Genomic DNA, 115,343 nt, shown 5'->3' with positions numbered 1-115,343 from the left:
ATCAGTTCAGAAATCAAACTTCGGTCGCCTTGCGTCTTCAAACATTGGATCAGCCCGAAGAGCCGGAAAATCCAGATAACCGCCCGGTATGCGCAAAAGGCCCTTTTCACTACGAGCCAACTGCAATAGTTATTACGAACAATGGCGAATTCGTGTGCCCGTTCGACGCCTCGGGAGTTGACCCAATAGAATGGGTTATTGCTACCACGCAGAACGCATCCGGGCCGTTGCGAACTGGCCAATCACCCGCTTTGGGAGGTCCTTTCTTCAAAGCGACATTTCCGGCCCTGCCAGGTGGTGAATACTGGATTGGTATCCGCGGTGTGCTTTGTAAAAGCAACTGGGCATGGCGTAAGCTGGTTCTGCCTGTTGATACCACTCTTCAATTTGCGGAAGGCTACCCAAAGCACGTTAGTCAAGGATCCGACAGCAAGTTCTTGACAAAAATGACTCTGTCCGGATCATTTCTAACAGAGGTGCTGAATCTGAACACCAACGTAAAGGTGTACTCTCAAACGCATGACTACGTGGCCGATTCCACGGAGATCCCCATTCTAAAAACTGGCGGATGGCCGGAAGCAAATTATCGCGTATCGGTTGGAACCGCTTCGGCAACTGTCAAGGTTGGAAATCCTCCGTCAGCACCGAGCCACGTCTTTAAATTGGTTGCCGGTTGGGATGGGGATCAGATAGCCGATTTGTCGGCCGCGGCATACGATGGTCCCGTTCCGTCGACTGGTTTTAACGGATATTTTAAGGCAGACGAAACCGGGGCGACCTTCCGATTTTACCGGTTGAAGCTTGAAAAGGAAGTTGCAGGGAATTTTGTTTTGGTTACCGCGGCCGGCGGCGCCGGTGTTGCGGGAGCACCGTCCAATATAGTACCTGTGATGCGGTTATTCTCTTCGCCCGGTGTCGATTCTCGTTCGGTGATGTTCCAGGGGGCTAGTTTGAACACTCGGGGAAAACTGCGCATTACCTTGGCACTCCACAGCGGAGTAACCGAAGACAGCCCGATCGTAAAGACCTACCAACAGACGGTTCAATTCAACGAGCTGAAAGTTCTCGGTGGCTGGGGGAATACAGTTTCACCTGGTGCTCGTATAGTGCCATCAGTTGGCGGGGTAAAATACAACGGCGTCAACGTGGTCAACAACAACGTGTGGGCTGAGCCGTGGGCGTCGTATCCCTCGGGAGTTCCAAAGTTGCAGTTTAGTCTGGATAAAGTTAGCTGGTATCCAACCAGCGCGTTTTTTGACGGTTTTGGTGGGGCGACAGAGAGCTGTGTGCTACTGCTTAATACATCGGCATACAGTGCTGTCGATCTTTTCCCGCCAGGCAGCAAAAAAACGGTTTACCTGCGCGATGGGATGAATCATGACCTGATTTCAGATGGCTACGTGATCAATCAATCCGGGGCTGTGGGTGGCGATGTTACGCCCAAAACCTACGCCAAAGGTTACTGGATGCATGTGAAAATGAAAAAGGAGGTCACGCCGACCGAGGTGCTCTTCACTGACGAAAGCACGGATTCACCTCAATCCGGCTACATCTACTGGTACATTTTCAATACTGAGATTATCAAGACGATGACCCCGCTCAGTAACTACCCCTACCCCAAAGGAAAGCCTTGGGGGATTTTTAAAGCGATGGTCCAGGTAGGCTATAATGGCACATTACAGCCATGGAACGGCGAGCCTGGTTCCAATGAAGCCCTGGCAGCTTCATTCCCTCACGGGGTATCAATTGCATTCGATTGTGGTGTTCAAAATAAGAAGTGAGTTATGGCAGTAGAGATAGAATTTGTTCAGGAAGTTCCTGACGAGTACGATGCGCTTACCCAGATGTGTCAGTGGGCGGATATCCTCCCGGATATTGTACTTCCGCCGGGTAAGATGTGGCACATGAGCAAGGGAGCTTACACGGTCGAGCAGCTATTGCAAAAGGGATACACTCACGTATCAAAGTTTGATTTGCAGGAAGTTTCTCCCAGCAGACAAGCCCAAATATCAGCCCAGGGAAAGGCTTACAACGACCCGATGGGTAACCTGACGATGGCGCAGTTCAATTTGTCGGGAAACCCTGCCCCGGCCAACTGGGTACCTTTGGGCAACAGCTGGCCAAATATCTGGAATGCGAACATTTTTCCCACAGTCCCCGGGCAAACCGAGCCGATGACCTACCAGCAAGGTTATGACAAGGGGTTGTTGTTTACCGATTTTTACAACGCCGTCATTTTTGAGAATGCCGAGCAGGAGCATGCTATTTCTCCGCACTGGGCATTCCGGAGAGCATATTATGATGCACTTATACCGAGAATGATAGCCAAATATGGGCCGAATTTCTTTTTGGCTGATAACTATTATTCGGGCGTTGGCGCCCGGCCAGATTGGTTAACCAGAGCCGAAGCTAAGCAGCGGTTGCGCGACTCTCCCAATACGTGGCCTGGAAATCCTATGCTTCCTGGGGGAACTATGGAAAAGACCACTACCTCATGCTATGGCGGGTACTATAAGGAACCAGACACTTTATATCTGCACGGCTATGCGATCCCATATAGTGGGCTTCTAAACAGGAAATTGGGCAAGTTCATGGTAGGCTTTATTCAATCCTTTCACGAATGGCGCCCCAACAACTTCTACGATATCGTATATCCGGAAGGCGATTTGATGTTCAAAACCAAGATACCGATCAATCCGGTGTTCCTGATTTCGCAGGCCGTGTTGTTTTTCATCTATGGTAACGGAGTTATCGGTTACGGCTACGACAGCAAGCGATTTGATAAAAAGGTGGTCCGTCAGTATGCGGAAGGTGCGCTGTATTTCAAAAATGGCAACCCGAACAACGTAAGCCTGGATGAGTTCCCGTACTGGACGCCGGAGGCAGGAGGGTACTATTATCCGTACAATGGTTCAGCTGATATGACCGCTTTTGGCGTGCATATGTATGCCAATACGTGGGCGCTCACCGAAGGCGGCACAGAGTACTACTGCGATTTCCGGATTGATGGTGGCTCCTGGATTACTGCGAGTAATGCGGAAGCCGATGATATTGTTGACGCTTGTCACGACCGCCGCGGCTGGGTTCTCGTGCGGATTAAGGGAACAACCATGAGCGTGATGTACATGAACCCGTGCGCTGATAACGCCAGCCATACGCTCGAATTTAGGCATCCGCTGACGTCATCGGTGACTTTTACTGGCACCGCGGCCACGCCGATCATTCACGTTTGCAATGTCAACCTTTCTTCACTTCCATAATGAAAACTGAAAATCTAAACTGGTTCGATGGGCTTTACCACGTCCGCGCCGGCCAATTCATCACTCGCGATGGTTGGAACAATCCTGAAAAGAAGGTGTATCTGGATATCGACGGCGATGGTATTCCTGACACTGTCCCGGTGGACTCCGATCGCGCGGTGGCCATGAGTAATAATTACGGCATGAAGCTCGATGCAAACTCGCTCAATTTCTTGCAGTGCATCTACCTGGTTGAGCCTGGGCAAGATCCCCAAAAAGCCTATCACCCCATTCAGGCGGATTTTATCGCCACCGATTGGCGTGTCATTCCCTAATCCAATCTATTAGCCATGAAAAAGTTTTTTGTGTACCTGTTACTGGCCGTGCTCAGCTTCCTGAGCAGCTACGGCCTTTTTGCCTGTCGCAGTTTTAAAAAAAGCAGAGCTTCCGCCGACAGTACAGTCACGCGCAGCGTCGAGCAAAAACAAGCCTGGCAAGGTGAAAGCATCCAAGAGCTCGTCATCGAGACGGATGATCTTTCACTTATACAATCCGGTGCGCCACTGTCTCCCATATTGGACATAGCTCCGCATGCGACGGTCGGCATTTTGGAAAAGCTCGGGTTTATCCAAGTCGACAGTAATCAGGTCAAGACCCGTCCTCCTAATAAGATGAAAGGGTCGGCCCGGGTGACATTTCGTAAAGTGATCCGTGGATCCTCCCAGCAATCCAACCAACTAAGGGAGCAGAAGGACGTAAGTACAGCCCAAAATGAAAAGGAGCGACAGTCGAATGTGACGGGCTTGCTTTTGATCGGTGGGCTGTCGCTTGTCGTGATCATTGCTATTATCATCTTGTTCAAATTCAATCATCCAGACTAATGGCAGTTTCATTGAGCGGCCCGGCATTGGGCCTTGATACCTCCGTCTACCGTGGTGACACAATGGAGCGTTACATCCAGATCAAACGTAACGGGGTTGAAGAGCAGCTTTCCGACCATCAATTTCGAATGCAAATCCGGTCCAACTTGGTGGTGATCGTAGAGCTGACGACCGCCGCCAATGGCGGAATTACCTTCGAGCAGACACCTGGTGGTGTGCTGGTGCTGGCTATCGATGCTGCGAAAATGTCGACGCTAAACCCTGGCGTCTATCAATACGACATGCAGCAGACCTATGCCGTCACAGGGAAGGTCAAAACGCGTTTTCGCGGAAACTTCACAATTACGGACGATGTAACCAAACCACAATCATGAGCGTGACCGTATTTACCAAGGATGATGAAGACGTAATAGAAATTACGATGTCAGTTATCCCCTTCACCGGTACAAGTAAGAAAGTTTATTGGGGCTGGATGAGCACTCCGGACATGCTTGTCGAAGCGCAAATTGTCGTACTGCAAGGCGCTTCCACGGTTTTGTCTGGTGCAAAAGTTATTGCTGATTTTCGGACAGGCAATGCTGCGCCTATGTACCTGTTTATGGCAGAGCGTGAAACTGAACCTATCAAAACGGTCTGGTACGCGACAGCAGACGACAGCGGGGCAATTGGTCCGGATCAGGTATTCTCGGTCATCGGCGTGGTAAATGGTTGGCGAGTGTACCGGTCAAAAACAAAAACTTATTTCACGACAACAACTGAATTCAGACTATCATAATGAAGGAGATTCATCAAGGATTTCGCTTGCTCGGCGACGAGCCCGAATTTGCTTTCGAATGGCAACCCAGTGGTGCTCCATGGCCTTCCGTGGCAGCAGCTCACAATGGTGCGGATATGGCGTTCCTACGGCAGGGACGCCGGCGCTATATTGATCAAGGTGATGGGAAAGGCATCATTGAGTACTGGTATAAAGGTGGGATTCAACTTGCCAACCTGGTGCCCAGATACCCGAATCTCGATAGCGAAACCTCGTATCTAGCCGAGCTCACCGCCCTCAGAGACGAAACGGAGGAAATTGCGAACGATGCTCGCGAGATTGTTACGACCGGTGCGATCTACAAAGGCTTTTGGGATCCGGTCAACAACGTGCCGAACCTGACGACTGTCGGCCCTGCTGGAACCTGGTACGAAATCGGAGCCACGTTTACGCGTAATCTCGGTGGCGGCGCCATTAACTGGGTAAAAGGGAATAAAATCATTTCGAAAGGGACGGTTTGGGAACAAACAGAAATGGGCGCGATTCCCAAAGACGGCGCTGTTTCTAACCTGAAATTGGGCGATGATGTTGCGTGGAAGAATTATCCCTGGCTACCAAATTCGATTAGCCCAGACGGGGCAATTATTCGCGCGGCGATTTCGGATATCCAGCTTTACGGTGCCGATCAGGCAAAGACCTACCTGATCGGTATTATAGCCAAAAAATTCGGTGGCTCGACAGAATTCGTCGTTCGTATACATGAATACGTAACACCAGGTGCGTGGCCGGTTATCTACGATTTCACAAAGTCAAATTATGTGCCTTCCTCATTCCCGGAACGTATCGAGCTAAGAGGAACAGGACAGCGCGTGGCATACGTCACTATTGATTGGAGCTTGATCCCTGACGGTTTCAACCCCGTAGGCCTTGCCGTTGGACATACCGGGATCTCCAAGATGTGCTACAAGTCTGCCACCGACAACAAACGCTTCATGACCAGTCAAATCGCCGATCTGCAAACAGTAAAATCTTCAACCGAGCAAAAGGTACTTGCATCAAAGGAAAGCCTTGTTTTAGAAAATACCGTGACCAAAACGATATCACATGCGCTGATATCGGCGGTTCGGATAGGTTTCGTTCAGACAGAGCTTAATTTCAACACATTCAAATTCCCAGGGCACAACCTGACGCATGCCAGTGCGAAAAATGCATTTTGTGTGATCCGGACTTTGAATGGAGAAAAGGAATCCAGGACCGTCGAATTCGATAAGCGGACAAGTGAATATTCGTTTACGCTTAGCCGAACCTACTCGCTGATGGAAGGTGTCTTTATCACGTGGGGTTACTGTGACGAATTGGGTAAAACCTTTATTCCAGGTGTTCCCGTCCTTTGGGCGGCTGGCAACGTTGATCCAAACCAGTCGACGGCTCAAATCAGTGTATTGACCAATGTTCGTGATATTTTCGAATCACCAGGGGACCTTGCTCAACCTGGCTGGAATTGTACAAATTATCGCCTCCTGATGTCTACCGACGTGGTCGTAGGCCCATTGGTGGCGCCAAGTGATGTATCGAAAGCGATCACTGAAAACAATAAAAATTTTCCGGCGCTCCGAGTAACCGACAGTTCTCGAATCGAATCCAAAGAACTCACGCCGGTGTATAATCAGGCTGTTGTCAGGGATATCGGCAGCACAAATTTTGCAGCGATCATTTTGGTGTTGGCTTCCGTCGCGAACAAATTTGACACGTTCTCATTTCCTGGCCACAACTTTTCTAATGTGCGGGCAAAATATGCTTTTTGTTTGGTCGATGACGGTACGACGAAAGAGCTACAACGGATTAGATTTGATAAGCGGGTCACAAATTATGATTTCGTGTTGCCCAAACTTTACGATCAGAGCAAAGCGAGCATCAAAATTACATTCGGGTATTGTGACGAGAGTAATCAAACATTCTCGCCTTTTCCTGTCACGCTGATGTGGAGCAAGGACGTGGCCGATGCAAACCTGTTGACCCGTATCAGGTATATACCGCAAAACCTGTCGATCGACGTGGCCGGCACGCTTGCAGAATCGGCCGCATTTAAAACAAGCGCATATACGCTTTCGACTTCATCTAAAATCGTCCAGAGGGTAGCAGACATTGCCCCAACAATTCCGAAGTTGGTGTTGCCGTCGAAATTTTACCCGCTCGCCGACTCCAAATACTGGTTCTATCACGACACGATAATCAAGTATTTTGAGGTTTATGATAAGCTGCCTTACGGGCTCTCGATGGTTTCGCGCCTGGTTTCTAATGGGCTGACTACAAACAATGTCTCATGGGGTAAGGACTTCGGGCAGGTTTTGGGAACAGGGGCCGCAACAAACTTGACTGTACAGATTTGTGATTATCTGCACCGCGATGCTACCGGAGCGCCGCTGGTTGTCAATGAACAAGTGATCGGTATCACGCCGAAAGCAAAACCGGCCGGGAAAACGGTGAACGTGCTTTTCATTATGGATAGCCTGGGCAACTCTGATTGGGAAGGAGTCGGGTACATTCAACAGGTAATGACGATGGCGGCGGCAGGCGGAAATACCATCATTTCAAAAGGCACGCGTCCGACCACCTATAAGTACCCTGCGAACACCGGCGCTACTGTATATGCGGAAGCCTTTGGGTCGTGGACAGAGCAAATATTTACGACCAGGTTTGTACCGGACGGTCAAAGGGCGCCTGTCGGTGATGTAGAGAAGCCGACTTTGCATTGCCCGTTCATGTTCTCGCCTGATAATACGCTGGCCAACGCATCATTCAGTTTCAGCCAGTATATGTCAACGTACAACATCGGGCAACTTGACGTTGTCTGCATACTATTGGGGACCAACCCTGTAAGTCCGGCTACAAACACTGGATTGTCTACGCAGATTATGATCGACTCGATCAGGCAATATAGCGCCACATTACCTGTGATCGTCGGTACTGTGCCGCCGGGATCCAGCAGCCGGATGAACATCGACACTGAACTCGATCAAGTCCGCAAGCTGGAACAATCCGAGCTGCTAATTAGCAGGTTTGACAAGCGGGATGCGGAGAAAATATTTGTCGCGCCGCGTCACATGCCGATTCACAGGCTGTACGGGCTTCGCAATGTCATGCGTGACATTACTGCTTTCCCGCTTGAAAACAAGGAGGAAGTTGTACTATACAATGGGGCAACTCCTACAACTTACACAGAGAAGAAGCAGCAGCTATTCCTGACGGATATCCATCATTCTGCACAGGGGATCAAGACTGATGCGCAGTTGATCCTTGATCATATTCTTTACCATGCGCCGTAGGCAGCCTATCAAAGCAGGCTAGTCTGTCCTACGGCTCAGCCGCTCTCAAATCCCAAATTGCACGTCGTAAACCCAGCAGACGATGACAATTTGGGATATTTTTTTTCCACAGGCCCGGGGAATTTGTATGGCAGCTTTTATCGGTACGGTAGTGCTTTTGCTGAACGGCAAGAAAAAGAACCGCACGGCCATCTTCACGATCGTGCTGGCTAACTACCTGACCGCGGTCTACCTGACCGCTTTGGTTGCTGAGTTTTCCAACCTCAAAAGTCTGGAAGGGATTGCCTTCGCGATCGGCGTAGGCGGTTTCAAGTTTATTGAGCGCATAACCAATGAAATCCTTAACCGAATTAACAAACCCCAAGACAATGGAAAATCTGATGATTCACCTGAGTAATGGAATGAACGCACTATTCCTGGTCGGCATTCTGGTGGCCAGCTTGTTCAGGCTGACCGATGGCGCCCGCGAATACTTCGTCGAGCGGATCTCGCTTGTGCTGATCATGATCGGGGCTTTCTTCATGCTGCTGAAAGCGGCGCGTCCGTCCGGGACCAGCTTTGAAGTTCTTTTTCTGAACTCAGGGCTATTCATGTGGATCTGCACGCAGACTTATTCAAGGTATTTAAACCAGTGGAATAGATGGATATCCAAGTAATCAGACGTTGGAAGAGCGAAACTGCAACTATTAGCGAAGTCACCGTCGACGGGAAATTTCAATGTTATTTCCTGGAAGATATTGACCGCGGGATTGACCAATCAATGCCGTTGGAACAGGTGCGTGCTTTGAAAGTAAAGGCAGCAACGGCTATTCCTACGGGGCGCTATCCGGTATCGATCACTTATTCGCCAGCCTTCAAAAGGATGCTGCCGCTAATCTCACAGGTGCCTGGTTTCGACGGCATCCGGATCCATTCAGGAAATACCTCGCTGCATACCGAAGGATGCCCTTTAACAGGTAAAGCCTTTGATTTGATCGGGCGCGACTATCAAATTAGGGGCGGCACTAGTCGGCCGGCTTTCGATGAGCTGTACACAAAGATCCAGGCTGCTTTGAAAACAGGGGCCTCGGTATTCATCACTATCAAGCGGGACTTTGAAGAAGCCGCCTAATCTCGGACCATATGCTCGAAATACGTAATTCCGAAGGGAAGGTTCTTGAACTGCCGGAAGATCAGACAATAACGATCGAAATCAACAGCACCATTTTTGATGCCGACGAAGCTCTTCGCGGCTCGTATTCCTATCCATTTACATTTGGGCTGAGTCCGAATAATTGCCTGTTTATCGGCAACAGTCATTTGCCTGAAAGTCCTATATCAACTGATTTGAAAGTGTCGGTCCGGTCTGAGCCATTTCATTTTAATGCCCTGCTCACTTTTACTACTTCGGGAAACAAGGCCGATGCCGCTTTATTGATTGATCTTGGCGAGCTTGCTGATCAGATCCGGAATGTGCCCGTCCGGGAATTTGTTACCGAGCGGATCTTTATCGGTACCGACGAAACGGCGAATGTAGCCACAATGCGAAAGATGGCGGTAGCGCCTCCGAACCGCTACCCCTGCGTTTTTCCTCCGTTCCATAATTCGGAAATGGTCGAAGCAGAGTTTAAGCCAAACGCCAACTACAAGGCGCCGACAATCGTAAATGTCTGCTATCCTGGTACGCCCGAACCAGTCTATTCAAATACACTTCTGGGCACTGGCGATCGGCTGCTGACGCCTTTCATATATGTCGGTTGGCTGATCACCTATATCTGTACCAAACTAGGGTTTGCTGCATCAGGGACGTTCTTTTCTGACCCTGTTCTTAGCCGGCTTGTCATCTATAATACGCAGACGGTTCCAGGCCTTTCGGTCGACACTGGCGGGTATACGGTCGAAATCGGCAGGCACTTGGGGGATTATAGCATATCGGAATTTTTCAAAGCGTTGCGCACATATGTCGGGCTGAGTATCGATTTTAATCTCACTTCCCGAAAGGCCATTTTCAATACTTACAAGTCCATGGCCTCGTCCAATGCTTATACAGATATCTCGGAAATGATTGTTCCGGAGACTTACGGCATTGACAAGTCGGCGGGGAAGGGCTACAATATCAAGGTGTTTTCGGACGGTTCCGACAAGTACGTCCGCTACCATCCCTTCCCGTTCGACTCGAAGGAAATCCAACCGAAGGAGCTAAAATCCTCATTCTCTTTTACAGTCGGCACAAAGCAGACAGATATGGGACTTTCGATCGGTACCGTACGGATGGACAGTTTCAAAAGCACGAATGATACGTCTGCGGCTGGTCCTGAATGGTTGATACCTGCCGCTCAGCAGCCCGGTAACCTGGCGGATCCTTACTTTGAGAAATCAGCAAACTATTCACCTTATGTCGACGCAAATGATCCGGACGCAATTCCGCCGGCGAAAAACGAATGGGCGCTGCGACTTCTGGTTTATTGGGGCTTGAAGGAAGACACTGCCGGCAATTTTTATCCTTATGCGAGCAGCGTATCCTACGATGCCAAGTACAGGATCTTCGGCGAATTGTCTCTGCAACCTGGTGAGCCGGACGACATATGGAACAGATACCAGAAGTTCTATTTTGAGTTTCTGGCATCCTCAAAAAAAGTAACCACCCTTGCCAGGCTCAGCCTTTCAAAGCTCGGAGAAGTTAGCCCCAGTGTTCCAGTTGGGTTTAAGCTTTCTAACCAGGTTTTGGGCAAGTATATTCTTGAAAAGCTGAGCTACCGGCTATCTGCGTCGGAAGGTTACGTTTTGGCAGAATTCGAAGGTCGGCAGCTGGTGCCCAAACTTTTTAAGCCGTCCGGAGCGTACGACCCGAAATTGATCAATAGTTGGGTTCAACTCGCGATTGAGAACAGGGTTACCGAGGATGCTAACGAAAATGGTAGCATCCGGAACAGCTATGCCGATATCGTCGCCTACGTCTGGAAGGACGGGCTTTTTACTGAGCCCGAAAACACTCAAAGCTTATTGATAGAGTATGTCAAAAAGGTTGATGATTACGACGTCAACGGTATCCCGCATAAAACGACGACAAAATTGTCCAGCTACATCTCAGGTCACCGCACCGTAGTTGAGTCGCGCGTATTGCACCTGGTAGCCGGGAATCCCCGCGGGCTGATTAAGTGGACAACCTGGGCAATGTTAGATGGGGAAGGGTACCGCACGCGATGAACTACAAGGATCTTGATATCAACGCCCGGATAAATCTGAAAGGGACTTATGAACAGTTCCTCCGGATCTCGGTAAGCAAATTCCGCAGGGAGCTTGACAAAAAGGTGTACGGCCGGAGAATGAGCAGGAAAGGCGCCGAGCGTTCCCGTACGCTGTACAAGGAGTGGGATACTAAACTTTCGATGGGCGCCGGCGGTTTGGATACTCTCAAAATTGATTTCCCGATGCATGGGCGATTCATAGATATGGGCGTTGGCCGCGGCGTGAATATGAATGCAGCTCTGCTCAGGAAACGATTCCGGGTCCACAAACCTGATGTGCCCCGCAAACCAATCAAATGGTATTCCAGGCGCAAAACTGCCGAAGAAAAGAAACTGTCAGAAGTTCTGGCCAAACAATACGGAATCGGGCTGGTCAAGCTCTCCGAATCCCTTCTTAATAACACAGTGACCATCAAATTATAGCCATGGGAAAAGTAAATGAAAAAGCGGTCATTGAGCTGATCATTAATGGCGAGCGCGCGAAAACATCCATCAAGGAAGTTCGCACGACGATGATCGGGCTGGAACGTCAGCTGTCTAACATGAAACGGGAAGATGACCCTGCCGGATTCGATAAAATGGTCAAGGACCTGGCCAAAGTTCGGAAAGCTCATAGCTCGATGGTAAACGAGATGCGTGGCGGCGAAGGATCTCTATTCAAATTTAAAGGTACGTGGAAGGAGATCGCAATGGGCTTTGTCGGCGGATCTCTTCTCGATCAGGGCTTATCTCTGGCCAAACAAGGTATTATATCGCTTGTCACGAATGCAGCAAAGCTTTCTGATGAGTTGGCCGATGTTTCCAAGCAAACAGGGATCACTGGAAAGGATTTGATGGAACTTAATTCGGCGCTGGGTGCGCTGGACACGCGGACACCAGTATCTGAGCTGCGTGAGTTGGCGGCAGTGGCCGGTAAGCTGGGGTATGATACCAAGGACGAAGTGCTTGCATTCGTCAAAGCGGCCGATATGTTGAACGTCGCGCTGGGTGAGGACCTGGGCGGCAATGCGGAAGAAGCGCTCAACGATATCGGTAAGCTTGTGTCCATTTTTGGGCTCGAGCAGGAATTCGGCATTGAGAAATCAATGCTTAAAGTTGGCTCAGCCATCAATACCGTCGGCGCCAGCAGCCAGGCTAACGAGGGATACCTGGTCAACTGGGCAAAGCGTTTCGCGGGGATTGCTCCTAATGCCGGCATCAGCATCGCCGACACCATGGGTATGGCCGCTGCGGCCGATATCCTCGGTCAGAGCGCCGAGCTTTCGGCGACCAACATCGGGAAAATGGTCATCGCTATGGGTAAGGACGTGCCGTACTTTGCCAAGGTGGCCGGCATGGAAGTCTCCAAATTTTCGCAGCTGCTCAAAACCGATGGTAACGAAGCGTTCCTGCGTGTACTGGAAGGGGCTAAAAGCAGCACTCAGGGCGTTGAAGGCCTCGCGAAAATGCTGGAAACGCTGGGCATCGAAGGTAGTGAAGGCGCGGCGGTACTTGGTGCTTTTGCCAAAAACACGGAGCTGGTCCGTAAGCAACAAGATATCGCTAACGCTGCCTTCGAAAAAGGCACTTCGGTTATCGACGAGTTCAACGTCAAAAACCAGAATACTGCCGCCATCCTGGATAAGATCCAGAAGAAATTGTCAACCTGGTGGGAAGAAACGTCCGCCGGTATTGCGCCATTCGTCGAACTGTTCGGAAAATGGGCCGGCGTGGTTTCTGAGCTCGACCTTCAATTGAAGGAGCTGGAAGCGCAGCAGGAGAAAGTCGCCGCGGTGGAAGCTAAATTCCCTGCGCTACTTTCACGTTATGACGAGCTGAAATCGAAAACGAACCTATCAACCAAGGAGCAGCAGGAGCTTCAAAAAATAGTTAATGCGATCGCGGACGAAGTTCCGGAAGCGGCCACCTCATTCGATAAGTACGGCAATGCAATGGATATCAGCCGGGACAAGGCCGCACAGTTCATAGCCAACCAGCGTTCATTGCTCGAAACCATGCGGCAAACCAGGCGCGAGATGCTTAAAGAGGAAGTAGCCGATCTGGACCGTCGAGCCAAAGTATTAGAATGGGAGCTCAACCAAAAGAAGAAATTCATCGTCAACAGTGGCGGTCAGCTGGTTGAGCAGAATTTCACCAAAGAGGATTTTGATCAGCGCAGAAAGGAAGCGAAGCGGCTCAACGATGAAATCATACAGCGCCGGCGAGATCTTGCGGGCCTGGAAGGTATTGACGATATCGAAACCAGGCGTAAGCGCCGGGATCCGTCGCGTGGTAAAATGAAACTGGCCGGGGCGATTGGGGCGCCTGAGACACCGGCCACGCCTTACAGTGGTCCGACAAAAGACCAGGCAAAATCCGCTCGCGAGGAAGCCAAAAAATTGAACGACGAGCTTCTGAAAGAGCAGCAGCAGCACACCGTCGCGATGATGGGGGAGCAAGAAAAGGAGCTCCAACAGGCGCAGTTTAAGTATGATGGGCTGCGTAAGCGCGCTGGTAAAAACGCTTCGGAAATCGCCAAAATTAACGAGCTGCATAACCAAGAGGTCGGGATCATCAGCCAGAAGTACAATAAGAAGCACCTGGCCGACTTCGACAAAACCATGCGCCGGCAGCTGGACGTCATTAATACCCAGTCGAAGGAAGAGAACCAGGCCGAACAAAAGCACCAGGATGAAATTGCGAAGCGTCAGGATGAGCAGCTATTCGAAATAAATCATCACTACGAGCAAGAAATTGCCGCCGCCAAAGCGCGCGGTGAATCGATCGTCGAGATTGAAAAGCGTTGGCATAAGGAAATCGACGATCTGAAAGCAGAGCGGGCGAAAAAGGCAACAGACACCCTGCTCGAAGGTGTAGTCGATAATTACCGCAGCGAGCTGGCCATGGCCGAAGAAAACGGCACCAGCAAAGAACAGATCGTGCGGGATCATTTGGAAAGGCTCCGGACGCTTCGTCAGGATTATGGTGATCTGGAAATCGATCAGCAAAAACGCATCAACTCTGAGATCGCTAAGGCCGATCGGGAAATGCTTGCGATAAAGCTCGACCAGATCAATAAAACCGGTGAAGCAATGCAGACCGGCGGCCAGGTGATTTCCGATATACTTACTCTCACTGCTGGAAACCAGAACGAGTATGCCGAATTCCAGAAGGCGCTCGCCTTGTTTCAAATAGCCGTTGATACCGGTACTGCAATAGCTTCTGCTGTTGCGACTGGAACAAAGGGAGATCCTTATACCGTTGCGCTCCGGATCGCCGCGGCTGTTGCCGCAGTTACGGCGGGAATGGTTAAGGCTAAGGCAGTGATCGATTCGTCGAAGCAGCCTGATACCCCAGCATTTCGCGCTACTGGTGGTCCGACCGATTTTGACAACATCCAGATTGACCGTGGCGCCGCTCCGGCGGGGTGGGTAAATAGCCCGACGCTATTCTCACTTGGGAAACGGAGCTACGTCGCAGGCGAGGACGGTAGGGAGTACGTGATCAGCGAACCAATGCTGCGTAACCCTGTTGTGGCCGACTTTGCAAATATGTTGGAAGCGATGCGGCAAAACCGATATTATGCCGCTGGGGGAGATACGGGAATGCAGCCAGGCGGTGGCCCGATGATGCCAGATCCCCAGCTAGCCGAAACGAATCGGCTATTAAGAGAGATAGCGCGAAAGCCGGCGGGTATCAATTACAATATCTTTGAGAAGTACGAAACTCTGTTGAATGACACCAGGGCGCGGGCAAGTGCATAAGAAAAGGGCTGGATATTCCAGCCCTTTTGCTTAGCATGCTTCCTGTAAATTGGCCCAGCTAGGCATTACCTTTAACAGGCGCTCTTCGCGTATCCTGACGTAGTTTTTTAGGTACCTGGTCGACGTGAGGCCCAGGCACTGCGCGACGTCATCGGGCGTCATAAGCATTACATTCAACGCGATATCGGCAAATGTTTTCCTGGCTATTTTGGTTGAAAGCAAGATGGGCAGGCCTGCGAAGGCCGCAATTTGTTTCAGGCTTGCATTCCTTTTTTGGTTGCTCTTTACCGGCAGGTTTTTGTAATCACCTCCGTACTTATTCAGAATGGCGATCGCTGGTTCCAGTAGCTTGATTGCGAACCGTTTTTTTGTTTTCTGACGGTGGCCAGTGAGGAACGTGGCAGCTTTGTATTGCTCAATGTGAAAATCCTTTTTGGTGTAGTCGCAATGATGCATCCCGGTGAAACAGTTGAATACAAATGCATCACGTTCTACTGAAAGGGTTTCCGCCGTCTGCGAGACGATCTGACCAGCGGCTACGAGTTTGAAGAAGTCGAAGCTTATCAATTTGGTGAGCTGTGGGACGGTCAAATGTGTGGTATCAAGGTTCTCTTCGGTATCCGCTTTCCCGGGCAACGGTTCCGCACATGCTTGCAATCTGTGGCACAGCCGTTTTTTCTCTGCCCAGGTAAACACCTGCTTTGCAAATTCCGAAACCTTGCGGGCAAATCGTTCGCCTGACCTGTCAGCCATGAGCATCCAGTCATAGAAATCTTGGAAAAAATTGTCCGGGATCTCGATAGGCCGGGCGACACCACGTACTTTGAAGTACTCGCCGATATGCCTGAGATAATTTTCATGTACCTCGAAAGTGTTGGGCGATATCGAACCTTTTTCGGCCAATTTGCGCCTGTGATCATTCCATGCATCGAAGATTTCTGTAATTGAATATGTGAATTTCTTCTTCGATAGGTAGTAGTCTTTTAACGTTGATGGTGATACGTAGCTGTATTTTGTCGCCAGCATATCAAATAGTTTTTCAAGGTTGGCCGTAGTATCTCGGATTACCTTGTTCGCCCGGGTCGCTCGTAAGCTGTCGCCTCTCAGGGTTTGATTCTCCGGATTCCAACTTGACTTCTTACACGAAATTCCTGTGGATCCGAGTTCGACAGCTGAATTTTGGATCGTAATGCGGCATTGGATACTTCCGACCGGATCTTTCGCTTTGACCTGCTCCTTACTTTCTGATTTACGAAACCAGAATAGAATTTTCATGGTGGTGGAGTAATTAAACACTGTTCGGGAAGAGTTATAATTTGACAATTAATAATGCCGTAACCGGCACTTTATAGCCGTAACCATTCACGTAACCGACAGTTAATTGATTGAAAACGTGCAGAAAACAAAACAGCTACACCGGATCGGCGTAGCTGCTGGATGCTTCAAAATAAGGTCTTTCGAAGTTTGTATGTAACTTTCTGCAGAGAGAGAGGGATTCGAACCCCCGGACCTGTTACAGTCAACGGTTTTCAAGACCGTCGCAATCGACCACTCTGCCATCTCTCTATTTGATTCGCCGTATGCGATTCATGGTGCAAAGGTACTGTTAATCTCGATAAGCGCAAGAAATTTTTGAATATTTATTGTGAATAATGCTAAGTTGTTCATTTAGAATGGGCAATCCAGTCGCACGGAAAAGTGCGATGAATGTGTGTTGCATCAAGATACCGGTTGGAAACCCCACGTATCGGAATCGCACATCACGCGTATGCGGAAGGCGTATTCATCGTCGGAAATGGCGGTTACGGAAGCAACGCGAATGTCGTTGAAACCTGGGTTGTTGTGCCCGGCATGGGCGATAGCCTGGGCTTCGTTGGGAGCAGTTGATTGTTCGTAAAACATGGTGCGCGCATAGGTGCGCCCGTCTTCGCTTTGGGCGACGAATTTGAATTGTAGGTATTTCATAGTATTCGATGCGATATCAATGAAAACGCCGATAATTTGCTAAATACTGGTTTGATTGATTCTTCGGTGAATCTGAGCTTTGGCACGGTCTTTGCTTATCCGCTTGTAATCCACATATCAAACCACTTCAAATTTAAAAACCATGAGAAAAATTTCTTTGCTCGTTCTTCTGTCCGTGTTCAGCAGTGCGGCGTTTGCGCAGTCGTTTTCGATCGGGCCGAAAGCCGGGGTCAACATTAGCAATTACACCGGTAGTGATGTCGAATCCGATGCGCGTGTCGGGTACCATCTGGGGGGGATTCTGAATTTTGGAATAGGACAAGTGTTTTCCATCCAGCCGGAAGTGCTTTTCTCAACCCAGGGTGCAAAATTCAAAAATGCCGGAAAGCAAGAGTTTAAAACAACCTACGTCACCGTGCCCGTAATGCTGAAATTCCGCTCAAAAGGCGGTTTCTATTTCGAATTCGGCCCGCAGGCTTCATTTAAAACCGGTGAGGATATTCCTGATCAGACGATCGACAATTTTGCCAAGAACCTCGACCTCGCAGGTGGCGTTGGGTTGGGTTATCAGGCTAATTTTGGACTCGGCATCGGCGCCCGCTACATTGCCGGGTTTTCCAAAGTAGGGGATTTTGATAAGACCGCAGCCATGAATCCCGACTTTAAAAACAGCGTAATTCAGTTCAGCTTATTCTTCGCGATCCCGGCCCATAAATAACCGTTCGCTAACATAAGACGAGAATATTTGAGGCAGGGGAGACCCTGCCTTTTTTATTTGGCGGTTCAGGAAGAAAGCCCTATTTGCTTTAAAAATTGCTCGCGGTAATTGCTGCCGATGGGGATTTCAGTGCCTTGAATAAATACCCGGTTGCCCTCAATATGATCGATTTTGGACTTGTTAATGATAAAAGAGCGGTGAATCCTCAGGAATTTCGATTTGGGTACGAGCTCCTCAAACCCCGAAAAAGTCATCGTCGGCAGCAGTGTATGTTGTGCTGTCTTCACTTTCGTGTAATTGCCGTTCGCTTCGGCATACAGCAGGTCGTCGTGCATGATTTTGAAGATCTTACCATCGGCTTTAAGGAAAATAAAATCATCTTCCTTTGATTCATGGGTCTCGATGAATGCATTACCGGCAGATTGTAATTTTTCCATGGCCTTGTCGACGGCCACAATGAAACGTTCGAGGGAAAAGGGTTTGAGTAAGTAGTCGCACGCTGCCAGGTCGAATGCATCGACGGCATATTCTTTATAGGCCGTCGTGAAAATAATTTGTGGCGGCGTTTTGAGGGTTTTGAGAAACGAGATACCATCCATGACGGGCATGTTGATGTCCAGGAACACAATATCCACCTTTTGCTGCATCAGTACAGCCCTGGCTTCCAGCGCGCTCCCGCACTCGCCTGCCACACGCAGGTAGGGCAGGTGCGCGCAGTAAGTGCGTATTATGTCGCGCGCAATGGGCTCGTCGTCGACGATCAGGCAATCGATCTGCGTCATATTATCGGAGGTTCAGGCGTAAATTCACAGTGTAATGGTTCTCTTCGTTTTCAATCGCGAGGTCGTGCTGGTTGGGGTATAGCAGTTGCAGCCGCTTCTTCACATTGGCCAAACCGAAACCACTGTGTTTTTCAACTGTTTGCTCATTGGCAATGGAACGGTTATGTGAATTTTTCAGGTAAAAGAGGATAGAATTACCCCAAATTTTCAGCCGTATTTCGATGAATACCTTTGGTTCTGATGTGTTTTTGGAATGTTTGAATGCATTCTCGATAAAGACAATCAGGAGCATCGGCGCAATGCGGATATCGTTGCTGCTCAGGGTTTCAATATCGGTTTTCAGTTCCAGCCGGTCGCCGATCCGGAGCTGTTCGAAGTCGATATAGTTATGAATGTAGGCCAGTTCGTCTTTCAGCGGGACGTAAGTTTCGTTCGCTTCATACACCGAATACCGCAGTAAATCAGATAGTTTCAGGATCAGCGACGGGATTTTTTCATGCTGGGTGATCGAGAGCCCGTACATATTGTTTAAGGTGTTGAATAAAAAATGTGGGCTTAACTGCGATTGCAGCAAATGCAGCTCGCTCTGGCTCTGCGCGGCTTGCGTTTTAGCTGCTTCCAATTCCTTTTTTGTGCTCATCCTGAACAGCTTGATCAGCGCGCCGATACTAAGCCCGATCGTGAGAAAAGGTACCCAATACAGCAAGAGATTAAGGCCGGGAAAGTCGTGAAGCTCCAAATCGGCGTGGATGAAAAGCCACACGAAACACACCGCAATGGCGATCGCCAGCCCATTCAACACGTTTTTGGGAATCTCGCGCTGCCTGGCCGACCATATCGTGGCCAGGTGCCGGCCGATGTAAATGCAGCCAAGCAGCACAGACGTAGCCGCAACGGCCAGGGCCTCGTCGTGTGCCGCGCCGATCGTGTTGAGGTAGGTGTCGATACCAAAATAGAGAGGCACGCACGCCGCCATGGTAAGCACTGCGTAAATACCTGTTTGGGTCGCCTCCTTGTTATCGCTACTGAAAATGCTGCTCATAGGCTTATTGGTTAATGCTTTGTCGGCATTGCAAATATGCATCGACGACATCAGGAATACGATCGCACGCGTCATACAGGCCCGATTTCATGACGGAAACCCGCTGGGGCAGGTCGAAATGGTTCGTCAGCCGAAAACCGGTTTCCGTCACGGTTCCGGGAAGTTACAACACAATTATTTCACAGGGTTACAAGGCCGGGCAATATTTGCCTCATCACTCGACCATGTAAAATAACAGCCATGAAAACGTTTTTCACCATACTTACACTCTGCCTGACTAGTTTGAATGCACTCGGCCAGACAGGCAATACGATCTCCGGAACGGTCAAGGACTCCGGGAATGAGAGCTTGCCCGGCGCAACCGTCCGCCTGCTCAAAGCCACAGATTCGACACTCGTAACGGGCGAGACGACGGATATGAACGGGAATTTTCGGTTTAATAATCTTGAAAACAATACCTACATGCTGGCTATCAGCGCAATGGGTCAGAAGGATTTCAAAAGTACTGCATTGACGATCGATGGCGGGCATTCCTCCATTGCATTGCCCGCCATCATCCTGCTTCCCGCCAAAAGCATTGAACTCGGTGAAGTGGTGGTGAAAGCCAAAAAACCGCTGATCGAACAGGAAATAGACCGCACAATCGTCAATGTGGACGCGATGATCGGCAGCGCTACGAACAATACTTTCGATGTACTGAGCAAAACGCCGGGCGTGAGTGTGAATGCAAACGGGGAAATCAGTTTGAACGGAAAGGGCGGGGTGATGGTGCTGATCGACGGTCGCAGTACCTACATGTCCGGTGCCGACCTGGCTGCCTATCTGAAATCGCTGCCCGGTGGCGTGCTCGACAGGATCGAGCTCATGGACAACCCGCCCGCACGCTACGACGCCGCCGGCAATGCGGTGATCGACATCCGTTTGAAAAAGACACGAACGGGCGGGCTTACAGGTAGCGTTGCGCTGGGCGGGAGCCAGGGCAGGTATTCGCGTAGTAACGATGCTTTGAACCTGAACTACAACCAGCGAAAGCTAAACCTGTTTGCCAATCTGGGTTATAGCTATGAAAAAAATTACAGCGACGACGATTTCAGCCGCAGGTATTACGATGAATCTGGCGCATTGAAATCACGTGTCCAGCTTAAAAATGACCAGAAAAGTGCTGCAAATGGCTATAATATCAACCTGGGAATGGATTTGGCAGCCACGTCGAAAACTGTTTTCGGTACCATTCTCAATTTCAACGGTTCGTCGAGGAAAGGTGATTTCAGCTATGAAAGTGCGCAGCGGAATGCATTGAATGCGCTCATCAATTCCGGAAACGGGAGCACGGTCTCAAAAGATACCCGCAACAACACCAGCATAAACCTGAATATGCTGCATAAGCTCAACGATAAGGGCCGTGAGCTGGCTATGGACGCGAATTATCTGAATTATCATACCCGCGGCACGCAAGACCTCGAAAACCGATTGTTCGACGAAAACGGTTCCACCGCCAGCCGCGAACTGTTTCGCTATCGAACCCCTTCGGAAATCAGTATCTACACTTTGAAAGCCGATTATGCACATCCGTTGAAGAACAAAGCGCGGTTGGAAGCGGGATTCAAATCGAGTTATGTGGATAACGATTTTGTTTTCAATTACTATAATACCAATGACGGAAGCGCAATAATAGACAACCGTCGCTCAAATCACTTTCAGTATCGTGAGAACATCAATGCGGCTTATGTGAGCGGGGAGAAGCGATGGAAACGTTTCGGCGTACAAATGGGGCTTCGTCTGGAAAATACGGTCGCAAAAGGAAATCAGCTCGGTAACGATTCGGTGCTGGCCATGCGTTTTACCAAAAATTATACCAAACTTTTTCCAAGTATCTTCCTCAATTACAAACTGAATGAGCAGAATGCGTTCGTACTAATGGCTGTAAGAAGGATCAGCCGCCCGAATTACCAGATGCTGAACCCGTTTGTTTTTTACAAAGATCAATACACTTACAGCGCCGGAAACCCCCATTTGATACCACAATACCAGGACCGTCTCGAATTGAAATACCAGCACAAGCATTTCCTGAATATGGGGCTGAGCTACAACCGCTTTACCAACACCATTTTTACGACGATCCAAGCCCAGGGCGATACATTTACCAGCCGCCCGGACAATATTGCCCGCGGTTACATGGTATTGCTGAACACGAGCATATCGGGCCAGGTCACCAGCTGGTGGTACAATAACACCACATTGCGGTTATCACGCATTACGATGAAAGGCCCGTTGTACACCGAGGCGCTGAATTATGGTACCAACGTGGCAAGGCTCGAACTTAACAACTATTTCAACCTCGGCAACGGCTGGAATGCCGAGTTCGGTGGCTACTACGCGAGCCGCGACCTGAACGGGCAGGCGCAGACCTCGGGCATGTTCCGCGTGAATGGCGGTATCCAGAAAAAAATCTGGAAAGGCAAAGGTGCCGTCGCGCTGAATTTCGAGGACTTGTTCCATTCCTGGGTTTATCACAACCGTTCGTTCAGTATTCGTCAGTCCGATTATTCCCAGGTGAACAGAACCGACACGCAGCGGATCAACATTGCTTTGAACTACAAATTCGGCAAGGAAACCTTCGCCCGTAAACGTCGGCACAATAACAATGCGTCGGACGACGAAAAGGGCAGGGTGGAATGAGCGGCTTTCGGTCAGGGTTTGCTAGGTGTGGTCAGGCAGGCAAGTATGACCATTATGAATGAAATGACCGACGCATAGGTACGGATCGCATGCAGCTTGTTCCATGGGCCCTCGAACCGCAAACGATACGCGGCCAGTTCCCGTGCGGAGGCGCCTGTGAGGTTCATTTTGTCCAATGCCTCGTTCAAAGGCACATTGCCGACGACCGTCACGCCGAATGTACCGATCACGTATACCAACGTAGCCCCGAGTAACAGGTAGAAGCGGCTGCCGGTCCCGAAATGCTGATACGTGCTCAGCGGCAGAAGTAAAACCGTGCCTATAAAGCTAAAAAAGAAGACCGGGTTGAGTATCGCGCGGTTAATGGATTGCATTGCCGCGAGATAGCCGGCGTCGGTAAGCGCTCCCAGGCCGGGATTCACCGAGCACGAATAGGCGTAAAACAATCCGGCAATAAGGCCGCTGGCCAGGGCCGTCACAAGCAGAAACAGGTTGATCGTCGTCATATCTTTTTTTCTTTCAAAGTTCGGCGGGACAACGCCTGAAAAATAGAACAAAAACGACAGCCTATAAGAAACGCTCACCGATTTCCCGGGCCAGCTGCGCAAATTCGTCGAATGAGCTCGGCTTGGTTACAAAGCTCGTTACGCCCGACAAATAGGCCGTCCGGATCAACGTGGGATTGGATGAGGTCGACAGCATGACGATCGGCATTGCCGCCAGCCGGTTGTCGGTACGGATGGCCGCTACGGTTTCCAGCCCGTTCATTTTGGGCATATTCATGTCGATAATGATCACCGATGATTCCGGGTCGATGACATCTTTCACGAGCGTAAGCAGGTCGAAACCGTTTTCAACTTCGGTAATGCGTACATCCGCGCCCGACTCCTGAATAGCTTCCCGGATAAAAAAGCGGTCGTCCTGATCGTCGTCAACAAGGTAAATCGTCTTGGCGTAGCTCATCAGGCAATTAATTAACCCGAAGTAAGCCAGTTTCCGGGTTGGGGTTGATGAATAGTTTGGTAGTTGTAAAGTTAACCCCGAAAAGTGACAAGCCAAGTCAAAAAAGGACTAAATTCCCTTTTGGAGGGAATTTAGTCACGCCCGAATCGCATTACCCACATCCAGTTCATGGGCCAATGGGAATTGATGCCGTCATGGCTCAGAAGTATATTATTTACCAGTTCATAACCAATCAGCGACCCGCCTTTCTGGGTAATGTCGTGTTTGGCCTGGTGGTACAGTTGCACCCATGTCTCCGGCGAGATAAGGTCTTGCGAAGCGCTTTTGAGTCGTTTCCAGTTGGAATTTTCGGCATAGTCGCCGTACCGTTCGATCAGGTAATGCTTGAAACTTTCGTCGTTCAACGTGATTACCGTCTGTTTTTCATTTTCGCCTTCCATAGCTGTCAAGTTTAACCTTTGTGGATAAGTTGAAAATTGTAACCGACGTTAGTATTAAAACCGTACCAATTTCTTGTAGTCTCTTGTCGAATTATCTCACAAATTCGCCTACAATTATCAAGAGGCTGATTTCATTTATTTTCAGGTCATCAAACCGATCAATTTTGCGCTTTGCAATGCCTCTATGGAATTGTCCACTTGCAGCTTTTCGAGTATTCGCTGCCTGTGAGTGTTGACAGTGTGGACACTGATATCCAACAATGCGGAAATTTCTTTACTCAATTTGCCCGTGCCAATCATGCCGAGAATCTCTTTTTCGCGGGTCGTCAGTCTGACGACCGTTGGTAATTCGTTGTACGGCAAGTGAATAAGTTCTCCCGTGTGAAAGTTGATCGCCTGGCTCCGTACATCCGTCAGCGACTGGTTTGGGGAAATGTCGATCACACCCAACGAAAGCCAGATATTCCCTGCCGCGTCCAGTTCCAGCACCTGATGCTGCTCGGTGACGCGGATGGCGGTTTGCCCGTCGAGCATGATCCGGTACTCGGTCACCAGTTTAAAATGTTTGCGCGTTGGTGCAGGTTGCGCCATGATGAATTTCATCGCTTCATAGCCATTGCGGGCTAATGCCTGCCGGTCGTCCGGGTGTATCTTCCGGTCGAAAAGTTCGTTCGGAATGCACGGTCCCGCCGTCGCGAAATCGTAGCCGTATAGCTGGTAAAAGTTGTTCGAAACGTAAACATGGGTCTGTTTTTGGAGGTCGTAAACCGTCACGCCGCTGCTGCTCAGCTGGGCCATCGCGCGGATGAGCGCCAATTGCTTATCGAGCCGGTCGGGCTCCAGACCATCGAAATCATAGTACCTGTTGAGCAATGGCAGGTAATCGGGGGCCATTCGCACCGATTTTTCCCTTGGGTTATGTAATGATAAATCAGTATTTCCTCTCATCGGCATCCGGATTTTCTTTGCAGGTATATAGCAACGACAACTTTGGCTGCATTTCACCTAATGTAAGCCGCCATTATTTTGTCAAAATCATTCGAAGCCATGAATTTTTCAGTAATCCGCGGGGCCGATACGCCATGGGGAAAAACCATCGCCAAAACGCTGGCGGCCGATGGCCGGCATTTGATCCTGATCGGAGCGAACGAAGCTGCATTAGATACTTTCGTACGCGAAATCGTGCGAAAGCACCGGGTACTGGTGCATTACCTCGTCGCCGACGATGCCGATACGGGAAGCATTATTGCCGCCTGCGAAAAAATCAACGACCGGTTTGAAGTCGACCTGCTCGTTAATTACGCCGAAACGGGGCTTCACCAACGCCTGGAAGATTACGACATCCGCGCATTGGACAGGAAGCTCAAAACCAGTCACGCGAGCGGGGTCCTGTACCTTCACCAGCTATTGCCCAACCTGCTGCTTCATGCACACGCGCGGGTGATCGACCTCTGGCATTGTCCGCATCCGCTACCGGCCTGGGAGCAGGCCCTGCTCACATTCCACATGCGCTTCGCCGAACACCTCAATGCAGAACTAACCGACGCCGGTTTGACAATCGACAGTTTTGCATTACCGGCATTCACAAGCCAAGAAGCAGCGGAAAAGGTATCGGAAATCCTCGACATCGCCCTGACAACACCTGACCATACCTGACCCAATCGACTTCGATCAAATAGTTCGCTCCCGCTACTTTGTCGCAAGGCGCATTTCGGTGAGCATTTTCCGGAAACCTACTTTTTCGTAGGCGGCGACGGCAGGCGTGTTGTCGGAATAGACTTGCAAGCGCACTTCGTCCAGGCCTTTTTTTCGTGCCCATTCTACCAGCGCGTCGATAATCAGCTTGTTGACACCGCGGCCGCGCATATCGGGCTCGGTGTACATGAAACCCAGGAATGCGTAGCGTTTGAAACTATTGTACGGTTTTCCTTCGAGGATTCGCGCGTGCCCGCTGGCAATGAGCCGTTCGCCCAGGACGGCTACCAAAACTTCGGCTTCGTCGCTGTGAATCATCTTTTCGAGATCGTAGTAATGAAATTCTTCGCTCACGAAGGTCTCGTCGAGCGGACGTTCGGCCGCGATCAGGTTCTGTTCAAATTCGAGAAGTTTGGGAAGCTCGTCGAGCCGTGCCTGCCTGATCTGAATGTTTTCCATGGAAATGTTGATGTGGTGATTTGGCAAATCTACTATTTCAGCTTTAACCGCACCGGATTTAATCGAAATAAAGCAAATGAGAACCCTGACAATACCTGACCACCTCCTGACCACCTCCTGACCACACTCTACCGGATGACTTTTCCGGGCGTGTCATGAAATGATAAGTCGTTGTCGCATGCTGGTAAGCGGCGGGCGTGGGTGCTGCAATACCTTTGTTGCATCCAAAAACAACCAAACAATCGACATATGAAAACGCTCAAAAATGTAATGCTTATCAACGCAATCAGTTCAGGTGCAACGGGTCTGGGACTTGCAATTTTTCCGAAAGTGGTTGCCGGCTTGTTCGAAACAACGGCAACGATGCCTTTTATTGAAGTCGGTATTTTCCTGGTCGCATTTGCCGCGCTGGTCTTTTCGGTAAGCCGGGGTAACCCGGTGAATGCGCGTGCGGTGAGGCTGGTGATCGTGCTGGATACGCTTTGGGTAATCGGTAGCGCGGCCATTGTATTGTTTCAGCCATTCCCGATTTCGGTCATCGGTTATGTGTTCATCGGCGCGGTGGCGGTTTGGGTTGCGGCTATGGCCTATCTGCAATCCGGCGGGCTCAGACAAATGTCTGTTTCAAAATAACCATGTTCAAAACAAATACCGGCTTCCCGCATTCCCTGCCACCATTCAGGTCGGCAGGGTTTTCTTTTTTGTATATAAATCCTCATTTTAGGCGACTCAAATCTTAGCCTGAAACCAAATATCCAGCCATGAATTTAGCCGACATTGCCGCATTACGCCTCGCTAATCAACAGATTCTGAATACCCGCTTCACCGACCCGGCCGAACTGGTGGCCTGGATGGGCGCTGTGCAGTCGCAGGATTTTGCAATGGCCAAATGGGCGCTCGGACTACGGCTGAAAAAGGCGACGGACACGAGCATTGAGCAGGCGATTGACGCGGGAGGCATTATCCGGACGCATATTATGAGGCCTACCTGGCATTTTGTGGCCAAAGAGGACGCCCGCTGGATGATGGACCTCACTGCGCCGCACGTTTACAAACTGGCCGGAACGATGTACCGTCAACTGAAACTGGACGAGACCGTTTTCAAAATCACCAACGACCTGATCGGGAAGTTACTGGCCGACGGCGATGAGCTGACGCGCGAGGAAGTGATCGCCGAAGTGAATAAGGCCGGCATTGAAACGGATAATCTGCGGGCGACCCACATTATGTTCCAGGCCGAGCTCGACAAGATCATTTGCAACGGCGCGCGGCGCGGGAAGAAATTTACTTATGCATTGTTTGATAAAAAAGTCCCCGCTTCGGCGCCGCTGAAACGGGAGGAGGCTTTGGCTGCATTGGCCAAACGGTACTTCACGAGCCATGGCCCGGCAACCGTCCAGGATTTCGCCTGGTGGAGTGGCTTGTCGGTTACCGATTCGAAACTCGCTTTCGAAACCGTCCGAAACGAATTTGAAACAGCCGGTGTCGATGGCCGGGAATACCTGTTTCCCGCAGTCGCCGAGCTGCCCAAAGTACACGGCAAAGCAATACTCATTCCTGCATTTGACGAAATCACCATCGGGTACGCCGACCGCAGCGCGGCCATGGACGACGCCGTGGCGCAAAACCCGGAGTCGGGCAGTGGAATTTTTAAGCCGGTCGTCATGGTGAAAGGGAAAGTCGTAGCGGCATGGCGACGGACGGAGAAAAAAGACGCGGTTCACATCGAGTTGTCCCGTTTAGCTAAAATGCCGGCGGCGGCGGAGAACTCCCTGGAAGCTGCCGGTACCACCTACGCCCGGTTTATCGGGAAAAAAGAGGTGGTATTTCAATAAATGCTTCGGTCAAAGCGCCCGCTCGATTTTGTAATACTCGATATGCTCCTTAAAAAAAGGTTCTGAGAACTTTTTGAAACCAAAACGCTCGTAAAACGCCAGCGCGTCGGTGCGGGCGTCGCACCATATGCACGAGTACCCGTGCGCCTGCGCATACGTGAGGGCGTGTCGCAGAAGTTTGGAGCCCAATCCTTTGCCCTGAAAGCCGGGTAGTGTCGCGAATTTGCGGAACCTTATGCGCTGATCGTCGTCGGCGAACAGCGAAATTACCGACACCAACGCGCCATTAAGGTACAATCCAAAATGAATACCGCTTTCATCCTCAGGTACTTTTACAAATTCACGCGGCTTGTCGGGCCAGAGTACCAGGTGCCGGATTTCCATTAAGTCATCCGCTTTAATTTTTTGAATTTCAATTGAATCCATCCCTTTTATTTAATACAAAAAATAGCTAACTACACGAACGCTTCCCGCAAAAATAAGCCTTATCGAATCCACAACCTCATGACTCAGCCGGCCGCGCTTCAAAAAGAGGAAACATTGTTCTGGTCCACCGGACTCGGAACCGACGTATGGCAAATGTTCTGCGCGGCCCGTGACGGGGACCTCGAACAGGTAAAAAAACTACTGGTAAAAGACTCCTCGCTCGTGCGCGGCGCATACGACTATCGCACGCCGATGTCGTTCGCAGTGGCCAATGACCAGTTGAAAGTGGCTGAATACCTTTTGCAGCACGGCGCGAGCCCTGTGGATTCCGGTACCGGCGATACGCTCATTCAAATGGCGCGCGATCGCGGGTTTAATGCCATGGAAGAGTTATTGGAACGGGCATTGAACCACCACAAAGGCTCGGAGGCCGGGAAACAGATGGCCGCCGCAATCAGAAGCCGGGATTTTAATGCATTCAAAACATTACTGAATAGCTCCGAAGAATACATTCACGCGACCGACGATGAAGGTAACCAACCCATTCACTGGGCTACCATGTCGCGCCAGCCCGAAATGATCGACGCGCTGCTGGCACGCGGGGCCGATATCAATGCCAAGAGACCGGATGGAGCCCGGCCGATCCAGCTCACCAACGGCGATTATTCCTACCGAGGCTGGCGGGATGTGCCGGAGGATTGGAAATGGAAACCCAACGATATTTACCTGCATCTGGTGGGCAAAGGCGCGTATGTAGATATTTGTATGGCTGCCTTGAAGGGCGATGAGGCAAGGGTGAGAACGTTGCTGGACCTGGACCCGTCGCTGGCGAACAAACCTTCGGAATACATTACCTATTATGCGGGCTCTGGTACGCCTTTAAAAAACGCGGCAATGGCCGGGCGGATGGCGATCGTCAAACTGTTGCTCGAAAAGGGGGCGGACCCTAATCTGCCGGAAGAGGGCATTGCGCCAATGGGTCATGCGCTGCATTCGGCGGTGGTTTATAATCATATTGAGATTGTAAAATTGCTGCTGGAACACGCTGCGCATCCCAACGTTCCTGTTGAAAGCTCCGCCGATACGCTCACGGCGGCCCTGGAACGCGGCGACAAGGCGATGATCAACCTGCTCTGTTCCTACGGCGCGGCGCGTTCCATGGATTTGCTGGCGCATTATGGCGACATTCAGACAGCCGCAGCAGTTTTCAAAGCAAATCCGGCGTTGGCCGATAATGTATACGCATTGGAAAGTGCGGCAGGACAGGGACACGAAGATTTCGTGCGGCTGATGCTCCATTACCAGCCTGAACTCGCTAAAAGCATTGCGGTTGGGGTGCAAAGCCGTGGTCCGCAGGATGCCATCAAGAGCCGCGAGCTCACAGAATTCCTGTTTCAACGCGGTATGAACCCTGATTTCAAAAACTGGCTCGGCATTACGCCGCTGCACCGCTTTGCAGAGCGCGGCGACATTCATAATGCGGAAATATTCCTCGAACACGGTGCCGACATCGACGCGATCGACGAACAGCACTGCACCACGCCGCTCGGCTGGGCCGCAAAAGCCGGTAAAACGGAAATGGTGCAATTCCTGCTCGAAAAGGGCGCCAACCCAGACTTACCGGCCGATAAGCCGTGGGCAGTCCCGCATGCGTGGGCGCAGAGGCGGGGGCATGAAGCGGTACTAGAACTATTAAAGCTGTAAAACTTATCATCCATGCCAACCACCGACGATAAACCCGAGCCGTTCATTTCTCACGCCGAACCGGTGTTGTCGGTTAAGGACGTAGCCGAAACCGTCAAATACTGGCATGAAGTGCTGGGTTTTCCCGGGCACTGGACCTGGGGGACACCACCGAACCATGGAGGTGTTTCCTGGCATGGAGCATTCATTCAGTTTTCGGCGAATAGCGAGGCGGCCGAACGAATGCGAGGACAATGTGTGTGGGTCAGGGTCAAAAATATCAGGGAACTGTATCAGCTGCATCAGGACCGAAAGGCGGAAATTGTGATGCAATTGGAAAAGCAGCCCTGGGGTTTTGTGGAATATGTTGTCAGGGATCTCAACGGCAACTACATTACTTTCGCCGCGCCCGCTACTTCCGGCGGTGAAAGCAAATCGCAGTCTCTACCAGCTAATGTCAGGGTTATGGGTCGTGCGCTTACACCTGCCGAGTACCGCAAGCTCGCGGAGTCGGTGGGCTGGTCGGGCACACAATCGGACGATGTTCTTCAACAAAAGCTGGACGCGACACTTTTCACGGCAGTTGCCGAAGATACGGAAACCGGCGAGGTGATAGGCTGCGCACTGGTATTGGGAGACGGGCTCAGCTTTTTCTATATCAAGGATGTGATGGTGCACCGCGACTGGCAACGAAAGCAGGTTGGCTCGACCGTGATGAGGGAGGTAAAGTGCTGGCTGGATGCAAATGCGCCTCAGGGATCTCTGGTAGGACTCTTTACAGGGGCCGGGCTGGCACCATTTTATCAGCAAACAGGCTTTGGCGAAGCTTTTGGCATGATCCGCATGATCGATCAAACTCAATTGGGGTAGGATTATTTGGTAAAAACAACCCTACGCCAATTGAAACTATATGCATATCAATGCATTTCAGGGATTACCATCCAAAGCCATAGTCTTCACCATGGTTACTCGAACCTCCCCAGAAGCTGCCGTGCTGCCAGTCGAAATAAATGGCGTTGATCGGGCCGCTGGTCCGGGGCTGGTAACTTAGCTTGTAACCCATACGGGAGAGCTCCTTCCGTGTCCAGTCCGGCATGGATTGGTTTAAAATCAATCCTCCCGGATCTTTTTCGTGCTCGCCGAAGCTGGCGTACATTTGTAAGGTCTTGAAACTCGGAGCTTCCGTCGCTTCCTGTACCGTCATTCCAAATTCGACCACATTCAAAAAGAATTGCAGCAGCAGCTGATCCTGCTCGTCGCCGGCCTGTTTGGCGAACGACAGGAATGGCTTGCCATCCTTCATCGCGAGGCTGGGCGTGAGGGTAACCCTCGGCCTTTTGCCTGGTTCCACTACATTGAATGGGTTCTCGCGCGCATCCAGCACGAACGACTGCATACGCTGGCTCAGGCCCACGCCCGTGTTACCCGCAATGCAAGCAGGTACCCATCCGCCGCTGGGTGTGATACTCACCACCCAGCCTTCTTCGTCGGCTGCCTCGACTGAGGTCGTGCCTGCCGTGAATTCTTCCATGAACTTTTCGTCGAGGCCGTTTGCATTACGGTTCAACGACGCCTGAAAATTGCCCCAGCTCTTGATCTGCTCCGTAAAAGGATTCTTTTTACCTTCAAAAGGGTAGGGGTCGCCCGGAAGCACCTTCGCATCGTTACGCTCCCAGTTTACCTGCTTTAATCTTTCTTTCGCATATTCCTTCGAAAGCAGCCCCTTCATCGGCTCTTCTGGCGCGAATGCCGGGTCGCCATAGTAAAAGTCCCGATCGGCAAAGGCAAGGTTCATGACCTGGTACAAACTGTGCACATAACGCGAAGAATTGTATCCCATGGCTTTCAGATCGAGTTTTTCCAACATATTCAATGCTTGCAACATCACCGGCCCCTGCGTCCATTGCTGCATTTTATAAACTTCGATGCCCTTGTAATTCGTCATCAGCGGCTCTTCGATCTTTACTTTCCAGTTGGCCATGTCCTGCTCGGTAATGAGTCCGCCCTGCTCCTGGCAGCCCCGCGCGATTTCTTTGGCGATGTCGCCTTTATAGAACCGGTCATAGGCTGCGTAAATAGCCTCCTTTCGGTTTTTGCCACTTTTCAAAGCCTGTTGCTCAGTGTCTACGAGTTTTTGTAAAGTCGCGCGCAGGTCTTTTTGCACAAAAATCTCTCCGGCATCCGGCGCCTCCCGTTTCTGGCCCAAATGCGGCAGGAATACCTTGGTGGAGTAAGGCCATTTCTTGATTTGGTCCTTGCCTCTTTCGATGGAATTGGCCGTTTGCGCTTCGATCGGATAGCCATCGGCCATTTGCATTGCCGGTGCAAGAACCTCTTTCAGGCTCATCGTACCGTATTCTGCCAGCATGGTCATCAGGCCTCCGGGTGTACCGGGTGTGGTAGCGGCGAGCGGGCCATATTCCGGCGGATATTTCATGCCTTTGTTTTTAAAGAAATCAGCCGTCGCACCCGTCGGAGCGACGCCCATTGCATTAATCGCAATGACCTTTTTAGTCTTGGGATTGTAAATCAATGCCTGCGTTTCACCGCCCCAGCTGAGTACATCCCACATTGTACACGTAGCCGCGAGCATCGCGCACGAGGCATCGATAGCATTGCCGCCCTTGCTGAAAATCATCGTTCCGGCCGTTGCGGCCAGTGGCTTGCCCGTAATTCCCATCCAGTGTTTGCCGTGCAGCGGCGGTTTTTGGGTAGTAACCGGGAAATTGTTGAAAGACTGTGAAAAGGCACTCAGGCCGCAAAGCATCAGTCCGATCGTCGAGCGTAAAAGGAGTTTTGGTTTCATAAAATGTGGTTAGGATTTAGGCTACCGGTTCCCGGCGCTCGAAAATCATCCCCGAAACGCCGTTGACCGATAGCCGAAGATACGAAATAACCACGTCAGCCTGACCTAAAAGGTCGCGCCTAATCATTTTGTTAGTCGAATATGGGTACACGTTGCAAGTGAACGAGGCGAACCTGTTTTGCCCTCGTCAAAGCTGTAAATGCATGCCGGTATTTAATAGGTCTTTGCTAATCTGCCGGTATCAATATCCTATGGAATAGTTTTTGGAAGTCCATAATGAATATTGTAAATTGGATACTAATAACATAAAACTTAAGAGATGAAAAACAAACCTTTTAAAGCGCCGAATACGACAATGCAGCAAGCAATAATGAAGGCTGCTATCGCATCGGCCAGGATTGAAGGGATGTTGATTTCAGAACAGGATGCACAAAAATCTCTTCAAAAGGTGATGTCAGAGCTCACAAAAGATCAAGGAAAAGTTTGACCATTAAATTGTAACGTCTGGATGCGGCTTGCTGAACACCTGAAATATATTGCTCATATTTTCCGCTATTCAACTTACCCCAATCAGGAGGTTCCAGCGCTGATCTCCTAAACATTAAATTAGCGAGTACCCGGGCCGTTCGGCCGTTTCCTTCCCGAAAAGGATGTATGAAAAGCAGCTCTGCGTGAGTTTTCGCAGTCTGTTGTCTGATCGCTAATTAATATACGTCCAACCTTTCAAAACAAACTCGCTTGCACAACCGCCTGATCCGGCAAGCCGAGTAATGGCATGCGCGCGATTTCCCGGCATTTGGAGCCGCTGATGAGCGACCTTTTAAGCAGGATCATTTCGGTGACGCGGAACGATGCATGAAATTTTTTGTACATCCATTCTTTGGCTGCGCTGTTTACCTGCATGGGTGTCATCCTGCGGGCGACGGTGACGTGGGGATCCGTGCAGAACCGGAATTCGCCTGAGGCCCATTTGGAGAGGTGGTCAACCGTTTCATTTTTAAGTGTTTTGACCAGCCGGTTAACCTGTTGTGACGAACCTTCTTCGAGATCGACATAAAAGGTACCGCCCTCGTACTTGTTGAAACCGTCCAGCTCGATGCGGAATGGGGTAATGTGCCGGGCAACCTTTTCAAAACCCTGAATAACCCGGTCGAGTTTGTATTCATGGATAATGCAGTTGAAGAGCGTCAGGTGGGGGCGGAGATGGGCCGCCTGCTCGCAGCCGTAAGCCTTTTGGAAATACTGCTTGACGCTCCCGATCGCGGCTTCGGTTACCGGATCACAGGAAAATACCAGGAGGTACTCGTAGAGATGCTCCCGGATATTCCTGATCGTACTCAAATCGTTGTTGTTGAAGTGAATAGATTTCATGTTGATGAAGTGTAATAAAATTTTTGCGATAAAAATTTCACTTGTAAAAATAATAAAGATATTTTAAATATCAAACTAATGATTTTAAAAATATCATCATTTTTAACTACAAATGCCGTTTCTTGAATTCTGACGGGTTTTCACCGACTATTTTCCTGAAAAGTTTATTGAAGTAGGACAGGCTTTCGAATCCCACCGCGAAGCATGTTTCTGAAACTGAGCGGTCTTGGAGCAACAGATTTTTGGCTTGGTTAACGCGGTACTGGTTCACGAAATCGGTGAAAGTCATGCGTGCGTTGGCCTTGAAAAACCGGCAGAATGCCGGTGTCGTCAGGTTTACGGCGGTCGCGACTTCATTCACGTCCGGGGTACGATCGAAATGGGCTTCCACGTAGGCGTAAACATGTTGCATTCGCCACTGCTCTTTATGAAAGGATTTGCTGCCGACAGGCCTGGGGTTCAGCACAATGACTTCGGGAGAATCGGCCATGATTTTCAGAATGCCCAGAAGCGCCAGTAATTGCTCGAAAGGTGCCAGCAGTGGCATTTGTTTTAGTTTTTCTCCCACAATACGCTTGGTTTCGCCAGAGAACGACAGCCCATGATGGGACGTTTCGAATAGCTTCCGGATGCTTTGCAGCTCGGGCGCGAGTAAAAAGTCCTTACCCAGAAAATCCTCCCGCATCTGCAAGATCACCTGCTCGCATTGCGTACGCACGCCGTAGTCGAAGTTCAGGTGGGGGATGTTCGGGCCGATAAAAACGAGGTCGCTTCCCTCATACACGGACGTATGCGAGCCCACGTGGCGCGTCCCGCCCGACCCCTCGACATATACGATTTCGTACTCTGGGTGGAGATGCCAGAGGAAGGTATCGTTCAGGCCAGGTGTTAACAGGATCTTGAACGAGCTACCCTGATCGGGATGGATGTCTTCACGGATGATTTTCATCTGGTAATACGCATAATTGTTCCTTGTTTGCCAGTAGGTTGTATTTGGTGAGCATATTTTATCAATGGAGAGCAAAAATAGGCAATTGCAGCGGTAGTTACCGAAGTGCGTGTCTGTTAGTTTTGTTTTATTCAATCATGAAAAAATATTATAGACATGGAGGCGAAAACAATGGCGACTATGGCACCTGCGAATGCACACGAAGACATTCCGGGAAATCCTTCAACCGCGAAATCGAGCAACGTCAGGCTGAATGACAGAAGCAATGGCAAGCCGCTCAGGTTACTGAGTGAGGAAGACTGGGATTTTTGGATCACCAATGGCTATATCGTGATCAGGGATGCGGTGCCGAAGGAGCAGGTCAAAAGGCTGGCCGATTTCCTGTGGGAGTTTGAAGAAAAAGACCCGAACGACCCCGAAACCTGGTATGCGCCCCCACGGGCTGAAATGAAGATGAAAGAACTCACGAACACGGGCATGGTGGAGGTGTATAACCATCAGTATCTGTGGGATAATCGTCAATATCCGAAAGTGCATGAGGCATTCTCGGACATTTGGGGTACCGAAAAGCTTTGGGTTACCATCGATCGCGCCAACCTCAACCTCCCGCTCCGGCCCGGATTTGAATATAAGGGGTTCATTCACTGGGACTATGACCCGGAAACCAAGCCGCAAAATGTACAGGGCGTGCTTGCGTTGGCCGATCAGGACGATGAAAACATGGGTGGTTTTCAATGCGTGCCGGAGCTGTTCCGGACATATGATACCTGGAAATTGACGCAGCCGGAGGATAGGAACCATTTTCAGCCGGACGTTACCGGTTTTGAAATTGTGAAGGTGAAAATGAATGCGGGCGACCTGCTGATTTTCAACAGTTCCCAGCCGCACGGCATCCGAGCCAACCGCAGCAAGGACAAAGTTCGCCTCGCGCAATACATTGCCATGATGCCGGCGCAGGAAGACGACGAGGCTCTGCGTCAATGGCGAATCCGCTCGTGGCGCGAACGGGAGGCGCCACAAGGCTATGCTTTTCCGGGCGACCCGAGGAATTGGGAGCAAACGCGTTATCAAACGGCAGAGTTGAGTGAGCTGGGGAGGAAATTACTTGGGCTGGATCGTTGGGAGTAAGTATGTTAATAATGTAAGTAAATCAAGTAATAATCTAAAATAGGGCGCGTTTTGAGTTTGTAACCGTTAACAAACTTTCTTAACGTAAATCTGAACCCCTATGAAAGCGAATCTGCTCACGCTTGCATGCTTGTCGTGCGTTATGACGAATGCATTTTCCCAGACAAATTACCGCGTTGCCGAGACGGCCGGCAGTTTTCTTACGATGGCGTCGGACGCGCGGGCGGAAGGAATGGGCCACGCGGGAACGGCCACGAGCGCCGATGCCAATTCGGCGATCTGGAACGTCGGTAAGCTGGCAGATGCGCCCGGGAGTTTCGGGGTTACAGCGACGTACTCGCCGTGGATGCCCTATTTGGTCAATAGTGAATGGCTGGGCTATGCCGCAGGTTACAAAAAATTAGGAAACGGGCAGGTAGTAGGTGCTTCTGTCCAATATTTCAGCGTTCCCGGGATTACATCGGCATCTTCGTACTCTGGCGGCAGCGACATTGCTTTCAGCGGATCGTATGCCAGGCAATTGGGAAGCCATTTTTCAGCGGGTATGACGCTCAAATATGTCTCGTCGAATATTGGCGGTGCTGTTGTGTCTGGTGCGGTGCTGAAACCTGCGCGTGCGGTGGCCGGCGATGTCGGAGTTTATTACAAAAGTGTCGCGTCGGATGCGGAAGGTGATGAAAATATGATTTGGACGGTCGGCGCTACGCTTGTCAATATTGGCCCGAAGATGAATTATGGACCGAACTTTGAATTCTTTCTGCCAACGACGCTAAGACTAGGAGGTGGCTTTTCGTATACAGCCAACGGGCAGCACAAGCTGAATGTGACCGCCGAAGCTGGAAAGTTGCTGGTGCCGACGCCTGTATCTGGCCGGAATGTGAATCAGAAACCTTATCTGAAAGGTATTATCCAGTCATTTTCCGATGCGCCCGGAGGTTTCAAGGAGGAAATGCAGGAAATCGTCGTGGCGATGGGTGCCGAATATTTGTACAAAAACCAATTCGCGCTCCGCGGGGGCTATTATGCCGAAAACAAAGTGAAAGGAAACCGTAAATTCTTCACCGCGGGCGCCGGCGTGCGTTTCCTGAAACACTATTCGCTCGATTTCGCATACATCATACCCACCGACTCCGGTAGCCCTTTGAAAGATACGTATAAGGTATCAGCCTCGGTTGATTTTTAGCGCTGCCGAACGCCTTTCAACGAATATTCGGGGATTAATAACTCGGCAGGAATGCGCAATAGCTGACTGAATTTACGGATCATCGAAAGCGAAAGGGCCTGTTTGTAATTTAAAACCTTACTAACAGTCCCTTTATCACCATAAACCTGAGCCAAATCGGCCGGTTTATAGCCAAAGTCCTCCATTCTGATCTTGATCACCTCAACGGGGTCAACCTGGACGTCGATGCGAAAGCTCTTCTCGTATTCGCTGATCAGGTGAACAAGAAGCATTTTTTCTTTGTGTTCCTCAGATCCTTTTGCCGAATGTTTTACCTCATCGTACCGGCTAAGTGCTTTCTCGTATTCGTCTTCGGTTTCAATCAAATACCATTGTGTCTTTTCCATTGTTCAGATTGTTTCTGCATTAATGTGGTCGTATTCTGCATGAGTAGTGTAAAAATAAATGCAAGTTGGCAAACTGCCAACTTTTTAACTGTACGATGATCTACCGGCAGCAATCAACAATCATCAGCTCAAACATGCATTCTGTCAGTTGAAACATGCTTTCCGGCATCAGGGGCGGAATGGGCTTCGGTAATGGTCGATGAAGTGAGAATTTTGTGCCGTTATGAGGTACTTGATACTCGCTTTATCGGCTCTTTACCTGTGTGTTACGCAGGCACTCGCGCAGGCGGAATGGAAGCGTGTGGCCGCGCGTGACGGAATTAAAGTGTATGCCAGGTCAGTACCCGATTCGAAGATCAAAGCCATGAAAGCGGAATCTGTGCTGGATGCGGGCGTAGACGAAGTCCTTGCATTGTTGCTGGACGTTAAGGCTGCCGAGCGATGGGTTTGCCATACCAAGTCGTGTAAGCTGATCAAAAAGGTTTCGGATACCGAGTTGTTTTACCACACGGAGGTAAGTTTGCCGTGGCCTCTGGATAACCGCGACTTTGTAACGCATTTGAAGATCATAAAGCATGAAAATAGTGATGTCGTGACCGTAGAAGCACCGGCGGTACCGGGCGTCGTACCTGTACGCGAAGGCGTTGTGCGGATCAATGCATCCGTAAACCGGTGGCTGATCCGCCCGTTGCCAAATGGCAAAGTATGGGTTGAATACACGCTGCAAGTCGATCCGGGAGGCTACATTCCGGCGCATGTAGTCAATATGTTTGCCTGCCGCGCGCCGATCGAAACGTTTCAGAATATGCGGGGCGCGCTGAGTGAGAGGAAGGGGAAACCGACCTCCGACCTCTGACTGCCGCTGGCCGGCGGTCAAGGCGGCTTGCCGCCGCACTTTGGCATGCATTTTTTGAGATTTTTTATGATTATTTTTCTAAATTGGCAGAAGAGAATTTCAACGTGCTTTTTGACGCTGAAACTAAGGTTCTGAAATTCAAAGCAAAATATAAAATCATGGGAAAAGGAAAAGATCTTTTCGGACACTACAATGATCTCGCCAAGGAAAAAGGCCCCGCTAGCGAAGAGAGTAAATATGCCGGCGTTCTTTTCCAATCGCTTCTGATGCTTGGCGAGCGCCGTACTTTCGAACTGCTGGAAGAGGCGGACGAGAAAGGCAAGAAGCTGAAATTGGAATACAATACCAAGACGAGGGCCAGCTCGGCATGTCCTTGCGGCGTTACGCTGACTTAGCTTTTAGCAAGAGAATTTGGAATAAAGACCCGGTGGACGATGGAATCCACCGGGTCTTTTGGTATAGCAGCGCCGACAGTTTATCAATTATTTCCGTCGTTTGGTACAGCAGGTACCTATTTCGCGCTTATTCCCGTAAATTGTGGGTAGTATACCAATTGCTTTCATGACCGCCCAGCCCCATTCCGACCCGGATTTTGCCTCTCCGCCTGTGCGGGCGCATTGGTTTTTCAGGTACAAGCTCTACCACATTCCCTTTTGGATCGTCTATCATTATATATGGTGGGTGGTTGCGCTGGGAAATCCGGTCAAAGTGTTGGAGGCACTGTTTACGACTTCGGTTATCAAATTCCTTTTTTACGTAACAGGGCAGGCGCTGGCCGTGTATTTCAATCTGTATTTCCTCGTCCCGCGTTACCTTGAAAAGGGTAGATATGCCCAGTTTCTTACATTTTTGCTACTCACGATCCTCGCGACGGCGGCCATGATCGTCCCCGGCTACTACCTCAGTGCCTGGGCTTCGGGTAAAACGCTGGAAGCGTTCTTCGGGGCTGGTAACTACGCGTTTTTTCATATGATGCTTGGCGGGCCCTTGTCGTCCACGGTTGCGGCAATGACATTCGCAATGAGTATCAAACTGGCCAAAAACTGGCTCCAAACACAACGAAGGCAGCAAATGCTGGAAAAGGAAAAACTGGAAACCGAGCTGAATTTCCTCAAATACCAGTTCAACCCGCATTTTCTTTTTAACAGTATCAATTCGATCTTTTTCCTGATCCATAAAAACCCCGATATGGCGTCGGCGTCGCTGGCGAAGTTTTCCGAACTGCTCCGCCATCAGCTGTATGAATGCAACGATCATCAGATCCCGCTGGGCAAGGAAATAGCCTATCTTGAAAATTTTATCGAACTGGAAAAGTTGCGGCAAAACGACAATCTTGAAGTAGTTTTCGATGTGCAGGAGCATTTCGACGGACAGCCGGGTATTGCACCGTTTATCCTCATGACTTTCATGGAAAATGCATTCAAGCATGTTTCAAGGAACAATGATGCACGGAACTGGATCCGGGGCGATTTGCGGATTGATAACATGAGCCTCAAATTTAACCTCAGTAACAGCATTTCGGACGATGAAGCCATGGAGGTAGTCAACTACGGCGGGATTGGCCTGAAAAACGTTCGGCGGCGGCTGGACCTGATTTATCCGGGAAAATACCATCTGGATATCCGGCGCGATGCGGGCCGGTTTAGCGTTCATTTTGAGGTAGAATTGGAAAGGTTGGAAATTGGGGAAACAGCTCAAATGTCTTTAAATCAGGTAGGATAGATGATCAACTGTGTGATAATCGATGATGAGCCGCTCGCTCGGGAAGGGTTGGCGGATTACGTGAAGGAGGTGGATTTCCTGAAACTGACGGGCGTTTGCGAAAATCCGGTGGAGCTCATGAGCCTGATGGACCGCGAGCCGGTCGACCTGATTTTCCTTGACATTCAAATGCCCAAAATGAGCGGCATCGACTTCCTGAAAATCGTACAAAACCCACCCATGGCCATCATTACTACGGCCTACCCAAGTTACGCATTGGAAGGTTTTCAGCTCAATGTGATGGATTACCTCCTCAAACCGGTCACTTTCGAACGTTTTTTCAAATCGGCGAGCAAGGCACGCGACTATCACAAACTGCTCACCAAATCCGCAACGTCGAAGGCGGAGGAAGATTACTTTTTCATCAAATGTGGTAGCAAATATGAGAAGATCTTTTTTGACGACATTCTGTACATCGAGGGCCTTCAAAATTACGTCACGATCCACACGCGCAAAGGCAAGTACATTACGTTGCTCAACCTTAAACATTTGGAGCAAAACCTCGATAGCCGGCATTTTATCCGCATTCACAAATCCTACATCGTCTCGATCGGCAAAATTGAAGGGATTGACGGCAACGAAATCTTCATTCAGCCCCACCGCATTCCCATCAGTCGTAACTACCGGGAGCAGGTCATTGAGCAAGTGGTGAACCGAAGGCTAATGGATAAGAACCGGTAGCTATTTAATTTGAAAGGGTAGCACGGCAATCTTTCCGGTAACAGCCTCTGAACTTCTGGAGACATCCCTATCGAAAGGCCGCACCAGGTTATTTCCAGCGAGGTCTTCCAGCCTCGGTTCGATCAGGAGTTGGTACGAACCTGACTTCCAGTTTTCATCCGGTATAAAACTGCAATGCTTTTCAAAAGGCCCGGTTTCCCACCGGCCCGGTATTTTTGCGCCGGTATTGTCCTGTATGGCAAATACTTCTGCCAGCAGGCTGTGATCCAACGCCTCTTTAAAATCGATTTTCAATGGCTCTCTGGTCGCCTGTGTGGGTGATACCAGCGTCCATTGCGCAGGTTGAGGCGAAAGCGAATCCTTCGTAACGGTAACAAATGCTTTTTGATAGGGTTTTGCCAGTTGCTTCCTGCGCGCGTCCGTCCACGCCTGTGCGACGACGACCCGGTAATGCGTACCGCGCTGCATCGGTGCGCCGAGCCGTTTGTTCGGCTGTAAATCACGTTTGATCCGCCCGGGATCGAGCCAGAGCGTAAGCACCGTTCGCCCGGGGTTCCAGAGTTCGGGTTGCAAATCCAGGAATGCGCCGTCGATGGTATCGCGGTTGTTTCTGACCAATTTGACATACCTCCCAGACATTCCTTCCCGCATGGGCTGGTCGAAATGCAGGTAGATTTTCAGCAGGTTTTCGGGCAGCGTGTCGGCCGAAGGATAAATGACCGTTACATTTGGCGCATTACCGGCATTGTTTTGCGGGATTTCAAAATCTTCCGCATGCGTGCCTCTTACGCGCACTTCGTAACGCATTCCGCGCGTGAAGGGAATCATAGGTCGGAACAATAACCCACCTTCTCTGCGCTCGAACGAGCCGAGAATGGGCACCGGATTTTGCTGACCGGCGATATTGAGTGTTAATAATAAAGAGACCGAATCGTCCGGAATATCTGATGCAAATGCCGCCGGAATGCTTAGGGCAACGGCCTGTTCGTTTTGCCATTGAATAGCAATCGGTTGATCACTGGTTTTCTGGCGGCAGCTGAAAAGGCATACAAAAAAAGTCAGGCCGGAGATGTACGCCAGCCTGACCAATCTTTTCACCGGGATTTTACAAATACCTTTCACTTGAAGTCCAGAGGTCGAGGCTGCCGTTGGAGCGGCGTTGCAGGATTACCATCCGCGATTCGTCCAGCTTGTCCATCTGGATCACATTCGTGACCGGCAATGAAACGAAATCGACGCCGGCCGTTGCGAAACTTTCTTCCACAGGAGTGGTCAATGCGCCCTGGTACGCCTCGATGCTTTTGTATTTTACCTTGAAAACGGGGCGTGAAGAGTTGGACATCATCAGGAACGACTCGCCGCCCTTGCTAACGGTCACCATATCGATCGGCGAGTTGCCACTGCCCATTTCGGCCACGGTGCGGCCTTTAACGTGCGTGCCGGGTTTCAGCTCGTCCATCGGGAAAAGTACGAGTGGTGTACAGGTGTAGCTCGCTACCAGGTATTTTTTACCCTTGATTTCAGCTGTCGTAAATGTGCGGATCGGGGCCAGCGTTTCGTATTTGCCGTGTGCAGCGTGGTAAATTTCCAATGTCGACTGTTCCTGTTTGTTGGCAAAAGGGAAAGGAATACTGCGAAACGTAGAATTGAACTCCTGGCCGGAAAGCCCGCTCACAAGCACCTTACCATCGGCAAAACCGATATCCGAAATGGCAGAAACCCGTACAGCATTGCCACGTTTGTCTTTTGCGTCCTCCGCAGGCGCATTATTCAGCGCGAGGCTCGAAAACGGCACATTTTTCGTGCTCACCGCTTCGATTTTGTCACCGGAAATTTTCAGCAGGACCGGTGTACCATCTGCACTTTGCACGGCGCAGTAAATGTTTTTGGAAACCGGGTTCACCGCAATGTCCTGAATGCTGATGTTCGCAGCTTCTGTTCCCAGTAATGTGGCAATTTTCTGGTCAATGTTCTTGATTTCAATGGGTTGTGCGTTCGCATTGGCCGTCGCATCCTTCGTATCGATCGCGAAAACCGTCGCACTTTTAGAATCACCCACAAGAAGCACTCCGTCCGGCCCGAAAGCCAGCCCGCTGATCGATCGGATCTCGGGTGTACCTACCACCATGCCGTATTTGGCACGGGTCACGCGCGAGGTGTTGGCCAGGAACACGAGCCCCGCAAGTGCGGCCAACAGGAAGTAAACTTTCTTCATCGTTTATGTGCGTTTAATGAGTTGACAATGAACGGCCAGCGCGGTCGCGACTGGTGAATTATAAAGGAGCGGGAACGTCAAAACTACCGGTCCGCGTTACCTTTGAATGCAGGCACCCCGTTTCCAGATTTAAAATACAGCGATGGAATTGAATTCTTATAAGGTAAAAAAATCACAAAGGGTCGTCGCGGTCATACTTGCGGCAGCGGTAACCGGCGTTTTGTCGGCATTGGTAGCCGATACGCTCAAAGTGATCACCGAGCATTACGAGGAGTCGTTCCTGGAAAATTTGCGGGATAACCGTTATCTGATCTTCATCATTCCGCTGATCGGCCTTACTACCATCCATTTGCTGCGCTATTTCCTTTTTCATAACAAAGCCAACAAGGGAATCAAAGAAGTGCTGGACACGATCAATAAAAATGCCCACACTTTGCCCGCCTACAAAATTCCTTCCCACTATTTCAATGGTCTGCTGACCGTGATTTTTGGCGGTTCCACGGGAATTGAAGTGTCCACGGTCGTGTCGACGGCGGCTATCGGCGCATTATCAAGCCGGAAAGTGAGTTACCTGCGCAAATACCGTACAGACCTCGTATGTGCAGGCCTGGCCGCGGGCGTGACGGCGCTCTTCAATGCGCCCCTTGCCGGTTTTCTGTTCGCATTTGAAGTTTTTACGCGCAGAAAAAGCAAGTTACACACTGCGGCGGTGGTGACCGCGGTGCTGGCCTCTTACCTCGTTACCCGGTTTTTCTTTTACAAACAGGTCTTTCATTTCAGCGTCACCAACTGGCACACCGAGGCGTTGCCCTATATGATCCTGCTGGGCGTGCTGGCGGGGCTCAACTCGGTGTACCTTACCAAATGCGTACTGTTTTGTAAGAAATTCTTCGGTTCGTTGCAAAACGATTATGCGCGCATTATCGGTGGCTCGCTGCTCATTTCCACGATGATTTTCTTTGTGCCAAACCTTTACGGAGAAGGTTACGAAGGCATCAAACACGTGTTTCGCCACGCCGATGCACCCACTTTAACCATCATACTGCCTTTGCTCGCGGTACTGCTCTTGAAGCCGATCGCGACATCGGTAACGCTCGGTGCGGGAGGGGATGGGGGCGTTTTTGCGCCGAGCCTGTTTATCGGTGCGTTCCTGGGATTGATTGTTTGCGTGGTACTCAATCACTTTTTCGGCCTCGGCCTGATCCCCGTCAATTTCGTGCTGATAGGCATGGCAGCCGTGCTAAGCGGCAGCATTCACGCACCATTTACCTCGATTTTCCTCGTGTGCGCGCTGGCCGATAACTACATTCTCTTCATCCCGATCGTGATCGCAAGCCTCGTTTCCAAATGGGTGGCGTCGGCTATTTTTCCCTATTCGGTTTATACCTATCAGGTTAAGCATGCGGCTGCGCCCGCAACTACTTTTCCTCAATCACGGCCATAACGAGCGTGGCCGCATTGCGTGCGGCGACATCGTAAAACTGGTCCATATCCGCTTTGGCTTTGCCGTCGGCCTTGTCGCTCAGGCTGCGGATGATCAGAAACGGAGTGTTTTGCTGGTAGCAGGTTTGCGCGATGGCGGCGCCTTCCATTTCGGTAGCGGCCGCATTGAGGTCGGTCAGCAGTCGTTTTGTGACTTTTTCGGATGAAACAAACTGATCGCCCGTGACGATAATGCCCGTCTTCACTGCCGGCGTGAAGCTTCCGTTATCACGCTCTACCTTAGCCAGTTTTAAATTTTTAGAAACCGAAAGTGCCTTGCTGATCATTGCGGAATCACTGTGGAATTTCAGGGGATTATCTTTTTTGGTAAAAGGGTTTTTCGTGACCCAGTAATGCATTCCGGCATCGTCGATCTGCCCGAAATCATGGTAAGCGATTTGCGTCCCGATTACGAGATCACCCGGCGCCAGTGCAGGGTCTACGCCGCCCGCAATCCCGGAGAATACAATCTCGCGGGGTTTGAAATGCTGGATCATCATTGCGGTGGTAATGGCGGCGTTCACCTTGCCGACGCCAGTTTCCGCGAGTACCACGCGCCTGCCGCGCAATTCGCCCTTAATGAAGCGGATCTGACTGATAATCGTATCTTTTTTCTGTGTCATTTCACTTTCCAGCAATACCAGTTCCGGCGGAAATGCCCCGAGAATGCCGGTGACGCTTTGGGATCTTGCAGGAAGAATGAAGAGCAGAAAGAGGAATGTGAGTAGCGAATTTTTTTTCATGTTGAGTTTAAAAAATCAGCGCCAGGATGGCAAAAATATCGATGATAATGAGGGCTATACTAATGTCCCTGGCGCGCCCGGTGAGTAACTTCAAGGCTGTCCAGCTCAGAAATCCCCAGATAATGCCTTGCGTAATGGAGTAGGTAAAGGGAATCAGTACCATGGCCAGGAATGCCGGAAATGCCTCCGAAAGGTCGTTCCAGTTGATGCGGATCACCGGTTTCATCATGAAAACACCTACCAGTACCAAGGCTGGGGCAGTGGCGATGGTAGGTATCGCGCTTAGCAGGGGCGAGAGGAACAGGAAGGGCAGGAACAAAATCGCACCTGTGACGGCCGTCAATCCGGTTTTGCCGCCCTGCTCGATGCCTACGGCCGATTCGATATACGCCGTGCCCGGACTGCTGCCCGTTAGTCCCGCGATGGTGGTCGAAATAGCGTCCACCATCAGCGAACGGCGGATATTGCGAGGTTCGCCGTTCTCGTCGAGCAGGTTGGAGGCTTCGGCCAGCCCGACGAACGTGGAAAGGCTGTCGAACATATCGGTAAATACGAATGCCAGAATAATCGGTGCCAGGCTCCATTTCAGGGAATTGAGAAAGTCGAGCTGGAATAGCAGGCTGAAATCGGGTTTTGCAACTACATGATCAATGGTAATAATCGCTTCGGAGCCACCCCACCAGCGCCCGATCGGCCAGGCGAGCAGGCTCGTTACGACAATGCCGATCAGAATACTGCCTTTGACATTGCGGATCAGCAGGATCACCGTTGCGAGCAACCCGGCGATGAAAGTGAGCGTCGGTGCATTGAGATTTCCCAGGCTGATCATCGTCGCCGGATTGGGTACGATGAATTTGGCATTCGCAAAGCCGATGAGTGTGATAAACAGCCCGATACCCGCTGCGATGCCGAACCGCAACGGTTTTGGAATAGCCCTCACAATGTAAGACCGGATATTGAATGCGGATAAAATCAAGAAAAATACGCCGGACCAGAATACCGTTCCGAGCGCCACTTGCCACGACAGGCCGTTGGTAAGTACGGCAGTGTAGGTAAAAAATGCGTTAAGGCCCATTCCCGGCGCGACCAGGATGGGGTTGTTAGCGTAAATGCCCATCATTAAACTACTGAAAAAAGACACCAGGATCGTAGCCGTAAGCACCGCCGGGAATGGCATGCCGGTTTGGCTGAGGATCGACGGGTTCACGACGATGATATACGCCGTTGCCAGGAATGAAGAAATCCCGGCCAGGATTTCGGTGGAGATCTGCTCTTTGCGAAGCCCGGAGAATAAGATCATATTGTTCAGGTTTATTTCAAATATATTGATTTAAATTCAATGGGAAGGCTTTTTCAAGGGCTGTAAGGGATACGGGCCCGAAAATAGGTCATTAGTAATCCAGTAAGTTCCTATTTTGTATAGCTTTAAAAATTGTTCTTTTATCACCTGAACCATACATGCTTAACATTCAAAAGTACCGGGGCAAACGGTGGGGCATTGCCCTGCTGGGCGGCGTCACCCTGGCGTCGGTGTTGATGACCGGCTACACCTACACCCGCAACACCGCTTCCGACCGTCCCGATTCGCTGCAACTGGCATCATTTGTCGAGCCCGGTTTTCCTTACATTTCGACCTCCGTCGACGCCCGCAAGTTGGGCGGCGGTTTCCCGAAAGACAACCAGGCCGCGCGTACGCTCGCATTGCAGCTGGGCGACAGCGCCTACGCGTGCTTCGATACCGATCTGCTGCGGTGGTCGGTGGCATGGACGGGCAAATTTCTGCCGATGGTGCTGATGGCGCAGGTTTCGTACAAGGATTTTTTTAACAAAAACAATAATATAGCCACCGTTCCCGGCTCGCCCGTGCTCGCGACCGGCGCCTACGCAGGCTGGTCGACCGGCAAGCCGCAGTACCGCACCGACCAGTCGTTGCCACCGACCTGGAAGCCGCTTCCCGCCGAGCAGGGGCGTTACAATGGCGTGTATGTGTACGGTAACCGTTCCATACTCGACTATTCGGTGGGCAAAGCGCATATCTACGAGCTTCCCGGTAGCGCGAAATTCGACGGAGGTGTGGCATTTACGCGTGCGATCCAGGCCGGCGATGTTTCCACTGATCTATTCCTGACAGCCGCTGAAATCGATAATGCAACCGGCAGCGAAGTAAAAGGTCGCATTGCGTACGTGTACCAGGGCGCGGGTAAGGATACCGTCACGGCAGTGGCCATTTTGGGCAAGGGCAAGTCCAACTGGCAAACCGGAGTGGAGGAAGGGAAATACCTGACCGTACAAATACCGGCGTCGGCCAATGGCGAAGCTACGGTAGCGATTTGGAAAGGGCTTTCGAAGGACAAAAAGGCATTTGAGAAATTTGTAAAAACAAAACACATTCCATTACCCGATTTCAAAAAGGGTGGTCCTGCTTTGTGGAAAGAAACCGTTGTGACCCAGGGAAAACTCGCACCGGATACGGCCGCATTCGTCACCGATCAACTGACATTGCCTTTGAATAACCCATGGAAAAGAAATGTACGTGTGGCTGATGTGGGCTTTTTTAAGGACGGAAGAGCGGCGGTTGTGACCTTCGACGGCGACGTTTGGACTGTGGAAGGCATTGATAAAAGCCTCCAAAACCTGAAATGGCGGCGCTATGCATCGGGCCTTCACGAGCCGATGAGCATCGAAATTGTAAAAGAACAGATTTTTGTTTTCGACAGAAATGGCATTGTCCGTTTTCACGACCTGAACAACGACGGCGTGGCCGATTACTATGAGAATTTCTCCAATGTAATGGGGCAGTCGGCCGAGTCGCGCGAGTGGGCAGGAGACCTGGTGACGGCGCCGGATGGTAGTTTTTATATTGCCAAAGGCGGTAGTTTGAGCAACGGGCCAGGCATGACGAAGGTTACCGGCAAGGGTTTCCGTGCAGGTTCCGACCAGAACGGGACTATTCTGCACATTTCGCAGGATGGCCGCAGCGCGGAAGTTGTGGCGACCGGTTTACGCGGCCCGTATTTGGGAATGCATCCTGTCAAAGGCATTCTGACATCTTCTGACCAGCAAGGTAACTTCGTGCCTTCCACGCCGATTTTTGTCATTCACAAGGGCGATTATTTTGGTGTGGAACCGACCTTGCACCGGAAAGATAACCCGGCAGTAACACCGCCGCTGACCTGGATCCCTCACAGCGTAGACCGCTCGGCGATCAGTCAGGTCTGGGCTACCAGTTCTAAAATGGGGCCATTAAACGGGAATCTGATTCACTTTTCGTTCGGCCGACCCGGATTATTCCGCGTACTGATCGACAGTACCACCAGCATTGTTCAGGGGGGAGTGTCCGTCATTAATGCCAATTATCCCGCGCCCACTTCGAAAGGGGCGATGAACCCGGTTGACGAACAATTGTATGTGGCTGGCTTTAACCTTTGGGGTTCCAGCTCGAACGGCATCAGTGCATTGCTGAGGCTCCGCTATACCGGCAAGCCGAGTTATTTGCCTAACCATTTCCGTGCGGGCAAGCAAGGTATTGTGCTTCGTTTCGATTCGCCGCTGGATAAAGCCACTGCAAGCGATCCGAAGAATTTTGAAGTGAGAAGATGGAATTACAAACGTACCGAGGAATACGGCTCGGGGCATTTCAAACTGGATGGTTCGACAGGGCAGGAGACAATGTATGTGGCGGGATCGTATTTGTCCGCGGATCGTAAAAGCGTGTTGCTGCTCGTACCTGAAATGACCGAGATCATGCAAATGGAAGTTACCTACCATTTGCAGGCCGCGGACGGAAAAAAGGTGAACGACCAGTTCTGGTTTACCATTAATCAGTCGACCGATGTGGATTTGAAAGGTTTTGAAGGCGTCGACCTCGCATTATTGAATACTAAACGCTCCGAAACCTCCAAAGTGGCGGTGACTGAAACAGCCGCTTCGGCAGAGAAGGGCCGGGAGATATTCCAGAAAATGGCCTGTGCCGGATGCCATTCCGAAGGTACCCGTACCAAGGGGATGTACGGCCCGCCGTTTCAGAACCTGTACAAATCGGAGCGGACTTTTGACGATGGTACGAAGGTAGTCGCTGATGAAGCCTACCTCCGCGAATCGATCCTGACGCCCTCCAAACACATTGTCAAAGGTTATAATGAAGAAATGCCATCGTTCGTGGGTGTGCTTTCGGATAACGATATCGAGTCGGTGATTCTGTTTATCAAATCACTTTCAGGGAAATAATAGCTGTTTCATAGCGGCTGTGGAACAAGGGCTGCTCCGCAGCGGCTACGAAATATCATCCAGGCTGAACGGAAGCCGGCGAATGCGCTGGCCTGTGAGGTCGAAAATCGCGTTGGCGAGGGCCGGGGCAAACGGAGGCAGCCCCGGCTCACCCACACCGCCCGGTTTTTCATCGTTTTCCATGATGTATACTTCAATGGGCGGAATGTCGGCAATGCGCGGCATTGGGTAGGTGTCGAAATTTTGCTGGACGGCCTGGCCATCGTCGAATGTCGTTGCATGAATAGTGGCGGCGCCCAGCGCCATCACGATACTGCCTTCGACCTGCGCTCTTATAATGTCGGGGTTTACATACCAGCCGCAATCCATCAGCGCAATCACTTTTTCTATCCTGACTTTTCCGGCAGCATTGCGCGCCACTTTTACCGCATGACCACAAATGCCTGTGAAACATTCCGTGAATGCGACGCCCCAGCCGTCGTTTTTTTTTCTGGATTGCCAGTGGGTCAGTTTGGCCATCCGGTCGATCAACGCCTGGTACCGTGTGCTGGGTAAATGTTCGCGCCGGAACGCCAGCGGATCTTTGCCCGCCAGATGTGCCAGTTCATCTATAAAGCTCTCGCATGCGAACCCGTTCGTGGACGCGGACACGGAGCGCCACCACATCACGGGTATGGGCGAGTGCGTACCCGCGCCCCCGAAGCTGTAATGCGGGATTCCCTGGCGGTAGGGATGTAGTAACCCTTCGAAATCACCCGTGTTGTACCCGGCGGCCTCGGGTGGACCAGGCGGGGTGACCGACCAATCCTGGCCGATCCACTGGGTAGCCGTTTTGGCCTGAAATGCATGAATGCGGCCGTCGGCAGTGAGCCCGCCTTTCAACGTAAAGAAGGCGCCGGGGCGGAATGGGCCGGCCATCATATCGTCTTCGCGCGTCCATACTACCTGCACGGGAGTTTGTATTTCTTTGGAAATGAGTGCTGCTTCATAGGGGTAATCAGGAAAGGCTTTTCGCCCAAAACCGCCGCCGAGGAAGGTCATATGTACGGCCACGTGCCCGATGGGGATATTGAACCGCTGGCTCAGGTCGGCTTGAATCCAGTTGGCCTCCTGAATTGGTCCCCATATTTCGATGCTATCCGAGCGGACGTCGGCAATACAATTGAGCGGCTCCATACAGCTATGCGACTGGTAAGGCGTTTCATAAGCCCCTTCCAGCTTTTGCTTGCAATGGGCGTACTCGCTGTCAAACTTTGGTTCGTTCCCAATTTTTTGCAGATTATCCCGCATTTGTTTTTCAAGCGATGCGGTACGGGGAAGTTCAAAATCCGGTTCATTCCAATGCACTTTCAATACTTTGCGGCCTTGCATGGCTGCCCAAAGCGTATCGGCAACGACAGCGACACCTTCGCAGTATTGGGAAAATACGGGTCTTTTTACTTTCAAAACGTGCGAAACACCGGGCACTTTTCGCGTTTCGGAATCGTCGAAGCCTTTTACAGTTTCCCTGAACCGCCTGCTACGCTCGATCACCGCGTATTTCATGCCGGGTAGTTTTTTGTCAAGACCGAAAACGGCAGATCCGTTGGTTTTCAGGGGAATATCTTTTCGTGGAGCAGGTTTACCGATGATTTTATAATCGGCCCGCTTTTTCAATGCGACATCGGCGGACGGTTTAAGTTTGGCCGCCTTTTCAATCAACGCGCCGTAGGATAGTTTCTTTTGGCTTACCCGATTGATAACCAACCCGTTTTCGGCATAGCATTCGGTTTTGGGAACATTCCATTCGGTTGCAGCGGCGTCGATCAGCATCTCGCGTGCGCAGGCGCCGGTGCGTAACAGGCGCGGCGCCCATCCGCGGACGGAAAAGCTTCCTTCCTGCGGCTGAGGGCCATATTTTTCAGGATTGGCCGGTGCAAAAACGATTTGAACGTCGTCGAGTGCTACTTCCAGTTCTTCGGCGAGCATTTGCGGAAGCGCCTGAAACGTACCCTGACCCATTTCGGAACGGTTGCACATGAGCGTGACTTTGCCCGCCCGGCTGATGGAAATCCAGGATAGCAGCTCTGTCCCCGGCAGCGCCCCGTTTGTGACAGGATTAATGATTTCCGGGAGCGTTTGCCCGTACGAAGGCATGTATGCAGCAAGTGTAAGCACCGCACCCGACCATGCGGCCTGATGAAGAAAGTTTCGGCGGGAAATATCCTTTGGCTCCATGGGAATTGATCAATGCGAATAGCTGGCGGCAGTTTTGATTGCCTTGCGAATACGCGGATACGTCCCGCAACGGCATATATTTCCATTCATCGCGCCATTAATGGCCTCGTCGTCGGGGTTGGCATTCCCCGCGAGCAGCGCTACCGCGGACATAATCTGCCCGCTCTGGCAGTAACCACATTGCGGTACCTGTTCGGCGATCCATGCGCGCTGTACCGGATGCGAATTGTCCTCCGAAAGCCCTTCGATCGTCGTTACCGGTTGCTCACCCACAGCTGATACAGGAAAAGAGCAGGATCGAACCGGCGCCCCACTCAAATGCACCGTACACGCTCCACACTGCGCAATCCCGCAGCCGTATTTGGTTCCGGTAAGTCCGATAAGGTCGCGAATCACCCAAAGCAGCGGCATTTGCGCATCGGCCTCGACGGTATAGACTTTGCCGTTCACAGAAAGTTTGTAGGAAGGCATAGGTAATCAGGTTGAAAGTTTCGAATGCTCCGAATGTAAAGCTCATGACTTCCGAGCGCAAATCGGATTGACGAGGCGTTAGTTTGCAGGGATGAAATGCGGGTTTTACGCTTGATAATCAGTTTGGGCCGGAGGGCTATTGCTTTTGGAAGGAAGGTTCTTGTCCATTAAATTGGGCTTCCAGGATTGATCTTGCTCACGACTATAAATAAGATGGCGCTTACTAATCCGTCGCTGCCATTTGTACATCGGATTAGGGCAAGGGTTTGCAGTTGTTACAAATTGGGAAGAAATAAAGACTCTTCTCAAATGAATACAGCCTGGTACGATTACATTCCTGATAGCGATGGTGATATTTTCTATTTCGCGAGTTCAGAAGATTCGAAGATTGATAAGATTGTGGTCTTTACTCAAATGAATGACCCTGATTCTTATGCAGTTGTTTTGGGAAATCTACGGGATGATGGCAGTATCGATGTCGATGAGCGCGGTGACAATGGGGACACGACCGCTGTGTTGTCGACGGTTTCGAAAGCTATTGCATTCTTTTTGTCGGATCGCCCTGAAGCGTCTGTCGTTATCGAAGCTTCTACGTCTGCACGGGCTCGCCTGTATCAAATGGCAATTCTGCGGGAATCAGTTGATTTAGGACAGTATTTTGATATCTATGGTTTTAATGGCCGCTGTAAAGAAATTTTTCAACCTGGACAAAATTACCTTTCGTTTATTATATCAATAAAAACCAGATAATTAGAACCACTAATCTTTTGAGCGTATGAAATCAGAGGTGATCAACAACACAAGTTCAGGTAGAATTGAATTTACGGCGGGTGAGCTCGAAAGGCTGCGCCTTGCAGCTAGAAAATTTGGTAGGGAAAAGCTGGATCGTATTATCGCCAACCATCCACCCGAATACTGGGAGAATTATTGGAAAGCCATGGAAGAACGTAGAGCCGGGATCAGGCAAGAAAGGATTTGCGGAAACCGCTCTTGACAATCCGTGGTGCCGGTTGGATATCGGATTGTGTTGTAAAATTACATAGATACACCGGAATTCAGAGCAGCATTGCGAAAATCCGGGGAGCAGATTTCTGCTCCCCGGGGCTAAGTATATTTACTATCAGGCCACCATCGTGAACAGCCTGTTCAAGTCCCAGGAATTCCGGATGCCGGATTCACCGACTACTTCTTTCAGATTGCCAGCCAGCGAAGATTTTTCATCGTTCACCATTTCCAGCAAATTGCCCAGGTAATCGGGTTTGCGGCGGTTCAGGAATGTGTTGGCTTCGGGTGAGTTGCGGTAAATGGCGGTAAAGCCCTTGCCGTCGCGCTCGATGATGCCCCAAGTTACGAGGGCATCGAGGAAGTCGAGGGAGCTGTGGCTTTGGAGACGTAGTTTCTGCCGGATTTCGGACACGAACAGCGGGCCGGAGGCAAGTTCAGTGAAAAGGCCCAGCCTGATGGCCGTCAGCAATGGTTTGGCAGACCAGAACCCTGTTCCGATCCGGATGATGTTGATTGGAGTAATTTCCTGCTCTTGTTCAATTTCAATTGTACTCATGGCTAAATGAAGTTAATGTTCCGGAAGACGTGCTTCCACTGATTGAAACATGCTCTAAAATTAGTGTTGAAGCTTCAACATACAGAACACCATTGTGATGAACTGCCCAAACCAGAGGTTAAACCGTCCCAAAATTGGTGTAATCTGTTCCCTCGTTAACGTCCATTTCGCAGAAATCTGTCAATAAGTTGCAGGAAATTTGATTTTAAACGCATTAAGAATCATTTTTGCATTTAGAATAGGTCTAAATAAGATTACTATCAATGCGACTGAATGATGAAAGCGTTTTTGAACGGATTTTCCTGGAATACTGGGAGAGGATGTACGACATATGCTTCCATTTTGTAGGAGATCGCGCTGTTGCAGAGGAACTTGTGCAGGATATTTTCCGGTCGTTATGGGAACGCCGCGATAGCCTGCTCATCGATACGGGCATTGAAAACTACCTGGTGAAGGCCGCACGCCTTAAATCATTCGAGCATTTGCGTAACACCGCCATCGAAACCCGTAATCTCCGCGAAATTTCGTACTCGGCATCCGCTGCCGGGAATCATACCGAGAATCTGGTTTATTACAATGCGCTCACCGAACAGGTAGGGCGGATCGTGAATGCATTGCCCGAGCAGTGCCAGAAGGTTTTCAGGATGAGCCGCGAAAACGGGATGAACAACAAGCAGATCGCACACTCCCTGGCGATTTCTGAAAAAACGGTAGAGAACCAGATTACCAAAGCGCTGCGTACTTTGAGATTGCATCTTGGTGTGGACCGTTAAAGTATTTCCAAAAATTTTCATGGTAGCCGTAGGGGATAAGCAGGCGCTCTGCAACTGATGGATAGGGAATGCTCCCGATCCTAAACGAACCCCATGCAGGTTACCCCTGAACTTATTCAAAAATACCACCTCGGTCAATGCAGTCCGGAGGAGAAACATGCCGTGCTGCAATGGCTCGCCGGCGATGGTGCCGGGGAGGTGCCATCCTATTTGCAAGGAAAGGACCGAAAAGCTGTACAAGCGCGGATATGGAACGCGTTGAGCGATTTATCTGGGTTTCCGGACGGATCGGTCAATGCAGGGAGAGGTATTCCTTTCTGGAAATGGTCACGTATAGCGGCGAGTGTTACAATCTTGCTGGGTTTATCATGGTTTGCTTACGATCGATTTTCGATAAGAAACAGCATTTCGCAAACTGCTCCCATTCATTTCCGGAAGATCCGGACTGCATTGGGAGAAAAGAAGAAATTCTATCTGCCCGACAGCTCGCTCGTGTACCTGAATGCGGGCAGCCATTTGCGTTTTCCGGATCATTTCACAGACACGTCCAGAAACATCTATCTCACAGGGGAGGCATTCTTCGAAATCAGTAAAGATCCTTCGCGGCCATTTACCATTCAAACTGAAAACACCGAAACGACGGTGCTGGGGACGATTTTTGACCTCAAAGCTTATCGCGGAGAAGAAACAGAACTGGTGGTAGTGGAAGGCAAAGTGCGGTTCGGTCCGGCTGAAAAGCAAGTCGTGCTGACGGCCAACCAACTGGCATCGTTTAATGTGGCTTCGGGTGCATTGATCAACCGGAATGTTTACGCAGGGGTGTACGGGGGCTGGAAGCAGAACAGGCTGACTTTCCGCGATAGCCGATTATCCGAAATAACAGTGGTACTGGAACGGTGGTATGGCATCGACGTCGTGATCCGCAATCCGGCATTGAAAAACGTCATTTTTACCGGTACTTATGAAAATCCTTCCTTACAGACCATCCTGAACGATATGTCGTCGGCAATGAAATTTACCTGCACCCAACAGGGAAAGCAGCTCATTATTCAATAAATCAATCGCTACCCAATAGTTTATGAAAGTAAATCCTCCCTGATCAACCCCGAGGACAGCCAATAAAAAGGCCCGGGCGTTCCGTCTCGCAAACTTGCACCCAGGCCTGTGTCCAACAACTCTCATTGAAAGAATTAATCAAACATTGAAACAAAATTAATGAAAACCCTATTCAAACTGGCTGTGCTAATGCTGGCCATCCCGCTTATGCTGCATGCGCAGGTAAGATCTGTGCTCGACAAGCGGATCACTATTTCATTCGATCAAATCGCGTTAAGCGATGCGCTGGCCGCCGTGGGAGAGCAGGCACAATGCACATTTTCTTATAGCGGCACTTACCTGGATGCCAATCGCAGGGTTTCGTTGAACGTCAGAGATGTGACTGTAAAAGAGGTGCTTACGCAACTGATCGGCGAGGCTGCCGATCGCCTGAAAGTGCAGGGCAATAAAATCCTGATACTCGCCAGAACAGAAGGGCGTGGAAATGTGAAAGGCGCGGTTCGCACATCGGACGGGCAGGCTGCGGAATTTGTAAATATTTTGGTAAAACGAACAGGAAAAGGAGCACAAACGGATACCCGTGGAGATTATCTGGTAAAGAACGTGCCTGCCGGAAAGCAGGTAGTGGTGATCCAGCTGCTGGGCTACGAGGCCATCGAGCAGGAAGTGGAGGTACTTGCAGACCAGACCGTGACATTACCGGATGTTTCACTGAACGAAGACAGCAAAACTTTGCAGGAGTTGGTTGTGACCGGTGCCGCGAATAAATTCGGGAACAAGGAAAGTGACTATGTGGCAAGATTGCCGCTCAAAAACCTCGAAAACCCGCAGGTTTACAGCGTGGTAGGCAAGGAGTTGATGAACGAACAGATGATTACACGACTGGAAGAGTCATTCCGCAATGTGCCTGGCGCGACGTCCACGCGTACAGGCGCGGGTATGCCTGCTTTCATATCGCGAGGGTTTCAGTCGGGGGACAACTTGCGCAACGGGATGGCGACCTTTTTGAAAACCGGTATCGACCCGGCGATTGTGGAGCGCGTGGAAGTGATCCGCGGCCCTTCAAGCACGTTGTTCGGGTCGGCGATGGTGTCGTTCAATGGGTTGGTCAATTATGTGACTAAAAAGCCGTTTGAAAAATTGGGCGGCGAGGTTTCCTATTTTACGGGCAGCAACGACCTTAGCCGCTTTGCGGTGGACGTCAATACGCCTGTCAATCGCGACAAGACGCTGCTTTTCCGGTTTAATGCGGCTGCGCAGAAGGAGAACTCGTTTCAGGACCAGGGTTTTTCACACACGACAGCCATTGCGCCAAGCTTCACCTACAAAGCCTCCGACCGCCTGACATTGAACCTGAATGCCGACATCCAGACTGCGAAAGCGACCTCGGCAACGTTGCTGACGATCGGTTCCGGTGTAAAAGCCAAGGCGCTCGATGAACTGAAACTGGGCTACAAACGCTCATTGATCGACAACTCGGCAAACTCGATCCAGGCCTCTAATAATGTGTATTTTCAGGCGGAATATAAATTGTCGGAAAACTGGACTTCGCAAACCAACTATGCGTGGTCGCTCGGTACTTACGATCATTTCAACCAGTTCAATTACACCTGGATGACCGATTCCACCATCCGTAGGCAGGTGAGTGTGTGGTTTCCCGACAAATGGGGCCGGAAACAGATCCAGCAGAATTTCATCGGTGATTTCAATGTCGGTCCGATCCGTAACCGGCTTTTGCTAGGCGTAGATTATCTGACGCAATACCGCCACATGCACTACGGCGTGGTCACGCTCGATACGGTCAATATCAACAAAGCAAGCCGCTCGCTGGATAACGATCAGATCCAGACATTGTTTACCAGACTGAATGCGCCGGAGTCTATTAACAAGCAATATTCTTACAGTGCTTACGCCTCCGACATGATCAATTTCACGCGGCAGCTCATGGTATTGCTAAGCCTGCGAGTCGACCGTTTTGTAAACAATGGCACACTGAATAGCCTGACAGGCATTACCACAGGCGATTACAAACAGACCGCACTTTCACCCAAACTAGGCATTGTGTATCAGCCGTTGCCCGAGCGCATTTCGCTTTTTGCAAACTATATGAATGGTTTCAAAAACATCCCTGCCGCGAGCCAGCCCGACGGAACCGTATCTAATTTTAAACCGCAGCAAGCCAACCAGTGGGAAGTGGGAGCGAAAGTTAATCTGTTGGGAAACAAGCTTAGTGCAACCATCAGCTACTATGATATTGCTGTCAAAAACTCGACCTATTTGAAAACGATCAACAACCAGAACTTCACCGTTCAGGATGGTACCCAGCAGAGTAAAGGCATCGAAGCCGAGTTGATAGCAAGTCCGGTAAGAGGGTTGAACATCGTAATGGGTTATGGCTATAATGACAACGAATTCCGCCGCGCAGCCGAAGCTGTGGCTGGAAAACGGGCTGTTTCAACGCCTAAAAATACAGCTAACCTGTGGGTGAGCTACCAGTTTCCCGGCGGCGGTTTACGTGGTTTCGGAATTGGCGCGGGCGGTTATCGTGTTTCCGAATCTTATTTCAATTCAGCAAATACATTTACCATACCTTCCTACACGCTGGTAAATGCAACCTTGTTTTACGACCAGCCGCGTTTCCGCATTAGCCTCAAAGGGGATAACCTTTTGGATGAAAAATACTGGCTCAGCGACGGCAGCCCGCAGAAGCCCGCGAATGTGATGGCGGGTGTGGCTTTGAAGTTTTAAATTTCGGAACCCCGACCAGTATACGGAAACATACACTGGTCGGGTTTTAAGAGTTTTTTACCGATCGTCGGTATAGGTAGCGTTGATCGGCAGGTAATAGGCTTCTGAACGGTCCCTCACGAGGGCGTAGTTATTGGGGGGATCTGCAAGATTTTGATAGGTAACCGGGTTTTGGAAAGCCGACCGGCACCTGGTAAGGGTTATCCGAAGGAGTTATCGCACCGGCGGCGTTCACGCGGGGCAACTTCCGAATGTCGTTTTCTTCACTTAGTTGCGCTTGATTACTAGTTGATTAGCTGTCGTGCCGTCGGTAAAAAGCACGCGGAGCAGGTAATGGCCCGGCAGCAACTTCCGTAATTGTGCTCGTTCGGGAACATTTACGGATTCCAGGACGGTTTTGCCGGCCAGGTCAAAGAAGGTGATTTTCGCGGGCTTCTTGCCTCCTGTGAGCAACGAGAACGGCAAGTCCGCTTCAATCGGATTGGGAAATGCGAGTAAACCTGCTTTTGCTGATTGAACGGAACAAATGCGACTGTATGCAAAGGATTTGTCGACGTCCAGCATTTTCAACCGATAATAAGCCATTCCATAGCAACTTTCAAGGTCAATGAATGAGTAGTTCGTCATAGCCGATCCGGTGTTGTTACACGCCACTTCCCCGATTTTCTGCCAGGTTTTCGCGTCAGGGCTCCACTCAATTTCGAAATGGTCGCTGTTGATTTCGCTGGCAGTGGTCCAGGCTAAAAGCGTTGAATTATGCTCACGCGCAGCGGTAAACGCAGTAAGTACTACGGGCAGGGCGTCGCGTGGGTCTTCTTCCGCAAACAGCTGGGCGAATTCCGGGAACATGCCTGCCGCTTCCAGCTCGCTCGCGGGCACGAAAGTCTCGTCGGCTTTGGAGGCGTAAAGGATTGCCGGCAATGTGCCTTCATAATGTGCAAACACCGCCACCGAATCCGGCTGGGGCGTGGTGAGCAGGAAATCGTCTTCCCAAATGTCGAAAATGCTGATGTCCGGATCGATTTGCGGAGGTACCTGCGGGTTTTGCGGAAGGTCGAGCGGATCGCCGCAATTGGTGACCGTAAATGTCACTTCATGCGTTGATTCCAGGTCCCGGCGGTTCGGGTAAGTCCGCGTGCATATCACCTGGTATTGCCCAGGATGCTCAGCCTGAAAGGTGATCTGATCGCCGGTGGTCGTGAAGGCTTGTTGCGTTGGCAGTACCAGCCAGTTATGAATGTACTGCCCACCCGACGGCGTTGCGAGGGACACCGAAATATTGGCCGTATTTCCCTCGGTAACCCGGCTTTGCTTGAATGGGTAGCAGACGTTGTAGACGGAGATGATTGGTTGGGGTGGGTGGGGAAGCAACGGGCAGGTGGTGCCGCCTGCGAGGAGGTTTTCGGATTGGCCGATGGTTGTCCAGGGGATAAATCCGGCTCGGATATGTTCGGTATCGTTATCAGTACCGTAGATATTAGCAAATGGCGTCTGCCTTCCTGGACCCGTTACGGCATTGACTGCATGTAGGTCCAATAACTCTCGTTGTACTTGCGTGTTTAAAGGTCCCTGATAGTCGATCGCACTAAACGTCGGTATGAAGCAAAATGTGAAATCTTTTGTTTTCGAAAATAACTTATTTGGAACTACTCTGGGCGTTAGTCCACCAGGTAAGAAGTCATCGTTGAAAGGAGAATTATAATTGAGACTAACTCCCAACCTTTTTGAAAATATCCCCCAGGTTGCAAACCGAAGTACATTACTAATTTGATTAAGTGCATTCGTATGGACATCGATATTGCTATTTTGCAAGCCAAAGGGCGTCCAGCTTCGCAATATCCGATCGCCATAATTGTATAGTCCAAAGAGTTCGCGATGTTGCGCATTCATGCTACCATGTGTGATCGCAATATTCCGGCAATTCTGAGGATAGCCACCATTACCTAGACTATTCAGGCTAGTTTGGAAAGCATCAAACGCGGGCGATTTGGATCCGACGCCACCTGTAAGCTGACCGCCCCAGTGGAGCATCATTTGCGTTGCTGCTGGCGTGGTCATCGAGTAGTAGTAATCACGCCAGGTTTTTGCGAAAAATTTCAGGATTACCTGAGTAAGCAACGTCGGACTTGATTCCCATAGCAACTGCGTCAGACCAACTGGGACATTAGCGCCCTGGTTAGGAGTGTCGTAACAAATCATGAGTCTTACATGATGGGCGATTCCATCTACCTCCATTTTTCGCAATGCGTACCTTGCGACCAGGCCGCTCATGCAAACGCCCAAAACGATGTTGTCAACGTTGCCTTGCTTGATCGTATTGATTTGCTGGATGATAGCTTTCATAACCTGCGCGTTATTCTCGATGGCAGCTGTTCCATCATCGTAATCGATAAATACCAGGTCAAAACCTTCCCTTAGCCATTGTGAAAACCGCTCACGAAACATTGCTTCCAATTCGTCCAGGTTCACATCGTTTGCAAAATCAAAACCTTCCCCGATAATCACCGTTTTATCGAGTATTCCATCGCAGCCCGTAACAATACGAATGGTCGCACCAACGACCTGTGTCCGAGCATTATGCAGGAAAGTGTCGCTCACGGCAGCTGGTGCGGATACGTGGAATTCCATCGCCGGCGGGATACGTTCCAGTTGCCGCACATCAACATACGTCTCGAAATCGTCGTGGCGGTTTTCCGCAATGAGCCTTATTTTGACCGGATGTTTGCCTTCCGTTTCAAAACGGTGCTTTATCAGTTGTTCCTGAAATGAATAATTGGTAAACCCCTTGCCGTCGCCAAAGTCAATCGCCATTGCGATGAGCGGTTGCGCGTGATTGGTAATGAGCAGTTTGGGGCTGATTTTGAACCAAACCTCGGCCTGATAAACGTCCTGTCGCAACGCGGCCGCATACAAAATCCTAAACGGCGTATAAGTTGCAAAGTCGACAGGCTTTCCTGTTCTTTTTCCATCCTCATTGGATCGGAGCTGTTTTTCAGACAGATACACAGCCTCCATATCGATAATGCCAAGCGGAATGGTATCGTTCCGGGTCAGTTTCGAAAGGTTGGTCTCCACCAAATCTTTCAGGTAGGGCATATGCGCATTTTTTGCACGGAGGTCGGCGTCGGCGATGCGTTCGTAGAGGTTGTGCCATTCTTCTGCCGATACCGATTCAGGTTTCGAAAGCTTGCCGGAACTGATTTGCTTTAAATAGTCAATTTCGTTCCGCGTGGTGACCGCCGCATTCATAAACAACTTATTGCCCAGGCCCGAGAGGTCCAGTTTGTCGAGGGCATTTTGTCGTAACGCTTGATAATCCTGTGCAAAAGTCGTTTGAAAAGACAACAGGACGGACGCCAGGAAGAGACATAGCTTTCCTGTGTCACATTTTTTGAAATGTGTCATTGGTGTATGTATTTAAAGTGAAAAAATTATTTAGCTAATAACTTGAAATCCCATTGTGTTTTCTTGCCGATCATAGGAGGTCGCTGACCCTGTACATCCGTAGCTTGACTGTATATTTTTCCAAACATTGGATTTTCGTCGCCATACGGGATTATGACAGTAATGTGACCAAACTTTCTAGGGACTTCCAGAGCAATCTCATAGTCACCATTCTCATCTGTGTAAGCTGATTTGAGATCGATCGAGCCCTTCAATCGTGAGCCGCTCAGCAGAACCAAGATGCTGTCCACTGGCACCTGATTTTCGTCGAACACTTTACCATACACTACGGTCGTACGATCGCCTAAATGCCCGCAAGCAAGCATCGTCAGCGCGATTAACGGCAGCAAAAGGCAGCTCTTGAAAATCGCTGATTGAATTTTGAAGTGTGTATTCATATTTGGGTTTGTTATGGTTAGAATGCTGATGCTGGTTCATTTAGGTTCTAGTTGAAAATCCCATTGCGTTTTTTTACCGATCATCGGACGTTGCTGGCCCTTTATATCCGTAGCTTGACGGTATATTTTTTCAAACTTTGGATTGTCATCGCCGTACGGAATGCCAACATCAATATCGCCAAACTTTCTAGGTACTTCCAGGGCAATCTCATAATCACCATTCTCATCGGTATAAGTTGATTTGAGATCAACCGAGCCTTTCAATCGTGAGCCGCTCAGCAAAACCATAATACTGTCCACAGGTATGTGATTCTGGTCGAACACCCTGCCATAAACTACCGTTGTGCGGTCGCCCAAATGTCCGCAGGCGAGCATTGCCATCGTCGCCAGACTTAGGGCGATACCCTTTATCAGCAATTGTTTTTCAAAGATTTTTGTCATACTCATCATGATTGGATTTAGTAAATAAATGCACAGCTACTTACTTGTCGGCTGTGCAAATATGTGTTAAATCAAAATCAAAAAAGCCTGCTGGTGAATAGTAATGAATTAACGGTAACCTTATGATGATCAGAGGATAATACAAAAAAAATCCCGGCTGCTCACGCGGCCGGGATTTTCAATAATGGTTACTTAACGAATCCTCAAAAGCTATAACGCAAACCAATCTGCACCTGGTAAGGGCTACCCGAAGGCGTTACCACACCCGCAGTATTCACGCGGTATACGTATTGGTTTTTCGATTTGTCGAATGCTGATTGCGCGGGTTTGCCATTGGCGGCGGGGATGCCCAATGCGTAGAGCGCTTGCGTGCCCAGCGTCTTGGTGCGGCCCCATTCCTTGTTCAGGAAGTTGGCAAAGTTGAACACGTCGGCAGAAATTTCGATGGCGTGCGTACCGGCGATTTTAATGCGTTTCGATGCACGAACGTCGAACACGCCGTAGAAACCGTTGATACCTCCGTTTCTTTCAGCGATTTTACCCGAGTTTTTAATGATATAATCTTTGATGCTCTGGCTTGCGTCCTTATTGTCGAGAATGGCTTGTAGACCCGTCCGTACGTTTTCAGGCACGTTCGGGTCGTTTCTGTCGAAAACGTAAGCAAGGTCGTTGGTACCTACGAAGTCGCCGTTGGTGTTACCGCCCGATAGCAGGGTGTAGCGGGTACCGCCGATTCCCGAATAGCGAACGCCCACATTCACGCCCCAGAAGCTAGGTAGCGAGCCGTAGAACACGATTTTGTGACGGAATTGGTTGTCGGAATACGACATCAGGCTCAGGTTACGCGGATCGTCCCGTACAGGCAATGAGAGCGTAGCACTGTTCGCTACGTTACCGTTGAAAGAAGTGTTGTCTTTCACATCATTGTAAGTATAGCTCAAAGTGATCTCCCCGTCGCGGAAATATTGGTATTTTACATCAGCCACAAAAGAGAATGCATTCACCTTTCCTTCGCTGTTCAGTTCCAGTACGCGACCGAATTGCGTGGCTTTACGTCCGAGCAGCCAGTCACCCGCGCCATTGGCCGGCATTTTGTCCGCAGGTACGTATACGCCGCGGTTGCCTTCGTTAGCCAGGCGGAAGAACGGCTCGTCGACCATGTTTCTGTCCACATACATATAGTTGTTGCGGCCGAGGCTCATGTAACCTGCGATACCTACTTTCAACTTGTCGGTCAGGTACTTGTTGTAAGAAATGTTAGCCTTGTAGATGATCGGCACGCGTGCATCTTTCGCATTGGTATTGATCGTCGGCAACTGGAATTGCGACAACGTCGGGATGCTGTTGTAATTGGCGCGGTAGGCCGCGAAATCCGGGGTAGGAATGTTCGGGCTACGTACATCGACAGTCGCCAGGTGCTTTCCGTCGAATGTCAGGTTGTTGATCACCACATAGTTGTTGATGTCCGAAGCGAATACGCCGGCACCGAGACGGAAAATGTCGGTATGCTTGTCGTTCACATCCCAGGTGAATTGTACGCGCGGCTGTGCTACGAATGACTTGATCTTGTTGTCGGTGCGGATTTGCAGGGCGTCATACAAAGTCTGGTTCAAAGGCGAGCTCGGGTAATGCGCGTAGTCGAGGCGCAGACCTGCCACCACGTCCAGGCCGGTTGCGAGGCTTGTTTTCAATTGACCATAAATACCTGCGTTCCAGATATTGCCTTTTACGGACCAGTCGTCCATCAAAGGCACTTCGCGGTAGTAACGGTAAGGTTTCAGGTCGTTGAACTGGTCGAGGGCGGTTTTACCCGCAGCGGCATCCACCGTGTAGTGGAAACGGCCGTTTACCTCCGAGCCGTACGTAGATTTCGAATGCGTCATCATGATATCCGCACCGAAAGTATACTCCACTTTATCGGTGTTGTAATACAGGTTATCCACCAATTGAACGACGTGGTTGGTAAAACGCTCCTGCGCGAAACGGTGGCCGCCCATCTGGATATTTGTAGAACGGGAATTGCCATCGCTCAATACCGAGTTCACGTTCTCCACGATCGCTCTCGGGATGTTGGCATCGGGGAGCTGGTCGCCGGGGGCACTTTTTTGTTTTACAAACAAATGCTGGACTTTCAGCTCGTTGGTCACTTTCGAATTAAGCGTAGAGCGGAGCGATGCGAGCAAGCTGTTATCCTGGTTGAAGTCGTTTCCGTAAGATTCGTACGCATTGATGGTCGTATTGTCCGCCAGACCGAGCTTGTTGCGGTCGTTGGTGTAGTTGTTGCGGATCGTCAAAAGGTTACGGTTGTTCAACTGCCAGTCGAGGCGTAAAAATGCCGCATCGGAACCGCGTTTTTTATCGAATGTTCCAAACTGCGGGGTGTTGGACATGCCGTATTTGGTGCGGGCGATGTTCACGAACTGGTCAAGCGTCGCGCGGGTCACATTGAAACGGTTTTCATCCACCGGGCTGAGGATATCGGCGATGATCAACGGACGGCTGTCCTGCTGGTGGTCCCAAGCCATGAAGAAATGCAACTTGTCTTTCAGGATTGGTCCGCCCAATGAGAATCCAAACTGGTTGGTAGAGAACTGGTTATTGATTTTGTTGCCACGAATATCGTAAGGGCTCGACAACCAGTCGGCGCGCGTGTAGTTGAATGCGCTACCGCTCAGCTGGTTAGTACCCGATTTCGTCACCGCGCTGATGGTACCGCCACCGCTGCGTCCGTAAGTAACGTCATACTGGTTGGTAACTACCTGAAATTCACGCACCGCTTCGATCGAGATCGAGTAGGGCGCACCGCTTCGACTGGTAGTGGCACCTGCCGAAGTCGGGTTTTTGGAGCTCATACCGTCGATGGTGTAGCCCGTAGAAGAGCCCAATTGGCCGGAAATGTTACCTCCGCGGCTCAGCGGCGAAAGGTCCATGAGCGACGTAAAATTCCGTCCGTTCACGGGCAGACGGGTTATATCCCGTGCCGAAATGGCCGTGGAAGCGCCGAGGTTTTCGATTTTGTTCTTGATACCGGAAGCCACAACGCTCACGACTTCAAGCGTTTGGCCGGCCTCTTTCATACTCATCTTAACCTTCACGGCATCGCCCTGGTGGAGGAGATAACCAGTCAGTTTTTGTTCGCCAAAACCGACGTAAGTAGCTGTAACTGTGTACGGACCGCCCAATGGAAGCTCTTTAAAGGCATATTCGCCTTTTGCATTGGTAACGGTTCCTGTCGTAAAGCCTGTTGATTCGTTTTTCACCTGAACGGTCGCGCCGGCCAGTGCCGCGTTCTGGTCGTCGGTAACCGTACCGGCGATGGATGCCTGTGTCGTTTGAGCCCTCAGCACCACGATGTTGCCGAAGCAGCAAAGCAATGTCAGGACAATAGGAAGTAAAAATCTCTTATGCATGAGCATGTTGTTGGTTAAACAAAATTTGCCGCAAAAGAAGAGGATCTACTTGACCAGGGTGTTATTGTAGTGTTATGTTATTGTAAAGTCGAAGTAACACCCGTTTCTACCTTGTTAAACTCACTGGAAAAATTTTTCTGAATTATTTTTTGAACTGCTGTCCAGTCTGGCGAAGGCCGCTCGTCATAGACATGAATTCAATCATTCAAAAAACTAAAAATTACATGGAAGCAAGAATCAATCTTCACGAAAAAGGACACAGTGCATTAAAGGCAATGTATGGAATAGGTGCGTACCTCGCAAAATCACGGGTTGAGCGGAATCTGCTGAACCTGATTTACCTCCGTGTATCGCAAATCAACGGCTGCGCGTTTTGCATCGATATGCATTCCAAGGACTTGCGCGTGGAAGGCGAAGCCGAGCAGAAGTTGTATTTGCTGAATGCCTGGCGCGAAGCCCCTTTCTACTCCGCACGCGAGCGCGCCGCATTCGCATATGCGGAAGCCGTAACCGTGCTGAAAGACCGCGAGGTTACCGACGAAGTATTCGATGCGGTTAACGAACAGTTTAGCCATGAAGAGATCGTCGACCTCACGCTCGCGATCACGACCATCAATTCCTACAACCGCTTCAACATCGCATTCCGCACGGAGGCGGGGAGTTACGAGCCGGGGCAGTTTGCGGTGCATTAATTGAACACTTCATCAATAAGCTGGGTTAGGAGCGCGGGGCGCACGTCGGTATTTTGAATACACGATGTTGCGCGCCGCGCTGTTTTGCATCCGTCGCCTCCTACAACGACCGGCGCAAAATCACCGAAAACGGATTGGCGATATGTCGGCTTACGCCCGTTAGAACCATATCCGCCGCCGATTTTCCCATGGCTTTCAAGTCGGAGGAAATGGTCGTAATGCCGTTCAGCATGGCTTTTTTAGCGTCGTTATCCTGATAGGAAACAATGCCGACGTGACGGCCTGCCACCAGATCGGAGCTATTGATGATCTCGCGCACGAGGAACATCAAATGCTCGTCGGAAAGGACAATAAAGGCTTCGCCTTCGCGGACCATGTCTTTGGTAAGGTCGGTCGACACGCGGCAGACGAGGTTTCGCTTCGCACAGGCGCGGGCGAATGCGTCGGGCAGCGCGCAGGGGTAGTAGGTGTGTGCGGGAAAAATGAGGTTAATGCATTGGTATTTGCGAAAACCAGAGGCAAGTTCCTGAATCGCCTGATCGATATCCCGGCTGAAATGCTCGAAAACGGTCCCGAAGCAGTCAGACAGGCCGGGAACTTCCTTGTCGAGGATAATCAGCTTTTCTTTCGGCAGGCGCCCGATGGCCTGGTAGCCGCTGTCGGGGTCGTCGAGGAAATGCGGGATGACGATGATGTGGGAGTAGGACAGATGTTTTCGCTTGATAAGTGTACGGAAATGCGCGGCACTATTATGGTAAATATGGAAGTCGATCTCGGCTTTTTGCCCGATGCGCTCCGTTAATGCATCGTAAACGGTCTTGCTGTATTCATTAAGCTGGTTAAAAAGTACCAGCACTTTCAGTTCCGGCGCCGGGTCGAGACGGTTGATGTAATAACTCTTGCCATGCTGCGACGCGAGAATGCCCATATCACGCAGGTTGTTGTAGCTTTTTTCAATGGTGCTTCTCGACACGGCGTACATCCGGCTCAGCTCGTTGATCGACGGCAAGCGGTCGCCGCGGTCCATGAGGCCGGTTTTGGTGGCGAGCAGCACCGCCTCCACGAGTTGCTGGTAGACCGGTTCGGAGGAGTCTCGGTCGACGGTGAAGTGGTTTTCGAAGTTGATCTTTCTCATGAATCGGCGGCAATGCACGGTTAATTTAAGCAGAATGGGAATCCGCAAAAGTGAGTACAGACAGACAGGCGGAAGTCGTCCGTGGACGCCACTATTTTATCCTCCAATTCATTTTTGCCGCGGCAGCCCCAGGTGTGCAAAACGGTTTCGGGTTGAAGGTCAAATCTTCCGGGTTAAGCTGGTAAAAAGTGCTTTCCATCGATTTTGTTTGTGGTTTTTGCCAATTGATCTGAACTTGTGGAGTAACACGCCGCGCAAACACCATGGGACCCAGAAACAGCTTTACCGTACTCACACATGTGACCGTCTGGTCGCTGCTGGGATTTATCCTCCTGTTTTACCCGCCGCTGAGCTGGAATTTTTCGGTACCGCCCAATTTCTGGATCAAGCAATCGCTCAACCTGCTGATCATGATCGGGGTATTTTATGTAAATGCCCTGTACGTAGCGCCCCGGCTGCTTTTTGAACGCAACGGGAAGGTGATGTTCGGGATGTGGCTGGTGGGCATTGTGATCTGTTTTATGGTAATAGCACGGGTAATCGAGGTGAAGCTGGGGGTGCTGGCCGATATGTCGAAAATGGCGAACAAAGCGCCGAAAGACCCTTACCGACTGGATTTTCACTTGTTTATGATCATGCTGCTCGTGATGGTGATCAGTACCAGCCTGGCTATGGCACGTCGCTGGCAGGCGGACGCCCAGACGCGTGAACGCATCGAAAAACAGCATATCGCCTCCGAGCTTTCTTTTTTAAAAGCCCAGATCAACCCGCATTTCTTTTTTAATACACTCAATAACATTTACTCGCTCACGTACTCCGACATCCCGGTATCGCGCGAGGCGATCCTGAAACTCTCGCGCATGATGCGTTACGTGCTGTACGATACGCTCGGCGACTCCGTGCCGCTGAAACAGGAACTTTCATTCCTCAAAGACTACATTGCATTGATGGGTCTCCGCCTGCACGAATGCACGACGCTGGAATTCAACGAACCGGCGCCCGACAAGGATTACTGGATCGCGCCGATGCTCCTGCTGCCGTTTGTCGAGAATGCATTCAAACACGGGTCGAGTACGATGCAGCATTCGCGGATCGTAGTGGAGCTCGAAGTCGGTGAAGGTTCGCTGTCGCTACGGGTTTTTAACCATATTGCGCATGAAAAGGATGGTTACCAGCTCGACCAGGGTGGGATAGGCCTCGCCAACACGCGCAAGCGGCTCGACCTTTTGTACGAAGACAGGCACACGCTGGTCATTAGCGAGGAAGAAAAAACCTATGAAGTTTTGTTGACTTTGCAGCTCGACCGCGAGAAAGTCGGGCAGATCGTCGAACTTGTATGAAATTGAACTGTATCGCCGTCGATGACGAGCCTTTGGCACTGAACCTTATCAGCGCATTCGTGGAGCAAACGCCGTTTCTGGAACTGAAAGGCCGGTTTGGGAATGCCGTTCAGGCATTGCAGGCGCTCCACGAGCAAACCATTCACCTGATTTTCCTGGACATTCAAATGCCCGACCTCAATGGCATGGAACTGGCCCGGGTGATCAGCCAGTCGGGGGCTTCCGTGCAAACGCGCATCGTGTTTACGACCGCCTATAACCAGTTCGCCGTGGAGGGGTACAAGGTGGATGCATTGGATTATCTGCTGAAACCTTTCGGGTACGACGAATTCCTGCGGGCGGCCTCGAAAGCAAAGAAGTATTTCGAGGTTTTGCAGGATAACGGGGCCGGGGATGTTTCCGAAAATTATATGTTCGTGAAAGCGGATTATAAACATATCCGGGTAGATTTTGACGCGATTACGCACGTCGAATCGGTGAAAGATTATGTCAAAATCCATTTAATGCCGCCGCTTAACCCCGTGGTGACGCTGAGCAGCCTGAAATCCATTGAAGAAAAACTGCCGCAAGCCCGGTTCCTGCGCATTCACCGGTCGTTTATCGTCGCTGTAAGCAAGGTCGATTCGGTCAGCAAGAATTCGGTGCAGCTGGGCCCGGTCGAAATACCGGTAGGGGAGCTTTATAAGGATGCATTCAAGACATTGCTTGCCCGCTGGATTTAAGAACCACAGCGGACAAGCGTTGGATTTCAAACTATTCCACCACTTTTACCAGTGAGGCTAATTCCTGGTCGGCGAGGCCAAGCGATTCCGCTTTTTGCAACAAATCGCTGATCGACTTCACAAAACCCTCCTGCGCACCCGCATTACGGAATGCATGATGAATGCGCTGCGTAGCGGCCACGCTGATCGACAGCGGACTTTGGCTGATCGTAAAATCGCCTTTCTCTACCACACCGATCTGGTGCTTGAAAAATTCGGTAAAGCCGGGCGTGATTTCACCCAGTATTTCACCGTACGCGCTTAATGACAAACCTGATTTTTGAGAAAGCACAATGCCGTGGATCAGGCCGGTGTAGGAGCCGTAGAGCCAGGTCAGCGTAGCCAGGTCCATCGCCGAGGCCAGTGCCGCGCGGTCGCCGAGGTATTTGATATTCCCTCCAAAAACAGCCAATGCGTCGCGGCTGCGCTCAAAATGTGCCTGGTTACCGGAGACAATGATGGTCGTCTCGGGCAGGCCCATCTGGTCCGGCGCTACCTGGATCGCGCCATTGATATAACCCGCATTTACATTTGCCAGCGCAGCTTCCAGGCCCTCGGCCTCCTGCGGGTCGGCGGTGGTGAAGTTGATGAGCGTTTTTCCTGCGAGAACGGATTTGTCGGAGATGCCGTCCAGGATTCGGTTTACCGCTTCATAATCCAGCACGCATATTACCACGAGCGGACTCTGGCGGATCGCTTCTTCCAGGGTTTCAAAAACTTTTACGCCCGCAATGCCGTCGGCTTTCGCGCGGGTGCGGTTCCAGACGGAGACATTGTAACCTTTCGTGACGAGCAACTCCGCCAGCCGTGTACCCATTTGTCCCAAACCTATAATGGTGATCTGTTTCGTGTTCATTTTCTGTTCGTTTTGAATTGATGAACACAAAATTCGGGAGCAGGCAGGCGGCTATCAATTACCGAAAAAAGATTCGGTAACCGAAAAATTATTCGGTATTGAGTAAATTGTGCGATACAAAAGAACTCGGACCAACTCACTCATCGACGCCATGTACCAGCGGAAAACACCGGAAGACCTCGAATGCGGCATTACCATTGCCATGAAAGTTTTCGGCGCAAAATGGAAACCCTGCCTGCTCGACGCCATCCAGCGCGGGTTTCGACGGCCCAGCGAAATGCACCGGGAAATCAAAGGTGCCACGCCGCGCGTGCTCGATATGCAGCTGCGCGAGCTGGAAGCCGGCGGCATCGTGGAAAAATGCCAGTCCGCCGGCTTTCCACTCTATACGGAATACACGCTCACAGACATCGGCCGGAGCATTATGCCCGTAATCGATCGGATGAACGAATGGGGATTACAGTACAAGGAACACGCGGCCGAGGAAAACCTTCAATCCATATCCTTGTAATGCCGCACCTTCTGGAACATCTCGATGAGCGTGGCCACCTGAAGTTTTTCGAATAGCCGCGCTTTGTAGGTACTTACCGAGCTTTCGGTCAAATCCAGTTTCGATGCGATTTCCTTGATCCAGAACCCGTCGATCAGCATGTCCATGATCGTGATTTCACGGGCGGAGAGGTCAAGGAGCGGGTTGTCGGGCCGGTAATTATGCTTGTCGAGCTGGTTGAGCAGTTCGACTTTGATCCTTGGGCTCACATACCTGCCCGTTTCCGCGACCGACAAAATGGCCGCGCGGAGCTCTTCGGTCGCCGTGTTTTTGGAAACAAAACCATTCGCGCCCGAGCGCAGGTAATGGATACCGTAAATCCGCTCCTCGATGGCTGAAAAGACCAGGATGGAAACGTTTTTCTGGACGGCCCGCATTGCCCCGATCATTTCAAATCCCTGTCCCTCAGGAATCTGAACATCCAGGATGACAAGGTCCTGTGGTTGCATGGCTAGTTCCGACAAGGCAGCATTAAAAGATGCGGCTTCGTGAATTACCGCGGCCCTGTATAAATCCTGAACGAGTATTTTTGTGGCAAGTCTGATAATCTGATAATCTTCGACAATTAAAATGTTTTTCATCCGGACATTTTGAAATTAAAAGAAATTCAATTTGCTGTGGAGGTCCAGAGAATAAATGAGTAAGTATGAACATTGTTTGATGCTCTTTTCAAAAATCTTTGGATAGCTGAGGGGTAAGTTTTATACCGCATTTAAACGGGTGTTTCAATATCAAAAGGAAATTCTGAAAATAAAAGTAAAATAACTTCTAATAAATTAATTTGACAAAAATTGTCTTCTTGCTCCTCAATTTGTTAACCACTTCCAGCTGGTGGTCCAAGTAATTGAGACGTAACCTGTTTGGTAATGCAAATCACCCGCAAGCCTGACGCTCGCGCATATACGGACGGGGGAAATCGGGGGATGTCAGGAGCTGAAATACTGGACCACATTCGCCGCGTCCAGTTCCAGTTCGAGGTCGACGCTGAACTCGGATTCGGTCTGCTGCACCGACAGCCGGTGTTTATCGGGGTAAAGTAGTTGGAGGCGCTTCGAGGTATTGCTCAATCCAAAGCCGCCCACCCGCTCTTCCCGGGGCCTCGGGTTCTGTCGCGTGTGCTGGGGGATGTTGTTCTTTATTTTAAAATACAATGTGTTTTGATCCAGTACAATAGAAAGGTTTACATAAGACGCATATTTGCTTTTGGCGGTGCCATGCTTGAATGCATTTTCGACGAACGAAACCAGCAGAAGGGGGGCAATAAGATATTCCTCCGGGTTGCCTGTCAATTGGTAATCGATCGTTACTTTGTCGGAAAAGCGGGCGCGTTCCAGGTCAAGGTAATTTTCAATGTAGCTGATTTCCCGGGCCAATATTACAATTTCCTTGCTCGATTCATAAAGGCTGTACCGCATCAGGTCGGACAATTTAAGGACGAGATCGGCTGCCTGTTCGTCGACATCCACCGTTTTGGTATAGATCGCATTTAGGGTATTGAAAAGGAAATGCGGATTGATCTGCGATTTAAGAAAACTGAGTTCGAGGTTCAGGTTATTTTTTTGTAATTGTAAACTTTGGGTTTGCAGGTTCAGGTTTACTTTTTCGAGTTGGAGTCGTTCCATTTCCAACTGCATATTTTTGGTCCGCGAATTAATAATGTCGCGCATTACCTTGATAGCCAGAAGGGGAGTGATGTAGTACAGGCTCCACGCGTAGTCGGTGTAGGCGATATCGAAGTCCGTGAAACAGCTGGTCCATTTACTGCGCTCCTTGAAAAAATCCCATAATTTGGTCACGTAGCCGGGGTTATCTCTCGCCCCGTTTGTGATCGACGCCAGGTACCGGAATTCACAATAATTTGTGATATGTACCAGAAGGAACATGATAACCAGACTAATAATGAGCGGGATTATTTTTCGGGTATATAAAAAACGGGGAAAGACCCCATATCCAAGTACATAGAAAACCAATACAGATTGGAGAAACACCGCCGCGGAAGCATGCCAAATGACGGGCAGGTTATCCTTCGTAAGGGCTGGAATGCTGTAATAACGTGCTACGCACCAGAGCGCTATCCAGGCCAGTAAATGATAAATAATCCTGGTTATTTTTGCCCTTTTTTCAGATGGAATAGGATAGAAACCCATAACCTGTCAGATTCTGTTCTTCTGTAATGCGGCGAGTACATTGGCACGATAAGTTACCCCGATCGGGATTTTACGCCCGCTGTTCGTGGTAATCTCATTTCCTTCAATTTCCCGTATCACTTTTTTATTGACGATATAAGAGCGGTTTACCCTCAGAAACTGTGCAGAAGGCAATGCTTCTTCGATTTTCGCCATCGTCATATGAATAACCGCAACACGGTCCGACCAATATAATTTCAGGTAATCGCGCATGCCTTCAATGAAGTGTATTTCACTGGGTGCTACTTTAATGAGTTTTTTATTTTCTTTTAATAATAGAAAGTCATTTCCGGCACCGGAAAATTCCGTATCCGGCGCTTGTTCCTGCGGTTTTTTCGTCGATGAAACGATTTCCACCAGCGGCTTGGAAATACCCGGCGAATGTTTCTGAAAACGTATGCCGTCGACCTTGTTGACGGCCTTTAAGAACCTTTCGAATGAGACGGGTTTGAGGAGGTAGTCCGTGAGCTCGTGCTCGTAACCTTCCAGCGCGTAGGAAGGATCGGCTGTGATCATGATCATGGCCGGGCGGGTTGCAGGAAGGAGCTTTAACAGTTCAAATCCCGTCATTTCAGGCATTTCAATGTCCAGAAACACGATATCGGGCTTCAAATCCCTGATCAGGAAGAGGGCATCGGTAGCGGTCTCGGCAACACCGGCCAGTTCGAGAAAGGGAACTTTCTGCACATATTTTTCAATCAATCGGCGTGCATCAGCCTCATCGTCTACTATTATACACCGCAACCTGCCGGGAGACAACATACTCTGACCTTAACTACTGTACTAAATTTCATTCGTCTGCAATAATATAGGTATTGGTCGAAATAAATGCATAATTCGGCGAAATTATTTTAGTTCGACAGCTATTTAAGATTACTTTAAACCCGTTAAGGAATGAACGCATTGTGAAAGGATAAAAGAAGCTATTGGCCATGATAAAAAGACATACCGAAATTGCATTGAAAGGGGGGAGAAATGGACGCCTTGCTCAGTTTCATATAAACTACGATTATACTTCATTTACAAACATAGCCGGTAACCCGGCCTTGCCCGGTTTGATTTTAAAGGAATTAAACAGGTAACTTCCTGCTTCCAGGTACTCCCGGCCATTGAATATGTTGTTTGATTTGGATTTAAGCTCGAAAAACGCAATTTTTATCTGAGAAAACAACGATCCGGGCTTGTACTGGAAAACGATAACTTTTATAAGTAAAATGGGTGCTTAAAAATTGAAAAGCTCCTGGCATTTTGCCAGGGGCTTTTTTGTTTGGAATTACGCCAATGCCAATCAATTAATTGATTCACTTTGATCATTGGACAGAAATATTTTTGTAGCTGAATATTGACAAACTAATACGCAAGAGGAAGCGGGTAATTCAGTTGCCGTAGCAATGCTTCGGTATGCCCGTTGCGAAGGCCATAGCCGGCATCGTGCCCTGCGCCGCTTATCCGGGAGACAGGCCCCCCGATCCGGACATTTAGCTAATCTTGCGTATATACACATGCGTGTACGTTCGCATGCGGGCATATAGCGAGAATTCCACTTTTTTCAATGCAATTTATTTGTAGATATATTTCTAGGTTAACCATCCCGCACCTCTATAAGCACTTTTTTGCACTACTTCTATCTTTCAGCCGAAATACATCATAAACTCTCTCTACATAGTTTGTTGAACACGGCTGACCCATTTCCGCAAAGCTACGAGCTCCACCCAGGCAGCCAGATCCTCCTGTACTTTGTTTCACTTAAACCTATATTCAATGACTAAATCAGTACTTACCAGAATTCTGGCCATGGGGCTTTTGCTGCTCAGTGTAGCGACGGCCCGTGCGCAGGACATCGGCCTGCAATGGGCTAAAGGATTTATCGAAACGACGGTTGCCGGCGAGGCCCGTGTGTATGCTATCGATACGGATATCAGCAAGAACGTCTACATTACCGGTGATTTTATCGGTACGATCGATCTTAACCCCGGCACCGCGACTGCAAATGTTACCTCCGCCGGGGGCTGGGATGCATTCGTGGTGAAACTAGACCGGTTTGGCAATTACATCTGGGGAAAGAAGTTTGGCTCAACCAGTACCGATACCGGCCACGGAATCTTTGTCGATCCATCCGGTAATGTATTTACGACTGGCTATATCACCGGTACTGTGGATATGAACCCGGGCGCGGCAGTCAACAACCTGGCTACCAATGCAGGCTCGCCGGACGGATATATCCTTAAACTGGATACCAACGGAAATTATGTGTGGGCACAACGCATGGGCGGGCCCGGGACGGAGTACTCCTTTAATGTTAAAACCGATCCAACCGGCAATGTGATCGTTACCGGATTTATTAATGTGGGCGGACCTGCAACATTCGGAGGACTTTCAGTGACCTCCGCAGGCGGAAACGATGCATTTGTCGCCAAGCTGAGTGCAGCCGGTGTGTATCAATGGGTAAGGCGTTTGGGCGGAGCAGGCGATGATATGGCCTGGGGACTCGATATCGATGCAGCGGGAAATATCTATGTTTCAGGTCCGTCGGATGGCGGAACTACCGGTATGGCTGCACTGGGTGTAGGAGGATATGTCCTCAAATTGAACACGGCGGGAGTAACGCAGTGGTCTCATTTAGATGCAGATAGCGATTGGTATAGAAGCCTTAGCCTTGACAGCCAGGGAAATATGTATATGGGTAGCGGTTCAAGCGTACTCGCAGATGTGACATTGGTGAAGCTTAACAGTGCCGGGGTAAGGCAGTGGGGCGTGAAAGTAGGGCGCACGCTGAATTACGTCGATGTAGGACCCGACGACCATGTCTATGTCAGCGGGCCTTTCAGCACTGAGATCACAGTTGGCAGTTTCTCATTAACTCCCAAAGGCCTTGCGGATATCCTGGTCGCCGAATTCGATCCTAACGGCCAGGCGATCTGGGCTAAAAGCGTGGGAGGGACCGGAAGTGAAACCATTGGATGGGTGACTGCGAAACATCCGGGAGAAGTCCTCGTCGGTGGTTTTTTCCAGGCAACTGCGGATTTTGACCCGAGTGATTGTACGCAAAATCTGATTTCGAAACAGACTGCGGGCAATGCGAATGACGCTTACAGCGGATTTGCCCTCAAGCTAACGAAAGATCCTCTTCCGGATGACTTTGCCGTCAATACCTCCGGCATTGCTCCTTTAACGCAAACTGCCTGTAACCTCGGTATTCCTGACATCATTACGGGTAATGCGGTAGGTATCACCGCGCCAGCCAACTTTACAACCACAATAGGCTACCAATGGCAGAAAGCCACCAGCCCGACTGGCCCCTGGACGGATATTGAAGGCGAGGTTTTTAAAGACCTGCAACCGCTTTCATCGAATGAAACATTGTATTACAAACGCCTGATCCGTGCCCGCACCACATTCTGTACGTTTCAGACCGTTGGCGAATCCGCTGTCGCGACCGTTACTGTTGGTCCCAATGCGGCGCCTTCGGCCAATGCTGACGGCCCGCAATGGTATGTTTGCGGCGCGGGTGCTAACACAGTTGCCCTTAACGGCTCAGCCACCGGCGGTACGCCTTCATTTACCTATCAGTGGTATCAGGGCAGTTCCAATGGCGGAACGCTCGTAGGGAGCGCTGCTAACTATACCACGGCTGCGGTAACCGTTTCTACTACTTACACTTTGAAAGTAACCGATGCGAATGGCTGTGTGGATACAGACCAGGTAACGATCGTTCCGGCAGTAGCTAATGCAGGCGCGAACGCCTCATTCTGCGCGGGAAGCGGCGGGGTTCAGATCGGTTCGGCTCCCATTGCCAGTGCTTCGGTACAATATGCCTGGACACGTATTTCCGGAAGCGCGATCGGAACGCTGAGCTGTACCAGTTGTGCACAGCCCATTGCAAACCCCACAGCTGCGACCGTATACCGACTTACCGTAACAACTACAAGGAAAGACGGCTCCACCTGTTTTACAACAGATGATATTACGGTGACGCCCGTGGCGGCGCCGGGCGGCATTGCGAATTACGCCGGTGCCGACCGCACGATTTGTATTAACTCCAATGTCCTGCTGGGTAATATCAATGATGCTACTTACGCGTACACCTGGACTTCCGGCCAGTTTTTGAACGATCCGGATATCGCACGGCCTACGTTTACCGCAGGCTCATCAGGTATCGATCCCTGTTCGATTACTTATACCGTAACGGCTATCAAGAGCGGTTGCAGCTTCGTGGACGAGGTGAAGGTTTCTGTTTTGAATTCGGAAACATCCGACAGCGGCGATACTGAATGCGGCCCGCGCTGGGTGACGCACGAAGGCTTCCCGAACTGCCCGCAGGCCGTGTACACGTGGAGCGTGGTGAGTGGTAACGGAGTAGTGCTCAACACCCGCAACGGGGGAGAAGATGCTTACCTGAAAAGTAATGTGGGCACGACTAAATTCCGTCGTACCGTTACGTTGAATGGCGTTTCCTGCTCTTCGGATGTGGATATTATCGTTTGCGGTGGTAATTGCGATGTGGAAATCGAAACGATCTCTTCCCAGGGATGCCCTAAAAACTTCGGCGGCGAACAGCTGCGCCTGGCTCCGAAGAACATCAATACCACCGACTGGAATTACCGTTGGAGCCCTGCCAACCTGGTCGATAACCCGACTGCGAGGGAGGTAAAAGTATTGACGAGCAGCCCGGCGACGATTACTTTGACAATCACCAACAAGTACGACGCTACCAGAACCTGCTCGGAGTCGATTGATATCAACCCTGCGGGATGGTCGAAACCGAACATCGATATTCCAAACAAGACCATTTGCTACAATAGCCCAATGTCAGTGGGTACCGCACTGGGAGCAGGTTTTGCCTACACCTGGACACCGTCGACAGGCCTGAGCAGCGCTTCGATCAACAATCCGCAGGCTACATTGATAGCCGATCAGGAATATGTGGTTGAAATCCTCGAAACTGCTTCGGGTTGTAAAACCATCGACACCGTAAAAGTAGCTGTGGCACAAGTTATCGCCGCGGCGGGCTTCGACCGCACGGTTTGTAATGGTTCCACTGTCACTTTGGGTAGTCCTAAACCCGCCGGTGTGAACTGGATTTACGCTTGGGAGCCGGCAGGCGCGGCGTGGACGAACGGCACCAATGCGTCGTCGCCCCAGCCACAGGTGGAATATGCTTCTACCAGCAGCCAGACCTTCTCTTTAACCGTAACAGATCCGGTATCGGGCTGCTCGGCTACCGACGAGGTTACTTTGAATAATACATTGACTCCGGGCGAATACACCGGAAGCGCGGTGACCATTTGCGAAGGAGAAGAAGTACAGCTTGGCCGTGCGCCGGAAGCGACCGCAACCTACACCTGGACGGGCGTGGGACTGAGCTGCTATAATTGCTCGAACCCCGTAGCTACCCCAACTACTACCACGACCTACACGCTGCAAATCAGTTATCCGGGCTGCTCGGCGCCGATGATCGACCAGGTAACCGTAACGGTGAACGAGATTCCCAAGCCGCCATTGGCCGACGTGGTTCAATGTACGGCGGGAGCTGTGGCCATCGGTTTCGGGGCATCGGGAAATCCTGCCGCGCCTGCCGGAGCAACTTACCTCTGGTCGCCTGCGGCTGGTTTGAGCAGCGCTACCGCCGCTAACCCAACGGCAAATGTGAGCGTACGCACAACCTATTCGGTAACGGTAACTCTTGCCAGCGGATGTATTTACACCGACGAACTCGACGTGATCCCGACAGCGGGTGCGGGCAGCGATGCATCGATATGCTCCGGTGAATCAACACAAATAGGCACTCCTGCATTGGACGGCGCGACCTATGCATGGTCGGGCGTTGGTATCGTCGGTTCGTCGACTGTGGCGCAACCGATCGTAAAGCCTACGGTTACCACAACTTACACCGTAGCCGTAACCCTCGCAGGCTGTACCCGCAACGATCAGGTGATTGTGACCGTGAACTCTCCGGCTGCATTCAATATCGCAGGTAATACCACCATTTGTGAAGGCGGAAGCACGGTATTGAGCCTCGTGGGCGCGCCTGCGGCCAACACTACCTGGCAGTGGAGCCCGTCGGCGGGTGTCGAAAATCCTACCGAAACGACTACCAATGTGGTAGCGGCAGGAAACACGACTTACCGTTTGACACAAACCAACCTTACGACAGGTTGCAGCAATTTCAAAGAAGTGGTGGTAGTTGTAAAACCGAATACCATCGCCGCGACGGCAACGCCACTTGATATCTGTGACGGTACCACTACCGCATTGCCATTGAATGTGACTTCCGGTGGCAGCTATCAATACGTATGGAGCCCGTCGACAGGCCTTTCGAATGCATTTATCGCCAACCCGACTGTTACTACCGGCGTGAGCCGCACTTACAGCGTGACCATTACCGATAATGTTTCGCATTGTCAGCTTACGCGGTCGGTTCCGGTAACTGTGAAATCGGCCGAGCTGTGTTTGCCGCCGGTAAATTTGAGTGGTAATGTGTTCCACGATGGCAATTCTATGACCGATATTACGGTGAACAGCACTTCGGCGGTTCCGGTACCGACCGGCCTGTACGTGTCGCTCATCGATTCACTCGGTAACATCGTGAAAACTGTTCCTGTGGCATCGAATGGCTCGTATGATTTCGGACCAACCAACCCGGGTGAATACAGCATTGTGCTACACCAGAACCCGGCCGGTTCGGAAACGCCAGGTCTGCCGGCAGGCTGGATCAGCACCGGCGAGAATCTGGGCTCAGGACCGGGCAGCGACGACGACGTGAACGGAATCCTGAACGGAGTGTTTGTCGGAAACAGCAATGTGACCAACGCCAATTTCGGGGTACAACAACCGCCATCGAGCGACCCGAAAGATTACAAGATCGACCAGCCGCAACCTGGCACGGAAATAGCGCTGAACGGCAGCCACACCAGCACGGGCACCGGTACCAGCTCGCCTAACCAGCTTACCGGTAACGACCCTGAGGACGGCCCGCTACATGGTGGTGGCAAAGATAAGACGGTGATCATTACGACATTGCCTGATCACGGTGAGCTGTGGTACAATGGTGTTTTGGTTAAAACAGGCCAGATCGTCGACAACTACGACCCCGCATTGCTCGTCATCAAGCTGACAGGCACCGGTTATTCGAGTGTACAATTTGAATATGCATTCCAGGACGAATCGGGTGAAGTATCGCCGCCTTCTACTTACAAGATCAACTGGGGCGATCCGCTGCCGGTGACGCTCATCAGTTTCAATGTAAAAGAAGAAGGTAAAACGGCATTGCTTTACTGGCAAACAGCCGCTGAAACGAACAGTGACCGGTTCGAGATCGAGCGCAGCACGAATGGCAAGAAGTGGGACCGCATTGGCACAGTTCAGTCGCAAGGTGAAAGCGCTGTCTTGGAAAACTATTCGTTCAAGGACAATCGTCCGATGGACGGAGATAACTTCTACCGCCTCAAAATGATCGATAAGGACTTGTCGTTCACATACAGCGGCATCCGTTCGGCAAGCTTTGAGGGCGGATTGCTTCTGGCGCTATACCCTAATCCTGTGAAGGACGTGCTGACGGTCGATACCGATCACAGCACTGTGAAATCGATCACCGTAACGAGCAAAGCGGGCGTGGTGGTTTACAAAGGGGCTGCTGGCAGGACGATCGACGTGAAGCAGTTCGCGGCGGGCATGTATGTGGTGTCGGTAACTTACCACGACGGCTCTGTGAAGTACCAGAAGTTTGCATTAGTGAAATAGTATTAGATCGAAGCACACACTAGAACCGGGTCCGGACGTAACGTCCGGGCCTTTTTTGTTTCTTAACTTTCGGGTAACGATCCCGTCAAACGGATTCGCTTAGTTTGCAGGCCTTTTCATACTCCTTTTACAGCTATGACTAAACCTTTGACCTTTTTTGCTTTAATGCTCCTTACCCTGAGTGGTTTTGCCCAAACCAATCGTGCCCCGAAACAGGACTATCAACTGATTACCGGCAAGTCAATCATCCAGTCCAAAAACTGGTATTTGCTCACATTGTTCGAATCGCTTCCAGAAGTAAAATCTTTGCTGGAAAAGGACAGCGAGCTGGCAGCCATGGCTGGTTTGAAATACAAAAACCTGGAAACATCGGTGAAGGAATGCAAGAACGATTTTCTTTGCTATACCGGAAAAATGAAGTTTTCCGCCGAAGAAATCAATGCGATAGGAGCGAGGCTCGAAGCGCTTTACAGTGAGAACAATGCATTGGGAAAGTTGGTAAAACAACACCTGATTCCTTCCGGAACTTACATTTTAATTAAAGAAGATAGTGAAAAAGCATTGCTGCGGAAGGCTTGGGAGCAGGATGCGAAAGGTGTTAACCACACTATTGAAGTCTATGCCGAAGGTAAAAGGCCTAATTATCCCGCCATCGACTCCATTGAATTTAAAACTACCTCGAAAAGTTACCCCGTGCTCGTTTACGACGTGACCGAAACCGTGCGTCAGGAAAAGAAAAGTACGAACCTGTTTTTCGCCCCATCCATGCATTACGCGCTTCAATTCCTCGAAGTAAATGAGCGGAGCGAGGCGGCAGACTACGAACCGATGGTTTCGACGGTGAATAAAGCGGCTTTCGAGCGTGTGAAGAAAATCGATTGGAACAAATTCAAATACACGATTATCCTCGTTCCCGGCGCAGGCCCCGATACCTATGACCGCGCATTGAGCGAGGGCGGGATGCTGCGTTGCCGCGTGGCCGCATTGCGGTATTTCGAAGGACTGGCGCCATACATTGTCGTGTCCGGAGGCCGTGTGCACCCTTTCAAGACAAAGTACAGCGAGGCATTTGAAATGAAGAAGTTTTTGATGGAAACGCTGAAAGTACCCGAAAACGCGATCATCATGGACCCTCACGCGCGCCACACGACTACGAACATGCGTAATGGCGTGCGGTTGCTTTACCGCTACGGAATGCCGGTGGAGAAGCCCTGCCTCGTTTCGACCATGCGTTCGCAAAGCTATTCCATTTCGAGCGATGCTTTTGTGAACCGCTGCATGCGGGAAATCAACCACGTTCCTTACAAGTTGGGTAAGCGGCTCAGCGAGACAGATGTGGAGTTTTATCCGGTGCTGGATGCATTGCACATCGATGCCGACGAGCCGCTCGATCCCTAGTATTAACCGCCTTGTTTGACGTTTTTCAGGTCGTCGTTACTGATCTTCCGGCCCGAGCCTTGCTTGAATAGCCCGCCGAACTCCCAGTTGAGCGAGAGTTTTACCGAGCGCATCAGGTATTGGTTACGCGTGATCGAATAGAACTCCGGCGAACTTACCACCTCTTTTTGCGGGCGATAGGCACCGAAGGGGCTTACCGTCGTGAGCGTGATCGTGAGCTTGCGTGCGGGAAGCTCTTTTTTGGCTGAAAAACTGTAATACAACCACGCACCTTCGAAGCCTTGCAGCTCGATGCTGCGGGCGTCGTAGTCGCCGTATGCCTGGACACTGTAATTGTTGGGCAGTTTCAGGCTCGTATTGAGATTGAGTCCCCAAGCCATTCCCTTATTGTCGATCCCGAGCGCGCCGCTTTTGTAACGTGCCTGACGAATGTTGGCGTTGCTATTGATCTTCCAGTCGGGCAATAGCGAGAAGGACGTCGAGAAGTTGATACCGTATTGCGCGTTCGAGGCGAGGTTTTGCTTGGTAGTAGTGGCCACCCCTTCCGCATCCATCGTGACAATGCTTTCGATGGAATTATTGGTTTTTCTGCCAAATGCCGAGATGTTCAGAAACAGGTCGGAATTCGTCTGCAACGCATAGGTAAACTCCACCTGGTTCACTTCCTCCGGTTTCAGCGACGGGTTACCGACGACGATATTCTTCGGGTCCTGGCTGTCACGGTTGGGGTTGAGATCCCAGATCGACGGCCGCGAAATGCGTTTCGTGTAGCTTAATGTGAGGTTGTTGTTCGCATCGAGCTTCTTGAAAATCGTTGCGCTGGGCACGAAATTCCAGAAGTTGCTCGTGAAATGTACGCCGGCATCACGCTGGTCGCCTTCGAGGAAAGTGCCTTCCATGCGTGCGCCTGCGTGCAGGGCCCAGCCGCTGCTCCATTTGAATTTGAGCTGGCTGTAAGCCGCGAGCACATCCTGGCGGTAATCGAAGCGGTCGGTGCGGGACGGGATGATACTTAGGTTATCGGGTGTGCCGTTTTCGCTGGCCTGCACTTGATAATCGCTGCTCACATTACGCAATATCGCCTTCACACCACTTTCTAATGCATGCCTGCCCGACGGCGTGAGTGGCAGAATGTAATCGCCCTGGAACGTCCATTCGCGATTATGAGTAGTGTTATCATTGATTTCGCGGTAAATGAGGAACTGCTCATCGTCACGCTGGATAGCATTGTAGTTGAAGTCGTCGATCGAGCGGTTGTGTTGTGCCATTAAGTACAGTTCTTCGCCCGGTTTCCTGAATTTTTTGGTATAACCCAAATTCAGGTCGATGCCTTTGTTGGGCGCTTTGGTTTTGACGGACTGGAAAAACTGGTCGATTACTTGTCCGTCAGGCGTGAGTCGGCTATTGTGCTGCTCGCTGTTCTGCGGCCAGTTGCCGAGCCAGCCATTCACGGAAAAGTTGAAGACATTGGTGCTGTCGGCCAGGTATTCGATCTGCACATCGCCCGAGCTGTGCGGTTTGGCATTGTCGCGCACGATCTCCTGCCGCACTTTGCCGGTTTCTACGCCGTTTTCAAAGGTAGTACGATCGACGTTCGACAATTCTTTGTTTCGGAACCTGTGTAAATGCAGCGTGGAGCTGATATTCCACTTATCGCGGTTCACGGCAACGCGCGGGTTAATGGCCTGTTCCAGGTTCCCACCCACTACCTCGATGGTGCCGCTTGTGCTCTGGTTGCCTTTTTTAGTGATAATATTGATAACCCCTGCTGCACCTTCGGCATCGTAACGTGCAGAGGGGCTGGTGATCACTTCCACGGATTTGATCGATCCCGCGGGCATCATATTCAATGCGTCCGCTGCATTGCGGGCCATCTGGCCGGAGTACTTTCCGTTGATTAGAATCCGCAGGTTGGAATTCCCGCGCATGGTTACATTGCCTGCGGCATCTACATTCAGAATGGGTGCTTTGCGGAGCACATCCGCTGCCGTTCCACCGATATTGCTGATGTCCTTTTCCGCATTGTAAATGAGCATGCCGGGTTGTTGCTCCACCAGTTGTTTCATGCCCGTAACCGTCACGGCGTCCAGCTGTTTTACGTCCGAAATCAGTTTTATTGTCCCAAAATCATAAGGACTGGCGGATGTGATCGTAAATGCGAGACGCTTCTGGCGGTAACCAACAAATGAGAGGTTCAGGAAATAAGAGCCCGTTTTGATGTCTGTGGATTTGAAATAACCATTCTCATCGGAATAAGTAAGCGCGATGACCTGCTGCTGGTCATCGAGAATGCTGATCGTGGCAAATTCAATGGCTTTGGAAGAAGCAGAGTCAATGAGCGTCCCTTTGATCAGGTAGCCCGGCAACGTTTGTGAAAAGCTGGTTTGACCGATCAGCAGGCTAATCAGAAAAGGAAGGAGGAAACGGAAACTGTATTGAAACTTCATGTTCGTGAAAGCGCATCCCGGAGCGGCAGCGCGGGAAATTTAGGGGTTGATGAAATGCATTCGAATGTAAATATCAGGCTTTGCCGGTAGAAACCGAAAATTGGGACGTGGTTGACAATGTTTTGCTCCGCTTTTTGGTTTTCGCCTTCTTGCCCCACCAGATGTAAAAGCCGGTAATGGGCAGACTGGTACAGATCAGGCTGGCAATAAAAAACAGGATTTTAGTAGGCATTCCACCCACTGCGCCTACATGCATGGCATAATTGGTGCGGCGGAGCCACTGGGCCATGTCCAGCGTGGAGATCTGCGGCTGGCTCGCGGGCAGCTCTTCCAGTGTGTGTTGATCGAGGTATACATAGCGCCAGGAGCCATTATGCATATCGGTGCAGAGATCGATCGGTTCGGAAGTCTTTTCGGGAAAGGAAACGATGATGGCTTCCTTATTCAGCACCCCGATTTCGGTAACGCCCTTCCGCCATGCCGCGTCGACTTTCGCCAGGCTCGCAAGTGGCAGGTTTTGCGTGGTATCTGAAAACGCCCGCTCGTAACGGGGAGCTTCCTGCCCGCCGGAAACCATCCAGTAGAAACTTTTATTAAACCATTGAAAACCCATAATCAGGCCGGTAATGGTCAATATCAATGCAATGGTGAGCGAATAGAAGCCGAGCACATTATGCAGATCGTAATTGACACGCTTGAACTTCGCCCGCCATTTGATTTTCAATGCCTTGTCCCGTTCCGGTTTCGACCACTTTTTGGGCCACCAAAGCACCATGCCGGTGATGAGCAGGATGAAGAATATCAGCGTAGCATAGCTGACGATCCCGGTCCCGAGTTTTCCTTCGATCCAGAGGCTGGTGTGGCCGTCGAGGATAAAGTGGAAGAAGTCCTCATGATCGACCATCGCCACTACTTCCGCGGTGTATGGATTGACGTACACCAGCGAGTCCGAATTGAGGCTAAAATGGGCGGTCTGGCCTTCGCCATGGTACCATACGCTGTGGATTTCCTTTTCAGGCAACGCTTGTTTGACCGATTTCCAGAGTGCCGACGGCGGCAACATCGCCTTGTTCTCCGGGTTCGGGGCGCGGAGGTGCTTCATGGTCAGCACTTCCAGCTCACTTTCAAAGACGAGAATGCAGCCGGTAAAGCCAACTATAATTACCACAATTCCGGACGCAAGTCCCAGCCACAAATGCAGCCATGCATTGATTTTTTTGAGAATGTTCATGGAATACCAACTCTTATTTCGCCAGGTTTTGTAAAGGAGGATTTCTCTCTTTTGAAATGAGTAGCCCAATCGCCCGTTTACCGAAGGCCGTTTGGTAAAAAATGGCTACTGTATGATCATTGTGTAGGGAGAGTGGGTATGCTTTCATATAAATTCGGAGGCTAAGAACCTCCGTCAGGACACACTATGAAAATACATGAAATCCCTTACGGACGATTCATCGATCCGCTTTCAGACTTCGGCTTCAAACGGATTTTCGGTTCGGAAGCCAGTAAGGACATCTTGATCGATTTTTTGAATGTGCTTTTCGCCGGAGAAAGACATATCGCAGATCTGACATTCAACCAAAATGAAAACAGCGGCCAGATTTCGATATTCCGTAAGGCTATTTTCGACTTATGTTGCACGGGAGCAGACGGGGAGCAATTCATTATCGAAGTGCAGCGCGTCAGACAGGAATATTTTAAAGACCGGTGCCTGTACTATTCAGCCTCGCTGATCCGCGATCAGGTGGAGGCAGGTGCAGCGAACTGGAAATATGACCTTAAACCGGTGTATTTGATTGGTTTGATGGATTTTTGTTTTGAAGATTCGGCTGATGACGATTACCTGCACGAAATCAGGTTAATCAAGAGGAGCAACGGGCAGGTCTTTTATGATAAATTTGGCCTGACATTCATCGAAATGCCTCGTTTTGCGAAGCGGGAATCGGAACTCGTGACCGAGCTGGACAGGTGGCTGTATTTGTTGAAGAATTTGAGTAAATTGGATAATGTTCCGGCAGTCTTGAAAGAGCCTGTTTATGATAAAGTTTTCAGAATAGCGGAAGTTTGTAACCTAAATCAGCAAGAAAAGATGGCGTGGGATGCATATTTGAAAGTGAAATGGGATAATGAGAATTCCGACGAGTACGCGAAAAAGGTAGCGATGCGGGAGGGGAGAGAGGAGGGGATGAAGGAGGGGATTGAGGAAGGAATCAGGGAAGGGAGAGAGGAAGGCCGCGAAGAAGGAAAGTTGGAAATTGTAAGAAATATGAAAGCGAAAGGCTTTGATATTGAGACAATCTCGGAGATCACGGGCCTTACTCGGGAAGAAATCAGGAACGCGTAGCGGCGCACTATTCCGTCAGCCGCTCTAACCGCAAAATATATTCAGTATCATCACTGAATTTCAATCCCTTTTTCAAAGAACCGGTCTCCGGGTCGAGGAGCCATACGTAGCACCCCTCATTTCCCGAATTAACGGTAATGTATACCTTTCCTTTCTCAACCAGCACACATTGGCGCGAGGTTCCCTTGTCGAGAGGCAATGGCAGGCGGTGGGCTGTCTGCTTTTCGAGGTCGAGCAGGTAAAAATCGAAATGGGGAACTTTGTAATGGTCCTTCATGCCGGTGTAAAGCCCTTTGCGTTCGGTTCTGACGATGGCTTTGCCGTTTCCGACATACCAAAATCCGTAGCCGTGGTTCTTAATAGGGGACGCCGAGATATTGAAGAAATAATCCGGGTCGATTTCTTCCTGAGACTTTTTAATGCGGAATATGCCGGTAGGCTTTTCCGGATAATTTCCTGACGCTATTCCCGGACAGGCGATGAAATAGAAATCACCCTTTTCGGTCACGAATGAATGACTTTGCCGCGTATTCACACCGCCCGGATAAACGGAGCGGGTGTCTTTGAGTGTTTTCAGCGGTGTCAGCTGTGGGTAGTCGAGGATGGCTGTATAAATGGTGTCGCCCGTGGTATAATTGTCGAGGGTGTAGGTATGGTAGCAGTAGCCGATGTACAATTTGTTTTCGAGAAACTGCGAAAAGCCGATGGACAGCCAGTTATAGTTGCCGAACGGCGTGGGAATGGGCACCGTGCCCTGGGTAATGCTGAGGTTGCGGACATCGATTTTGACATAACGAACTTTCCTTGCGTCCTCGTCGTAGCCGAGGATCATCAACGAATCGCGCGATAACCAGTTATAGTTTTCTACCGACGAAAACCCCGTAATAGCAACGGACGTATCCCTCACAAATTCGTCGTTGACAATCTTGTATCGCACAAACGAACTTCTCCGGCGATCAATGCTGTAATACCGGCCCTCGCGCACGATCAGCTCGTAGTAAAGCGGCGCCGGTACGACCAGCGCACCCGATTTTTCAGGATTTATTTCACCAGAAGCGAGCGAATCGGTTTGAAGGATGTATTCTTTGCCATTTTTCATCATGGCATAGATGCTGTATTTCTTTTGGGTATCGGGCTGTTTTTCACCGGATTTCTCCCGGCAACCCGGTAGCAGAACAACGGAAAGCAACACGAAAATGACGAAGTGGATAACACTCCGGTAACGATGTATCATGAGTTAGGTCAGATATTGAACTGATGCATGAGTTGCTTGAAAACGAGCGGCGGAAGGCTTGCCATAGCCCCTTCCTCGACGACAATTACTTCGCCCGTCTGCGCATTGCCACCATAGTTAAGCGCAATATAGTTTTGCCCTTTTTTAAGCGAAACCTTCTCCCTGTTCTGGGCAGGATTGGCACAAGTACCTTGAAAAGTGAGTTCGATATCTTCCTTGGGGTTGATCAGCACGGCCCCGCAGAAATCCATAATACCGGTTTTACTGTTAATGGCTACATTGCTTTTCGGTGCAATGGATAGGGTAAATTCCTTCTCGTGAAGCGCCTTGTTCTCTGTGCCGGAGATATTGTTGAGTGCAATGACTTCCTGCGTGGCGGATTCATGTTTCAAACTGTAAAGTACAGATCCCAGTAGGGCGAGCAGGCAAGCCGCAACAGCCGGCTTCCAAAGTGAACGCACGATCACGGGCCTGGCTTTGGGAGTTTCAGCCGAAGAGGGGAGTACAGCCGCGATTTCGTTCCACATTTCGGATTGCAATGCCAATTTTTCATCGGGCAAGCTCCATTCCACGGTCTCGTCGGCATCGTCGCTCAGCAGCCATCCCTCCACCGCAGCCTTTTCCTCGTCGGTACAGCGGCCATGATGGTATTTTTCAATAAGTTCTTTACTGATCTTCATTCAAGTACTCCACAGTTCTGTTGGTGATGCTTCCTGAAAGTAAAAGTAGCATAAATTGAGTTTAGCCGTAAGCCGCACCGGCGATTCTAGTGCATATATTCAGTGAGGTTGGCGCGGAGTGTCGAGAGCGCCCTGGTAATGTGGTACTCTACGGCCCGCTCGGAGATCAGCAGTGCTGAGGCGATTTCCTTGTTGCTAAGGCCCTCTTCACGGCTCATTTTGTAGACGCGCCGGCATTGGCACGGCAGCGTGTCGACCAGGTCGTCGACTTTGCTTTTGAGGTTGTTATAGAGAATGTCGTTTTCGGTGCAATGCGTGCGGTCGCAGTAGTCTGCAAATGCGATCTCATTGTGTTCCTTCCGGGATTTCGTATTTCGGAGGTATTCGAAAACCTTGAATTTGGCGGAACGGAGCAGGTAACGCTCTACGGAAGTGGTAATTTCCAGCTCGTCCTTCCGTTCCCAAAGCGATTTGAAGATTTCCTGCACCATTCCTTTCGCAGGCTCCGGGTCGCGGACGGTGTTGTAGCACACCGCATACACCTTCTCCCAATGGGCTAGATAGATCTGCTTGAAAGACGTTTCGTCTATCCGGAAAGGAGCGTTATCGGTAGTATTGGCAGTCATGCAATCGTGGGCGCGAGCGGAATCGATGAGGCAAATATAATCCTTTGTTTATAATAAGTCCAAATAAGTTTGATGGTGCGCCTCGGGGAATGCCGTCAACGATTCCCCGAACCCTGCCACCGCTTCACCCTGAAATCCGTACGGTTGGCCGCCCCCGGTATTTCAAACACAAGGTGTTATGGAGAGTTTTGATGCATCAATTCATAAAATTTAGCCAATGAAAGCATTACTATTAGCCATGACATTTCTTTTCGCTGCCAACCTCTACGCACAGGAAGGCACGCAGACAATCCGCGGGAATGTCCGCGACGAAGTTTCAAAATCGCCGGTGATCGGGGCGTCGATTCTGCTGATCCGGGAGGCCGGGGCAAGCCCCGTCGGTGCGATAACTGATATTCGGGGTGATTTCAGCATTGACGGCGTACCGATGGGACGTCAGTCATTTCAGATTACGATGGTAGGGTATGAGCCGCAGCGACTGTCCAATATTGTGGTGACGGCTGGTAAAGAGGTTGTTTTGAATGTAACCCTGACCGAATCGGTGCAGAATCTCGACGAAGTGGTAGTGACGGCCGATCGCAAGAACGACAAGACCAAAACCAATAACGAACTATCGCTGGTAAGCGGGCGGTCGTTCAATGTGGACGATACCAAGCGGTATGCCGGTGCGCTGGGCGATCCGTCGCGGATGGCGGCTAACTTTGCGGGGGTGGTGTCGGGCGACGATTCACGGAATGACATCGTAGTCCGCGGAAACTCGCCGTCGGGCACATTATGGCAGCTGGAAGGCCTGAATATCCCCAATCCTAACCATTTCGGCTCGTTCGCGGCCACTGGTGGGCCGGTGAGCATGCTGAACAACAACGTCCTCGGTAAATCCGACTTTCTTACCGGCGCCTTTCCGGCTCAGTACGGTAATGCCCTCGCGGCGGTATTTGACTTGCAACTCCGCGAAGGCAATAATCAGAAACATGAACTGATGGGGCAGGTAGGCTTCAACGGTTTTGAACTGGGTGCCGAAGGACCGTTTTCCAAAAATTCCAAGGCGTCGTTCCTTTTGAATTACCGCTATTCCACGCTCGGACTCTTCAAAGCGCTTGGTTTGCAGTTCGGAACCGGTACAGCCATTCCCGATTACCAGGACCTGAACTTCAAAGTAGCCGTGCCGACTGGTACCAAGGGGAAACTGACGCTGTTTGGCATAACCGGCAGCAGCGACGTGAATTTCCTCGGCAATGAGGTGGATACGACGCTCAGCAATATGTACGGCACCGAAAACACGAATATGCGTGTGAAATACGGTACCCACATTTTCGGATTGGCCTATGAACACAATCTTACTCCCAAAACTTTCGCGAAACTGACATTAGGCATGAGCACCACGCGCGAGCGGTTCAGCGGGGACTCCATCAGCAATCCGGCGCGAGAGGCTTTTCTGAGCGGCGAAGCGAAATACAATACTTCCAAATATTCGGCGGTGTTGAATGTAAGGCATAAAATGAATGCAAAAAGCAGTCTCTACGGAGGTGTAACGGTGGATTTGCTCGACTTCGATTTATACAGCCGCTCGCTTTACCAGGGCGGGAAGATCGACACCATCCGCGCCAATGTGAGTGGAGAGAAAACAGTGCTCACGCAGGCGTATGCGCAATGGAAATATCGTGTTACGCAGGAATTGATCTTTACAACCGGCCTTCATTTTCAGCATTATAATTTGAATAATCATGTGGCTGTCGAGCCTCGGGCAGGGTTGCAGTATGCATTCGGCAAAGGGCAATCGGTAAGTGTCGGCTACGGCTTGAATAGTCAGGCGCAGAATATTTACACCTATTTTGTACAAACGCCAGGCGAGTCGGGGCCGGTGCGGACGAACAAGGACCTGGGTTTTACCAAAAGCCACCACTTTGTGCTGAGCTATCAGAACCGGTTGACTGAAAACCTGTTGTTGAAAATCGAGCCATATTATCAGCATTTGCTCGACGTGCCGGTTGAGCGGCGGGCGTCTACCTATTCCGCATTGAATATGGGCGCCTCTTTCGGTCCGTCGGATCGCGATAGCCTGGTGAACCAGGGCTCTGGCCGCAATATGGGCGTCGAGCTTACTTTGGAAAGGTATTTTAACAAAGGCTACTATTTCCTCTTCACGACTTCATTGTTCGATTCGAAATATAAAGGCAGCGATAAAGTGGAGCGCAATACCGCCTTCAACACCAAATATGTACTGAATGTGCTCGGAGGGAAAGAGTTCCGGTTTGGTGCCAGCAACATTCTGAGCGCCAATATCAAGACGTCGCTCGTAGGTGGCAAATACATCACGCCGCTTAACCTGGGCGCGTCGCGGGTGCGAGGCGCGGCTGTTTACGACGAAAACCGTGCTTACTCGCTCCGACAAAGTGCCTATTTCAGGACGGATATCCGCTTTTCCTACCGCCGCGAAATGCGCCGGAGCACTATGGAGTTTTCGATGGACTTGCAGAACGTAACCGCCCGCAAAAACATTTTTCAGCAAACCTATAACCCGCGGACCAACGAGCTCGTAAACCAATACCAACAGCCGTTTTTCCCGGTACCTTATTTCAGGTACACATTTTAATTGAAATTTGGCGGGTAAACGATTAGTTTGACCGCCAAATCACTTCCGATGAAAGAAAAGGCTTATACGCTCAACGACAGGAAATGGCGGATCATTGGCATCCCGCTCATGGGAATAGCCATTGCGTTGATGATCAACTTCGACGAATTCCTGAAACTAAGCCGGCATTTCTTTCTCAGCGTGCTTTTTTCTACGTTGCTGACGCTCACATTCTGGGAAGGCAACCGGCACATTATCACCTGGATGCGCCGCATTTTTCCGGAATACGGGCAGACGGGCAGGCGGGTGGCTGCGGAGGCGGTACTGGCGGTAGCGTATGTGTTCCTGGTATCGTTGCTGCTCGATGAGCTTTATTACAAACCGGTTTACCATGTGAGCGCGCTCGCAATGGGTTTTCGGATCAGCATTGTGCCTACGGTGATCGTTTACCTGGTTTATGAGGCGGTTTACTTTTTTGATGCCTGGAAAATGAATGTACGGAAAACGGAAGCGCTGATGCGCGAAAATGTGCAGTCGCAGTTGGAAGTGCTTAAAAATCAGCTGGACCCGCATTTTCTGTTCAATAGTATGAATACGCTCGCGGCGTTGATTGACGATGAGAATACCGCCGCGCAGGATTACCTCGAAAGGTTGTCGGACGTGTACCGGTATGTGCTCGTGAGCCGCAACAAAAACACAGTGATGCTGAGTGAGGAAATAGCGTTTGTGGATGCTTACGTGTATTTGAATAAAATCCGTTTCCGGGAAAATTTGCAGGTCGAAAAACACCTTTCCCCGGCTGCATTGACACAGCATGTTACGCCACTGAGCCTGCAAATGCTGATCGAGAATGCGATCAAACACAATGCGGCCTCGCGCGAGAACCCGTTGCATATCGCGATCCGGGAGGAAAACGGCGGGTATCTGGCTGTCGAGAATAACATTTCGGAGAAAACCATTCTCGAAAAGTCGACGCGTGTGGGGTTGCAGAATATTATCAACCGGTACAACCTGCTGACCGACCGGGAAGTGGTAGTTACCCGCGATGAAGTGCGCTTTATAGTGAAAATCCCGCTGCTGGGGCAGCTGGCAGAATAAATAATGACACCGGGGCGGTTGCCGCCCGATTGCTATGAAAATACTGATTATTGAAGACGAATACCCGGCAGCGGAAAGGCTGGAAAAGCTGATCAAAAAGCTCGATCCGCGCATGGAAGTGTGTGCTGTGCTCGACAGCGTTGAAGCAGGCCGGAAATGGTTCGCGAATGCGGAGCCGGTGGACCTCATTTTTTCCGATATTCAGCTGGCCGACGGCCTGAGTTTCCAGATATTCGAGGAATTTCCCGCGCATAGCCCGATCATTTTTACCACTTCGTACGACGAATACGCGATCAAGGCGTTCCGCGTCAAAAGCATCGATTATCTCCTGAAACCGATCAAGGCCCCCGAACTGGCGGAGGCGATCCGGAAATATGAGAATATCAGGGAGGATTTTTCGCCCAAAGCTTATGCAAGGAAGGTGGAAACGCTGCTCGATAGTCTTGAAATGACCAAGCGCCCTTTCAAAACGCGGTTTCTCGTTAAAAACGGGGAACAGTTGATCCCGGTCAACCAGGAACACGTCGCCTATTTTTACACAGCCAATGAAATGGCCTGCCTCGTAGCTACCGACGGTCGGCAATATCTGGTGGATTACAAGCTGGAAGAGCTGGAATCGCTGGTAGACCCGCTGAATTTTTTTCGCCTCAACCGCCAGTTCATTGCCCGCATCAACGCCATTCAGAAAATTCACACCTATTTTAATGGTAAGCTAAAAATAGAACTCCGCCCGCAAACCTCTCAGGAGGTGGTCGTGAGCAGGGAAAAGGCCCCTGCATTCAAGGCATGGCTTGAAACGTAAGGATAGCAAACAAGTGTAACTCATTACTGAGGTTTGGTAAACTAAATAATAGACGACGGGCATGGCAGTGTTTTGTATCCGCTTTTTTACCTTTGTCTAAAACAACCCTCAAAATATCGGTTTTCCAGGAAAGCAGGGGTAAATCGACAGACTTACACATAATGAAAATACCTTTCCGAACCTTATCCAGGGCATTTTTTATCTGGACCATCCTGCTGGTTATCATATTGGGCTCATTTGTGTTCATGCTCCTGCTCACGCGGGGCAAATCGCAGACGATCCGCGAGAACATCCAGGAGCTCCGCAAGGATATGAATGGCTACCAGAAGGTCGATACCTGCATTTCGCTGCTCTATGTGGCCGAGAACAACAGCAGGCTTTTTATCATCACGCAGGATTCCGCTTATCTGAAGGCGTTTACAGGCCAGCTCCAAACCGTGGCCAATATTTTGAACGATTTTGAAACCGAGCGTTCGAACCATTCTTCGGGATTGTCGGGGCTGATGGCGAGCAAGCGGGAGAGCAACGAGGAATTTATCAGGATGAAAATCATGGTCGACAGCCTTTTTGCCCTCTCTGTGCAGCGTGCAGAACAGATCCAGCAGGAGCAATCCAAACCCAAGCCGCCGCCCATTCGCGTAAAAAAGACGTCCAAGGTGGATTCCATTGTTTTGGAAGATCCTAAAAAGAAGAAACGAGGGCTTTTCAAACGGCTGGCCGACGCGATCAAGAACAAACCGGACGAAGAGGTTACCCAGCAAAAAACGAAAGTGATTATCCAGCGCGATTCGCTGGTGATGCCTTACCTGCTCGCACGCGAACTTGATTTGAGCCGTTACGAGGAATACGATCGGGTAAAAAGACAACTGAATGAAGCAGAACAAAAGCTGTTGTTCCTCAATGGAGAACTGTTTGCTAATCTGCAATGGACCCTTAAATCACTGAAAGCAGCCGAGGAAGAAAAAGCGAGGGAGTTCAGGAGGCTGCTGTTGACGGAAACTTCCGATAAGTTCGAGGAGGTAAACCACCTATTTTGGGCAGGGGCTATTGTGGTGTTGCTGATGACGATCATCATCATCCGTAACCTCGTCAAATTATACCGCAACGACGTTACGATCGTCAAATACGCCGCGATGGCAACAGAGACGGCCCGAAACAAGGGGGAATTCCTCGCGCACGTCACGCACGAGATCAGGACGCCGCTGAATGCGATCATCGGGTTTTCCCAGCTCATGGATTCCGATCGCCTCGAAGGTCAGATGAAGGAAAGCGTTGAAGCGATTCAAACCTCGTCACGGATTTTGCTTACACTGGTGAACGACCTGCTCGATTTTTCCAAGCTGGAACGGGGCAAACTGACGCTGCAATACCAGGCATTTAACCCGGTGGAGCTGATCAATGAAGTAGTGGCATTAATGAGTGTGCTCGCCGGGGAAAAGGATATTGAAATTATATCTAAAATTAACATCGGTCAGTCGGTCTGCCTTCTGGGGGACGAATTCAGGATCAAGCAGGTGGTAATCAACCTGCTGAGTAATGCGGTCAAGTTTACGCCGGCGCATGGTAAAGTGTTGGTGGAAGCAAATCTGGAAAGTGCTGAGGGACAAAAAAAATATCTCAAAATCAGGGTTAAAGATTCGGGAATTGGCATTGCGCAGGAGCATTTGAAGGAAATTTTCGAAGATTTCAGTCAGATCGATGGCCCTTCGGTAGGAAAGCAGGGCACGGGGCTGGGGTTGGCGATCTGCAAGCGGATCGTGGAGCTGCATGGTGGCAAAATCTCGGTGGATAGCGTTTTGGGAAAAGGGTCGGAGTTCAGACTGGCGATCCCGATGCGGGGAGCCGAAAAACTGAAACCTGTTCAAACGCAATCCCCCGCTGTTACACAAGTCCGGTTGCAGGGCAAAAAAGTGCTTGTGGCCGACGATACCAAGCTGAACCTCGTCCTGATGAGCCGGTTACTCGAAAAGCATGGTCTTTTCTACGACCTCGTTGCCTCTGGCGACGACGCGCTCGAACTTTTCGAGAAGCAGCCCTACGACCTGGTGATTACCGACATCAATATGCCCGGAATGGACGGCTCCGAACTGACCCGCCAAATCCGCACCAATGCCGATCCACTGAAAGCATCCATACCGGTGGTAGGTTTCACCGGCGATCTTTCCGACCGGGACAAGGATTTTTATGCGGATCTCGGTATTAATGGTGTATTGAGCAAGCCTTTTTCCGAGAAGGAGTTTTTGTCGGTTTTAGGAGTGGTTTTAGGAGAAAACAGGTGGAATAACTAGCAATCAGCGGACTTCAATTTTGGTCCAATAGGGCAATGAATGCTGTTTTGAACCGGTAACCAGCGCTGCTTCGTAAAGGCCGGGCGATAAATTGTCCGGAATCCGGTAAGAACCATAATAAATTCTCATCGAATTGTCAGCATACCGCGGATCAGCCTTGACGGTTGCCGGGAGCTGGGTTACTTTTCCATTTAGCTTTAATGTAAGGTCCGGGACTTTCTTCTTGTCATCGAATGGTAGCGTCGAAGCGTCCAAAATCGCCGGAAACGGATTCACGAAAAGCTCCTGTCCACGTGTAACGGTTACTGGTTGCGTTTTTTGTATTTCCTCCCACGGAATGCCTTGGCCACCGGTCCACACTTGCCCGATTGCCTTGATAGTCGAATCCCGGGCGATAACGATTGCGGCCCGCGTGAGCATGTGTGTATTTTCGAAAAATTCTACCTTGTATTGCCCGTCGGGCAGGCTGGCGGGAAACTGCGTTTCGAGCGTCGAGACGCCTTTTGGGACCGCGGGAAGGGTGATATTCAGACCTTCGGGGTCATTTTGCAGTTTTAGCGTATATTTTTGAGAATCCAGAAATATACCGCCATCGAATGCGGCATTCTGCCCGCTGGGGAAAACTTTGAAAAGGCGGTCGGGCAGCGGAACATACAGCACGGCGGGTGCTCTTTTTAGTTGTAATTTTTCTGGAAACTGAAAGGTTTTGGTGCCAAATTTCAAGCTCAGTGTCGTTCCTTCCGCATCTAGCAGGCCTAAAATGCTTTCGAAGAAAATTGTGCCCAGCCCATCGTCGTAAAATCCTTCCGCATGCACATTGCGCGAGCCGTTTTCAAGTACAGGCGTAATTCTCCGTTCCCCATCCGGCGTTTCCGGTAGCGAACCGAGGCCGGATTTGATCCGGATTTTCGCTAGCCCGTCAGCATTATTTGTTCCTGATGCGTAAAGATCAAAGCTGGAAGTAAGCTCGGCGGCCAAAGGGCCTTCGTGTTGAACATATACGGTATATGATTTGCTGTTACTCTTAGCGTTTCGTGAAATGGTAAAATGCTCCGGCGGCAGGCCTTTGAAATAGTATTTAACGTGGCTTGGTGTGTAAAGTGGCGTCCATGGACTCAATTCCAGTTCGGCTCCCGGCGAGACGACCAGTTCGATGTCGACAATGTCGGAAACGAAAGGTTCTGGAAGGACAATCTGAACGAAGTTGCGGACATTGTCGACCGTTATTTTGGCGGCACCCGGCACCCTTGCCGATATCAGAAACTGGCCGTCGATGGGCTTTTCTCCCGGCCCGACTTCTTTGTCTTTTTTACAACCCGAAAACAACACCGGCACTGCAATCAGCATCAATATGTAAAAGCTTTTCATGGAATAGATTGTCGGTAGTGAGCAGGTAACGCCTGATAATGTGTGATAATTTAAGAATGTATTTTAATACTTAATCGGTTACTTAAATAAAATTCCCGAACCGGTTAAATCGCAGGTTTACAAGTCTTTTAATACAAATTTACCCATCATATAAGGAACAGGCATGGCAAAAACAGATTTTAAATCCGTAGACGAATATCAGGATACATTCCAGGGTGAGAAAAAAGAGCGGCTGGCGGCCATTCGCAAAACCATCCGGGAAGCGGCTCCGCAGGCAGAGGAGGTGATCAGTTACCAGATCCCGGCTTACAAGCATTTCGGGTTTCTCATTTATTATTCGGGCGCGACGAACCACATTTCGCTATCGTACCCTTACAGCCAGGCACTGCTCGACGAGTTCAAAACCGAGCTCTCGAAATACAAAATGAGCAAATCGGCGCTTCAATTACCCGATAAAGACCCGCTGCCGCTCGACCTTATTAAACGCATTGTCGAATATCGTTTGAAGGAAAACGAGCTGGCGGAAGCTGCAAAGCCACAGAAGGCCAAAAAGAAATGATACTCGAACCGGTATGACGTTTCTCAGTATCTTGGCTAAGCGGCGTCAGTTTTCAGGCGGTGATGCGAGACTACTTTTGGATGAATTATTAATACCTCATCCAGAATATGCATACTTTTTATATCCCGGTCCTCGGGCTCGGATACTCCATCGATACCCCCATTAAGGTCGCCAAATACGGCATTTCCTCGGTCGCTTCCATTGTCGATGACGAGCTGATCGAGCGCATGCGCATCCATTATGCCCGTCAGCGAGGCGAAGACGATACGCCTATCGCCAAATCTCAACCCGATTACCGGGCCCGCAGGATCACCACTTACCTCGACCTGATGCACCGCATGGTAACAGAGGAGTTTGAGAACCTGAAAAGCCAGCCCTTCATTGCAGGGAATGATATTGATCGCTATTTCAGTCTGTTACCTAAGGACTCAGTCCTGAAAATCAGATATGAAGCTATGTTGACGATGAGCGACGGAGCTGAGAAGGATGCCCATGCGGCTGCATTGCGTGAACAAATGGTGCCAGGAAGTATAGACGTAAATATTATGTCGAAGGTCGATAAAATGAATACCGATCCGGACGGTAACCTGCTCGGCGACATTTATACCGATGCGATGGCCGCGCTGCGGGGTTTTGCAATGAGCCGATTGTCGTCTTCGATCGTGCTTTCTGCCGGAATGAACCCGCATTTGTACAGCTACCTGGAAGCTTTTCCCGACTTTTTTCCGGATGAGACGGGAAACTTTTGCAAAAGGGTGATCCTGAAAGTAAGCGATTACCGCTCGGCATTGATACAAGCGAAGTTTCTGGCCAAGAAAGGCATCTGGGTTTCCGAATTCCGCATTGAATCGGGACTGAACTGCGGCGGACATGCATTCGCGACGGAGGGTAATCTGCTTGGGCCCGTGCTGGAAGAATTCAAAAATCGCCGCGCCGAAATGTTTACCGAGCTACTCGCGCTATACGGGCCCGCGCTCGAAAGCAGGGGGATTGCGCTCATACACGTGCCCCATACGCGCATATCCGTGCAGGGAGGCATTGGTACCGCGGCCGAAAATGCCTTTTTGCTCAAACATTACGGCATCGAAGCGACAGGCTGGGGTAGCCCGTTCCTGCTGGTGCCGGAGGTAACCAATGTAGACAAAGCCACACTGAACGAGCTGGCCGATGCTGACAGTGATGCCTATTATGTGAGCGACTCATCGCCTTTGGGCGTTCTTTTCAATAATTTTAAAAACAGCACCGCCGAAAAGCAGCGCCTCGAACGCATTGCAAAAGGCCGCCCCGGTAGTCCCTGCCACAAACGCTACCTCGTTTCAAACACCGAGTTTACCCAAGAGCCGATCTGTACGGCATCGCGCCAATACCAGCAATTGAAAATCAAACAATTACAAGCGATCGACCCCCGGCCGGCAGACCTGCAAATGCAAATCGACGCCGTCACTGAAAAACTATGCCTTTGCGACGGGCTGAGCACTGCCGCGCTCATTAAAAACCATCTGATCAAACCACGCGAAAACAACGCAGTAGCGATTTGTCCCGGCCCCAACCTGGCCTGGTTTTCAGGAATCTACTCGCTGGACGAAATGGTAGGGCATATTTATGGGAAAATAGACCTGCTGAGCAACCACCTGCGACCGAATATGTTCATCAACGAGTTGAACCTGTACGTGGATTATCTCAAAAAGGACATCGGGCGGCAGGCGGCAGCACTGAACGATAAGAAAGCAAAATACTTTACAAAATTCCGCTCTAACCTGCTGGAAGGCATTAATTATTACAAAAAGCTGATCCCTGAAATAACAAATCAGACAGTGGAGTACCGGCAGGAAATGATGGCGCAGTTGGAGGCGATTGAAGAGAGGCTGTCACACCTTCCCGCTCTTGTCTATATCGCCTGAATGGAAGATACGAATAGCCGCCTCGTAGTCCAGATGTGTTTTTCGCAGTAGGATGGAGGCGTAAACCACTACTTCCGATCTGATCAATCGATCATTTTCATCAATTTTCAAATCTAACACGGTTACCTGCCTGTCATGTTTTTCAATTGTCAGGTGATCGATCATGTTAAACCATCTGTTAAATTTTGCGTAGCGTTTATGTCCCTTACCGTCGAATGGGTCACAAAAGTAGATGATGATCGCATCATGATCTTTGAGAAAGCTGGCCAGGATATCCAGCACAGTGTTTCTGAGCCGGATATCCAGGCCCATGGATGGTCTATCCGTTTTAATCAGGAAACTATAAGTTTTTATCTCGGGATCATCGGGAAACCACCGTCCATCTAGGGAAAAGTGAACGTCTACGATGATATTTTGTATCGTCGTAAATCTATAAAGGTCTCCAAAACATTGGTATTGATAAATTTCAGACAAACCGTACTCCCAATGCGTTAAGTTCCTCTAATGTTATTTCACCTCTGCGGTACGCGTCTATATCCCTGTTTGTCTGGATCATTCTAGCCACCAGCACCTCAAGGGTAGGCAATCTTGCGAATTTTTCGGCCTTGGCTGCTTCCGCAGCTGCCATCGCTTCCGCAGTTTTCGGCGCGTCGGCGTCCTGCAATAGCTGCACGACTTCCACAATTTCTGGTGCTTCGGTAGGTACTATTTGTTCCATAGGTTCAATGATTTGTTGAATACTAGTTCACCAAAACTAGGAAAAGCAAGCGAAGTATTTCTGCGCAATGTCGACGGATGAATTAATGGTTACAAAATTGATTTTAACGGCCAATTTGCGCCGGGACCGTCATAATTTCCCGATTTTATGAGTGGCCGGAACCTATGGCTTAATTATCGGTGAAATAATCAGGACTAATTTCGCATTCGCGCGAGCTTTTCATACTCCAGAACCGTAATTTGGCTGCCTTTCATATCCACGAGGCGCTCATCTTTGAAGTCGGAAAGCGTCCTGATCACGGTTTCGGTGGCCGTTCCTACCATCGAGGCAATGTCTTCACGGGTGACGGCCATGGAGAATGGTTTCGAACGGTCTTCCTGGTAGCGCTGAACAAGCATTACGAGCGCCTGCGCCACGCGCTTCCGAACGGAATTGTAGGCGAGTTGTAACAGTCGCTCTTCCCGCTCTTTGATTTCGTTGGAGAGCATTCGAATGAACTTCGAAGCCACTTCGCGGTTGCCCTGGAGCAGGTTGAAAAAGTCATCTTTCGGGATCATTGCCACCTCGGATTTCTCCAATGCAATGGCCGTTTCTTCGTAAGGTGCACCTTGCAGCAGGTCCAGGTAACCGAAGAACTCGCCATCTTTTAGCAGGTCGGTAATGTATTCCTTGCCGTTCTCATTAGATTTATAGGCTTTGACTTTCCCTTTTTGAAGAAAAAACACGTGTGAGGGAAAGCTGCCTTCGGTATAAATGGTTTCTTTTTTCTTTAAAAATTTCACCTTCTTGTCCTCCGCAAGCTTCACAATCGGATCGAACGCCTGGGCTTCCTTGATGAACTGGTCGAAGCCTTCGGCGGAGCGTTCGAACTGCTTTTTTAGCCGGTCGCTCTTTTTGAGGCGCATCTCTACGGCATTCAGCAGCTCCACGTCGTCGTAGGGCTTCGTGAGATAATCGTCGGCGCCCATGGTCATGCCTTTGCGGTAATCGTCCTTTTCTGCTTTGGCGGTCAGGAAAATGAAAGGGATGGATGCCGTACGCTCGTCCTTACCGAGCATATGCAGCACGCCGTAGCCGTCGAGTTCGGGCATCATAATGTCGCATATGATCAGGTCCGGGTGGTGCTGTGCGGCTTGTTGTATGCCTTCTTTGCCATTTTGGGCCGTGATCACGTGGTAATTGGCGAGTTCGAGAATCTCTGCCGTATTTTCCCGCATCTCGGGATGGTCTTCTATCAAAAGGATTTTTCTCGCTTCCAAGTTGGTTGCTGTTTGTGTCAGGATTAGATTTTAACGGTTGCCGGCTCGCGGTTGGGCAGTTCTACGAAAAATGTAGTGCCCGCGCCCACCTCGCTCCGGAACCGCACGGTGCCGCCCATCAGTTCGATGTAGTTTTGTACAATGTTGAGGCCCAGTCCGGTACCCTGCGCATTGCCGGCATTATTGGCACGGAAAAACCGGTCGAAAATATGGCCCTGGTCTTGCTCGGGTATGCCGATACCCTGGTCCTGGACTTCAATGCGGATCAACCCGCTCCAATTTTTCACCCGCAGAAAAATCGATTTGCCGGATTCGGAGTATTTGATCGCATTCGAAAGCAGGTTGAAAAGCACATTGCGCAGGAGCTGCTTGTCGAGCCACGCATTGGCCTCGCCTTCATAGCTTACATACATTTCCTGGCCTTCCTTGCAAAGCCCCCGGATCTCCTCGATCAGGTTTTTGCAAAATGAGTTGAGGTCGGTGAGGACGGGGATGCAATGAATACGACCTTCTTCCAGCTTGCCGATGGAGAGGAAGTCGTTCAATATCTCGGTAAGGTTGGTAACGGTCGATTTGATACGCTGGACGTGCTTTTGCCGCTTATCCTCATCTTCCGTGCGCGAATACCGGCCTATGAGCGACGCCGAGGAAAGGATGGTCGCCAGCGGCGTCCGGAACTCGTGGGAGGCAATGGTCACGAACTGGCTCTTCATATTGTTCAGTTCGCGCTCTTTTGTCAATGCCCGCACCACTTCTTCCTGCGACTGTTCGATACGCTTGATCGCCGCGGCCAGCTCTTCGGTGCGCCGTTGCACGCGTTCTTCCAGCTCCGCATTCAGTTTTTGAATTTCAAGATTGGCCTCGATAATGCGGCTTTCCTGCTTTTTACGCTCAGTAATGTCAATCACAAAACTCACCACAAACTCGCCGTCGCTGGTTTTGAAAGGACTGAGGCTAACTTCCACGGGAAACTCGCTGCCGTCCTTGCGTCGTGCGAAAAGGTCCATCATGTGCCCCATACCACGGGCGCGGGGCGCTTCGAGGTACTCGTCACGGTAGCCCACATGGTTCCGGTTGAACCGCTGGGGGATCAGTGTTTCGATTTTCCTGCCAATCAGCTCGCTGTCGGCGTAACCAAAAAGCTCTTTGGCCTTGGGGTTGAGCATTACAATGTTCGCCTGCTTGTCCACCACAACAATCCCTTCGGTCGCGTGCTTGAACAGTGCATCCAGCATCTCGATGTGCCGTGTCATCACCTGCGTATGAATTAAAATATCCGTATCAAACATACCAAAGTACAGGACACAGGTGAACACCGCAAGAATTCATTGTTAAACTGTTTGACTGAAAAGGGTCGTTTGCGGTAAATCGGCCCACAGGCGCGCGTCGAACGCCATACACATGTTACGCACGAACGCCTTGCCTCTTTCAGTGATCCTCAGTCGGAACGGCTCTATTTCCACCAACTCGTCGAACTCCATTTCGGACAGTCTTTCAAGCGCCTGGTACAGCTCCATACAAACTTCGGAAGTGCTGGTCCACGATGTTTCGAAGGAAGTCATCAGCCGGAGGATATGCCTTCTCAGGATCAGGTCTTCGCGGCTCAGCTCGTGGCCGCGGAATAGGGGTAGCTCGTTGACGGCGAGTTTTTTGTAATAATCTTCCACTTTCTTCTCGTTCTGGGCATAACCCCACCACGAATCGGAAATAGACGATGCGCCGAGGCCGATCAGCAGCTGCGTGCGGGTATCGGTGTAACCCATGAAGTTCCGGTGCAGGCGTTCCTGCGTGGCGGCTTTGTAGAGTTCGTCGGACCGGAGGGCAAAATGGTCCATGCCAATGTCTTCATAGCCGGCCAGTTCCAATGCATTGCGACCGGTTTCGTAGATGGCGATTTTATGGTCGGCGTCGGGCAGGTCTTTTTCGGTATAGCTGCGCTGGCCGGGTTTGATCCACGGCACATGGGCGTAGCTGTAAAATGCAATGCGGTCGGGTTTAAGGCGGATCACGCGCAGCATCGTTTCCATCATCGAGCAGTTTTTCTGCTGAGGCAGGCCGTACACGATGTCGTAGTTGACGGACGTATACCCAATTTCGCGGGCTTTTAATGTAAGGTGTTTTACCTGTTCAAAAGTCTGGTGCCGGTTGATCATGGCCAGTACCACCGGATTGAAATCCTGTACACCAATGCTGATGCGACGGAAACCGACAGCATACAATGCTTCCAGATGTTCATCTGTCGTATTGCCCGGATGCGCCTCGAAGCCGAAACGGGCGTCTTCGTGTACCAATGCATTTTCCAGCAAACCATTAACCAGTTTTACCAGATTGGCCGGACTGAAAAACGTAGGCGTGCCGCCGCCCAGGTGCAACTCCCGGATCACCGGTTTTTCATGACCGAACAATTCGCAATACATTCGCCATTCCTTCAAAACGGCCCGGATGTATTGGTCTTCCACCCTGTGATTGATGGTAATGCGCGTGTTACAGCCGCAATAGGTGCAGAGGCTTTCGCAAAACGGCAGGTGAATGTAAAGGCTGATGCCCTCTTTTTGATTTGACACCGTGAATGCATCCTGAACCAGTTCTTTCCATTTGCTCATGGAGGGAGGTGTTTTCTGCCAGTACGGAACGGTCGGGTAGCTGGTGTAGCGCGGCCCCGGAATGTTGTATTTAAAAAGCAGGTCCTTGTCCATCGGTCAATGTTTTGATGTAGATCATTGATCAAAACTACCCAGGACGGGAAAGGGAAAACATGATTTAAATCATATCAAAAACAGACTTCTACCCGGCTTTTACATAGCTCCAACCTTCCTGTTGCAGGATTACGAGTTCGGCAATCCCGGACGGGACGACCTCGATACCCGCTATCAGATCATCAGGCCCGACATTGTTGGCAACCAGCATATTGCGGCATGCTGCGATGGTGATATGCTGGTTTAGTAATCCAAGAATTTCGTCGGTAAACGGATTGTCGGCAGCGACGCAAAACGGCATGGAAGCACCGTGGCAGATGATACGGACATCGACAGTTTTGTCCAAATGTGCAAGCAGGTTACCGGTTTGCCGGATCATACTGCGATGGACTTTGGGATCGTCTGAAGTGAGCTGGATAATGGCCTTGTAAGTTTTCATGCGGCAAGGTAACCCGCTTATCCAAGCTGTTCAAGTAGTTCAGCGGCAGATTGTGATTCCCATGGCAGGTTTGGAATGGTCGTGATAGGAAGCCATTACCCCGCGTGCCACGAGCCAGATCCCTGCAATGGCAACCAATACCGGCGTAAGTTTGCGAATGCGGGTGCTGAGTGTCGGCGTGAATCGTTGCTTTGCAATACCTAATGCAAGCATACCAGGCATAGTGCCCACGCCGAAAAGCGCCATAAACGCGGCGCCGCCCAAGGTACTGCCCGTGGCGACCGAACTGACGAGTGCCATGTAGACCATGCCGCAAGGAATCGCGCCGTTGAGCATTCCGAGAAGCACCATGCCCGTAACATCGATTCTTTTGAGATAGAGACCCATTATCTGTTTTAAACGGCCTACTGTTTTTTGCCAAAACACGGGCATATGCAATCGCTGCCCTATTCCGGAAGGCCAGAATACATAACCCAGCATTCCTATGCCGATCGCGATGGAAGCATACCGTAGCACACCCAACCAAGCCAGCGAAGCCCCTAACGTACCTATGGCCATCCCGAACGTCGCGTATGTGAGTGCGCGCCCCGCATTATACGCGAATACGCCCGCGACCCGGCGCCTACGCGTACCCTTATGCACGGGTAATGCGAGCGCGATGGGCCCGCACATACCCACGCAATGGAAGCTGCTGATGAGTCCCATCGAAATGGCGAGGTAGGACAGGACCGTGATCATCGGTTAAAGATTTTGGTGATCAACCACCACTACACCCTCGTTCCAGTAGGTTTCACTTCCGCTCTTCCAGTCGACCTGGATTTTATAGCGTCCTGTCGGTATTTGCGATAACGCGACGGTCTGTGCATTGTCCTTCGAACGGATCGCGAAATGCCGGTCGTTGCGGTTGTCGGACGGGCAGTAGAGGTGGATTTCGCCCGAAACATCCGCATCCGCGAAATGAGCAGGATAATGGAGCTGCAACCGGTCTTCGGTGATTTGCCAGGACAACGGCTCGGCCAATGCCGCCGCACGTTGTACCTTATCGATTTTGCCCTGGAATTTCAGCTCCTCTTCATAGTAGTGATCCGTCACAAGGTCGATTTTTTGCCCGGCACTCATACTTACGAGCAGCAGTATCATGGATATAAAACTGATATAAACAGCGGCAATGAGGGCTTTCCAATTGATTTTCATGGTATTTTAAAAGATAGGTTAATACACTATTCTTCCGGTGCGATGAACGTGGTCTCAAAAGTTTCCAGCTGCCGGTTTCCCTGTAAAACCGACAGTTTCAGCACCGTTTTGCGGCTTTTTAATGCAGATTTGGGCATAATCAAGAAGACAGTTCCCTCGGACATCCCCGCCGCTTCGAGCGTCAGATCGGGCGATCCGGCGAAAAGAAGCTTTCCGTGCGGGGTGTCGAGGTACATGGAGGGTTTGATGATCCGGTTGGTTTTATTGAATATTTTGAAAGTGTACAGGTTGCTGATCGTGCCGTCGGCGTTCTCGATGTAACGGCTGCCCGGCGCGCGGAAAAGTGTCGTTTGCGTATCGGTACGGGTCGCCACCACGAACCCCAATGCCGACCAGAGCAGCAGCAATACCGCCGCATAACCCCACGTCCGCGGCGTGATCACTCCGGCGGTTTTCTTCTCGATCGCATTCTCGGAAGTATAGCGGACGAGCCCCCTGTCGAAGCCGACTTTGTCCATCATCGCATCGCAGGCATCGATACATGCCGTACAATTCACACATTCCATTTGGGTGCCATTGCGGATATCGATGCCGGTCGGGCACACAGCCACGCATTGGAAGCAATTGATACAATCGCCTTCCGGACGATCGGTACCTTTGTGCAATTTGCCCCTCGGCTCGCCACGCTCGTGATCGTAGGCGACATTGATGGAATTGCGATCGAGCAGCACGCTTTGCAGGCGCCCGTACGGGCATACCACCGTGCATGCCTGCTCGCGCAGCCAGGCGAAGTTCCAGTAGAATATTGCGGTGAATGCGACAATGCCCGAAAACAGCCCGATATGGTCCGCGACAGGCTCGGAAATGATCTTGTACAACTCGTTGGTGCCCAGTACGTAGGCCAGGAGCAGGTTGGCGATCGCGAAAGAGACGATGAGGAAAATGGAGTATTTTAAACCCTTTTTCAGGATTTTGTCCGTCGTCCATGGAGCTTTGTCCAGCAGTTTTTGTTTCCCGGCATCCCCTTCGATGGCGTATTCGATTTTGCGGAAAACCATTTCCATAAAAACCGTCTGCGGACAGGCCCAGCCGCACCAAAGTCTACCGAAAACCGTCGTGAATAGTACAATAAATACAAAAAACGAGAGCATTGTAAGCCCGAAGAGCCAGTAATCCTGCGGCCCGATGAACACGCCGAAAAGCATGATTTTCCGCTCGATGACATTCAGCAATACCATCGGCTGCCCGCCGATCCGTACGAACGGCACGACGAACAGCAATGCGATAATGATCAGACTGAATGCTACGCGGCGGTTATGCCATTGCCCGGAAGGGCGCTGGGGGTAGAGGGGGCGTGTTTCGATAGTCGCTTTCATCATAGGATTATTTCTCTGCCACAGTCGCTTCGCTGAAAAGTTCGCCTTGCGCCTCCTTCGCATTGGCAGGTTGGGTGCCTTTGAGCGAAAGCACGAAACTCGCTACTTTCTGGATGTCGGTAGGAGACAGCTGTTTCTCCCAGGAGATCATCCCTTTCTCCGGCACGCCATACTTAATCACTTTGAACACATTGTGAATGCCGCCGCCGTGCAGCCAGTAGTCGTCGGTGAGGTTGGGCCCCACTGAGCCACCACCTTCGGTACCGTGGCAGGCCGTGCATTTTTCATGGAATAGCTTCATGCCCGCTTCCACACCGGCTTTGTCGGTGAGCAGCGTCACGGAATTTTCGTCCATGCTGGCGCCTACTTTTTCCATGTAAGCTTTCTTTTCTACTTCGGCAACGGCTATTTCTTTTTCCAGTTCCGCGATTTGCAGGTCGCCCAGGCCGCTGAAATAGTAGGCCGAGTAAACCACAGCGATGAAAATGGTGGTATAGAACAGGAATTGCAGCCAGGGAGGCATCCGGTTGTCGAGCTCCTGGATGCCGTCGTAATCATGGCCGTCGATAAGTATCTGTCGTTCATCCTGCACCGATACCCCAATACCCCTGAACTTCTTCCACCAATGCGTGCTGAAAACGTGGGTAGGCTCCTGGTTGGATGCATGTGCGGTTTTGTTAAGCAGCTGCAAGGCCGACACCAGCAGGATCGCCAGCCGGATCATCATGAAAACCAATGCGGCCAGTACCACGCACAGGATCAAATCCAGCCCGGTAATAGCGCGTACCGGCTCAGTAGCTTCCTGCGCGGACGCGGGCAATGCAATGCAACCGAGCAAAAGCAAGGATAGCAAAGTCTTTTTCGCAACGCCGTCATTCAGCGGAATGCTGCGCATTTTGTCGAGCTTCCTTTTATCCAGCCCCCACACATAAAACAGCAGGCCGACGAAGAAAGCGAAGAATATCAGCAAGGATATGAGCGGATAAATGCCCACCCCGGCAATGGTTTCGAGGTAATTGCGGAATTTCATTGATGCTCAATTTTGAATGATTGAATGATTGAATGATTGAATGAGTGAATGTTGAATAAGAGAGTGTTTAAAATGCCATGAGTGGATGAACTGCATATTCACTCATTCACTCATTCACAATTCACTCATTCAATCATTTTTTAATATCCGTCCCAAGCCGTTGCATGTAAGCAATCAGCGCCACGATCTCTTTATTGGCGGCCGTCTTGATGCCGCTTTGTTTCAGACGTTCCTGGATTTCCTTTTCCTGCTTTACGAGATCGGCGTTGGCCTGGTGTTCGTAACCTTTTTCGTAGGGCACGCCCAGCGTTTGCATGGCTTTGATCTTTGCTTTGGTTGTGGTCGTATCGAGGTCGTTTTCGAGCAGCCAGCCGTAGCGGGGCATTATGGAGCCCGGCGACATGCTGGTCGGGTCTTCCATGTGGTTGTAATGCCAGGAGTCGGGGTACTTGCCGCCTACGCGTTGCAGATCCGGCCCGGTACGTTTGGAGCCCCATTGGTGCGGGTGGTCGTATACAAATTCCCCCGATTTGGAATACTCCCCAAACCGCTCGATTTCGGACCGGAACGGACGGATCATTTGCGTATGGCACACGTAGCAGCCTTCGCGGACGTAAATGTCGCGGCCCTGCAATTCCAGCGGCGTGTAAGGTTTCACGCTCGCAATGGTAGGCACGTTGGATTCGACGAGGAATGTCGGGATCATCTCGATCATTCCGCCGATAGCGACGGCTACGAGGGAGAATATGGTTAATGCCAATGGTTTCCGTTCCATCAGCCGGCGGTGCCAGTATTCGCTCTTTTCCGCATGCCAGATCGCATTCAGCGGCATGGCTTTGGCGGTTTCGGTAGGTACGAGCTTACCTTTCAGCGCCGTCATCCACAGGTTATAAATCATCACCACAAATCCAACGAGGTACAACGTGCCGCCCACGCCGCGGAGGAAATACAGGGGTTTGAGGGCCGTTACGGTTTCGAGGAAGTTGGGATATTTCAGCAGACCTTCCTGCGTAAACTCCTTCCACATCGAGCTCTGCACCCAGCCGGCCCAGTACATTGGAATAGTATAGAAAATGATCCCGAGCGTGCCGATCCAGAAGTGGAAATTGGCGGCTTTGGTTGAATACAACGGGCGACCGTAGAGGCGCGGGAAGAGCCAGTAAAGGATACCGAATGTCAGGAAACCGTTCCACCCGAGCGCCCCCACGTGTACGTGCGCTACGATCCAGTCGGTGTAGTGGGCAATGGCATTTACGTTTTTGAGGGAAAGCATCGGTCCTTCGAAAGTGGCCATACCATAAGCGGTAATGGCTACCACCATGAATTTCAGCACCACATCCTCACGCACCTTATCCCACGCCCCGCGCAGCGTCATCAATCCGTTCATCATACCGCCCCAGGAAGGCGCGATGAGCATTACCGAGAATACGGTACCGAGCGTCTGCGCCCATTCGGGTAATGCCGTGTAGAGCAAATGATGCGGGCCAGCCCAGATGTACAGGAATATCAATGCCCAGAAGTGTACGATCGAAAGCCGGTAGGAATAAATGGGCCGGTTGGCCGCTTTGGGCAGGAAGTAGTACATCAGGCCCAGGTAAGGCGTCGTCAGAAAGAAAGCGACCGCGTTATGCCCGTACCACCATTGCACGAGCGCGTCCTGTACGCCCGCATATACGGAGTAGCTTTTCATGAACGAGATCGGCAGCTCAATGCTATTCACGACGTGCAGCATCGCAACGGTCACAAAAGAAGCGATGTAGAACCACACCGCTGCGTAAATATGCTCCACGCGGCGGTTAATCGTAGTCATGATAATATTAACCAATGCTGAAACCCACACGACGGCAATAGCGATATCGAACGGCCATTCCAGCTCGGCATATTCTTTGGAAGTGGTGAAACCCATTGGCAGTGAAATGGCTGCACCGAGGATAATGGCCTGCCACGCCCAGAAGTGGAAGCGGCTCAGTACCGGGCTCCATATGGGCGTGCGCAACACGCGTGGAACCGAGTAGTAAAGTCCTGTGAAAAAGCCGTTTCCGACGAATGCAAAGATCACCGCATTGGTATGCAGCGGCCGGATACGGCTGAATGTCAGGAACGGCAGGTCGAAATTCAGGTTTGGGAAAACGAGCTGTAATGCTGCCAGCAAGCCCACGAGCATGCCGATGAGCCCGAAGAGGATCGTGGCAATGGCGAAGTCCCGGACAATGCGGTTGTCGTACTGGAATTCATCCAACTCGACGGAGGAGAGGCCGGGATGCGGAACGTTTGACATAACTTGTTGAGGATAAATGATAAAATCAGTTCAGGTTCTGGTGGTTATGGCTTCTCGGAATCGTCAAGCAGAATGCGTACGGAAGGCGTGTAGTCATCGTCGTAGTGGCCCTTCCGCACCGACCATATGAATGCGCCCAGGAATCCCAGCGCCACCGTCAGGCTGGCGATGATCAGCAGATATAATGCGCTCATGATGAGGATCTGGTTAGGTGATTTTGATAGGCCAAAACTACCGGCAGAGGTGCTGGCAAAGGATGATAAGTGCTACGTCCGTTTTATGACATTCGTCAGTTTTTGAGATACCGTCGTGCAGCTGCATTGCTGGCAAGCGTCGTGAATGCCACGATGGTAATGGAACTGACCGGCATCAGGATCGCCGCGATGACCGGCGAGAGGTGGCCGGTTACGGCAAATGAGAGCCCCAGGATGTTGTATATCAATGAAATGGTAAAGCTCTGACGGATAATGCGCTGGCCGCTTCGGGCAAGGGCAATGTAGCCGGGTAGCAGGCTGAGCTGGTTGCCTTCGACGATCGCGTCGCAGGAAGGGGAGAAGTTGTTGATATCGTCCGACACCGCAAGCCCCACGTCGCTTTGGCGTAATGCGCCGGCGTCGTTCAGCCCGTCGCCGACCATGAGCACGTGGCGGCCTTCGCGTTGCAACTCGCGGACGAAATCCAGTTTCTGTTCGGGTTTTTGATTAAAAAGGAGTAATGCCTCCGGTCCGAAAAGCGGAGCCAGCAAATTGCGGTCGGCAGAGCGGTCGCCCGAGAGCAGGTAGGTACGGATACCTGCCCGGTGCAGTGCGGCCAGCGTTTCCGGCAGCTCGGGGCGGTATTTGCTGCGGATCGTAAAATAGCCTTTCACGACCTCATCGATAGCCACATATACCCGGCTTGATTGCCCGCTATTGTGCTCAGGGACGGTAGCGCCTACCCAGCAGGCCGAGCCTACCTTCACAATTCGTGTGCCCCATTGCGCAGCCATTCCCCTGCCGCTCGTCTCAGAAAAGCCCGTGAGCACGCGCCGGCTGGCGGGTACATCGGCCAAATGCTTAGCGATAAGCCTGCTGAGCGGGTGAGAAGATTGTCCCACCAGGGTTTTGATCATTACCAGTTCGTCGTGTGTTGACGGTTCGCCGGTAAACTCGATTTCGGCGTCGTCGGGGAGGGTAATGGTGCCTGTTTTATCAAAAACGACGGCATCGGTATGGGCCAGTCGCTCGATACTGGATGCATTTTTAGGGTAAAAACGGTTACGACTGAAAACGCTCAGCAGGTTACCGTTCGTGAAAGTCGATGAAAGCAGTAATGCGCACGGGCAGGCTACGAGCAGCGTGGTAGTGAATGCTAGAAACGCGGTTTCAGGATTGTTGAATACTAAAAACCAGATGGTGAAGGTGATTACCGCAATACTGAGCACAACCATCGAAAAGTAGCGGTTAATGCGCGCCGCGAGCGACTTATCGGCATCATCTTTCTCTGTTGCAAATGCTTCATTATTCCAGAGTTGCGTCAGGTAGCTCTGCGACACCTCGCGCAATACTTCCAGCTCGATGGCCGCGCCCTTTTGCTTGCCGCCAGCGTAGACGGTATCACCTTTCCGTTTTTCCACCGGCTGCGATTCGCCGGAGACGAAGCTGTAATCGATCATCGCACCCGCGCTTAGCAGCACGGCATCGGCGGGGATCAGTTCCTCGTTTCTGACCAGCATCCGGTCGCCTTTTCGGAGGTCGGTAATGGGTTTGCGGGTTTCGCTACCGTCGTTCAGAACAGAAATGGCGATCGGAAAATAGGATTTGTAATCACGATCGAACGAAACTCCGGCGTAAGTTTTGTCCTGAAAATACCGGCCGACGAGCATGAAAAACACGGCGCCGGCAAATGAATCCAGATACCCGGGGCCGGTTCGGGTGACGAGTTGGTAAATGCTGATCAGGAAAACGCAGCTCAATGCGAGCGCAATCGGCGCGTCGATATTCAGGTAACGCCCTTTCAGCGCCGACCACGCCGATTTGTAAAAGTCCGCCGCGCAATAAAACAGCACCGGCAGGCTCAATGCAAGGTTCAGTATGCCAAAAAGCGTACGCAGGTTCTGATCGGAAGTATTTTGTCCTAAATGGAAATACTCGGGAAAGCTCAGCATCATGATATTGCCGAATGCAAAACCCGCGATGCCGATTTTGTAAAGCCGTGCACGGTTCCATTTGCCCGCTTTTTTACCGGACAGATCATCCATACTTAAATACGGCTCGTACCCGATGCGCGTGAGTAGCGCGGCGAGCTCGCTCAGATGCAAGGTGGGCGTATCGAACGTGATCCTGACCTTCTTCTCCGGAAAATTCACCACCGAACTCCGTACCGCCGGGTTGAGGCGGTAGAGGTGTTCGAGCAACCAGATGCACGAGCTGCAATGCATTTTCGGAAGGTACCAATACACGGTGGTCAGGCGCCCGTCCGTGAATTCGACCATTTTGGCAAATACCTCCGGCTGATCCAGGTGGTCGTATTTGCCTTTATAGAACGCCGCGTCGGGCGAAATGCCCTGCGCGCCGCCGATCGCATAATACCGGCAAAGATCACGCTCTTTCAGCAGGCTGTAAACGGTAGCGCAGCCTTCGCAACAGAAATCGTGGTCGTCGGCGTGCAGCACCTCGTCGCGGCATTCCTCGCCGCAATGGTAACAAATATGTCGTGTATCGGGAATGGCCTCCGCGGCCGTCAATATGCTCATGATCATGGTCCGGATTAAACCTTGTCCAAAATTGGAGCTTGCGACAAGCGGAACGGATGACGGGAAGGAGTAGGAAAAACTGACTTTGGTCAGTATTACATATCTTGGATCATATTGGGAAAAAACCAATATCTATTACCGTCAGTTTCAACTGACGGTTGGCGTAAGTCAAAAATAAATTTTAAGTTGAACCACATTTCCTAAACCATTTTACTAAGTCTATCAGGTGAAAAAAATGAAATCTTCTTTGGGGCTCTTGCTGGCCGGGGGGCTTTGCCTGGCTTCGGTGAGTCGGCATGATAAGCCTTTGTTCCGAAACGTTGGGAGCGACCGTCCGGTCCGTATTGCTGAATTTTCCGGGGGGCCGGATTCGAGCCGGTTTACCTATACCAAACTGGTGTCGGGCCTGGATGAGCCGATGGAGATGGCGATACTTCCGAACTACGATATGGTTGTAGCCGAGCGTAAGGGCGCCGTGCGGTATTTTAACAATGCCACCAAAGAGCTTTCGACCATTGCACAGTTCAACGTTTTCAGCGGCATTGAGGACGGGCTGCTCGGTGTGGCGGTCGACCCGGATTTCAGGAATAACAACTGGATATACTTCTATTATGGCGTAGGCGGCGAGAAGAGCGTCAGCCAGCTGGCGCGTTTCGAGCTGAAAGGGCAAAATTTGATCCAGGATTCTAAAAAAGTGCTGCTGGAAGTCCCTACCCAGCGCAAATACTGCTGCCATTCCGCGGGATACCTTACATTTTCAGGAGGGTTGCTTTATTTATCGATCGGCGACAATACCAATGCCGAGGAAATCGAGGGGCATACGCCCATCGACGAGCGCCCCGGGCGCGAGCTTTCGGACGACCAGGCTGCGACCGCCAACA

98 protein-coding genes and 1 tRNA gene (2 of these 99 running past the window's edge) are annotated in these 115,343 nt (G+C 50.6%); 48 read left to right on the top strand and 51 right to left on the bottom strand.

Annotated features, from left to right (window positions below; translation table 11 throughout):
• The 13 genes from BMW93_RS00940 to BMW93_RS00880 all read left to right on the top strand — a co-directional run.
• On the top strand, positions 1-1,781 hold the 3' portion of the coding sequence (locus BMW93_RS00940) for a hypothetical protein (protein ID WP_090373321.1). It extends 2,230 nt beyond the left edge of the window; only the last 1,781 of its 4,011 coding nucleotides appear in the window; its start codon lies beyond the left edge, outside the window; the stop codon is at positions 1,779-1,781.
• 3 nt (positions 1,782-1,784) lie between these two features.
• Positions 1,785-3,260: a hypothetical protein gene (locus tag BMW93_RS00935; protein ID WP_090373320.1), complete on the top strand. Its 1,476-nt coding sequence runs from the start codon at positions 1,785-1,787 to the stop codon at positions 3,258-3,260.
• A complete protein-coding gene (locus BMW93_RS00930) occupies positions 3,260-3,574 on the top strand; it encodes an MW1434 family type I TA system toxin (protein ID WP_090373319.1) in 315 nt (104 codons plus the stop codon). Before BMW93_RS00935 ends, BMW93_RS00930 begins: the two co-directional genes overlap by 1 nt.
• Positions 3,575-3,589: 15 nt before the next feature.
• Entirely contained in the window at positions 3,590-4,120 is a 531-nt protein-coding gene (locus BMW93_RS00925; protein WP_090373318.1) for a hypothetical protein, read from the top strand.
• Entirely contained in the window at positions 4,120-4,494 is a 375-nt protein-coding gene (locus tag BMW93_RS00920) for a hypothetical protein (RefSeq protein WP_090373317.1), read from the top strand. The genes BMW93_RS00925 and BMW93_RS00920 overlap by 1 nt, the downstream gene beginning before the upstream one ends.
• Positions 4,491-4,895: a hypothetical protein gene (locus tag BMW93_RS00915; protein ID WP_090373316.1), complete on the top strand. Its 405-nt coding sequence runs from the start codon at positions 4,491-4,493 to the stop codon at positions 4,893-4,895. Before BMW93_RS00920 ends, BMW93_RS00915 begins: the two co-directional genes overlap by 4 nt.
• Positions 4,895-8,200 (top strand): hypothetical protein, encoded by a 3,306-nt coding sequence (locus tag BMW93_RS00910; protein WP_090373315.1) that lies wholly within the window; start codon positions 4,895-4,897, stop codon positions 8,198-8,200. The genes BMW93_RS00915 and BMW93_RS00910 overlap by 1 nt, the downstream gene beginning before the upstream one ends.
• An 82-nt stretch (positions 8,201-8,282) precedes the next feature.
• Complete coding sequence (locus BMW93_RS00905; protein ID WP_090373314.1) at positions 8,283-8,597, top strand: hypothetical protein; 315 nt, start codon at positions 8,283-8,285, stop codon at positions 8,595-8,597.
• Positions 8,569-8,856 carry a hypothetical protein gene (locus BMW93_RS00900; protein ID WP_090373313.1) on the top strand — a complete coding sequence of 96 codons (288 nt, stop codon included), beginning with the start codon at positions 8,569-8,571 and terminating at the stop codon, positions 8,854-8,856. The genes BMW93_RS00905 and BMW93_RS00900 overlap by 29 nt, the downstream gene beginning before the upstream one ends.
• A complete protein-coding gene (locus BMW93_RS00895; RefSeq protein WP_090373312.1) occupies positions 8,841-9,311 on the top strand; it encodes a DUF5675 family protein in 471 nt (156 codons plus the stop codon). The genes BMW93_RS00900 and BMW93_RS00895 overlap by 16 nt, the downstream gene beginning before the upstream one ends.
• A gap of 11 nt (positions 9,312-9,322) precedes the next feature.
• The gene (locus BMW93_RS00890; RefSeq protein ID WP_090373311.1) at positions 9,323-11,386 is read left to right on the top strand and encodes a hypothetical protein; all 2,064 of its coding nucleotides are present in this window, start codon (positions 9,323-9,325) and stop codon (positions 11,384-11,386) included.
• A complete protein-coding gene (locus BMW93_RS00885) occupies positions 11,383-11,850 on the top strand; it encodes a hypothetical protein (protein ID WP_090373310.1) in 468 nt (155 codons plus the stop codon). The genes BMW93_RS00890 and BMW93_RS00885 overlap by 4 nt, the downstream gene beginning before the upstream one ends.
• Positions 11,851-11,969: 119 nt before the next feature.
• On the top strand, positions 11,970-15,170 hold the full coding sequence (locus BMW93_RS00880) for a phage tail tape measure protein (RefSeq protein ID WP_218147647.1): 3,201 nt from the start codon (positions 11,970-11,972) through the stop codon (positions 15,168-15,170).
• 30 nt (positions 15,171-15,200) lie between these two features.
• On the opposite strand, the gene BMW93_RS00875 is transcribed toward BMW93_RS00880, so the two are convergent.
• The 3 genes from BMW93_RS00875 to BMW93_RS00865 all read right to left on the bottom strand — a co-directional run bounded on the left by BMW93_RS00875 (position 15,201) and on the right by BMW93_RS00865 (position 17,135).
• The gene (locus BMW93_RS00875) at positions 15,201-16,445 is read right to left on the bottom strand and encodes a hypothetical protein (RefSeq protein WP_143061555.1); all 1,245 of its coding nucleotides are present in this window, start codon (positions 16,443-16,445) and stop codon (positions 15,201-15,203) included.
• A gap of 206 nt (positions 16,446-16,651) precedes the next feature.
• Positions 16,652-16,736: transfer RNA gene (locus BMW93_RS00870), tRNA-Ser, on the bottom strand.
• 153 nt (positions 16,737-16,889) lie between these two features.
• Positions 16,890-17,135 carry a hypothetical protein gene (locus BMW93_RS00865; protein WP_090373307.1) on the bottom strand — a complete coding sequence of 82 codons (246 nt, stop codon included), beginning with the start codon at positions 17,133-17,135 and terminating at the stop codon, positions 16,890-16,892.
• 142 nt (positions 17,136-17,277) lie between these two features.
• On the opposite strand from BMW93_RS00865, the gene BMW93_RS00860 reads away from it, so the two are divergent.
• The gene (locus tag BMW93_RS00860; RefSeq protein ID WP_090373306.1) at positions 17,278-17,853 is read left to right on the top strand and encodes a porin family protein; all 576 of its coding nucleotides are present in this window, start codon (positions 17,278-17,280) and stop codon (positions 17,851-17,853) included.
• A gap of 65 nt (positions 17,854-17,918) precedes the next feature.
• On the opposite strand, the gene BMW93_RS00855 is transcribed toward BMW93_RS00860, so the two are convergent.
• Together BMW93_RS00855 and BMW93_RS00850 are read right to left on the bottom strand one after the other, a co-directional pair.
• Positions 17,919-18,635 carry a LytTR family DNA-binding domain-containing protein gene (locus tag BMW93_RS00855; RefSeq protein WP_090373305.1) on the bottom strand — a complete coding sequence of 239 codons (717 nt, stop codon included), beginning with the start codon at positions 18,633-18,635 and terminating at the stop codon, positions 17,919-17,921.
• A 1-nt stretch (position 18,636) separates the two neighbouring features.
• The gene (locus BMW93_RS00850) at positions 18,637-19,752 is read right to left on the bottom strand and encodes a sensor histidine kinase (RefSeq protein WP_090373304.1); all 1,116 of its coding nucleotides are present in this window, start codon (positions 19,750-19,752) and stop codon (positions 18,637-18,639) included.
• Between the two features lie 165 nt (positions 19,753-19,917).
• Between BMW93_RS00850 and BMW93_RS00845 the strand changes: the two genes are divergently transcribed.
• Positions 19,918-22,356, top strand: a complete 2,439-nt coding sequence (locus BMW93_RS00845) for an outer membrane beta-barrel protein (protein WP_090373303.1) — start codon at positions 19,918-19,920, stop codon at positions 22,354-22,356.
• Between the two features lie 11 nt (positions 22,357-22,367).
• Here the strand turns inward: BMW93_RS00845 and BMW93_RS00840 are convergent, their stop codons facing one another.
• From BMW93_RS00840 to BMW93_RS00825, 4 genes are all read right to left on the bottom strand, one after another.
• Positions 22,368-22,862 carry a DUF1772 domain-containing protein gene (locus tag BMW93_RS00840; RefSeq protein ID WP_090373845.1) on the bottom strand — a complete coding sequence of 165 codons (495 nt, stop codon included), beginning with the start codon at positions 22,860-22,862 and terminating at the stop codon, positions 22,368-22,370.
• A gap of 61 nt (positions 22,863-22,923) precedes the next feature.
• Positions 22,924-23,319 (bottom strand): response regulator, encoded by a 396-nt coding sequence (locus BMW93_RS00835; RefSeq protein WP_090373302.1) that lies wholly within the window; start codon positions 23,317-23,319, stop codon positions 22,924-22,926.
• Between the two features lie 131 nt (positions 23,320-23,450).
• Entirely contained in the window at positions 23,451-23,759 is a 309-nt protein-coding gene (locus BMW93_RS00830; protein WP_229240122.1) for a hypothetical protein, read from the bottom strand.
• 141 nt (positions 23,760-23,900) lie between these two features.
• Positions 23,901-24,707 (bottom strand): LuxR C-terminal-related transcriptional regulator, encoded by an 807-nt coding sequence (locus BMW93_RS00825; RefSeq protein WP_090373844.1) that lies wholly within the window; start codon positions 24,705-24,707, stop codon positions 23,901-23,903.
• Between the two features lie 99 nt (positions 24,708-24,806).
• Here BMW93_RS00825 and BMW93_RS00820 point away from each other — a divergent pair, with 99 nt between their 5' ends.
• On the top strand, positions 24,807-25,415 hold the full coding sequence (locus BMW93_RS00820) for an SDR family NAD(P)-dependent oxidoreductase (RefSeq protein ID WP_090373300.1): 609 nt from the start codon (positions 24,807-24,809) through the stop codon (positions 25,413-25,415).
• Between the two features lie 33 nt (positions 25,416-25,448).
• Here the strand turns inward: BMW93_RS00820 and BMW93_RS00815 are convergent, their stop codons facing one another.
• A complete protein-coding gene (locus BMW93_RS00815) occupies positions 25,449-25,913 on the bottom strand; it encodes a GNAT family N-acetyltransferase (protein WP_090373299.1) in 465 nt (154 codons plus the stop codon).
• 249 nt (positions 25,914-26,162) lie between these two features.
• Here BMW93_RS00815 and BMW93_RS00810 point away from each other — a divergent pair, with 249 nt between their 5' ends.
• Both BMW93_RS00810 and BMW93_RS00805 read left to right on the top strand, forming a co-directional pair.
• Positions 26,163-26,546, top strand: a complete 384-nt coding sequence (locus BMW93_RS00810; protein WP_090373298.1) for a hypothetical protein — start codon at positions 26,163-26,165, stop codon at positions 26,544-26,546.
• A 128-nt stretch (positions 26,547-26,674) separates the two neighbouring features.
• Positions 26,675-27,748, top strand: coding sequence for a winged helix DNA-binding domain-containing protein (locus BMW93_RS00805; protein ID WP_090373297.1), 1,074 nt, complete (start codon positions 26,675-26,677; stop codon positions 27,746-27,748).
• A gap of 9 nt (positions 27,749-27,757) precedes the next feature.
• On the opposite strand, the gene BMW93_RS00800 is transcribed toward BMW93_RS00805, so the two are convergent.
• On the bottom strand, positions 27,758-28,132 hold the full coding sequence (locus tag BMW93_RS00800; RefSeq protein ID WP_229240120.1) for a GNAT family N-acetyltransferase: 375 nt from the start codon (positions 28,130-28,132) through the stop codon (positions 27,758-27,760).
• 120 nt (positions 28,133-28,252) lie between these two features.
• Between BMW93_RS00800 and BMW93_RS00795 the strand changes: the two genes are divergently transcribed.
• Both BMW93_RS00795 and BMW93_RS00790 read left to right on the top strand, forming a co-directional pair.
• Entirely contained in the window at positions 28,253-29,878 is a 1,626-nt protein-coding gene (locus tag BMW93_RS00795; RefSeq protein ID WP_090373295.1) for an ankyrin repeat domain-containing protein, read from the top strand.
• Positions 29,879-29,890: 12 nt separating this feature from the next.
• Positions 29,891-30,727, top strand: a complete 837-nt coding sequence (locus BMW93_RS00790) for a GNAT family N-acetyltransferase (protein ID WP_090373294.1) — start codon at positions 29,891-29,893, stop codon at positions 30,725-30,727.
• Between the two features lie 64 nt (positions 30,728-30,791).
• Here the strand turns inward: BMW93_RS00790 and BMW93_RS00785 are convergent, their stop codons facing one another.
• A complete protein-coding gene (locus BMW93_RS00785) occupies positions 30,792-32,624 on the bottom strand; it encodes a gamma-glutamyltransferase family protein (RefSeq protein ID WP_090373843.1) in 1,833 nt (610 codons plus the stop codon).
• 358 nt (positions 32,625-32,982) lie between these two features.
• Here BMW93_RS00785 and BMW93_RS35335 point away from each other — a divergent pair, with 358 nt between their 5' ends.
• Positions 32,983-33,150, top strand: a complete 168-nt coding sequence (locus tag BMW93_RS35335; protein ID WP_177193972.1) for a hypothetical protein — start codon at positions 32,983-32,985, stop codon at positions 33,148-33,150.
• Here the strand turns inward: BMW93_RS35335 and BMW93_RS36175 are convergent.
• From BMW93_RS36175 to BMW93_RS00770, 3 genes are all read right to left on the bottom strand, one after another.
• Positions 33,125-33,361, bottom strand: coding sequence for a Fic family protein (locus tag BMW93_RS36175; protein ID WP_090373293.1), 237 nt, complete (start codon positions 33,359-33,361; stop codon positions 33,125-33,127). The two genes, BMW93_RS35335 and BMW93_RS36175, sit on opposite strands and share 26 nt — an antisense overlap.
• A gap of 25 nt (positions 33,362-33,386) precedes the next feature.
• Positions 33,387-34,034 carry a 2'-5' RNA ligase family protein gene (locus BMW93_RS00775; protein WP_090373292.1) on the bottom strand — a complete coding sequence of 216 codons (648 nt, stop codon included), beginning with the start codon at positions 34,032-34,034 and terminating at the stop codon, positions 33,387-33,389.
• A 106-nt stretch (positions 34,035-34,140) separates the two neighbouring features.
• Positions 34,141-34,983: an AraC family transcriptional regulator gene (locus BMW93_RS00770; RefSeq protein WP_090373291.1), complete on the bottom strand. Its 843-nt coding sequence runs from the start codon at positions 34,981-34,983 to the stop codon at positions 34,141-34,143.
• A 156-nt stretch (positions 34,984-35,139) separates the two neighbouring features.
• On the opposite strand from BMW93_RS00770, the gene BMW93_RS00765 reads away from it, so the two are divergent.
• Positions 35,140-36,111 carry a phytanoyl-CoA dioxygenase family protein gene (locus BMW93_RS00765; RefSeq protein ID WP_090373290.1) on the top strand — a complete coding sequence of 324 codons (972 nt, stop codon included), beginning with the start codon at positions 35,140-35,142 and terminating at the stop codon, positions 36,109-36,111.
• Positions 36,112-36,211: 100 nt separating this feature from the next.
• Positions 36,212-37,294, top strand: a complete 1,083-nt coding sequence (gene porV, locus BMW93_RS00760) for a type IX secretion system outer membrane channel protein PorV (RefSeq protein WP_090373289.1) — start codon at positions 36,212-36,214, stop codon at positions 37,292-37,294.
• Here porV and BMW93_RS00755 read toward each other — a convergent pair.
• Complete coding sequence (locus tag BMW93_RS00755; protein ID WP_090373288.1) at positions 37,291-37,680, bottom strand: type II toxin-antitoxin system HigA family antitoxin; 390 nt, start codon at positions 37,678-37,680, stop codon at positions 37,291-37,293. The two genes, porV and BMW93_RS00755, sit on opposite strands and share 4 nt — an antisense overlap.
• 223 nt (positions 37,681-37,903) lie before the next feature.
• On the opposite strand from BMW93_RS00755, the gene BMW93_RS00750 reads away from it, so the two are divergent.
• The 4 genes from BMW93_RS00750 (at position 37,904) to BMW93_RS00735 (ending at position 40,978) form a co-directional block, all read left to right on the top strand.
• A complete protein-coding gene (locus tag BMW93_RS00750) occupies positions 37,904-38,536 on the top strand; it encodes an START domain-containing protein (RefSeq protein WP_090373287.1) in 633 nt (210 codons plus the stop codon).
• Between the two features lie 158 nt (positions 38,537-38,694).
• Entirely contained in the window at positions 38,695-38,931 is a 237-nt protein-coding gene (locus tag BMW93_RS00745) for a hypothetical protein (RefSeq protein ID WP_090373842.1), read from the top strand.
• A 166-nt stretch (positions 38,932-39,097) separates the two neighbouring features.
• Entirely contained in the window at positions 39,098-40,258 is a 1,161-nt protein-coding gene (locus BMW93_RS00740) for a sensor histidine kinase (protein WP_090373286.1), read from the top strand.
• Positions 40,259-40,978, top strand: coding sequence for a LytTR family DNA-binding domain-containing protein (locus tag BMW93_RS00735; RefSeq protein ID WP_090373285.1), 720 nt, complete (start codon positions 40,259-40,261; stop codon positions 40,976-40,978).
• On the opposite strand, the gene BMW93_RS00730 is transcribed toward BMW93_RS00735, so the two are convergent.
• Together BMW93_RS00730 and BMW93_RS00725 are read right to left on the bottom strand one after the other, a co-directional pair.
• Complete coding sequence (locus BMW93_RS00730) at positions 40,979-42,076, bottom strand: hypothetical protein (protein WP_229240119.1); 1,098 nt, start codon at positions 42,074-42,076, stop codon at positions 40,979-40,981.
• A gap of 7 nt (positions 42,077-42,083) precedes the next feature.
• Positions 42,084-43,193: a hypothetical protein gene (locus BMW93_RS00725; RefSeq protein WP_090373283.1), complete on the bottom strand. Its 1,110-nt coding sequence runs from the start codon at positions 43,191-43,193 to the stop codon at positions 42,084-42,086.
• Between the two features lie 142 nt (positions 43,194-43,335).
• Here BMW93_RS00725 and BMW93_RS00720 point away from each other — a divergent pair, with 142 nt between their 5' ends.
• Entirely contained in the window at positions 43,336-44,637 is a 1,302-nt protein-coding gene (locus BMW93_RS00720; protein WP_090373282.1) for a chloride channel protein, read from the top strand.
• On the opposite strand, the gene BMW93_RS00715 is transcribed toward BMW93_RS00720, so the two are convergent.
• Both BMW93_RS00715 and BMW93_RS00710 read right to left on the bottom strand, forming a co-directional pair.
• Complete coding sequence (locus tag BMW93_RS00715; RefSeq protein WP_090373281.1) at positions 44,612-45,418, bottom strand: 5'-methylthioadenosine/adenosylhomocysteine nucleosidase; 807 nt, start codon at positions 45,416-45,418, stop codon at positions 44,612-44,614. The two genes, BMW93_RS00720 and BMW93_RS00715, sit on opposite strands and share 26 nt — an antisense overlap.
• 7 nt (positions 45,419-45,425) lie before the next feature.
• A complete protein-coding gene (locus BMW93_RS00710; RefSeq protein ID WP_090373280.1) occupies positions 45,426-46,718 on the bottom strand; it encodes an NCS2 family permease in 1,293 nt (430 codons plus the stop codon).
• A 158-nt stretch (positions 46,719-46,876) separates the two neighbouring features.
• Between BMW93_RS00710 and BMW93_RS00705 the strand changes: the two genes are divergently transcribed.
• Positions 46,877-49,645 carry a DUF6797 domain-containing protein gene (locus tag BMW93_RS00705; RefSeq protein ID WP_090373279.1) on the top strand — a complete coding sequence of 923 codons (2,769 nt, stop codon included), beginning with the start codon at positions 46,877-46,879 and terminating at the stop codon, positions 49,643-49,645.
• Positions 49,646-49,690: 45 nt separating this feature from the next.
• Here BMW93_RS00705 and BMW93_RS00700 read toward each other — a convergent pair whose 3' ends face one another.
• Both BMW93_RS00700 and BMW93_RS00695 read right to left on the bottom strand, forming a co-directional pair.
• Positions 49,691-51,862, bottom strand: a complete 2,172-nt coding sequence (locus tag BMW93_RS00700; RefSeq protein WP_090373278.1) for a xanthine dehydrogenase family protein molybdopterin-binding subunit — start codon at positions 51,860-51,862, stop codon at positions 49,691-49,693.
• A gap of 9 nt (positions 51,863-51,871) precedes the next feature.
• Positions 51,872-52,333 carry a (2Fe-2S)-binding protein gene (locus tag BMW93_RS00695; RefSeq protein WP_090373277.1) on the bottom strand — a complete coding sequence of 154 codons (462 nt, stop codon included), beginning with the start codon at positions 52,331-52,333 and terminating at the stop codon, positions 51,872-51,874.
• Between the two features lie 309 nt (positions 52,334-52,642).
• On the opposite strand from BMW93_RS00695, the gene BMW93_RS00690 reads away from it, so the two are divergent.
• Together BMW93_RS00690 and BMW93_RS00685 are read left to right on the top strand one after the other, a co-directional pair.
• On the top strand, positions 52,643-53,083 hold the full coding sequence (locus BMW93_RS00690) for a DUF6934 family protein (RefSeq protein ID WP_090373276.1): 441 nt from the start codon (positions 52,643-52,645) through the stop codon (positions 53,081-53,083).
• 25 nt (positions 53,084-53,108) lie between these two features.
• Positions 53,109-53,327, top strand: a complete 219-nt coding sequence (locus BMW93_RS00685; RefSeq protein ID WP_090373275.1) for a hypothetical protein — start codon at positions 53,109-53,111, stop codon at positions 53,325-53,327.
• Between the two features lie 126 nt (positions 53,328-53,453).
• Here BMW93_RS00685 and BMW93_RS00680 read toward each other — a convergent pair whose 3' ends face one another.
• A complete protein-coding gene (locus tag BMW93_RS00680) occupies positions 53,454-53,894 on the bottom strand; it encodes a methyltransferase dimerization domain-containing protein (RefSeq protein ID WP_090373274.1) in 441 nt (146 codons plus the stop codon).
• 263 nt (positions 53,895-54,157) lie between these two features.
• Here BMW93_RS00680 and BMW93_RS00675 point away from each other — a divergent pair, with 263 nt between their 5' ends.
• The 3 genes from BMW93_RS00675 (at position 54,158) to BMW93_RS00665 (ending at position 58,471) form a co-directional block, all read left to right on the top strand.
• Entirely contained in the window at positions 54,158-54,667 is a 510-nt protein-coding gene (locus tag BMW93_RS00675; RefSeq protein ID WP_090373273.1) for an RNA polymerase sigma-70 factor, read from the top strand.
• Between the two features lie 93 nt (positions 54,668-54,760).
• A complete protein-coding gene (locus tag BMW93_RS00670) occupies positions 54,761-55,723 on the top strand; it encodes a FecR family protein (protein ID WP_090373272.1) in 963 nt (320 codons plus the stop codon).
• A 159-nt stretch (positions 55,724-55,882) separates the two neighbouring features.
• Positions 55,883-58,471, top strand: a complete 2,589-nt coding sequence (locus BMW93_RS00665; protein WP_090373271.1) for a TonB-dependent receptor — start codon at positions 55,883-55,885, stop codon at positions 58,469-58,471.
• A gap of 267 nt (positions 58,472-58,738) precedes the next feature.
• On the opposite strand, the gene BMW93_RS00660 is transcribed toward BMW93_RS00665, so the two are convergent.
• From BMW93_RS00660 to BMW93_RS00645, 4 genes are all read right to left on the bottom strand, one after another.
• Complete coding sequence (locus BMW93_RS00660) at positions 58,739-61,876, bottom strand: T9SS type A sorting domain-containing protein (RefSeq protein ID WP_229240117.1); 3,138 nt, start codon at positions 61,874-61,876, stop codon at positions 58,739-58,741.
• Between the two features lie 26 nt (positions 61,877-61,902).
• Positions 61,903-62,313: a hypothetical protein gene (locus BMW93_RS00655; protein WP_090373270.1), complete on the bottom strand. Its 411-nt coding sequence runs from the start codon at positions 62,311-62,313 to the stop codon at positions 61,903-61,905.
• Between the two features lie 36 nt (positions 62,314-62,349).
• A complete protein-coding gene (locus BMW93_RS00650; RefSeq protein ID WP_143061554.1) occupies positions 62,350-62,754 on the bottom strand; it encodes a hypothetical protein in 405 nt (134 codons plus the stop codon).
• Between the two features lie 203 nt (positions 62,755-62,957).
• On the bottom strand, positions 62,958-66,170 hold the full coding sequence (locus BMW93_RS00645) for a carboxypeptidase regulatory-like domain-containing protein (RefSeq protein ID WP_090373268.1): 3,213 nt from the start codon (positions 66,168-66,170) through the stop codon (positions 62,958-62,960).
• Positions 66,171-66,388: 218 nt separating this feature from the next.
• Here BMW93_RS00645 and BMW93_RS00640 point away from each other — a divergent pair, with 218 nt between their 5' ends.
• Entirely contained in the window at positions 66,389-66,856 is a 468-nt protein-coding gene (locus BMW93_RS00640; protein WP_090373267.1) for a carboxymuconolactone decarboxylase family protein, read from the top strand.
• Positions 66,857-66,956: 100 nt separating this feature from the next.
• Here the strand turns inward: BMW93_RS00640 and BMW93_RS00635 are convergent, their stop codons facing one another.
• Positions 66,957-67,991 carry a GntR family transcriptional regulator gene (locus BMW93_RS00635; protein WP_090373266.1) on the bottom strand — a complete coding sequence of 345 codons (1,035 nt, stop codon included), beginning with the start codon at positions 67,989-67,991 and terminating at the stop codon, positions 66,957-66,959.
• A gap of 263 nt (positions 67,992-68,254) precedes the next feature.
• On the opposite strand from BMW93_RS00635, the gene BMW93_RS00630 reads away from it, so the two are divergent.
• Positions 68,255-69,331 carry a sensor histidine kinase gene (locus tag BMW93_RS00630; protein WP_090373265.1) on the top strand — a complete coding sequence of 359 codons (1,077 nt, stop codon included), beginning with the start codon at positions 68,255-68,257 and terminating at the stop codon, positions 69,329-69,331.
• Positions 69,328-70,053 carry a LytTR family DNA-binding domain-containing protein gene (locus BMW93_RS00625; protein WP_090373264.1) on the top strand — a complete coding sequence of 242 codons (726 nt, stop codon included), beginning with the start codon at positions 69,328-69,330 and terminating at the stop codon, positions 70,051-70,053. The genes BMW93_RS00630 and BMW93_RS00625 overlap by 4 nt, the downstream gene beginning before the upstream one ends.
• Before the next feature lie 31 nt (positions 70,054-70,084).
• Here BMW93_RS00625 and BMW93_RS00620 read toward each other — a convergent pair whose 3' ends face one another.
• Complete coding sequence (locus BMW93_RS00620; RefSeq protein WP_090373263.1) at positions 70,085-70,948, bottom strand: NAD(P)-dependent oxidoreductase; 864 nt, start codon at positions 70,946-70,948, stop codon at positions 70,085-70,087.
• Between the two features lie 109 nt (positions 70,949-71,057).
• On the opposite strand from BMW93_RS00620, the gene BMW93_RS00615 reads away from it, so the two are divergent.
• Positions 71,058-71,459: a helix-turn-helix domain-containing protein gene (locus tag BMW93_RS00615; protein ID WP_229240116.1), complete on the top strand. Its 402-nt coding sequence runs from the start codon at positions 71,058-71,060 to the stop codon at positions 71,457-71,459.
• Here BMW93_RS00615 and BMW93_RS00610 read toward each other — a convergent pair.
• The 3 genes from BMW93_RS00610 to BMW93_RS00600 all read right to left on the bottom strand — a co-directional run bounded on the left by BMW93_RS00610 (position 71,441) and on the right by BMW93_RS00600 (position 74,446).
• Positions 71,441-72,079 carry a response regulator transcription factor gene (locus tag BMW93_RS00610; RefSeq protein WP_090373261.1) on the bottom strand — a complete coding sequence of 213 codons (639 nt, stop codon included), beginning with the start codon at positions 72,077-72,079 and terminating at the stop codon, positions 71,441-71,443. The two genes, BMW93_RS00615 and BMW93_RS00610, sit on opposite strands and share 19 nt — an antisense overlap.
• 345 nt (positions 72,080-72,424) lie before the next feature.
• Entirely contained in the window at positions 72,425-73,645 is a 1,221-nt protein-coding gene (locus tag BMW93_RS00605; RefSeq protein WP_090373260.1) for a sensor histidine kinase, read from the bottom strand.
• A 6-nt stretch (positions 73,646-73,651) separates the two neighbouring features.
• On the bottom strand, positions 73,652-74,446 hold the full coding sequence (locus tag BMW93_RS00600) for a LytTR family DNA-binding domain-containing protein (protein ID WP_090373259.1): 795 nt from the start codon (positions 74,444-74,446) through the stop codon (positions 73,652-73,654).
• Between the two features lie 999 nt (positions 74,447-75,445).
• Between BMW93_RS00600 and BMW93_RS00595 the strand changes: the two genes are divergently transcribed.
• Both BMW93_RS00595 and BMW93_RS00590 read left to right on the top strand, forming a co-directional pair.
• A complete protein-coding gene (locus BMW93_RS00595; protein ID WP_090373258.1) occupies positions 75,446-81,424 on the top strand; it encodes an SBBP repeat-containing protein in 5,979 nt (1,992 codons plus the stop codon).
• A 135-nt stretch (positions 81,425-81,559) separates the two neighbouring features.
• Positions 81,560-82,822 carry a YdcF family protein gene (locus BMW93_RS00590; protein ID WP_090373257.1) on the top strand — a complete coding sequence of 421 codons (1,263 nt, stop codon included), beginning with the start codon at positions 81,560-81,562 and terminating at the stop codon, positions 82,820-82,822.
• A gap of 2 nt (positions 82,823-82,824) precedes the next feature.
• Here the strand turns inward: BMW93_RS00590 and BMW93_RS00585 are convergent, their stop codons facing one another.
• Both BMW93_RS00585 and BMW93_RS00580 read right to left on the bottom strand, forming a co-directional pair.
• Entirely contained in the window at positions 82,825-85,269 is a 2,445-nt protein-coding gene (locus tag BMW93_RS00585) for a TonB-dependent receptor domain-containing protein (RefSeq protein WP_090373256.1), read from the bottom strand.
• Between the two features lie 73 nt (positions 85,270-85,342).
• A complete protein-coding gene (locus BMW93_RS00580) occupies positions 85,343-86,500 on the bottom strand; it encodes a PepSY domain-containing protein (RefSeq protein WP_090373255.1) in 1,158 nt (385 codons plus the stop codon).
• A 186-nt stretch (positions 86,501-86,686) separates the two neighbouring features.
• Here BMW93_RS00580 and BMW93_RS00575 point away from each other — a divergent pair, with 186 nt between their 5' ends.
• Positions 86,687-87,610, top strand: a complete 924-nt coding sequence (locus tag BMW93_RS00575) for an Rpn family recombination-promoting nuclease/putative transposase (protein WP_090373254.1) — start codon at positions 86,687-86,689, stop codon at positions 87,608-87,610.
• A 7-nt stretch (positions 87,611-87,617) separates the two neighbouring features.
• Here the strand turns inward: BMW93_RS00575 and BMW93_RS00570 are convergent, their stop codons facing one another.
• From BMW93_RS00570 to BMW93_RS00560, 3 genes are all read right to left on the bottom strand, one after another.
• On the bottom strand, positions 87,618-88,844 hold the full coding sequence (locus tag BMW93_RS00570; protein ID WP_090373253.1) for a DUF4374 domain-containing protein: 1,227 nt from the start codon (positions 88,842-88,844) through the stop codon (positions 87,618-87,620).
• A gap of 8 nt (positions 88,845-88,852) precedes the next feature.
• Positions 88,853-89,524, bottom strand: coding sequence for a hypothetical protein (locus BMW93_RS00565; RefSeq protein WP_090373252.1), 672 nt, complete (start codon positions 89,522-89,524; stop codon positions 88,853-88,855).
• Between the two features lie 86 nt (positions 89,525-89,610).
• Entirely contained in the window at positions 89,611-90,150 is a 540-nt protein-coding gene (locus BMW93_RS00560) for an RNA polymerase sigma-70 factor (RefSeq protein ID WP_090373251.1), read from the bottom strand.
• A 217-nt stretch (positions 90,151-90,367) separates the two neighbouring features.
• Here BMW93_RS00560 and BMW93_RS00555 point away from each other — a divergent pair, with 217 nt between their 5' ends.
• The 4 genes from BMW93_RS00555 to BMW93_RS00540 all read left to right on the top strand — a co-directional run bounded on the left by BMW93_RS00555 (position 90,368) and on the right by BMW93_RS00540 (position 96,910).
• The gene (locus BMW93_RS00555) at positions 90,368-92,743 is read left to right on the top strand and encodes a TonB-dependent receptor (RefSeq protein WP_090373250.1); all 2,376 of its coding nucleotides are present in this window, start codon (positions 90,368-90,370) and stop codon (positions 92,741-92,743) included.
• 48 nt (positions 92,744-92,791) lie between these two features.
• Complete coding sequence (locus tag BMW93_RS00550; protein ID WP_090373840.1) at positions 92,792-93,820, top strand: sensor histidine kinase; 1,029 nt, start codon at positions 92,792-92,794, stop codon at positions 93,818-93,820.
• A gap of 34 nt (positions 93,821-93,854) precedes the next feature.
• Positions 93,855-94,622: a LytTR family DNA-binding domain-containing protein gene (locus BMW93_RS00545; protein ID WP_090373249.1), complete on the top strand. Its 768-nt coding sequence runs from the start codon at positions 93,855-93,857 to the stop codon at positions 94,620-94,622.
• Between the two features lie 161 nt (positions 94,623-94,783).
• Positions 94,784-96,910 (top strand): ATP-binding protein, encoded by a 2,127-nt coding sequence (locus BMW93_RS00540; RefSeq protein ID WP_229240114.1) that lies wholly within the window; start codon positions 94,784-94,786, stop codon positions 96,908-96,910.
• A 3-nt stretch (positions 96,911-96,913) separates the two neighbouring features.
• Here BMW93_RS00540 and BMW93_RS00535 read toward each other — a convergent pair whose 3' ends face one another.
• Positions 96,914-98,278, bottom strand: coding sequence for a hypothetical protein (locus BMW93_RS00535; RefSeq protein WP_143061553.1), 1,365 nt, complete (start codon positions 98,276-98,278; stop codon positions 96,914-96,916).
• 163 nt (positions 98,279-98,441) lie between these two features.
• Here BMW93_RS00535 and BMW93_RS00530 point away from each other — a divergent pair, with 163 nt between their 5' ends.
• Positions 98,442-98,837 carry an iron chaperone gene (locus BMW93_RS00530; protein ID WP_090373247.1) on the top strand — a complete coding sequence of 132 codons (396 nt, stop codon included), beginning with the start codon at positions 98,442-98,444 and terminating at the stop codon, positions 98,835-98,837.
• A 107-nt stretch (positions 98,838-98,944) separates the two neighbouring features.
• Positions 98,945-100,738 carry a hypothetical protein gene (locus BMW93_RS00525; protein ID WP_090373246.1) on the top strand — a complete coding sequence of 598 codons (1,794 nt, stop codon included), beginning with the start codon at positions 98,945-98,947 and terminating at the stop codon, positions 100,736-100,738.
• Here BMW93_RS00525 and BMW93_RS00520 read toward each other — a convergent pair.
• The 13 genes from BMW93_RS00520 to BMW93_RS00460 form a co-directional block, all read right to left on the bottom strand.
• Positions 100,706-101,050, bottom strand: a complete 345-nt coding sequence (locus tag BMW93_RS00520; RefSeq protein WP_090373245.1) for a DUF6169 family protein — start codon at positions 101,048-101,050, stop codon at positions 100,706-100,708. The genes BMW93_RS00525 and BMW93_RS00520 overlap by 33 nt on opposite strands.
• Positions 101,051-101,204: 154 nt before the next feature.
• Positions 101,205-101,456 (bottom strand): hypothetical protein, encoded by a 252-nt coding sequence (locus tag BMW93_RS00515; protein WP_090373244.1) that lies wholly within the window; start codon positions 101,454-101,456, stop codon positions 101,205-101,207.
• A 194-nt stretch (positions 101,457-101,650) separates the two neighbouring features.
• Positions 101,651-102,715, bottom strand: coding sequence for a response regulator (locus BMW93_RS00510; protein WP_090373243.1), 1,065 nt, complete (start codon positions 102,713-102,715; stop codon positions 101,651-101,653).
• A gap of 23 nt (positions 102,716-102,738) precedes the next feature.
• Positions 102,739-103,968: a PAS domain-containing sensor histidine kinase gene (locus BMW93_RS00505; protein WP_229240113.1), complete on the bottom strand. Its 1,230-nt coding sequence runs from the start codon at positions 103,966-103,968 to the stop codon at positions 102,739-102,741.
• A 78-nt stretch (positions 103,969-104,046) separates the two neighbouring features.
• On the bottom strand, positions 104,047-105,411 hold the full coding sequence (gene hemN / locus BMW93_RS00500; protein WP_090373241.1) for an oxygen-independent coproporphyrinogen III oxidase: 1,365 nt from the start codon (positions 105,409-105,411) through the stop codon (positions 104,047-104,049).
• An 88-nt stretch (positions 105,412-105,499) separates the two neighbouring features.
• Positions 105,500-105,850 (bottom strand): DsrE family protein, encoded by a 351-nt coding sequence (locus tag BMW93_RS00495; RefSeq protein WP_090373240.1) that lies wholly within the window; start codon positions 105,848-105,850, stop codon positions 105,500-105,502.
• A gap of 39 nt (positions 105,851-105,889) precedes the next feature.
• Positions 105,890-106,588: a sulfite exporter TauE/SafE family protein gene (locus tag BMW93_RS00490; protein WP_229240112.1), complete on the bottom strand. Its 699-nt coding sequence runs from the start codon at positions 106,586-106,588 to the stop codon at positions 105,890-105,892.
• A gap of 3 nt (positions 106,589-106,591) precedes the next feature.
• Positions 106,592-107,044, bottom strand: coding sequence for a FixH family protein (locus BMW93_RS00485; RefSeq protein WP_090373239.1), 453 nt, complete (start codon positions 107,042-107,044; stop codon positions 106,592-106,594).
• Positions 107,045-107,070: 26 nt separating this feature from the next.
• Positions 107,071-108,423: a cytochrome c oxidase accessory protein CcoG gene (gene ccoG, locus BMW93_RS00480; protein WP_229240111.1), complete on the bottom strand. Its 1,353-nt coding sequence runs from the start codon at positions 108,421-108,423 to the stop codon at positions 107,071-107,073.
• 4 nt (positions 108,424-108,427) lie between these two features.
• Positions 108,428-109,450 (bottom strand): cbb3-type cytochrome c oxidase N-terminal domain-containing protein, encoded by a 1,023-nt coding sequence (locus BMW93_RS00475; RefSeq protein ID WP_090373237.1) that lies wholly within the window; start codon positions 109,448-109,450, stop codon positions 108,428-108,430.
• Positions 109,451-109,583: 133 nt separating this feature from the next.
• On the bottom strand, positions 109,584-111,728 hold the full coding sequence (gene ccoN / locus BMW93_RS00470) for a cytochrome-c oxidase, cbb3-type subunit I (protein ID WP_090373236.1): 2,145 nt from the start codon (positions 111,726-111,728) through the stop codon (positions 109,584-109,586).
• A gap of 44 nt (positions 111,729-111,772) precedes the next feature.
• Positions 111,773-111,922 (bottom strand): cbb3-type cytochrome oxidase assembly protein CcoS, encoded by a 150-nt coding sequence (gene ccoS, locus BMW93_RS00465; protein ID WP_090373235.1) that lies wholly within the window; start codon positions 111,920-111,922, stop codon positions 111,773-111,775.
• 95 nt (positions 111,923-112,017) lie between these two features.
• Entirely contained in the window at positions 112,018-114,462 is a 2,445-nt protein-coding gene (locus BMW93_RS00460) for a heavy metal translocating P-type ATPase metal-binding domain-containing protein (protein WP_229240110.1), read from the bottom strand.
• Between the two features lie 235 nt (positions 114,463-114,697).
• Between BMW93_RS00460 and BMW93_RS00455 the strand changes: the two genes are divergently transcribed.
• On the top strand, positions 114,698-115,343 hold the start of the coding sequence (locus BMW93_RS00455) for a PQQ-dependent sugar dehydrogenase (RefSeq protein WP_090373233.1). It continues 2,063 nt past the right edge of the window; the window shows 646 of its 2,709 coding nt (coding positions 1-646); its start codon is at positions 114,698-114,700; the stop codon falls past the right edge of the window.

The organism is Dyadobacter sp. SG02, from assembly GCF_900109045.1.
Classification (GTDB): domain Bacteria; phylum Bacteroidota; class Bacteroidia; order Cytophagales; family Spirosomataceae; genus Dyadobacter.
This window is presented reverse-complemented; position numbering and strand designations above follow the sequence as displayed.

Bases quoted from the DNA above. Each gene is read 5' to 3' on its own strand.
- BMW93_RS00625 (WP_090373264.1), top strand. From the start codon at position 69,328: ATGAAATTGAACTGTATCGCCGTCGATGACGAGCCTTTGGCACTGAAC.
- BMW93_RS00855 (WP_090373305.1), bottom strand. From the start codon at position 18,635: ATGACGCAGATCGATTGCCTGATCGTCGACGACGAGCCCATTGCGCGC.
- BMW93_RS00645 (WP_090373268.1), bottom strand. From the start codon at position 66,170: ATGCTCATGCATAAGAGATTTTTACTTCCTATTGTCCTGACATTGCTT.
- BMW93_RS00840 (WP_090373845.1), bottom strand. From the start codon at position 22,862: ATGACGACGATCAACCTGTTTCTGCTTGTGACGGCCCTGGCCAGCGGC.
- BMW93_RS00535 (WP_143061553.1), bottom strand. From the start codon at position 98,278: ATGAAAAGCTTTTACATATTGATGCTGATTGCAGTGCCGGTGTTGTTT.
- BMW93_RS00540 (WP_229240114.1), top strand. From the start codon at position 94,784: ATGAAAATACCTTTCCGAACCTTATCCAGGGCATTTTTTATCTGGACC.
- BMW93_RS00845 (WP_090373303.1), top strand. From the start codon at position 19,918: ATGAAAACGTTTTTCACCATACTTACACTCTGCCTGACTAGTTTGAAT.
- porV (WP_090373289.1), top strand. From the start codon at position 36,212: ATGAAAGCGAATCTGCTCACGCTTGCATGCTTGTCGTGCGTTATGACG.
- BMW93_RS00810 (WP_090373298.1), top strand. From the start codon at position 26,163: ATGAAAACGCTCAAAAATGTAATGCTTATCAACGCAATCAGTTCAGGT.
- BMW93_RS00925 (WP_090373318.1), top strand. From the start codon at position 3,590: ATGAAAAAGTTTTTTGTGTACCTGTTACTGGCCGTGCTCAGCTTCCTG.
- BMW93_RS00800 (WP_229240120.1), bottom strand. From the start codon at position 28,132: ATGGAAATCCGGCACCTGGTACTCTGGCCCGACAAGCCGCGTGAATTT.
- BMW93_RS00695 (WP_090373277.1), bottom strand. From the start codon at position 52,333: ATGCCTTCCTACAAACTTTCTGTGAACGGCAAAGTCTATACCGTCGAG.
- BMW93_RS00835 (WP_090373302.1), bottom strand. From the start codon at position 23,319: ATGAGCTACGCCAAGACGATTTACCTTGTTGACGACGATCAGGACGAC.
- BMW93_RS00670 (WP_090373272.1), top strand. From the start codon at position 54,761: ATGCAGGTTACCCCTGAACTTATTCAAAAATACCACCTCGGTCAATGC.
- BMW93_RS00820 (WP_090373300.1), top strand. From the start codon at position 24,807: ATGAATTTTTCAGTAATCCGCGGGGCCGATACGCCATGGGGAAAAACC.
- BMW93_RS00770 (WP_090373291.1), bottom strand. From the start codon at position 34,983: ATGAAAATCATCCGTGAAGACATCCATCCCGATCAGGGTAGCTCGTTC.
- BMW93_RS00895 (WP_090373312.1), top strand. From the start codon at position 8,841: ATGGATATCCAAGTAATCAGACGTTGGAAGAGCGAAACTGCAACTATT.
- BMW93_RS00565 (WP_090373252.1), bottom strand. From the start codon at position 89,524: ATGAAGATCAGTAAAGAACTTATTGAAAAATACCATCATGGCCGCTGT.
- BMW93_RS00655 (WP_090373270.1), bottom strand. From the start codon at position 62,313: ATGAATACACACTTCAAAATTCAATCAGCGATTTTCAAGAGCTGCCTT.
- BMW93_RS00580 (WP_090373255.1), bottom strand. From the start codon at position 86,500: ATGAACATTCTCAAAAAAATCAATGCATGGCTGCATTTGTGGCTGGGA.
- BMW93_RS00875 (WP_143061555.1), bottom strand. From the start codon at position 16,445: ATGAAAATTCTATTCTGGTTTCGTAAATCAGAAAGTAAGGAGCAGGTC.
- BMW93_RS00880 (WP_218147647.1), top strand. From the start codon at position 11,970: ATGAAACGGGAAGATGACCCTGCCGGATTCGATAAAATGGTCAAGGAC.
- BMW93_RS00495 (WP_090373240.1), bottom strand. From the start codon at position 105,850: ATGAAAACTTACAAGGCCATTATCCAGCTCACTTCAGACGATCCCAAA.
- BMW93_RS00755 (WP_090373288.1), bottom strand. From the start codon at position 37,680: ATGGAAAAGACACAATGGTATTTGATTGAAACCGAAGACGAATACGAG.
- BMW93_RS00490 (WP_229240112.1), bottom strand. From the start codon at position 106,588: ATGATCACGGTCCTGTCCTACCTCGCCATTTCGATGGGACTCATCAGC.
- BMW93_RS00890 (WP_090373311.1), top strand. From the start codon at position 9,323: ATGCTCGAAATACGTAATTCCGAAGGGAAGGTTCTTGAACTGCCGGAA.
- BMW93_RS00830 (WP_229240122.1), bottom strand. From the start codon at position 23,759: ATGGAAGGCGAAAATGAAAAACAGACGGTAATCACGTTGAACGACGAA.
- BMW93_RS00885 (WP_090373310.1), top strand. From the start codon at position 11,383: ATGAACTACAAGGATCTTGATATCAACGCCCGGATAAATCTGAAAGGG.
- BMW93_RS00745 (WP_090373842.1), top strand. From the start codon at position 38,695: ATGGGAAAAGGAAAAGATCTTTTCGGACACTACAATGATCTCGCCAAG.
- BMW93_RS00570 (WP_090373253.1), bottom strand. From the start codon at position 88,844: ATGATACATCGTTACCGGAGTGTTATCCACTTCGTCATTTTCGTGTTG.
- BMW93_RS00525 (WP_090373246.1), top strand. From the start codon at position 98,945: ATGCATACTTTTTATATCCCGGTCCTCGGGCTCGGATACTCCATCGAT.
- BMW93_RS00715 (WP_090373281.1), bottom strand. From the start codon at position 45,418: ATGAAAAAAAATTCGCTACTCACATTCCTCTTTCTGCTCTTCATTCTT.
- BMW93_RS00825 (WP_090373844.1), bottom strand. From the start codon at position 24,707: ATGAGAGGAAATACTGATTTATCATTACATAACCCAAGGGAAAAATCG.
- BMW93_RS00765 (WP_090373290.1), top strand. From the start codon at position 35,140: ATGGAGGCGAAAACAATGGCGACTATGGCACCTGCGAATGCACACGAA.
- BMW93_RS00610 (WP_090373261.1), bottom strand. From the start codon at position 72,079: ATGAAAAACATTTTAATTGTCGAAGATTATCAGATTATCAGACTTGCC.
- BMW93_RS00865 (WP_090373307.1), bottom strand. From the start codon at position 17,135: ATGAAATACCTACAATTCAAATTCGTCGCCCAAAGCGAAGACGGGCGC.
- BMW93_RS00650 (WP_143061554.1), bottom strand. From the start codon at position 62,754: ATGACAAAAATCTTTGAAAAACAATTGCTGATAAAGGGTATCGCCCTA.
- ccoS (WP_090373235.1), bottom strand. From the start codon at position 111,922: ATGAGCGCATTATATCTGCTGATCATCGCCAGCCTGACGGTGGCGCTG.
- BMW93_RS00710 (WP_090373280.1), bottom strand. From the start codon at position 46,718: ATGATCTTATTCTCCGGGCTTCGCAAAGAGCAGATCTCCACCGAAATC.
- BMW93_RS00920 (WP_090373317.1), top strand. From the start codon at position 4,120: ATGGCAGTTTCATTGAGCGGCCCGGCATTGGGCCTTGATACCTCCGTC.
- BMW93_RS00815 (WP_090373299.1), bottom strand. From the start codon at position 25,913: ATGGAAAACATTCAGATCAGGCAGGCACGGCTCGACGAGCTTCCCAAA.
- BMW93_RS00640 (WP_090373267.1), top strand. From the start codon at position 66,389: ATGGAAGCAAGAATCAATCTTCACGAAAAAGGACACAGTGCATTAAAG.
- BMW93_RS00915 (WP_090373316.1), top strand. From the start codon at position 4,491: ATGAGCGTGACCGTATTTACCAAGGATGATGAAGACGTAATAGAAATT.
- BMW93_RS00860 (WP_090373306.1), top strand. From the start codon at position 17,278: ATGAGAAAAATTTCTTTGCTCGTTCTTCTGTCCGTGTTCAGCAGTGCG.
- BMW93_RS00660 (WP_229240117.1), bottom strand. From the start codon at position 61,876: ATGACACATTTCAAAAAATGTGACACAGGAAAGCTATGTCTCTTCCTG.
- BMW93_RS00935 (WP_090373320.1), top strand. From the start codon at position 1,785: ATGGCAGTAGAGATAGAATTTGTTCAGGAAGTTCCTGACGAGTACGAT.
- BMW93_RS00685 (WP_090373275.1), top strand. From the start codon at position 53,109: ATGAAATCAGAGGTGATCAACAACACAAGTTCAGGTAGAATTGAATTT.
- BMW93_RS00690 (WP_090373276.1), top strand. From the start codon at position 52,643: ATGAATACAGCCTGGTACGATTACATTCCTGATAGCGATGGTGATATT.
- BMW93_RS00520 (WP_090373245.1), bottom strand. From the start codon at position 101,050: ATGGGCCTGGATATCCGGCTCAGAAACACTGTGCTGGATATCCTGGCC.
- BMW93_RS00505 (WP_229240113.1), bottom strand. From the start codon at position 103,968: ATGACACGGCACATCGAGATGCTGGATGCACTGTTCAAGCACGCGACC.
- BMW93_RS00515 (WP_090373244.1), bottom strand. From the start codon at position 101,456: ATGGAACAAATAGTACCTACCGAAGCACCAGAAATTGTGGAAGTCGTG.
- BMW93_RS00600 (WP_090373259.1), bottom strand. From the start codon at position 74,446: ATGTTGTCTCCCGGCAGGTTGCGGTGTATAATAGTAGACGATGAGGCT.
- BMW93_RS35335 (WP_177193972.1), top strand. From the start codon at position 32,983: ATGAAAAACAAACCTTTTAAAGCGCCGAATACGACAATGCAGCAAGCA.
- BMW93_RS00900 (WP_090373313.1), top strand. From the start codon at position 8,569: ATGGAAAATCTGATGATTCACCTGAGTAATGGAATGAACGCACTATTC.
- BMW93_RS00585 (WP_090373256.1), bottom strand. From the start codon at position 85,269: ATGAAGTTTCAATACAGTTTCCGTTTCCTCCTTCCTTTTCTGATTAGC.
- BMW93_RS00560 (WP_090373251.1), bottom strand. From the start codon at position 90,150: ATGACTGCCAATACTACCGATAACGCTCCTTTCCGGATAGACGAAACG.
- BMW93_RS00705 (WP_090373279.1), top strand. From the start codon at position 46,877: ATGCTTAACATTCAAAAGTACCGGGGCAAACGGTGGGGCATTGCCCTG.
- BMW93_RS00680 (WP_090373274.1), bottom strand. From the start codon at position 53,894: ATGAGTACAATTGAAATTGAACAAGAGCAGGAAATTACTCCAATCAAC.
- BMW93_RS00805 (WP_090373297.1), top strand. From the start codon at position 26,675: ATGAATTTAGCCGACATTGCCGCATTACGCCTCGCTAATCAACAGATT.
- BMW93_RS00485 (WP_090373239.1), bottom strand. From the start codon at position 107,044: ATGAAAATCAATTGGAAAGCCCTCATTGCCGCTGTTTATATCAGTTTT.
- BMW93_RS00790 (WP_090373294.1), top strand. From the start codon at position 29,891: ATGCCAACCACCGACGATAAACCCGAGCCGTTCATTTCTCACGCCGAA.
- BMW93_RS00575 (WP_090373254.1), top strand. From the start codon at position 86,687: ATGAAAATACATGAAATCCCTTACGGACGATTCATCGATCCGCTTTCA.
- BMW93_RS00475 (WP_090373237.1), bottom strand. From the start codon at position 109,450: ATGAAATTCCGCAATTACCTCGAAACCATTGCCGGGGTGGGCATTTAT.
- BMW93_RS00590 (WP_090373257.1), top strand. From the start codon at position 81,560: ATGACTAAACCTTTGACCTTTTTTGCTTTAATGCTCCTTACCCTGAGT.
- ccoG (WP_229240111.1), bottom strand. From the start codon at position 108,423: ATGATGAAAGCGACTATCGAAACACGCCCCCTCTACCCCCAGCGCCCT.
- BMW93_RS00725 (WP_090373283.1), bottom strand. From the start codon at position 43,193: ATGAAGAAAGTTTACTTCCTGTTGGCCGCACTTGCGGGGCTCGTGTTC.
- BMW93_RS00905 (WP_090373314.1), top strand. From the start codon at position 8,283: ATGACAATTTGGGATATTTTTTTTCCACAGGCCCGGGGAATTTGTATG.
- BMW93_RS00740 (WP_090373286.1), top strand. From the start codon at position 39,098: ATGACCGCCCAGCCCCATTCCGACCCGGATTTTGCCTCTCCGCCTGTG.
- ccoN (WP_090373236.1), bottom strand. From the start codon at position 111,728: ATGTCAAACGTTCCGCATCCCGGCCTCTCCTCCGTCGAGTTGGATGAA.
- BMW93_RS00665 (WP_090373271.1), top strand. From the start codon at position 55,883: ATGAAAACCCTATTCAAACTGGCTGTGCTAATGCTGGCCATCCCGCTT.
- BMW93_RS00630 (WP_090373265.1), top strand. From the start codon at position 68,255: ATGGGACCCAGAAACAGCTTTACCGTACTCACACATGTGACCGTCTGG.
- BMW93_RS00675 (WP_090373273.1), top strand. From the start codon at position 54,158: ATGCGACTGAATGATGAAAGCGTTTTTGAACGGATTTTCCTGGAATAC.
- BMW93_RS00605 (WP_090373260.1), bottom strand. From the start codon at position 73,645: ATGGGTTTCTATCCTATTCCATCTGAAAAAAGGGCAAAAATAACCAGG.
- hemN (WP_090373241.1), bottom strand. From the start codon at position 105,411: ATGGACAAGGACCTGCTTTTTAAATACAACATTCCGGGGCCGCGCTAC.
- BMW93_RS00555 (WP_090373250.1), top strand. From the start codon at position 90,368: ATGAAAGCATTACTATTAGCCATGACATTTCTTTTCGCTGCCAACCTC.
- BMW93_RS00545 (WP_090373249.1), top strand. From the start codon at position 93,855: ATGAAAATACTGATTATTGAAGACGAATACCCGGCAGCGGAAAGGCTG.
- BMW93_RS00620 (WP_090373263.1), bottom strand. From the start codon at position 70,948: ATGAACACGAAACAGATCACCATTATAGGTTTGGGACAAATGGGTACA.
- BMW93_RS00530 (WP_090373247.1), top strand. From the start codon at position 98,442: ATGGCAAAAACAGATTTTAAATCCGTAGACGAATATCAGGATACATTC.
- BMW93_RS00795 (WP_090373295.1), top strand. From the start codon at position 28,253: ATGACTCAGCCGGCCGCGCTTCAAAAAGAGGAAACATTGTTCTGGTCC.
- BMW93_RS00850 (WP_090373304.1), bottom strand. From the start codon at position 19,752: ATGACGCGTGCGATCGTATTCCTGATGTCGTCGATGCATATTTGCAAT.
- BMW93_RS00735 (WP_090373285.1), top strand. From the start codon at position 40,259: ATGATCAACTGTGTGATAATCGATGATGAGCCGCTCGCTCGGGAAGGG.
- BMW93_RS00700 (WP_090373278.1), bottom strand. From the start codon at position 51,862: ATGGAGCCAAAGGATATTTCCCGCCGAAACTTTCTTCATCAGGCCGCA.
- BMW93_RS00595 (WP_090373258.1), top strand. From the start codon at position 75,446: ATGACTAAATCAGTACTTACCAGAATTCTGGCCATGGGGCTTTTGCTG.
- BMW93_RS00930 (WP_090373319.1), top strand. From the start codon at position 3,260: ATGAAAACTGAAAATCTAAACTGGTTCGATGGGCTTTACCACGTCCGC.
- BMW93_RS00720 (WP_090373282.1), top strand. From the start codon at position 43,336: ATGGAATTGAATTCTTATAAGGTAAAAAAATCACAAAGGGTCGTCGCG.
- BMW93_RS00910 (WP_090373315.1), top strand. From the start codon at position 4,895: ATGAAGGAGATTCATCAAGGATTTCGCTTGCTCGGCGACGAGCCCGAA.
- BMW93_RS00460 (WP_229240110.1), bottom strand. From the start codon at position 114,462: ATGAGCATATTGACGGCCGCGGAGGCCATTCCCGATACACGACATATT.
- BMW93_RS00750 (WP_090373287.1), top strand. From the start codon at position 37,904: ATGAGGTACTTGATACTCGCTTTATCGGCTCTTTACCTGTGTGTTACG.
- BMW93_RS00775 (WP_090373292.1), bottom strand. From the start codon at position 34,034: ATGAAATCTATTCACTTCAACAACAACGATTTGAGTACGATCAGGAAT.
- BMW93_RS00550 (WP_090373840.1), top strand. From the start codon at position 92,792: ATGAAAGAAAAGGCTTATACGCTCAACGACAGGAAATGGCGGATCATT.
- BMW93_RS00635 (WP_090373266.1), bottom strand. From the start codon at position 67,991: ATGAGAAAGATCAACTTCGAAAACCACTTCACCGTCGACCGAGACTCC.
- BMW93_RS00785 (WP_090373843.1), bottom strand. From the start codon at position 32,624: ATGCTTTGCGGCCTGAGTGCCTTTTCACAGTCTTTCAACAATTTCCCG.